Here is an 87530-nt window from a genome sequence, read left to right as displayed (position 1 = left end):
TAACACATCAGCAAACTCGAAGATAAACACATCAATATGATTATTTTCAACCGAAACATTACCCCAGCCACGGGTCTTTAGACCGATATCACCCAACATCTGACCCTCGGCAAAGGGAACATCCCAGGTATAATACCAGGATAAGGCGAAATAAGCAGCCTTCCTGCAAAGTTCGGCATAGTGAGCACGCTCAGCACCTTTAGTAACCAGAGCAAGGTAATAAGTGGCAGTAGCAGCATAAAGGGAAGCTTCCTTATCCTCACAATTAGCATCCAAAGTGGAAGAGAAATAATCGGATTTAGAGATAAGCTCATTCTCCAGATAATTAACAGTACGCTTGGCACTCTCAAGGTAACGCTTGTCCTTGAAATACTTGTAGGCCATTACCAGAGGCAAAGTAGCCGAAGGAGTACTGCCACCCGTACCGTCTACGATAGAGAAATCATCCTTGAACTTACGGGGGAAACTACCGTCAGCATTCTGAAGACGAAGGAAACTGTCCAGGATAACCTTCAAACGGTTCTCCCATTCGGGATGTTTACGCTTGTGTTGCTTCTCATAATCCAGATAATTAAGAATGGCATACACACCTTCCGATTGGCGGCGGATACTAAGATTAGGTTCCTTAAAACCACGGTTATAATGGACAACCTCATTGAAAAAGCCCGCAGGAGAGAAACCGTTTGAAAGATAAGTATCAAAGATACTGTTAGCACTGTTCACTAGTTCAGGACGGTTCTGTTGGGAACCGTATTCCAATGCATTGAAGGCATTAAGCAACGTACGACCCACAAAGCCGACTTCGGCAACATCAGTACTGGCGCAGGTGGCTGTCTTCAACTCAACGCCCGAATAATAATGGGTAGGAGTAGTATTCACATAGCTCTCCACAAAGAAGTTGCTAAGCACATCTTTCATACGGTCCACCGTATAAGGGGTATTCACGGGTTGGGGACGGTTCGTGTCATAGCAATACTCCCAGGTACGTTGTACGCACTCGGAGAAGTCGGCAGCATCAATCTCGGACAGTTCCCAGGTCAGGGTAATGCTATCACCCTTGCGAAGCAGCTGGAAAGCCTCAACGGAAGGGGCAAGAGTCAGTTTACGGATATAAGTCTTGGGAGCTTCCTTATAAGGAAAACCATAGGAAAGGACAGTCATGCCACCTACATTCTCGAAGCCGGTATAGCCGATGGAAGTCTCACCGGATACAATGACCTCGCCTTCTTTATGAGTAACCAAAGCCTCCTTGTCAAACTTGTCAATGCGGATGACTGACATGGACTTGCCTTTACTTGAATTGAAGGCTGCAGTCAGGGGAGTACTCAGACGGTCTTCGCGTACCAGCCAGCTATCCGAGGTATGGAAAGAAGGGGCCTTTTCGGGCGAACGAAGATTCTGGCGGTACCAGAAGCCGGGCATGTAGAACTGGCAATCAGAATGCCGGTATCCGGTTTTTATTTGCTCGCCATAATTGAAATAAACAGTATCCAAGGCCGTGATGACAACGTTAATACGCTGCTTGCCATCTTTATCAACTACCTGGCGGGTAATAACCAATGGTAACTGCTCGGAAGACTGGCAGGTATACACACCGTCCTGCTGCTTCTGGAGAGTCAGTGAATAGTGCTGGGCGTCATTACCCGGAACTTTCAAGGAAATAGAGGTTGAAACATCTCCCAGAGAATGCTCCATAGCCCCTGCATTTGTAATGCCCGCTAAAAGCATTACTCCAAAAAACAATCTCTTTAGTCTCATAATCGCATTTGTTTTATAATTGTTAGAATACTGGTTTTTCTGCCTCTATTGATGGAGAAGTACCCTTTACAGATGGCCATCCATCTTTCCACTCAATCTTATCCATCAGCAACATACGTCCTTCGGGATTTTTTACGCTTACCGCATGATAGAAAAACCAATCATTACCGGCATTATCCGTCACAATCTCAGAATTATGGCCGGTGCCTACAAAAGCACTATTTTTATGAATCAGGATTTCATGTTTATTGTCGAGCATATTCCCACCCTTTTTATCAACATAAGGGCCGAAAAGATTTTCTGAACGTCCTACTACTGTTGTATATGTGCTGTTCAATCCTTCACAGCAAGTACCTATTGAAGCAAAAAAGTAGTAATAACCATCCTTCTTATGAATATAAGTGCCTTCGTAGGCAGTTCCTGCCACTTTTTGGGGTGTAGCACCTTCTTTAAGGGAAAGTCCATCATCTGATAGCTCGATAGCATAAATGCCCCGGAAACTGCCCCAAAACAGATATTTTTGTCCTCCTTCCTCTATATAGAAAGGATCAATAGAATTCTGCACATTGATTTCATTGCTACGAAACATTTTTCCATGATCCTTAAAAGGGCCTTCGGGCTTATCGGCAGTAGCACATCCGATGCCACAAGTCCACTCGCCTCCCCAAACGGACATGGAATAATAAAGCACGTATTTATCGCCTATTTTATTAATATCAGGAGCCCATAATCCTCCTTTGGGTTCAAAGTCCGGACGAGTATCATTTGTAAAAGCCGTACCCACATATTCCCACTCCACCAAGTCTTTCGAACGATGAATAGGCAGATTACGGATATTTTCAGTAGCATATAAGTAGAAATAGCCATCCTCTCCTTTGATAACAGAAGGATCAGGCAAACTGTAGTTTATAACCGGATTATGATATACATTCTTCGGTTGATTTTCCGGATCATCTTCCACCTTCGACGATGATGAAGAGCATGCCGTCAGACAGAGTGACACTGATAACACCAATAACTTTTTTATATGCATATTTTTCCTGTTTTCCATTTCACTTTTCAGATATATTATACAGAACTTATGATTTGATAGCTTTTCACCGTCATCAACATCTGTGACAAAAAAATAAAATGGAGGTATGTTGCACTACAGTTCACAGTTTATGTTCCGTTGCCCAGACATACCTCCATCAAATATTTTTTTCGCTAAATGTAGCGAAAGTGCTTAATCAATCTTACTCTCGTCAGCTACAGATTCTTCCCAAGTTTCCCATACAGGAATTGAAGGATCATAACCGGTATAGCCATAGTTCTGCCACAATTGTCCCTTATTATTAGCTTTAATCTCCTTTTCAGGAATAGGCCAGTAGATATTCTTCTTGTCTATGATATAATCAAGATTCGATTTAGTAGCATTAATAACAAGCGTTACACCCTTATTGTACATGCCTTGATGGATACAACGCTGATACCAGTAGCTTCCACCCGTCAAGTCAGTGCCCTCCTGCTTGTCGAAAGTATTGATGTCATAAGTGTTTCCCCATTCGTCGGGTCTACCACTGCGAGCCAAACAGAGAGATACACGAGTCAGCTCTACATTACGGAATTCTTCCCAAAACAGTTCACGAGCGCGTTCGTTCATAATATCACCAATAGTAACATTTCCCTCGTAAAGTTGAGAACAGTGTGCACGCTCGCGAATGATATTCAAGTCATCCTTAATGGTAGCATCATTTGGATTGATATAGAACTTAGCCTCAGCACGCAACAGATACGCTTCAGCTAGACGATAAAGATACCAGTCTGCATTACTACCGTCTGTCGCACCACGGTTACCGTCGGAACCAGAGATATTAGCCTCGTTGACAGGGTCATCCAATTTGAATATATAATGGGGAACGTCATACCAACGGCGGATAGTATCAGCACACAACAATTTGCCATTATCATCATAAAGCCTCAACGGTTGACCAAAATAAGAAGAAGCCTTATTATTACATTTGAGAGATTCCATTGTCACCCAGTTACCTGCTTCTACACTATGACGTAAGTCTGTTTCATCCATTTTACCATTCACAGCCCAAACTCCTTTCTGATAGAACCAAGTAGGACGGCAAGTAGAAATTCCACGTCCCATAGCACGCATATAGTCATACTCTCCATTGTAATCTGCACTGTTGCGCTTAATATTCAATAAGGCTTGCTTACCGTCAGGCATCGTCACCATATTATTAAAATAGAACGGATAGAGAATACGCATGGTTTGATTCTTCAAGAATGATTCAGAAGCAGCACCTCTATTGGGCATCCCCATTATGACCTCCTTATTGGTAGAAATCAACTTATTTTCTGGGCGATGTAAATCCCAAATGACATTACGAGTGACAGACCATGTTTCGGGTACACCACCATCATTGAATGTACCAAAATTATCAGTCATCAGTGAATAGCCAGAATTATTGATAAGGATATCTAACTGTTCTTTTGCTTTTTCATATTCACCTACAGCAAGATAGAGTTTTGAAAGTAGCATGCGACAGGCACCTTTGTTAACCATACCAATCAAGTCCATATCTTTTTGGTCAGGTACCCACTTTACTGCAAATTCCATATTTTGTACTAATAAGTCCAAAATAGCATCGCGCTTAGTAGAACGGAAATTCAGTTTAGGAACTTCTAGAATTTTCGTCATCAAAGGTACGTTTCCATACTGGAATGTCAATAAATAGTAACGAAATGCACGATGAAAATAAGCTCTACCAATATATATGTTTTTTGTATCATCACTCAAACTGGTCACATTATCTATATAAGTTAAAATCGTATTAGCATTACGAATTCCTTCATAAGTTTGCTGCCAAAAGAACCAAAGAGTACTAACACGATTCAAATTTAACAAAGTAGACTGGTCACTGTTTATAGTCAGTTTCTGAGCTACATTATCCAATAAGTCCGTCTTATCAGTAGCGGAAGGTACCATTAGATCAGAAAATGTATATTCCGACATAAGGGGAAACATTTCGTTAGAGTCACCATCCGTCCAATAACGTTTCAACTGACGGTCGGCAATAGCCAATACAGACTTCAAACCGGCTTCTGTAGAGAAAGTTGTAGTCGGCTCATAGAATGACAACGGATCTGCATCCAAAAAACTTTCTTTACAACTGGTGAATACTATTGACGCACCCGCCAACATCACTAAGCCATTGAATATATGTTTTTGAATAAATCTTTTCATATCTGTTTGATTTAATGTTAAAATGTTAAATTCACTCCAAAAGAATAAATACGGGTACCTAGACCACCTGTTTCAGGATCACCATACTCCCAGTCTTTTGCCCAAGTAGCAACATTGCGGACAGTACCAAAGACCTTCACGCGTTCGATATCCCACTTCTTCGTCAATTGTTTAGGTAGTGTGTATCCAACAGAGATATTCTCCAAACGAATGAAAGAACGATCGTAGAGCATACCAGGACTCTTAGCGCCATCAGGGCCTTGCGCTTCGATACGTGCATACTTATTGGTTGGGTTATAGATAGTCCAATACTCCTTGGCCTCTTTACATGCAGCAGCATAGGACATTCGTCCACCATCATCATCATTATTCAGATAGTTAGTAGAGAGCCCCTTATGACCCATACGAGAGTATATATTAATAGAAACCGTCAGATCTTTCCAAAGTGTAAACTCGTTACGCAATGACCAATTGATAGGAGGTGTAGTTGTTCCCAAGAATTGTTTATCATCATCATTATAAACTACAGTTTTCAGACTACCATCTTCATTATATACATCATTGGCAGGATTGTTCCATACTTTCGGGTCGCCCGGAACTTGTTTGTACTTCGCAGCCTCTTCCCATTCGTCCTTCTGCCAGATACCAATCACCTTGTAATTCCAAATTTCATTGATAGGTTTACCAATGAACCAGCTACTAGCTGTATAGTCTGATTCTTTCTGACCGATAACATTTCCACTGGCATCCAATACGTCTTCATATTCATAGAACAAGTGTCTAATCTTGTTTTTGTTATAAGAAAAATTGAGAGTTGTATTCCATTGGAAATTTTTCTGTTGGATGTTTACTGTGTTCAGAGAAAGCTCAAAACCATTGTTATCCACCTGCCCCAAGTTAGTAGTGATGTTGCTGAACCCTGTAAAATTCTGCAGCGGTTGACTCATAATCATGTCTTTGGTACTCATCTTATAAACATCTAGTGTACCAGTAATACGATCATTTAAAAAGCCAAAGTCCAAGGCAAAATTCCATGCCTGTGTTTTTTCCCATTGTAAAGTGGGATTTGCCATACGATCTGCCATCAGATAGCGCATTAACTGCAAATCGCCAGAAGAAGTAATATAACCCATGTAAGCGCCACCACCCTCATAAAGATTTGCCAATGCCACGTAAGGGTTAGAAAGTGAACGGTTACCATTGCTACCATAAGAAACGCGCAACTTACCAGTGCTCATTACATTCTTAAATTTTTGAAAGAACTGTTCGTTAGAGAATGTCCATGCTAGAGCCACAGAAGGGAAATAAGCATAAGGATTAGAAGAACCGAAAGCTGAATAACCATCTCGACGAATAGACGTCGTCAGCATATAGCGTTCGTCATAAGAATAGAACAAACGAGCTAACATACCATCTGCAGTTTCGTGTGAATCGGATGTTTTATAAGAACTGTTCTCTTTGGAACCATTCTGTGTATTATGGAATCCCAATGCATCTGAAGGCAAGATATTGCGTGCCTCAATGCGATCTGACCAATATCGACGTTCTTCTGCTTCTTGAGCTAAGGTCAAAATAAAATGATGCTTCTCTGCAAATGTTTTGTCCCAAGTGATAGTATTGTTCAGTGACCAGTCAAAACGTTTTGCCTGTTCACGATTAGCACCACGGTCATTGGGATTACTACCCGGCAATTCTGCCGACATGAAATAACGGTCATAGAAGAATTGGAAACGTGGGGCAGCATTGAACTGATATGTAATGCCAAAAGGTAATTTCACCTTAGCATTCAATATCGTATTCAGCACTGTATATCCTTTCTCTAGTTCCAAATATTGTTTTTGAAAATCATAATTGTAACCACGCTGTGAGTAAGTTTCATCCTGAGGATATTGAGTGGGGTTACCATTCTCGTCAGCATAATCAGCATAAGGACTGTTACGTAAGAAGTAATCTTCATCCATATCGATACTGCCGTCCGTACGGTCTTGGAAATTGACGTTAGCACCTACTTCAAACCACTTGGTCACTTTGGCATTCAACTTCATGTTAGCACGAATTGCACGATAAGTATCATCTATTAAAGCACCTTCATTACGCAAATACCCCAAAGAAAAGTAATAATCTACCTTTTCAGAGGCACCACTAATGCTAGCGTTGTAGTCTTGATTAAGACCTAAACGAAATGCTTTGTCTTCCCAGTCTACTGTCTTACCTGCTATAATATTATCAAGCACATTACCCGTAAAGCCCAGACGCTTAGCCCAAATGCTAAGATCTGATTCTCCTGATTCGTTTTGTGTATAGCTTCTCCAAGTTTCCAGATCAACACCAACTAACTTATTTGGATTCTTAAAATAGTCAGTCATATCTTTATAAGTACCTGACTGATAAGCATCCCATTCACCATTCGAATTTGCACCATAAGTACCTTTTTCTCTCCAGTCAGCATAATGCTGCAAATAAGCAGAAGGACTAAACCTTTCGCGATAAGCACTTCGTTGCGTCAAACCAATATTGGCACTGAAGTTTATCACTGGCTTGCCTTGTTTACCTTTCTTTGTAGTAATAATAATAACACCATTGGCTGCTTTTGCACCATAAACCGCAGCGGCAGAAGCGTCTTTCAGTACATCTATCTGACCGATATCATCAGGATTAATTTCAGAAAGTTCGCCATAAAACATCATACCATCCAAAATCAACAACGGATCATTGTGACCACCATCGGTATAAAGCGAACGCTGGCCACGAATGGAAAGCGATCCACCACCTTTGGCATCGGCATTGTATCCTACTGCCAGACCTGGTGTACCACGCAATATGTCTTGTACTGTTTTAGGATTCTCATTAGCAAGTTTATCGGGGCGTACTTGTACTACAGAACCCGTAAGATCCTTTTTACGCATTGTACCGTAACCTACAACTACCACCTCTTCCAGAGCTTGGGAATCGTCTTTCAATACAACATTCAGAGGTTGTCCTTTATACTCCACTTCTTGGGTCACCATACCAATATAAGAAATTACAAGTGTAGCACCCTTTGGCCCATTTATTGAGAAGTTACCATCGATATCGGTAATGGAACCTGTAGAAGTTCCCTTTACCTTAATATTCACACCCAACAAAGGTTCCTTATTAACATCCGTTACAGAACCTTTTATTACAACATTCTGAGAATGTGCTGCAAGTGCAAACACGCAAAAAAATAAAAATAAGATTCTCTTAGACATGTTTTATAGATATTAGATTAGAAATATTACGGAAAACGAATATTCCGTATTTTTTATTAATACAGTGTCTTGCAAGCATATTTTTAGCTAGCAAATTAAGTCAATCAAAAATTGTTTCTCTTTATACCATAGGCTTATTATTAGATTTACATTAAACGAAATTTCTGTTTTTCACGAAGCAAAATTATCTCTTTACAAGAAAATATAATAGAACTATCTTTTCAAGAAATGCAATTATAAAATCAAAATACGCCCCTACAGATATTTCTCGACAAGATTATAATATATATTTTTAAATAGCGAAACACTTGATAAAACTGCATACTATTTAGTATGCAGTTTCTCTTCAAGCATCTTAATGAAATATCCGCCCACCACCGAACGAGCTTGGAAGCCTCGTTGTTTCGGACTGTCTGTAAAGACCCAATCAGACATTGGAATGCGGTCAACGGTCTCATTCATAAAGCTATAAACCGGATCAACAAAACTTTCAAAAGCAGCCTTATCCTTAGCCATAGTAGCTGTCCAGATAATCCAGTCAGTCTTGGTATATGTTTCACGACTGTCAAGTGGCAAACCATAGCGGTTTTGCTTGGTCAGATAGTATGCAATTTCCGTTTCAGCCACTTTCTCCGGAAATATCTGCCAATTCATCAGTTTATCCCATACTAAATTATACTTCTGACTCCAAGTACCTGCCTTGTCAAATGTCAGACGGTAGTGGTCGCCATCATTGGCCATCTCTACCCATTGGGTAGCCATTTCTTTCGCTTTATTTGTATATTTCTCAGCTACTTCAATCTTTCCCAGCATATTGGCCAAATAACCATAAGAAGCAACACCCAATATGGCTTTTATAGAAAGATTGGCATTGTGAGCAAAGTGTCCTGCAAAATCATCTGTACAGAGTTGGTTTCCCGGGTCTTGCCCATATTCCACCAGATAATCAGTCCAAGTGGTCAATATAGCCCAGTGACGGTTTGCATAGTCCGCATTTCCCTCTATGGCAGCAATGGCAGCAGTCACCAACAACATATTACCACTTTCTTCCAGAGGCATATCACCACCATATGTCTGTCCGTTAGCCAGTGGATAAGTACCTACATCATGGGCAGCAAACGGTTTAGTCCATTTACCACTTTCACTGTAGTAGAAAATATGATTAAGCAACCCTTTGGCCAATTCCGGATTATAAAGTAAATATAAAGGAGACGAAGGATATGTAATATCAACAGTTCCAATAGAACCGTTACTGAAGTTCTCCTTAGAAAGGAACAATAATTCACCGTTCGGAGCTTCTACAAGTTTATGGGCAGCTATAGATTGGCGATAAGCTAATGCACAAAGTTCAGCATACTTACGACCGCCCACTGCGGTAGCTTCCTCCATCAATTTCTTATCAAAAGCAGCACAATCTTTCATCAGTTTCTGATAGTCAACCGCAGCTTTCTGGAACTGAGATACAATCGTTTCTTTCCCTGAACGATTCCAATAAGGGCGCAAATTGTCACCAAAATATTGGATGGAATAAATATCATCATATCCCATCATCAGATAACCATCAGCATTCTTTGTTTCACCTAACGAACATACCAAGGCTAGTTTATCATAACCATCAGTAGCCGGTGCGTCTAATTTATTCTCCAAAAAGCTCTTACGTAAAATCTTGCCATCGCCGATACCATAAGTCGCATTATCCTTTTTACCAGCTAAATAAAAATAACCCCAGTCAATCCGGACATCATCCCCTCTCTTTTTCAGAATCTCCTGACTCTGGCTTCCGGTACGTAAAAGCAGCAAATCACCTTCTTCAAAACCACCAGCTATAGATTTCTGATGAGGTACATCAACCGCCCATTGCGGAGAGGCCTCAAAATACAAATCCACCTGATGCTTTTTACCATCTCTGGAAGCAACTTCATACGAGAGATAATTAACCGGACGAGCCATTAAATCCAGATTATCCATAAACAAAGGAGCAGTAAAAGTCAGTTTCAGATCAACTGGCCCACAAATAAATGTATAATAGGTTTGCATAGCTTGTACATCTACCGAAATTTGTTCGGCAGTCTGTTCAAAGCAATGGTAATTTTCCTGTTCAACCAATAGTCCAAAGTCCAGCAAGGCATTTCCCACACGATTGTAGCAATATGCAGCTATCAGATTCTTCCCTTTTTTCAAAGAAGCGGCCACTTCATCTGAAAGCTTCACCTGGGCATGCTTCTTACAAGCATTACCCGTATCCACCACTTTGACACCATTGATATAAATAATTACGTCATCATCGTGTGAATAATCAAGGTATACACTCCTACCAGCCAAATCTTCCTGAAGATCTATAGTTCTGCGTACCCAAATATACTTTTCACTCCATTGCGTCTTGGCAGTATGTTCATTCTCCATGGTTCCGAAAGCAGCTTTGCCTTCTTTCCATCGAGTATCATTAAAGTCCATATTCTGCCACCCTTCGGCCGGTTGTACCACTGTATATTTCGCTACCCAGTCTTCCTGCTCCGAATTGGGAACCACAGAATTCAATTCGAGTTCTTCCGCTCCCATGAAACGGTAAGTTTGTCCGTCTACTTTAGCTACGCCAATCAGAGGAAAGCTCTTGCCAGTCCAATGTTTCACTGCACCATCATACAAGTTATCTTGAAAAGCCCATGCACTCGTATAAGGGTCAATAGTAATCAACGGATAGGCAGGCGCACGCAATTCATTCTTCACATGCTGCTCAAATTGGGGTGAGGTACATCCCGCCAGGGCAGCAAATCCCAGCAATAGCGTCATCAATCGTTTCATAAAATCCAAAAGTTTATCTTAATTATTCATTAGTTACTTCACAACTACAGGTCGGATAACTGTTCCATGAATAGAAACTATCCCCTTATCCGACAGAGTAAGATCCTTGATATAAGAAGAACGAGGTTGCACCTTCTCTTCACTGGCATGAGCATGAAATATGTATTTATAGCTTCCATCTTCGCAGATAAAAGGAGCACCATGCCCAGTACCCGACAACCTCGCAGTCTGATCCATATCTCTCCTGAGAATAGGATTTCCGTTATATTTCTCCCAAGGTCCGAAAGGATAATCCGAAGTGGCATAACCTACAGCATAATCCTTACTTTCAAAATGATTGGCTGAGTAAAGCAAATAATAAACTCCATTCTGCTTCAATATGGAAGGTCCCTCAGCTACAGTAGCCTGTTTACGCTCCCACTCATCCTGTACTTCAATACACTTCGTCAATGTTTCCTCTTTCAAGCTTTTCAGATCAGAATTCATTTCCGCACACCAAATGACGTTTCCACCCGTGAAACGGACAAAATAGAGATATGCTTTACCATCGGAATCTATAAAAAGAGAAGGATCAATATTCTTTTCACTACCAAAGAGAGGCTGCTTCACATCCTGCACAAACGGTCCTTCAGGCGAATCGGAAGTAGCAACACAAACCTGTTCGTTTACTGTATAGAACATATAAAACTTCTTCAACGATTCTACATAATAAACTTCAGGTGCCCAATAGCCTTTATTCCCCCAAGAATCTTCGGGTGACAAAGCTAAATTGCGATTTCGATGCCAATGTTTTAAATCGGTAGAAGTATAAACTTCGAATCCCCGAACATTTGTTCCATATGCATAATAGCAATCCTCGTAAAAGAGTACATACGGGTCTGCTATAGGCAAACGTTCTTCCAGAACTTCAAAATCGTCATCTGTTGATGTAGAGGCAGACGGCTTTGTAGAATTTCCACAAGACGTCCATATAAAAAACAATAAGAAAAGTATTAAATGTGTTTTCATAAAATTGATATTTTCATGGTGATACAAAAGTAGAGAATCGAAAACACACAGGATAACAGAAAAGATTCAACGTATGGAATAATTACGTCAATTGTATCTTAGGACGCCTCCTTGACTGGATAATTACTTTTTCTGGCGCAATTCTTACTTTTCAGAGTATATATTTCTCTTCTTATACCACCATTTTTGTTTGTCATGTCTTTTATACTATATAGAAATAGCATACATATATATCAAAGCGAAAAAGAATTTTAAAGATCAAGAATCAAACGTGGGCAGAATTCTACCTTCAAAAGTTCCCGCTGACGAGCATCAGCTACGAATAAACTAGTCGACAACACCTCACCTACAGCTCCATTAGCTGTAATAACCGCTACTTCCCTTTTCCCCTCTACCAGTTTTCCACTCCGAGGATCGATAATATGTTTCCGCTCATGCGAATCATTACCCGAAGTTGTGAGACATTCATTTTTAAGAAATATTTCCGGCCATTCTTTTTCTTGCGTAACAGCACTTTGTCCGAAGTTAACCTTCCACCCATCAGCCAATGGATGATGCCCCAAAGCCAATACGGAACTATTCCCCATATTAACCAATGCATTCTCTATTTCATATTGCTGAAGTAATTCCCGTATCTTCTCCAAAGCATATCCTTTCAAAAAGCCGGAAAGATTGATAGTCACTCCAGGTTGCAAAAAGAAGAGAGTATGTTCCTGAGGTAACAATTGAATACTATGGATAGAATTACGTGTATAATTAACCGAATGAATAGTAACATCGAAACATCCGTCTGTTCGAGTATAACATTCTACACAGAAAGCAAGCATATCATAAAGCTCCTTACTGACCGGTTGCGGTCCCGTGGCTGCTGTACGATTCAAATATGCCAGTTCACTCTCTGCATCATAATAATTTGCCATCTTTTCCAAATAGCACAGCATTTCATGGACAGCACCGACTACAAACATCAAGGCCTCTTCACTTTGCCTGCTACACAGCACTATATCAACGCGTGTATGCATCGATGGAAACCAAGCATAAAGCAATCCACCGTGTAAAGACGAAAATTTATAAAGATGTTGAATTACATTCGACATTCTCAAGTCTGTGTTTCTTTGAAAAAAATGAAAAAGGCAAGCCACAATGCTGCAACTTGCCCTTTTCGAAGACATAATATTAATTACAATTCCTTGATCTTTACATTCTTAAACCATACTTCATCTCCATGATCCTGCAAAAGGATATTTCCGGACTCATGATTTCCGAAATTAGGCCAATCTCTGTATTTGCTATAAGCAACCAATGCATCCCACATTTCATTCTGACGTGTGTATTCAATGAGCTTCACACCATTCAACCAATGTTCTACGTGGTCACCTTTCACAATAATCATAGCCGTATTAAAATCTTTCTTATTGAAAGGTTTGTTCGCCGGAGCAGGAATCAAATCGTAAAGCGAACCCAATTTACGGTTACCCTTTACGCCCAACTTAGCATCCGGGTGCTTGTCATCATCAAGAATCTGGAACTCACAACCGATAGCTGAACCGGCTCCCTTATTCATATCAGGACTAACAAAATACTTCACACCGCTATTAGCACCTTCAGTAATCTTGAAATCAACTTTCAGAATGAAATTCTTGTACTTTTTAGTTGTCACGATATCACCACCGTTAGCAGATTCTGCACCGCCGCTCTTCATTACTTTCAGAATACCGTCTTCCATCTTCCAGCCCTTTTCCGGGAAAGAGTTCAATCGAGCTCCTCTCCAGCCTTCGGAAGTCTTGCCATCCCAAAGGAGTGCCCAACCTTCTTTTGCTTCGTTCGGAGAAATTGTATTAGGAATAACATTTATTTCCGGTGCTTTTTGAGCTGTTTGGTAACGTTCTACATCTGTAGTACAAATGCGGATATTCTTCCAGCTAACAGTCTTTCCTTCATCAGCAGCGTTACCGATAGCATGTACTTGCAAAGCAATAAAGCCAGCAGGAGTCATATCATCCCAAATATTAGCACAAGGTACTCCATTAATCCATGTAGCAATAGAATTACCTACAGCCTCAATACGAGCCTTGTTCCACTCATTATTTTTGAAAGCACTTTTAGCCGACGGATTCTGTGTCAAAGGATACAACCAGTTACGACGGGCCTCATCATAAATACCACCCGACCAGGCACGCTTTGAAGGATCTATTTCAAACTGATAGCCATGTACACGGCCATTCTGGTAATCCTTTTTACTTTCACTACGTACTTGCACACCCGAATTCAATCCATCGTCTATCTTGAAATCAAATTCCAGGATAAAGTCACCATAGTTTTTCTTGGTAGCCAGAAATGTATTAGGAGTATTCATCTTTGAAACACCCACAATAGCGCCATCTACTACTTTGTATTCGGCTTTACCATTCAGTTTCTTCCAGCCACTCAGGTTCTTTCCATTGAAAAGAGGCTCCCAGTTCTGTGCTGAAACTATAGAGGCACAAAACACAAACAGAAGCAACAAATAATTCTTTCTCATACTGATATCTCTTCTATTAATTATGTTAATATGATGCTATTACATTTTATAAAATTCATCCCATCCCTTACGTGGCGGTACCCCGGCCAACATAGCATTAGCAAATTCATTATTCGTGATCTGCTTCGTGCGAGGATCAAAGAACAACTGCGTATTAAGGCGCTGAGCCATTACTCCCAATGAGAATACCTGAGCCAATACACCATTAATTTCAAACGGAGAACGAGTTTTTTCCTGTCCCATACAAGCTAACAGGAAGTTCTCAAAGTGATTAGACGGACTCTTAGGCACTTCTGGCAACTTACCTGCCATTTCCTTGGCCTTTTCCTCCGGTATAATGGAGAGTGTACTTCCATGAGTTCCACCCTTAAATGTCAGTTCCTTTGAATAAATAATCTTTCCAGGATTCAACTTAGCAGCCGGGGCATCTCCCTGGTTCGTTGTAGGAATGTTAGGATCCAGACCCGATACGCCATAACCGGCAGGGATAGGAGGAAGATTATCCAAACCATCATACCAAGTGATATCAACCGGTGGCATACCCTTACGTTGAGGGAAGCGGAACAGAATCGTGGAAGAATATGGGAAGAAATAATCATTATGCCCGTTGGCATACTGCATCGTCACTTCATAAGGCAATCCCAGTTCCAGAAACTCATGAACCGTATCCAGGATATGTGCACCCCAGTCACCCAGACAGCCCATTCCGAAATCATACCAGCAACGCCACTGACCCAAATGATAGTCTTTGTTATATTCATGATAAGGAGTTACACCCAGCCAGGTATCCCAATCCATATCTTTCGGTAACTGCTGTCCTGAAGGAAGCTTATAAATGTTTGTATCCCACTTGTGCCAACGGCGAGGGTTATTCATATGTGCAGTCACAGCTGTCACATCTTTAATGATACCCGCATCCATCCATGCCTTAAACTGGAAATAATTAGCCTCAGAATGTCCCTGATTACCGACCTGTGTAGCCAGATTAGGGCGTTTCAATGCAGCCTGCATCAACACTTCCGCCTCATAAAAAGTACGTGCCAGAGGCTTCTCTACATATACATGTTTGCCTGATGCCAGAGCCAGCATACTAATAGGGAAGTGAGAATGGTCGGGCGTTGCTATAGCTACAGCATCAAATTCATTGCCTGCCTTGTCGAACATCTGGCGAAAATCACGGAAACGCTTTGCCTTAGGATACAGGTTCATTACCTTTTGTGTATGGGGAGCTCCCATATCAACATCACACAAAGCCACAACCTCCACCATACCGGTACGGGCAAAATCCCCAATAATCTGTTCACCACGATTGCCAATACCTATATAGGCAATCTTCACCTTATCTGTTATCTTTCTTTGCGATGCAAAGGTGGGATTTGCCAGTATATCACCAGCACCCAATGCCAATCCGGCAGAAGCCATGGTCATGGTCTTCAAAAAATCTCTTCGTGTTGTCATTATCTCATTGGTATTAATTTGGTATTAATTAAGGAATTCTATTTCAATCATCTCTATACTTCAATTTTCTTTTTAAGGAGCAGATTTCTTATTCCATAGAATAAGAGCCGCAACAGGGTCCAGAAAACATAAAGCGCACACGAAAATGCCAGGACATAGAAAATAGAGGTCAGCATCTCCGAGAAAGGGGTTTTATAAGAAATTATAGCATACAAATTTGCCAGATTGCCGATAATGAAGCATGCCAGCAAAGTCAGTAATTCTATCTTTTTCCGGCGAACGGTAATGATTGTATTTTTCATACGGCTTCAATTGTTTTAGCTTGATGGTTCAGATAATTTATTTTATACTCATCGGGGAAGTAAAGTACTTTTTCTTCCTGCAAAGCCTGATCGCCCAATAAGCACAGCATACTTGCATAATAGCCCTCTTCGGCTATACGTTTCGGCTGCTTACGGGTAATAACGGCCTCAGCAAAAGCCTCCAGGAGCAAAGAAGTACCATCCGATTTGGGGCGTTCTCCCAAAATAAATTCTCCCTTGTTTTCGTTGGCAGTTTCCGGTGCCCAGCTGGTACCGGCAAAAGGCAAAGAGTCAAAGACTTTATTCTCCCAATCATTGATCATCTGCAGGAATCCGGGTGCAGGGGCTACACTCTCAAAATAATACTTACCCTTTTCAGGCTCTACTGTTCCCAGATTACCCATGATTTGCTCTTCCAGACCATAAAATTTATTGGATATGACAGAATCGAACGTCATCTTCACTCCATTATCAAACACATATATACAACTGACGTTGTCATACACTTCCCGACCGTCTTTCCAGTAAGTGATAGCTCCATGTCCCATCACCTTCTCAGGAAGCTTTTGCAAAGCCCAGCTTCCGATCTGTAACTGATGACAGGCCAGTTCAGTCATCAAACCCTTGGAATATTCGCGATACAAACGCCAGTTTATTAAACGTTCCAGTTCAGGCGAAGGGACTTCCCGTCTCCAATCTCCATTCCGGTTCCAGAAAGTACGGATAGCATTAATTTCACCAAATGTACCGGCGTGTACCATCTCCATTACTTTTATATATCGCGGATCGAAAAGACGCTGCTGGCCGGTGAAGAATATCTTGCCTGTACTGATATGCTTCTGATAGATACGGTAGCACTCCTCCATCGTAAAGCCTATGGTCTTTTCACAGAACACATGTTTACCGGCGTCAAAAGCATCTAATACAATCTGGCAATGGGAATTAAGAGGAGTAGCCACCAATACCGCGTCAATCGTTTTGTCCTCCAGTATTCTCCGGTAGTCATCATAAACCTTGGCTTTCGGGGCAAGTTTCAATCCCTCATCAATGGAAGGCTGGTAAATATCACACAATGCCACAATATCCACTTTAGGATTTTGTATCAGGAAACTCATCAAAAAGCGTCCCCGTGATCCCGGCCCAATAACAGCCAAACGGCATTTTTCATTGGAAGTTTCCTTAACTTCCGAAAAAGCAGAAAGCCAAGGACTTGCTGACAACAACACCCCGGCTCCAAGCACCCCTATATTTTTAAGGAATTCTCTTCTGTTGATTAATGTATCTTTCATAATATGGTCTTTAAAATAAAATCCGAATATACTCCTTTCTTTTTTCGGGCAGAATATCCATATAAAAATAACAGCCCAAAAGTAGTGAAATCTTAAGATATAAAATATAAAAATCTACTCAAACAATGCAAAAATAGTTCCAGACGCTCCCCATCGCTATTTTATAAAGTCCTTAGGCAGAACACCAAACTGTTTCTGGAAGCATTTGGCAAAATAAGAAGGGGTATTAAAACCGATCATGTAACAAACCTCATTTATCCGACATTCCCCCTCTTTGAGTAATTGCACTGCTTTCTTTAAACGCTCCAAACGAATGTAATCATTCGGAGTCATATCCAATATACCTTTTATTTTCCGGTTAAGGCTCGAACGGCTCATGTTCAGCTGGCTTGCCATATCATCCAAATTAAAGTCTGGATCCTGCATATTTGCAACCACTACTTCTTTCAATGTCTTTAAAAAAGTTTCATCCGCTTTAGTCATTGCCATACTGTTGACCTGTTCAAAAGGTGAATGAACGAAAGCAACACGAAGTTTCTCACGATTACTTAGCAAATTAGAGACACAAACCTTAAGATATTCCACAGAAAAAGGTTTCTCTATATAGACATCTGCCCCAAGCTTCATACCTTCTATCTTAGCCTGAAGGGTGGTCTTAGCTGTCAATAAAATAACAGGAATATGGCTATAATCAACCGCAGACTTTAAATGCTCACATAATTCCAATCCATCCATTTCAGGCATCATGACATCCGAAATAACCAGATTGACGGTATGTTCTTCCAATACCTTCAAGGCTTCCACACCATTCAATGCTGTCAAAACCCGGTATTTCGCTGATAATTGTTTCACGATGAACGCCTGCATTTCCAAACTATCCTCTACAACAAGCAACGTATAACGATTTTGCAAATCAGGTTCTTCTTCAACCTCTTGCCTTTCAATAGACTCTTCATGGACAACTTGCTCTTTTGTCTGTATTGTATGGGCATGTTTTATCGGAAGCGAGAGCAAAAACTGATTACTTTCCATGGAATTCACCATACACAAAGTCCCTCCATGAAGTTCGGCAAGCGAACGCGCCAAAGGCAATCCTATACCCGTACCGGAAACAGAATGTAACACTCCGGCTTTGTATTGAACGAACGGCTTAAATATCTCTTCACGCATCTCCATCGGAACCACACGTCCGTCATTACATGCCAGGAGCAACATCTGATCCCCCTCAACGTATAACTTAATGCGGATATATGTTTCTGAATATTTTACGCCATTTGTCATCAAATTACTGATGATTTTAGTCAGTCCTTCCCTATCCACCGAAGCATATAAACTCTCCGGAGAATCAATAGTAAGTTCCAGACCTTTTTCACGTGCCAAAGGTTTAAAACGCTTATAGGTCTTTTGCAATATATCTACAACGTCATATTCCACAAAGTTCAATTGAAATCCTTGCGTCTCCGTCTTACGGAAATCAAGCAGTTGATTCACCAAATCAAGCAAACGGTTTGTATTCAGATCCATCACTTCCAAATCGTCCCTGATCTCGTCAGAAACCTCCTTAGAAAGCAGCACATTCTCAAGTGGACTCTTTATTAACGTAAGCGGAGTACGTATCTCATGTGCTACATTCGTAAAGAAATCAATTTTTGCAGAATAAAGTTCACGTTCCTTTTCCCGTTCAAACTTCTCCATCGCTAACCGATGCCTCTCTTGCGTCCGTCTTCTGAAATATAGAATAGTGGCACCCAATGAACACAGCGCCAAGATAACATAAATAACGTATGCCCACACCGATAAGTAAAACGGAGGACGAATACGTACATCAAGTACCCGTTCCACATCATTCCATTTCCCGTCACCATTAGAACCTTTTATACGTAATGTATAGCTTCCATAGGGTAGATTAGAATAGGTAATCATAGAGTTTCGTCCCAACATATACCACTCCTGGTCAAAACCTTCCAATTTATACATCAGACGATTCATCTCCGGTGCCTGATAGCTTAAAGCAGCCACTTGGAAAGCAAAAGAATTCTGATCTGCATCAAGCTCTATCTCATCGGCATAAGTAATATTTTGCTGCAAAGGGGATCCCGGAGTATCCACTGAAAAACGTTTATTAAACAGATAAAAGTCAGTAATAACTACCGGAGGCAGAAAACTATTCTCCACAAAATTATACGGATCGAATATGACAAACCCATTAATACTGCCAAAATAGATACGTCCCTTTTTGTCACAATATCCAGACTGGAAATTAAACTGATTACTCAGTAATCCATTTGCCGTAGTATATACGTGCATGGCCTCAGTATCCGGATTAAAGCAGGTAAGCCCATAATTACTCGTAACCCACAGATTTCCCCGTCTGTCTTCAACCATTTTGTAAACAGTATTGTTTGGAAGTCCTTTTGACGTGTCGTAACGTGTAAAGTTATCTGTTTCCCGATTATAGCGACAGAACCCCTTCCCCATCGTCATAAACCACAAACGCTTCTTACTATCCTCGCAAATAGAAATCACTTTGTTATAAGAGAGTGAGGTCGAATCTTTTTCATTTGAGAGATAGCTCTTCCATTGCTGGGTCTGAGTATTATAAGAGAATACCCCATTCGAGAAAGTAGCAAACCATAAATTCCCCTCAAAGTCTTCCAAAATATCATAAACAAACAAACTTCCTAATTGCGGAATATGAGTAAAATTATCAAAAGAACGATTGTATTTGAACAAACCGGATGTCGTTCCTATCCAGATATCCTCGGCAGTTGTCTTACAAACGGTGAAAGCATCACTGGCAGTCAACGAATTCTCACCCTTGTCTCTGGAATAATGCTTCACTTGCCTTGTGCGTAAATTCACTTTATTCAGCCCCCTGGAAAAAGTACCGACCCATAAATCATCTCCATCCAGACAAAGAGCATGAACGTTTTTATATATATCCGGGTGCTCAAATGGCACCATTTCTTCTGTCTCAGGATTAAAATTAAACAATCCTTTATCTTCAGTTCCTATCCATAAAGTACCATCGTTGCCTTCGCATATTTCACGTACCCGACGACCAAAAAATTTAATCTCCTCTCTCGGATAAAACTTCTCAAAATAAGTCCATTGATACGGATAATAATTCACACCACCAAAATAAGAACCTACCCACATCCCATTCTCCCTATCGCGATAAATCGAATAAATAGCATTGTCTGATAACGCATAGGAGTCATCTTGATCGGGTACTGTCAGATGTGTGATCTTGTTAGTCGTCAAATTATAGATATACAATCCCTTTTCCGTACCTACCCATAATTCATCATCGGACTTAAATTCTAACGTACGTGCAAAAGCATCCAAAATCCTACGGGATTTGCCTGTCACAAAATTAACTTCAGTCAATCCGTTGGATGATGCTATATAAGTGTAATTATGAGGACCGACAACCTCACAATTGATAATGTCACCTTTAAATATTTCATTACCATTTGCATCCTTAAAAGGCTGCAAAGGCGATTCAAAGCCAGCCTTTGTATAGTAAAGATTATCTCCATACAATGCCAGCCAACAGGTATTCCCATTTAACCAAAAACGATGAACATTGGCCAGTCCTGCATCATGAAGATAATTCCGTAATTTGTTTTCATCACTATTATAACAGAACAACCCCTGATTTTCAACTGATATCCAAAGATTTAAGTGCTCATCACACCTTATCATCGTCACAAAATCCCGGATAACGGTTCCTTTATCACTTACTAAATTGAATTCAGTAAAAGAGTCAAGTATAGGGTTATAAATATAAAGTCCTCCATCAGTACCTACCCATATATTCCCTTTACTATCTTCATAAAGTACCGTTATGAAATTCCTGCCCAGATTTGAATTTTCATTGTTATAGATACGGAAAGACAAGCCGTCGTAGCGGCTCAAGCCATCTTTAGTACCAAACCACATAAAGCCTTTCTTGTCCTGAAAAATCCTGTTTACAGAGTTCTGTGAAAGACCATTTCTGATATCTACCGTTCTGAAATAATAGTGAACGGTATTATAGGCATAGGACGGCAATGCCGTCACTATGCACAAACAGAGGAAAAGCTTTATTATAGTTCGATTCATAGTTCCCTCCTTTTTTAGGAAAGATTATTTCTTTAGTGAATTACAAATACGTGTATTAATTTCTTTCACACGCTTTTCATCCAACTTGATTACCTTACGGTCATAAGTTATAAAACCATTCACTTCCACTTCTACATCAGTAGTCTGCGTATAAACAGCTGCCGAGAATCCTCTGTCAATCATCCGATATAACATATCGGCATACTTCACATATTCATCCGTAGCCTCTTTAGAAGAATTGAACTGTACATAACCCCAGTTACGGTTCGGTTCCCAAAGGTGATCTTTCAATACCAGACCTATACCGCCATATTCACCTAAAACAGTTGCACGCTGGCCGTCATACAAAAACATTTCCGGTGCAGGATAATGGTGCAGGTCAAGCATATCCCCACAAGGATAATGGTTACCACCACTTGCCGGATTCACCAGACGGGTCGGATCATATTGCTTTGTCCATTCAGCTATTTCTACCGTTTTAAACTGTCCCCAAGCCTCATTGAACGGCACCCAGGTACCAATACAAGGATAAGAATACAGACAATCTATGATTTCCTTCCATTCTTTGCGATAATAACCTTCAGATTCAGCAGAACGCTTCATTTCCGTACCATTAAAATATTGACGCATCTGCCATTGTGGATTGCGGTCACCACTCGGCATATCTTGCCATACAATAATTCCAAGCTGATCACAATAGGTATACCAACGGGCAGGCTCAACTTTGATATGCTTGCGAATCATATTAAAACCAAAATCTTTCGTCTTCTGTATGTCATACAGCAAAGCCTCATCCGTAGGAGCTGTATACAAACCATCAGGCCACCAACCTTGATCAAGCGGTCCGAACTGGAACAACGCTTCATTATTCAATTCCAGGCGTACAATACCGTTAGCATCCCGGCGAGTAGAATATTTACGCATAGCAGCATAGCTATCCACCTTGTCCACAATTTTATTTCCATCCTTCAAACTTACTTTCAAGGTATAAAGGAAAGGAGAATCAGGACTCCATAATTTAGCATTTTCGGGCATCGCTACCTCTACAGCTTCTCCATTGATACTTTTACCGGCAGCTACCAGTTGATTGCCATCATATACATTCACTTCGACGAGGTCCGTTGCACAATTGGCATTCAGTTCAGCCTTTACTGTCAATAAATTGCGATCAATATCAGGAGTGATGCGAAGGTTTTCAATATGCTTTCCGCTAACAGGCTCCAGCCATACAGTCTGCCAGATACCAGTAACAGGAGTATACCAGATACCTTCCGGTCTGCTGACTTGCTTGCCACGCGGCTGAGGTCCTCTATCCGTGGGGTCCCAAACCTTTACAACCAAACGGTTACTGCCTTTAGCTGATAAAGCGGGAGTAATATCAAAAGAAAATGGAGTGAATCCTCCGGTATGGCTTCCTACCTTAACATCATTCACCCATACATCTGTTTTCCAGTCTACAGCACCGAAATGCAGCAGAATCTGCTTTCCTTTCCAAGCCGATGGAACATCAAAACTACGTTGATATACCAATTCCTGCTTTTCGTTTATCCTCTTGCCAACTCCCGACAAAGAAGATTCCACAGCAAACGGCACAAGTATTTTACCTTCAAAATCAGCCGGAATATGCCCACCTTTATCAATAATGGCGTAATCCCACAACCCATTCAGATTTTTCCAATCATTACGCTGCATGATAGGTCTTGGGTACTCGGGCAATACATTTGAAGGTTCAATTTGCTCAGCCCATTCAGTTTTAATCTTATCTCCGGCCGGTTTCCATTGTGCCGAACTCTCCAAACTAAAAAACGTTACCAAAGATAACGCAATAAATAATTTCTTCATGGTATGTAACTATTCTAAATGTTTGGAAGCAAAGTTAGTCACTAATTCATTTTCAAAATAACGCAATTGGTTCAATAAATGCAAGAATCTTACCATTTAACAACTAAATGTAGAAGGAAATAATCAATCTGCCAAGATAATAGCAGAAACTTGGAATACTGCAACTACAACCTTCTAATCGGATCAATAACAAAATTGACTTCTTGCAGGCAACACATTATTTGTTTGCCTACAAGAAGTCAATGCCTTGCAAAAACAGAATTTTCAGGAATATTCAGACATTAAACCAATATACTTTCTCATCCCTTTCGTTATCTCTTACATCCACATGTATCCATGAGATAGGAACTCCTTTTTGCAGATGTTCAAAGCGGATATTGCATGGTAGTTTATCAGCTGATTCCTGAATTTTATGTCTTGCATCTTCTGCTGTCATTCCACAATCTGTCGGTAACAGGATATCAACGGCTTTACCCTGTATATGAGTCGTAATATAGGGAGTCTTATTTTTCTGAACAAGATCGCATAAATGACACCTTAACCCTCTTTGAAATACTTTCATCTTGGGCTGATTAATTGTAAGAGGAACACCCAGTATCTCACGGATAATATCCAATGTCTTCTTTAAATCTTCATCCAAGAAAGACCATACCTGTTCTTCCGAGTAGCTCTGCATCACATGATTACAGACTAATTCCTGAATTTTGAAGTACTTACATTTATAAACACTCATAGTAGCTTCGACTTTTAAAATGAATAATTGAGAAATTTTATCAGGTAATCTGCCTCTTCAAAGCATTGGCATACCCTTCAATAATCAACTCCAACCCGTCCGTCAATTCTTGTGGCGAAATAACAATTTCCAGCTTCCCAACCGTAGCATTCTCCGATGATTTATTATTGGGAAAACTGATTTGCAATTCATTGTTTATAACCTCCAATGCAAACTCTGCCGTCACTGTAGCTTTCTCTATTTTAGAGGCTGTGACGGGCACCAATGTAATTAAGGGGACCTGAACCGTTGTAGTGGTAACTGCCCCGACATCATCCAAAGTAGGATATTCAAGTTTCACTATTTTCGGAATCAATGCTCCTTTATCTTTTCCTGCCCCGACAGCCGGTTTCTCAAAATACTTATCCAGCAAGCCTTCATTCTTGTCCATCAGTGAGTCACTGGCACTAACAATGGCATGGTGGATGGCTTCCACAAACAATTTAAAACTAATCATATCGATAAATTTAATGATTCGACGCTATCCATTTCACTCTTTTTGAGGAGATAATTTTTTCAGCTTTTCAAAATTATCAACAGCCTCATTCACTATCGGACGACTCTCTGCACTCAATCCAATGGCTGCCTGACAATTAGGACATGAAAATTGCACACCTTGAACTAACAAATGCAAATCAATGGGAATTTGAGTTTTGCATACCGGACACGGAATATACTGATCTATCATACTTTTATTCTTTTTCTGACTGTTTATCTATTTTCTGTATGGGTTGTATTGATTTCGTATACAAATCAAGTATAGTCAATACTCCTTTGGGTAAAGGCAATCTGCCTGCATGAATATTTACTTTAAGGCGGCTTGACAAAGTGCTATCATATTGCTCATGCGAATTCTTCTTATACTCCTGTTTGGCCGGAGCAATTCTCCCGTTCAAAACCGCCTTCCTCTCTACAAGTTGTACATCTGCATTCACTTTTGATTCATAATTATAAGAACCTACCGACGTAATCTCCAGATCAAAGTCTACATTGATCTTATCTATTGCAAGAGAATTTAAAGGCAATAAACACAGCAAAGGAACCTGAAAAGCCATTTTATTGATAGAGATGTATCCCGGATCAGTCGGTTGCTTTGTATGATCAACAACCGGCTGACTCAGTATCATCTCTATCATAAGAGGCTGACGCAAGTCACTTCCCTCCTCCTTTGTGAAGCAATAATCAAGCAAAAATTGGGTCTGCCCGGTCAGCATCATAACATTGGCCTTGGATGCCGCTACCAAAGGAGCACCAATGATCGACTCAATGTTAAGTTCTGCCCCAAATTGAGGTTTGAATGTACCTTGCTCGTTTTCAGCCATAATTTTTTCTTTTTACTTGATATCAAATATCTTATCCTATTCACTAAGTAGCAGGAATAATCCTATTCTTTACGGTTGTGCACTAGGGCTCTTCAACTCTATCGGTTGGATTGCTTTTGTAAATGCTTCGATGATAGTATTTACTCCTTTAGGAAGTGGAAGTTGGCCTGCATGTACATTAACAGTATACTTGGCAGAATTACTTTTCTCATAATGCGTATTATGAGTCTCAGAATCCTTTGAAGAATAGCTGGCCGACCCCTTAATAGTAACTGATAGCGGTCCCCAACCTAATTTTGTTTCAAAACTACCCTCACCTTTACTCTCAGATTCTTTCGCTTTATTGTCATCTTCTGAGAAACTTGATTTCACTTCCATCTCAAAATTAATATCCACAGTTTCAACAGCCAGAGAATTGATAGGAAGAATTGTAAGTAGAGGCAAAGTAAATTTGGTTGAAGCTGGTTTAATAACAGGATCAGCACCCTCAGTAGCTCCCGGACCAATAACACTCCTGGTGAGGATCATATCAATCATAATGGGTTCATACTGATAGCTCTTCGGTTCGGTTGTACCAACTTCCTTCCTGTTAAAACAAGTGTCCAACATAAATCTTGTTTGGGTAAGAGCCATTGCAGAATTCGCCTTAGCGGCTGCATTCAAAGGACCTCCGATTAAACTTTCCATTGGCAGCCCGGAGAACTGCTGCGACATTGACAATAAATTTGTATCCATACTAATGTGTTTTGAAGAAGTTATTAAAAAAGTTAACTAAAACTCAGAAATTTCCTAATCACTGTTTTTATGCGATTGAATAGGCGGACAAAAAAACCTTTCTTCTTTTTAGGTAGTTCTGTCGGATAGAACCTGATAGTGATGCGTTCACCCATAGCACTTTCCTACACAATTTCCACTGTATAAGACTCACCCCGATTAGTTAAGGTTATAACAAGAGTATTACCAGTGAAAGTGCCAGAATACACGATTTCACCGGAAACAGCATCTCTAACTACCAAACATTTATTGCCGATAAAAGTCTCAAAACAAATATAAAGTTGATTATCCTGAATATAACCCGGAATTATAGGAAGTATGGAACGAACTGATCCATTTCCTTTTAATAAATGGATATGAATCGGTCTTTTGATTTCCTTCTTTTCTGCCGGAACAGATGCAGTTTCAACTGATGCATTTAAAAATATGCAAAACGGCTGCACTATAAATAAACCACTGAATAGAACAAACGATAATGCTTTCATGTGTCTCACGCTCATTAAGGATTAATAATGTGACGAAGTTAGTGACATAAAAGCAAAAAACAGAATAAAAACGATAACATCTATTTATTACAACATTCTGTTTATCAATAATTTACAAAACAAAACAATAACATTCTTTCAGAGAAGAGCTAATTAGCAGTCTTCAATTTTATCCGGTGCCGCCTTTGAACCACAATTTGCTTGTTCACATTCCCAAAGCAAAGGGCAATTGTAAAATCATCTAACCCGCAAAGTGAAAGGCATGAAAAAAGACAATCATTCTCTGTATATTTAGGATAGGTTTGATACAAATAGTCTATATAACCCTTATATATTTCCATAACAGTAGAACGAAGCTGCTTCTGTTCATTTTCCAATAAAATACGCAGCTCCTGTTTATTCTTAGTCTTTTCCTGATGACTAAGCCGCTCTATTTTTTTATAAATAGAAGTCTCTTTAAAAATAACATTGCATAATTCCCCCTTTTCATCGGCCAATTTTCTGATCTCACACTCTTTTTGAGAGATCTGCCTTTTATCCTCTTCCTGCTCTCTCCGCAACGAAGAGACATAATACTGTAGTCCTACTATATCCACTTCCAATAAAGCCCTATCATACTTATGTTCCAATTCAGAAAAGTCTCTCCGACGTTTTATTCGCTGAATATACCAGACCATGAAAAGGATAATGAGCAAACACAAAACAGCCAGACCAATAAACAGTATCTGCATCTGCACTTTTTCTTTATAAACTTTCATTTTGGCCTCATATTCATAAATCTTCTGCTCCACTTCGGGATTTTGCTTATCGAAAATGGAGTTCATAGTCACAGAGTAGTTATCCAGATAACCTAATGCCTGCTGATAGTCTCCTTTCATCTCCATCACATCTTTCAAACCATAAAGAGCTAAAGCTTTTGTCTCTATCACTGTATCCTGTAATGCTTGTCTGAAATAATAATCAGCAGAATCCAATTGTTCATGGTTCATAAATGCATAACCTACCATAATTGCTGCTTTGGCAGCCATTCTTTTACCAAATGCCAAAGACCGTTTTCCATAAAAAAGCATAGAGTCCACTTCCTTATAGGCACAACTTAGGTTATGATTAGCCATTGATACGGTCATTGAATCGTTTTCTCCCAAAGCCAACCCCAAAGCATACTTCATATTATCACGAGCACGCAGAGTATCACCTTTCAATAGATACGTCCAGCCTATATCATTAGAGACAAAACACAACCCTTTTTTATAATTGCAACGTATAAAGCAATCCTGCGATTTTAAGAACATATCCATTCCTTTATCTATGAGAACCTGCGAAACATATAAATTTCCCAGATCCTCATAAATCATTCCCTTTATCCTTAACTCCTCGCCATCCGTGCCACCAAGCTCTTTCAAAGCAGCAAAATCGCTTTCAATAGCTTCTTTATACATATTCATACGATTCTGAAGACGTCCTTTATACATCAACGCCTTGGCACGATTGATGCCGCTACCATAGTAATGAATAGCCTCATTAAGCAAAGAATCACAAGGTAACAGAGAAAGATATTTCTTATCCATAGTTTCTGCCAAAAGCAATCCATAATACATTTGTTCGGGTTTGGTGAGAATATCCGGAGAGATGGATTGTAGAATCAGGTAGCTGCTGTCGACAGAAGAATGCATTAATATTTCAGCACGCAGTAATTGTTCATTCTCCACCTTTTTACTACAAGAAGCAAGAATCAGAATCAAACAAAAAACAGAAAGTAAGCCTCTCAATCGGTTTAACATAAAGCTATTCGGTTATTTGACAACAAAGAAAATGAAAACAAAAAGAAATAACAACAGATAGTTAAAAAAACATCAGAAGTTTTCTTTTGCAACCGATAAACAGGACAAAAAAGACCAACTCCGTATCAAGGCCGTACCAACTCCATACCAAGTCCACACCAACTCCACTTCTTTCATCTCCGTATAGGAGTGGAGAAAACACGGAGTTGATACAGAGTTGGTATAGTTCAGAAGTGTTTCTGACCAAAACGCATTTAAGGTTTTCTCTACACCTTGCCTTACCTTAAACAATGATAAGAAAAAGAAAAACTGGATGGGTAGCAGTTTTTTTCGTAACTTTGCACTGTTTTAAATACATTGAATGAATGGAGTTTAAATACGACGTTATCGTGATTGGAGCCGGACATGCCGGTTGTGAAGCAGCTGCGGCTGCGGCAAATCTGGGTTCAAAAACCTGTCTTATCACCATGGACATGAATAAGATAGGTCAAATGAGTTGTAACCCTGCCATAGGCGGTATTGCCAAAGGACAAATAGTACGCGAAGTAGATGCTTTAGGAGGATACATGGGATTAGTAACCGATCAAACCGCTATCCAGTTCCGTATATTGAACCGTTCCAAAGGTCCCGCCATGTGGAGTCCACGCGCACAATGCGACCGCAATAAATTCATCTGGGCATGGCGCGAAATATTAGAAAACATTCCTAACCTGCACATCTGGCAAGATACCGTACGCGGCATTCTCGTTGAAAACGGAGAAATTACCGGGCTGACTACTTTCCTCGATGTGACTTTCCGCGCCAAGTGTATCATATTAACAGCCGGAACTTTCCTGAACGGGTTAATGCATATAGGACGTACCCAGCTTGCAGGTGGACGTATGGCAGAGCCTGCATCCTACGAATTAACTGAATCCATCGCAAAACATGGTGTCGAATACGGACGCATGAAAACCGGTACCCCTGTACGCATAGACGGACGAAGTGTACACTATGAATATATGGAAACCCAGGATGGAGAATGTGACTTCCACAAATTTTCGTTCATGGATACCAGTGTGCGTCACCTGAAACAACTCCCATGCTGGACTTGCTTTACGAACGAAGAAGTGCATCGTGTGTTGCGTGAGGGGCTGCCGGATTCTCCCCTTTTCAACGGACAGATTCAAAGTATAGGTCCCCGCTATTGCCCTAGCATTGAGACCAAGATTGTGACATTTCCTGATAAGGAACAGCATCAGCTTTTCCTTGAACCGGAAGGAGAGACAACACAGGAACTTTACTTGAATGGTTTCTCTTCATCACTTCCGATGAATATACAAATAGAAGCTTTAAAGAAAGTCCCTGCATTTAAAGATCTGGTGATTTACCGTCCGGGATATGCCATTGAGTATGATTACTTCGATCCAACCCAACTTAAACATACGTTGGAATCGAAAAAAATCAAGAACTTATTCTTTGCCGGACAAGTAAATGGAACTACCGGATACGAAGAAGCCGCCGGACAAGGAATCATTGCCGGTATCAATGCGCATATTAATTGCCATGGCGGAGAACCTTTTACTCTGGCACGCGATGAAGCATATATCGGCGTATTGATCGATGACTTAGTAACAAAAGGTGTGGATGAACCTTATCGTATGTTTACTTCACGTGCGGAATATAGAATCTTGCTGCGCATGGACGACGCAGACATGCGACTCACTGAAAAAGCATGGAAACTCGGATTAGTGAAAGAAGACCGCTATGAACTACTGAAGCGGAAACGTGAAGCTATCAGTAACATTGTTGAATTTACCCGAAACTATTCGATGAAACCGGCATTAATAAATCCGGTACTCGAGCAGTTAGGAACTACTCCCCTGCGCCAGGGATGCAAATTAATAGATTTGATAAACCGTCCGCAAGTCACTCTTGAAAATATGGCGGAACACGTCGACGCTTTTCGCCGGGAGCTGAATAAAGTTACCGAAAGAAAAGAGGAAATCATCGAGGCTGCCGAAATCCTTATTAAATATGAAGGCTATATCGGACGGGAACGAATTATAGCAGATAAGCTTGCCCGTCTGGAAAGTATAAAAATCAAAGGGAAGTTTGACTATAATTCCATTCAATCCCTTTCCACCGAAGCAAGACAGAAGTTGGTAAAGATTGACCCGGAAACCATTGCTCAAGCAAGCCGAATTCCGGGAGTGTCCCCAAGCGATATTAACGTTCTGCTGGTACTTTCGGGCAGATAACGTGAAACGTTCCACGTGAAACAAAAGAATTCAATAAACGCATTAAAAATACTGATTATGAGCAAAGAAACTCTTGCTAAAAGCATTCGGGAAATTCCCGATTTCCCAATACCGGGGATTCTATTTTACGACGTGACTACATTGTTCAAAGACCCTGCAAGACTACAGGAACTTTCGGACACATTGTATGAGATGTACAAAGACAAAGGTATCACAAAAGTTGTAGGTATCGAATCAAGAGGCTTCATTATGGGCCCTATCCTCGCCACTCGTTTGGGCGCAGGTTTCATTCCTATCCGCAAGCCGGGAAAACTTCCGGCAGAAACCATTGAAGAAAGCTACGATAAAGAATACGGGAAAGACACAATTCAGATACATAAGGATGCTTTGAACGAAAACGACGTAGTTCTGCTTCACGACGATTTATTGGCTACAGGTGGAACAATGGAGGCCGCCTGCAAGTTAGTACAAAAGATGAATCCGAAGAGAATTCATGTTAACTTCATTATCGAGTTGAAAGAATTGCACGGAAAAGATTTATTCAATAAAGATGTAGATGTACAATCAGTACTTTCTCTATAAACAGATAGAATAGCCTCAAGCAATATATGGAGAATAACCCGGAACTTAAAACCAGCGAATATTTGAGAGGGATAGTATTAAACCTTCCCGAAAGCCCCGGTATTTATCAATATCTGAATACCGAAGGAGTTATTATATACGTAGGTAAAGCAAAGAACCTGAAACGCCGGGTTTCTTCCTATTTCAATAAAGAGCACGAACCGGGAAAAACAAGAGTACTCGTCAGCAAGATAGCAGATATACGTTATATCGTAGTAAATACAGAAGAGGATGCATTGTTGTTAGAAAACAATCTGATAAAGAAATATAGACCGCGATACAACGTCTTATTGAAGGATGATAAGACATATCCATCTATTTGCGTTCAAAACGAATATTTTCCCCGTGTATTTAAGACTCGCAAGATTATACGCAATGGCTCCTCCTATTATGGTCCCTATAGCCATGTACCTTCCATGAATGCATTGCTTGACCTGATCAAGCATTTATACCCGTTGCGTACCTGCAATCTGAATCTTTCACCTGAGAATATCAATGCAGGCAAATTCAACGTATGCCTGGAGTATCACATCAAGAATTGCGCCGGCCCTTGCATCGGAAAACAATCATTAGATGATTACTTGAAAAACATCAGTGAAATCAAGGAAATCCTCAAAGGAAACACGCAGGAGATACAACGACATTTATTCCAGCAAATGCAGGAATTGGCAACCGATATGAAGTTTGAAGAAGCACAGAAAGTGAAAGAAAAGTATATGTTGATTGAGAATTATCGCGCTAAATCAGAAGTTGTAAGCAATATACTGCACAATATCGATGTATTCACCATAGAAGAAGACAGCGACGGAAAGTCAGCATTCATCAACTACCTGCATATTACGAACGGAGCTATCAACCAAGCATTTACATTTGAGTATAAGAAACGCCTTAACGAGACTAAAGAAGAGCTTCTTGAACTGGGTATCATTGAAATGAGAGAGCGATACAAGAGCCTTTCACGCGAAATTATCGTGCCGTTTGAGGTCGATATGGAACTAAAGGATGTGGTTTTCACAATCCCCCAGCGAGGAGACAAGAAGAAACTGCTGGATCTTTCTATTCTGAATGTAAAACAATACAAGGCAGATCGTATGAAGCAGGCTGAGAAGTTGAATCCTGAACAACGGAACGTCCGCCTAATGAAAGAAATACAGGACGAGCTGCACCTCGACCGCCTGCCCATACAAATAGAGTGTTTTGATAACTCCAATATCCAAGGTTCCGATCCCGTTGCTGCCTGCGTAGTTTTTAAGAAGGCTAAACCCTCCAAACAAGACTACCGGAAGTATAATATCAAAACCGTAGTTGGTGCGGACGACTATGCTTCCATGAAAGAAGTCGTAAGACGCCGTTACCAGCGCGCCATTGAAGAGAATTCTCCCCTACCCGACCTCCTTATCACCGATGGCGGAAAAGGGCAAATGAGCGCCGTAAAAGAAGTCCTGAACGAACTAAACCTGAATATACCTATTGCCGGACTAGCTAAAGACGGTAAACACCGCACATCAGAGTTACTGTACGGTTTTCCGCCACAGACCATCGGACTGAAGCAAAACACTCCCCTTTTCCGTCTTTTGACACAGATACAGGACGAGGTACACCGATTTGCCATTACTTTCCATCGGGATAAACGCAGTAAACGGCAGATAGCGTCTGAATTGGATGAGATAAAAGGTATCGGAGAGAAAACAAAAGCTGCCTTGCTAAAAGAGTTTAAGAGCGTAAAACGTATTAAAGAAGCATCTTTGGAAGCACTTGCAAAGGTGATAGGAGAGGCAAAAGCAAAAGTTATTAAAGAATACTTCAGACAAGCTACAAACTAAATCTTCTGCCGATTAAAAATGAATCATACGCTCAAATTACAGGCAATCACGAATTTATTCGTAACTTTGCACACCGGAAAAGATTAAAAAGATTAGGATAAAAGAACATGAGAGTAGTCATACAACGTGCCGGACACGCTTCTGTTACTATTGATGGAACGTGTAAATCCACTATAGGAAAAGGACTTTTAATATTGGTAGGTATTGAGGAGACAGACGGACAGGAAGACATTGACTGGCTTTGCAAAAAAATTGTCAATCTGCGTGTCTTCGACGACGAGAACGGAATTATGAACAAATCGATCCTCGACATCAACGGTGAGATACTGGTAATCAGCCAGTTCACTTTGCATGCCTCAACAAAGAAGGGGAACCGCCCCTCCTATATACGGGCGGCAAAACCCGAAATATCAATCCCTTTGTATGAACAGTTTTGCCGGGAATTGAGTTCTTCTTTAGGTAAAGAGATAGGCACCGGAGAATTTGGTGCCGATATGAAGGTAGAATTATTGAACGATGGTCCTGTGACCATCTGTATGGATACAAAAAACAAGGAATGATGACATTAGAAGAGGCTCAGCATCAAGTAGATTGCTGGATTAAGAAGTATGGAGTACGCTACTTCAGCGAACTCACCAATATGGCTGTTCTTACCGAAGAAGTCGGAGAACTGGCCCGAGTGATGTCCCGTAAATACGGTGACCAATCCTTTAAAGAAGGAGAAAAAGATAACATTGACGATGAAATAGCAGATGTCCTGTGGGTACTCCTCTGCATTGCCAATCAAACAGGTGTAAACGTCACAGAAGCGTTTGCCCGGAATCTGGAGAAGAAAACCCGACGGGATAGCGCCCGACATATAAATAACCCTAAATTGCAAGACCATGGAGAAGAATGAACCTACGCAGAACAAGTATGATGCCGCTTTGGCAAAGTATAACACACAACTGGATGACGCAGAAATAGCTGCAAAAGTAGCGAAGCTCATCGCAGAAAAAGTACCTGGAAACCATACGGAAGAAGTCAAGAAGTTCTTGTTTCACTGCATTGATCTCACCACGCTGAACACCACGGACAGCGATGAAAGCGTAATGAAATTCACACAAAAGGTGAATCAGTTCGACAATGAATTCCCCGATTTAGAGAACGTAGCTGCCATTTGCGTTTACCCTAATTTTGCAGAAATCGTAAAGGATACTCTGGAAGTAGAAGACGTAAAAATAGCTTGTGTTTCGGCTGGATTCCCCTCTTCGCAGACTTTTACGGAAGTAAAGGTAGCAGAAACCGCTATGGCATTGATGGAAGGTGCAGACGAAATAGATATCGTTATCTCTGTAGGTAAATTCCTGAGTGGAGACTATGAGAGCATGTGCGAAGAAATACAGGAACTGAAAGATGTCTGCAAAGAACATCACATGAAGGTTATCCTGGAAACAGGAGCACTAAAAAGCGCTTCCAACATCATGAAAGCCTCTATCCTATCCATGTATTCAGGAGCAGATTTTATCAAAACCTCTACCGGGAAACAGCAACCTGCCGCAACCCCGGAGGCCGCTTACGTAATGTGCCAGGCCATTAAAGAATATTACGACAAGACTGGTAACAAAGTAGGTTTCAAGCCTGCCGGAGGAATCAACACCGTAAACGACGCAGTTATTTACTATACGATAGTCAAAGAGATACTTGGAGAAGAATGGTTGGATAACCAATGGTTCCGTTTAGGTACCAGCCGTTTAGCGAATCTTTTACTTTCTGAAATTAAAGGCGAGGAAATGAAATTCTTCTAAAAACAAAAGTAATAATATAAGAAAAAGCCTGATAGAGTTCTTCTACCAGGCTTTTTCTTATATTATTAGAGCTATACTCCAACTATTTATCACGATCTACCACGTAATCCAGATAGGCAGTAAGACCGGTTTTCACATCAGAACCGGGTAAGGACGCCAATAATGAAAGCGCTTTTTCTTTAAAAGCAAGCATCGTCTGCACAGCATACTCAATGCCACCCTGCTGCTTGGCAAACTCAATTAAATAGCCGATTTCATCGGTTGTAGCGGAACCATTTTTCACCTTTACGGCAATTTCTTCGGCAGCTTTATCTTTGGTTGAATTCAGAGCATAAAGAACAGGAAGAGTCAATTTTCCCTCTAACATATCATTTCCTGTCGGCTTACCTATCTTCTTGCTATCGTAATAATCAAAAATATCGTCTTTAATCTGAAAACAAAGACCGATATATTCGCCGAACTGACGTGCAAATTCAGCCTGTTCATCGGTCACCCCTACCGAAAGAGCCCCCGATTTAGTACATGCAGCAAAAAGAACAGCTGTCTTCTTACGGATTACATCAAAATAAACTTCTTCGGAAAACTGGAGACTGCTCACATTGGAAAGTTGGAGAAGCTCCCCTTCTGACAAATTCTGTCCCAGACGGGAAACCACCTCGATAATAGCATAATTATGGGTTTTGCCTACCTGCACAAGTGAAGTTGCCAACAAATAATCGCCTACCAACACTGCCACCTTATTATTATAGATTGCATTTACCGATAACTGTCCACGACGTTCAGTGCTTTCATCCACCACATCGTCATGGACCAAACTGGCCGTATGCAATAATTCAAGGGATACTGCTGCATGAAGTGTTTCGGGACATATCCTGCCATACAGCTTTGCCATAAGTAACAGCAACATCGGACGCATCATTTTCCCATTCTTTTGTCGAATATGAGATATAACTTCATTCAACAAAAAGTTGGAACTGGTAAGTGAGCTGTCGAACAGCCTTTTGAAATCATCCAGTTCTGCCGCAATCGGTGATTTTATGAGTGATGAGTTGTCCATGCATCGCTATTTTTCCACAAAAATAGTAATAAAACACTTAATACGGTATTTTTTTGTACTTTTACCATGAAAAAAAGGATAAATATATGAATTCTGACGATAAATTGTTTCTTCTCGATGCTTATGCATTGATATATCGCGCCTATTACGCGTTCATCAAGAATCCACGGATTAACTCCAAAGGTTTCAACACTTCTGCCATTCTGGGGTTCGTAAATACCCTTGAAGAAGTACTCAAAAAAGAAAATCCATCCCATATTGGTGTGGCTTTTGACCCGGCAGGTCCTACTTTCCGACACGAAGCCTACGAACAGTATAAAGCACAGCGGGAAGAAACTCCGGAAGCAATCCGTCTCTCCGTACCTATCATAAAAGATATTATTCGTGCCTATCGCATCCCTATCCTGGAAGTACCGGGCTATGAAGCGGATGATGTCATCGGCACGCTTGCTACTGAGGCAGGCCGCCAAGGCATCACAACTTATATGATGACACCGGATAAAGACTATGGACAACTGGTATCTGAAAATGTATTTATGTACTGTCCCAAACATACAGGTGGTTTCGAGGTCATGGGTATAGAACAGGTAAAAGCTAAGTTTGATATCCAATCCACCCAGCAAGTCATTGACATGTTGGGATTAATGGGTGACGCATCCGATAACATACCCGGCTGTCCCGGCGTAGGAGAGAAAACCGCACAAAAGTTAATCAGCGAATTCGGCAGCATCGAAAACCTTCTGGAACACACCGACCAACTGAAAGGTGCCTTGAAGACTAAAGTCGAAAACAATCGCGAAATGATTACCTTCTCCAAATTTCTTGCAACTATCAAAATTGATGTTCCCATCAAACTTGATATGAAAGCACTCGTTCGCGAAGAACCTAACGAAGAAGAACTTCGGAAAATTTTCGAAGAGATGGAATTTCGTACACTCATTGATCGCGTACTCAAAAAAAGTAATGCCCCCTCTCCTTCTTCCGCTGCTCCCGATCTTTTTTCACCAGGTCCGCTTTTTGCCCAAAATAACAGCCCGGTTCAAGGCAATTTGTTTGAAGAATTTGCGGGCGACCGACCAGATGATGAAAAAAAATCGAATCTCGCGCGTTTAGAAACCAGCAACTTCGACTATCAACTCATTGATACAGAAGAGAAAAGGTCTGAATTTATTAAAAAGTTACTTACAACGAAAATTCTCTCAATAGATACCGAAACCACCTCTGCTGAGCCAATGGAGGCAGAATTAGTAGGAATGAGTTTCAGCGACACCGAAAATCAGGCCTATTATGTTCCGGTTCCACCCGAACGGGAAGAAGCGTTAAAAATAGTAAATGAATTCCGACCACTCTACGAAAATGAGAATTCAATGAAAGTCGGACAAAATATCAAATACGATATTTTGGTTCTTCAAAATTACGGAGTGGAGGTGAAAGGTGAACTTTTCGACACCATGCTTGCACATTATGTATTGCAACCCGAACTTCGCCACAATATGGATTACCTGGCAGAAATTTATCTGCACTATCAAACTATCCATATCGATGAACTTATCGGACCGAAGGGAAAGAATCAAAAGAACATGCGCGACCTCCCACCGGAGGAAGTTTACAAATATGCCTGCGAAGATGCGGACATTACCCTGAAACTTAAAAACGTTCTTGAGGAAGAATTAAAGAAACAAGGCGTGGAACACCTCTTCTACGAAATAGAGATGCCACTTGTACGTGTGCTTGCCAATATGGAAAGCAACGGAGTGCGTATTGATACCGAAGCACTGAAGCAAACGTCCGAACACTTCACTGTCCGCCTGCAGGAGATTGAAAAAGAAATTTATGAGCTGGCAGGTGAGACATTCAACATCGCTTCACCTAAACAGGTAGGTGAGATCCTGTTTGACAAGCTGAAGATTATAGATAAAGCAAAAAAGACAAAGACTGGTCAATATGTTACTTCGGAAGAAGTGCTGGAGAGCCTGCGCAATAAACATGAGGTCATTGGAAAGATACTCGAATACCGTGGCCTGAAGAAATTACTGGGAACCTATGTGGATGCTCTTCCTCTATTGATCAATCCACGTACCGGGCGCATCCATACTTCCTTTAACCAGGCAGTCACGGCTACCGGACGCCTCAGTTCCAGCAATCCGAACCTGCAGAACATCCCCATCCGTGATGAGGATGGAAAGGAAATCCGCAAGGCTTTTATTCCGGATGATGGCTGCGAATTCTTCTCTGCCGACTATTCGCAAATAGAATTGCGCATTATGGCGCATCTAAGCGAAGATAAGAATATGATCGACGCTTTCCTTAGCGGTTATGACATTCATGCCGCCACCGCCGCTAAAATATATAAAATAGATATCAAAGACGTCACCTCCGACATGCGCCGCAAGGCAAAGACCGCCAATTTCGGTATTATCTATGGTATTTCTATCTTTGGTCTGGCAGAACGTATGAACGTGGACCGCAAAGAGGCTAAGGAACTTATTGACGGATACTTTGAAACTTACCCGCAGGTACGCGAATATATGGATAAAAGTATCCAAGTGGCGCGTGAGCAAGGGTATGTGGAAACCATTTTCCATCGCAAACGCTTCTTACCTGATATCAACTCGCGAAATGCAACCGTACGCGGATATGCAGAGCGCAATGCTATCAACGCACCTATTCAAGGAAGCGCTGCCGATATCATCAAAGTTGCCATGGCACGCATCTATGAGCGCTTCCAAAGTTACAAATTGAAAGCTAAGATGATTTTACAGGTCCATGACGAACTAAATTTCAGCGTTCCAGAGGCTGAAAAAGAGTTTGTGCAACAAATTGTAATCGAAGAAATGGAACGCGCATATCGCATGCACGTACCCCTGAGAGCCGATTGTGGATGGGGGAAAAACTGGTTAAAGGCCCACTAAATCCAACTATAACTTTATTTAACTTACAATCAGAAAGCAACTGAAGTAATCTATTCAAAATACAGTTTGCTCACCAGAATATCCGGCAACATCACTGCCGGATATTTTTTTGTCATCAATATTGGCAAAAAGAAAGCATTACAAACCCAACCACACTAACATTTTGACTATATTTAATCTATTTATCACGATTATGTCAATTTAATCTGTACCTTTGCGGCGAATTTAATGACATAATGATAGAAAACAACAAAAGATAACTTAAAAACATATAGAACCATGAAAACAAAAGTATTTTTAAAAACAGTTGCATTATCAGCAGTTATTCTATTTGGTGGCATTGCAGCTTCTGCAGCTAACAAAAACAACCTCATTTACAATTCGGAAGAGAAAGATGGAGTGATGGTTGGACAGACCGTTTACAAAATGGACGGTGGAACTTTAGCACACTATATGAAGCATAGTTATAAGTATGACGACCAAAAACGTATGACTGAAAGTGAGACTATGAAATGGAACAGCGGAAAAAATGCTTGGGAAAATGACCTTCGTGTTTGCTACGCTTATCAGGGAAAAACTCTCACTACTACTTATTATAAATGGAATAACAAACAAAAAGCATATGTCCTTGTACCCGAAATGACAGTTACAATGGACAATCCAAATCTGTAAAAACGACAGATACTCTCTTAAAATTCTAACAAACAAATTGAACAAACCGAAACCTTTATAAGTTTTGTACACTAAGTGAAAGCCGGAATACGTGATGTATTTCGGCTTTTTTCATAACTTTGCCTGCTAAAACAAAACCTATTTTATGATACCCGCTACCCTCACCCACTACATTGAAACAGAGATTATTCCCCGTTACGAGCACTTTGACAAGGCGCACAACCTCTCACACGTACGTACCGTTATAGAAGAAAGCCTCGCACTTGCCAAGGAATATAATGTGAACGAAAGCATGGCATATACCATTGCCGCATACCATGATACAGGGCTTTGCCGGGATCGTGCTACCCATCATTTCATCTCAGGAGAGATTCTGAAACAAGACAAAATGCTCTGCCAATGGTTCAGTGAGGAAGAAATAGAAACCATGAAAGAGGCGGTAGAAGACCATCGCGCATCTGCCGACCACGAACCGCGAAACATTTATGGCAAAATAGTGGCAGAAGCAGATCGTATGATTGACCCCGTCATCACTCTGCGCCGCACCGTACAATACGGATTAAAGCAGAAACCAGAAGCGGAAAGAGAATGGCACTACCAACGTTTCCGTCAGCATCTGATGGAGAAGTATGCACCGGGTGGATATCTGAAACTTTGGTTTCCAGAATCAAAGAATGCAGAAAAGTTGAAAGAACTGCAAAAGATTATTACAGATGAAGTACAGTTAAAGAGTATCTTTCAACAGTTGTTTGCTGAGGAAAAGCAATAAACCCATCCCCTCACCCTATCTTTTCTCTCCCGATTAAGATAATATTAATCCATTCTTTAATGGAGCACACTAACTTTGTGCCCCAACTCAGAATTTATGTACCTAATATTATCAAGAACATGAAAAACAAACTTTTCCGTCTGGGAATATGCCTCTGTTTCCTGTCATTCATCAACGGACCCAAGGAGGCCTCTGCCAAAAACGAATTGCCAGCCGACGTATTGAAACAACTGAATCAATACAACGTAGTGTGGAACACCCTCAGCACCACCGGCTCTATGGAATCCATGCCTTTGGGAAACGGAGACATCACCGCAAATGTATGGATTGAAAAGGGAGGCGACTTACTACTCTATATCGGCAAATCGGACACCTGGAGCGAAGCCACACGGCTCCTGAAAGTGGGCAGAATACGGGTGAAACTCACCCCCAACCCTTTCACCGAAGATGCCTTTTTCTCACAGGAACTCAATCTGCACAGAGGAGAAATCAACGTAACGGCAGGCTCGAAAGGCAATGCCACCCGCATCAAACTATGGATTGACGCCAGCCAACCCGTCATCCGCATAGAAACCGCCTCCGACAAAAATATTTCTGTAAGCTGCACTACAGAATTGATGCGTCCCCAACCCTACACCATGACGAGCGGTGATGACCCTCTGGCATCCAGCTTCCGGGGATTAATGGATAGCCCTGTCCACCCTTCCGAAAGCGCCGACATACTGGAACGGAAACCAGACCGCATCCAATGGTATCACCGCAACCAAAGCTCTTTCTTCGAGACCATACTCACCCATCAGAATGTCCCGGAACTGATAGGCAAATACCCCGACCCGTACATGAACCGTACCTTCGGAGCTGCCATCATTGGTGAGAGCATGCACCCGCAAAACGACAGTACCCTCATCTCCTCAAAAGAAATGAAGAAACATACCCTCTCCATCTACCCCTACACGGCACAAACTACCACCGTACAGGAATGGAACACCCAACTCGAAGCCCTCATCGCCTCCGCCAACAGCGCACCTCTGAAAACGTCCTACAAGCATCATCTGGAATGGTGGGACCGCTTCTGGAATCGCAGTTGGATATTCCTTTCCGGTGACGAAGATGCCGAACTGGTCACCCGCGCATATTTGCTGCAACGCTTCATGATGGCTTGCCAAAGTCGCGGCGCATATCCCGCCAAGTTCAACGGCGGTAATTTCACCTTCGACTACAAAGGTAAAAACGGTGATTACCGCACATGGGGACCAGGCTATTGGTACCAGAACTGCCGCCTTTACTACTGGCCGCTTTCCGTATCGGGAGACTTTGACCTGAAGAAGCCCTGGTTCGACATGTACCTCAACATGCTCCCATTGCAGACAGACATCACCCGCATCTACTACGGACACGAAGGTGCTTTCTTCCCCGAAACCCTGAACTTCTTCGGCATGTACATTCAGGACGACTGGGGTTGGAACAACAAAGGAAAAGCCTCGCAAACACGCTGGATACGCTACCACTATTCCGGCGCACTGGAGATGTTGTCCGAAATGCTCGACAGCTACAACTATACCAAGGACGAAGCATTTGCCCGCCGATACATCATTCCTTTTGCCACCCAAGTCATCCGTTTTTTCAACCAGCACTGGCCGCAGATAAACCAAACCCTGCGCTTCATTCCGGCAAATGCCATCGAGCAATTCTGGGATTGCCTGAACCCGATGGACTACATCGCCGGATTGAAATACAATATCACCCAACTGACCGAGTTGCCCGCCGGAATCGTTGAGCCGTCACTGCTTAAAGAATGGAACGATTGCCTGCAAGCACTCCCCGCCCTTCCCAAAACAAGAGATGGCAAAAGACTGCTTCCCGCCGAAGAATACGGTCAGGGACGCAACTTCGAGAACCCCGAATGTTACGCCATCTTCCCGTTCAAACTCTACGGGCTGGGACGCCCCGATCTGGACGTTGCCCTCAATACCTTCGCTCACCGCGAATTCAAGCAGACTACCTGCTGGTCGCAAGACCCCATACAGGCACCTTTGCTTGGACTGGCCGATGAGGCCAAAGAGCTTCTTTTAAAGAATGTGCGCGCAACAGACCCCGAAGTCCGCTTCCCTGCATTCTGGAAACCGGGCAGCGATTACATTCCAGACTTTGACAACGGTGGTGCCTTCACAATTGGCCTGCAAAACATGCTCTTGCAGAATGTAGGCAAGCAAATCCTCATTTTGCCCGCATTCCCGGCATCATGGAAAGTGGACTTCAAGCTACATGCCTATGACAACACCGTGGTACGTGCAAAAGGCACAGGAAATAGTGTTACGGTACTGAATGTCTTCCCGGAAGCAAGAAAAAAAGATGTTGTTCTAAACAGATTGTAGTCTCATTATTGCGCTAATGTTTTGCCAATGCGATGGCAAAACATTAGCACAATATAGTTCCCTAATAATGGTTGTGTAGTTCCCTTATCTTTAGTATAAGTAGACCTAAAAAATTACTAACCCTAATGGGAGTTGACTTTATTCCTTGTTATACCAGTCTCCGGTTGACAAAATCTTCTCCTTCCTCTGCCCCCGGTCGACTGTACCTTTTAAAAAGAGAGGAACTCCCACTTTAAAAAACTGAATCTACCCGCATTTATCACTAATCCTCAGAGTAAAACCAATCCTCCCAATGGTAAAAATGTACAATCCATAAGGCAATAAACAGAAGAATACCTATCTTTGCAGACAGAAAACAAAGTAATAACGAAATAGATAATGGCTTTACAATGTGGTATTGTCGGTTTGCCGAATGTAGGCAAGTCGACGCTTTTCAACTGTTTGTCCAACGCAAAAGCGCAGGCGGCAAACTTCCCTTTTTGTACAATAGAACCGAATGTAGGTGTAATCACCGTGCCCGATGAGCGCCTGACGAAGCTCGCTGAATTGGTACACCCGGGGCGCATCGTGCCCACTACGGTGGAAATCGTGGACATTGCCGGACTCGTAAAGGGTGCCAGCAAAGGCGAAGGACTGGGTAACAAATTCCTCGCGAATATTCGTGAAACGGATGCTATCATCCACGTGCTGCGTTGTTTCGACGATGAGAATGTGACACACGTAGACGGAAGCATCAACCCGGTGCGCGACAAGGAAATCATCGACTACGAATTGCAGCTGAAAGACCTGGAAACCATTGAAAGCCGCATCCAGAAAGTGCAGAAACAAGCACAGACAGGTGGAGACAAAGCTGCCAAGCTGGCTTACGACGTACTGATACAATATAAAGATGCACTGGAACAAGGCAAGAGTGCACGCACCGTGCAGTTTGAAACCAAAGATGAACAGAAAATAGCCAAAGAACTTTTCCTTCTGACCAGCAAACCGGTGATGTACGTTTGTAATGTGGACGAGGCAAGCGCAGTGAACGGTAATAAGTATGTGGAAATGGTGCGCGAAGCGGTAAAGGACGAAAATGCCGAAATCCTGATTGTAGCTGCCAAGACCGAAGCCGACATCGCCGAGCTGGAAACGTATGAAGACCGCCAGATGTTCCTCGAAGAAGTAGGATTAAAGGAATCCGGTGTGAGCCGCCTGATTAAATCGGCCTACAAACTGCTGAATCTGGAAACCTTCATCACCGCCGGAGAAATGGAAGTGAGAGCATGGACCTATCAGAAAGGTTGGAAAGCTCCGCAATGCGCCGGAGTTATCCACACCGACTTCGAAAAAGGATTCATCCGTGCCGAAGTTATCAAGTACGAAGACTTCATCCAGTATGGCAGCGAGGCCGCCGTACGCGAAGCCGGAAAGCTGGGTGTGGAAGGCAAAGAATACGTAGTGCAGGATGGAGACATCATGCACTTCCGGTTCAACGTCTGATTTACGGAACTCATTATAAATCGTCCGCCGAATGGCGGGCGATTTAATCACAGAATAATACTGCAAACCAACCATGAAGCAATTCTTCCCTACCCTATTCCTCACGCTTCTGTGCAGTGTCGCCTATGCACAGCAACAAGACTCAGTGACCATCTCCGGTCGCGTAACAGACTATGGCGGACAACCGATAGACAGTGCTTGTGTTTGGTGGCAAAATCCACAATCCAATAATGTCATAGAGGCTATCACTGACAAAAACGGACACTATACCGCCCGCGTGCTCAAAGGTAACTATCAAAAAGTTGCTTCTATCTACTTTCCCTCTTATGCACACGTCGCCATGAAAAACGGCCTGCCCGAAACGGAACACCGCCTGGAGTTCTGGGCATGGAATTTTATCGCCGACCGTGATACCACGCTTGATATTCGTTACAACCGCATGGAGGTCTATGGACTACATGCTTTCCGTATCCCTGGTGCTATGCCTGCCTACCAGATATATGTTCGTCCCATGAATCTGACACGTTTTTACCAATGGATGAAAGAGAGCAAGCCCGAATCCATACTACACGGTAAAACTCTTGGCGACATTAAGCAAGAAAGCCAAAGCAAAGATGCGAAAGAATCGCAGTGGGCACCTCGTCCTGAACAACTGAAAGCCACCGTCTGGATAGATGGCGAAGAAGTTAAGATATTGATGAAGCAGGAAATAAAAGAGTACATTAATGCCAACGAATATGCCAATGCCTATCTACTGACCGTAGACCTCCCCAAGCATCCGAAGACAGGACTCCCTTACCGTGTTTTCAAGGTAGAACTGGAAGACCTGGAGAACGGTGACCGCGGCGAAGGGCTTTATTATATGGAAAAAGAAAACTACATAAAATAGTATATTCCAAAATGGAGAACAATAATATGAAATACCTTATAGCCGGTACAGGCGGCGTGGGAGGCAGTATCGCCGCCTTTCTGTCCCTTGCCGGAAAAGATGTGACCTGCATTGCCCGTGGTGAACATCTGGCTGCCATACGCGAACACGGATTGTGTCTGCACTCCGACTTGAAAGGCGAACACACACTACCCGTAAAAGCCTATACTGCCGAAGAATATACAGGTAAAGCCGACGTCATCTTTGTATGTGTCAAAGGCTATTCCGTAGACTCGATAACGGAGTTGATAAAGCGCTCCGCCCATAAGGACACAGTTGTAATCCCTATTCTCAATGTTTACGGTACAGGTCCCCGTATCCAGCGCCTTGTGCCTGGAGTGACGGTCCTGGACGGCTGCATCTACATTGTCGGCTTCGTGTCCGGCAAAGGGGAAATCACGCAAATGGGCAAGATATTCCGTCTGGTTTACGGTGCACACAAAGGCACGGTTGTTCCCCGTGGAACGTTGGAAACTATCCAACAGGATTTGCAGGAAAGCGGTATCAAAGCCGAGATATCTCCTGACATCAACCGGGATACTTTCGTGAAGTGGTCTTTCATCTCCGCTATGGCTGTCACCGGAGCCTACTACGACGTGCCTATGGGCGAAGTACAGAAGCCCGGAGAGGTGCGCGATACTTTTATCGGGTTGTCCCGCGAAAGTGCCGCACTGGGTGCAAAACTCGGCATTGGATTCAAGGAAGACATTGTAGAATATAATCTCAAAGTTATCGATAAACTGGACCCGGAAAGCACCGCTTCCATGCAGAAGGATATGGCTAAGGGACACGAAAGTGAAGTGCAAGGATTGCTCTTTGATATGATTGCTGCCGCAGAAGAACAGGGAATTGATATTCCGACGTACAGGATGGTGGCGGAAAAGTTCAAATAGTAAAGATTCTAAGATACCAAATTGGAATCTTGAAACAATGAAGAAGATAAATAATGGAATTAACAGTAATCATACAGAGCAAAATATACGAGATAAGAGGACAACAAGTAATGCTTGACTTCGATCTGGCAGAAGCATATGGCATAGTAACAAGAATACTCAAACAAGCCATCAAACGAAACATTAAACGTTTTGAAGGAGAGGATTTTATGTTTACCCTAACCAAAGAAGAACTTTCAAGATCACAAATTGTGACCTTGAACAAAGGGCGAGGCAGCAACTTTAAATATATGCCTTTTGCTTTTACTGAATTAGGAGTAGCTATGCTTAGTAGTGTATTAAACTCTGACACAGCTATTGAAATGAATAGAAGCATCATGCGTGCTTTCGTCGCCGTCCACCGATTTATAGCTAATCCGCCAGTTGACAGAGTATCCGAGCTGCAAGCCCAGAAAAGACTGGCGGACAGCCTCAGAAACCCTATCGGCTTTATAAAACCAAAACAATAAACAATCTAAATAGATATCACTATGTTATCATTACTAACCATCAACTGGAACCCCAACCCCGAACTGTTCAACCTGTTTGGCCATATCCCCGTACGCTACTACGGTCTGTTGTGGGTCATTGGCATCGCATGCTCCTATTTTGTAGTCCGTTACCAGTATAAAGACAAAAAAATCGGTGACGACAAGTTCGAACCGCTGTTCTTCTATTGCTTCTTCGGTATTCTCATCGGAGCGCGATTAGGGCATTGCCTGTTCTATCAGCCGGAATATTACCTGCACCATTTCTGGGAAATGATATTACCCATACAGTTTTTGCCCGATGGTGGTTGGAAATGGACCGGTTATGCAGGTCTCGCCAGCCATGGCGGAACACTCGGATTGATTATTGCCTTGTGGATGTACTGCCGCAAAACGAAGATGCACTATATGGATGTGCTGGACATGATAGCCGTAGCAACGCCTATCTGCGCCTGCTTCATCCGCCTTGCCAATCTCATGAACTCCGAAATCATTGGTAAAGCAACCGATGTACCCTGGGCTTTCGTATTCGAAAGAGTAGATATGCTCCCCCGTCATCCGGCACAGCTCTATGAGGCTATCGCCTATTTCATCTTCTTCCTGATCATGATTTTCTTATATAAGAATTATGGCAAGAAGTTACATCGTGGTTTCTTCTTCGGCCTCTGCCTCACAGAGATATTCGTATTCCGCTTCTTTGTGGAGTTCCTGAAAGAGAACCAGGTAGATTTCGAGAATAGCATGTCACTGAATATGGGACAATGGCTCAGCGTTCCGTTCGTGATTATAGGCGTGTACTTCATGTTCTTCTACGGAAAGAAGAAAGTATAGAAATAACATGAATGAGGATGTACAAATCTTATTTTGATACATCCTCATTCATACTATTTATGCTGCCATTTACTCTTTGAAGCGTGCTCCCGCTTCAGAATATCACTCAGAGGCACCTCAAATATCTTAGCCTCAACCCATGCCACAAAGTCGAACTTACGCAGAATCTGAGTTTCATATTTATCTGCATACAAGGCATGGACTTCTTCCGCCATACTTTCCCATATCTCCGCACGTTTTTTCCGATTCGTATCAGCGAAAGAATAATTCAGGAACTTAAGCAAAAAGGATTCCACCTTCAGATTATATCCCTTGTTTTTAGACATTTCCCGCTTGATAGAGCGAATTTCAGACTGAATATAGTCTACATCCCCCAATTCATAATGAATCATCACATTCACGATCCTAATGGTACGAAACAAAGGGAGAGAATATAAATGACCTCTACCGATAGTTGTACTCAGCCGCTTCCGGGCTTTCCTGTACTCCCCATTTCCCAAATGGATCAGAGCAATATACAATGACATTTCCGCCTGTTGTTGTTCCTTCAGCAGTAACATCTTATCAATCAACGAGGATTGATGTTCAGCAATCCATATTCCTGCTTTATCGAAGTCACCTGCATCAATAAACGAAAACAACCGATAGATAAAGATCACATACGTAACATTCAGCTGGAAACTGGATGATGGTGAAGACAGCTTAGTCAGCTTTTCAATGAAGTAATTCATGCCCTCATAATTGTGCATGATACGCAGACTTTCCAGCATACCTTCCACCGTCATCAGATAATAGACCGGAGGGTTATTCCATAAATGGCTATTCTCTTCAAAGAGCTTGTTCAATTCTACAAACGAGTTAAATGCCGCCTTGTAATCCCCTACTGTGATAAAGTAATTCGCCTGGAACAGCTGATGATTCTTTTTTATTTCAAAGTTCTCAACGCCTGCACTTGCTACAATACTGATTTCACTGGTTACCAAGTCATCCAATTTCTGAGTTTCCTCAAGTGACCGTGAAGCCCCTCTGTTTATCATTCTATACTTCAACAGTTCGTACAGTGAAGACTGCTCATTCAGTTGGCGGATACTTTTCAATGTATTATTCATCTTATATTGCTTATTCAGCAGCTTCTGTTCATCCATATCTTCAAAATCCAATGTCAGAAGATAGTTCAGTTCCAGCCTTTGCGCTACCAACAATGCAAAGTGATTCTCATAATACACCGCTTTCTCTTTTACCTTTTTCAATACTTGGAAGCATTCCTGATACATGGATTTCTCATACAAAACCCTTGCGTGCAGCAATTCGTTGAACAAGAGATAATAACTATCCTGTTCTGTCCGCAACCGGGTCAATATGTCTATCAACAAATCAAATAAATAAATGACTACCGTATTGAATGAAGAAGCAGGTTTGGCTGCCAGAAAAGCCATCTTCAATTCTTCGGGATCACTTATCTTCTTGTCATCAATCAACCTAAAAAGAAAGATATAATCCTTCTCCGGTTTATTAGAGATATACAGAGAGAATTCTTTCTTCTCCTGTTTAGTGAGATTATTAATCAGATGAATGAGGGATTCGGACTTTAGCATAGTATTAGCAGATTTTTTTAGATACACATCTTTTACGATAGCAAGGTAGAGAAAAAAATGAAAGCAAGCAATATTTTCACGGAATAATATAGGCTTTATCAATATTACTAATATCATAATTATCACGATCAGCTATTTATTATATATTTATATATCAATTATTTAAATGTATCAATTTATAATTATATTCATTTTACCAGTATTAAAAATCATTGTTTTTTGTTTGCTTATGTACTAAGTATCGCATACTTTTGGAATAGAAAAAGAAAGCACAGTATCCAATATTCAATTATTCAATCTTAAAACTAATAAAGTAACCATGAGCAAAAATATCATTGTAATAGGCAGTTGTAATACGGATATGGTCATCAAAGCTGACCGTCTTCCCGTACCAGGAGAAACAATCATAGGCGGTAGTTTCATGATGAATCCCGGAGGTAAAGGAGCCAACCAGGCTGTAGCCGCTGCCAGATTGAAAGGAAATGTGCATTTCATAGCCAAAACCGGAAATGACTTGTTCGGCAAACGTTCCATAGAGCAGTACGAAGACGAAGGTATTCATGTTGAGAATATCTATTCAGACCCCACACTCCCCTCGGGTGTAGCATTAATTATGGTGGATATGAACGGAGAAAACAGCATTGCCATCGCTTCCGGAGCCAATGGTTCATTGAGTCCCGAAGACATCCGGAAGGCACAGCCTACCATAGAAAAAGGCAATATCCTGCTGATGCAATTGGAAATCCCTATTGAAACAGTGGAGTATGCCGCCCAGATAGCCAGCGAACAAGGCATCAAGGTGATACTGAACCCTGCACCTGCCCGCGCACTCTCCAATAAACTACTACAGAACCTGTACATGATTATCCCCAATGAGACAGAAGCTGAAATCCTCTCAGGTATCAAAGTAACCGATTGGGAAAGCGCACGCAAGGCTGCGGATATCATCAGTGCCAAAGGAGTGGACATCGTAGTTATCACCCTTGGTTCCAAAGGAGCATTGATCAAAGAAAAAGATACATTCCATGAAGTACCCGTACCCAAAGTCAAAGCCGTAGACACAACAGCAGCGGGAGATACTTTCTGTGGTGCATTGTGTGTTGCTTTATCCGAAGATGTAAATGTGTTGGATGCAGTTAAATTCGCAAACAAATGTGCGTCCATCACTGTGACCCGAATGGGAGCCCAGCCCTCCCTACCCTATCGTAAAGAAATTGATGTTTTATAAATAGTAATTTTAAAATCTAATACCATGTTTATAGTCGACAGTTATTCATTAGCAGTTATTTTCTGCGTTGTCACGATGCTCTGTTGGGGTTCGTGGGGTAATACACAGAAACTTGCCGGGAAAACCTGGCGTTACGAATTGTTCTACTGGGATTACGTAATCGGTATCCTTGCCTTCTCTCTCCTCTTAGGTTTCACCCTGGGCAGCACGGGAGATGCCGGACGCGGTTTTGTTGAAGATTTGAAGCAGATCAGTATGGAGAACTATGCAAGTGCTTTTGCAGGAGGTGTCATATTCAATCTGTCCAACATCCTTTTATCAGCTTCCGTCTCTATGGCAGGGCTTACGGTAGCATTCCCGTTAGGAGTCGGCATAGCCTTGGTATTAGGTGTTTTCGTCAATTATTTCGGTGAACCTAAAGGCGATGCAGTAATCCTGTTCAGTGGTGTGGCACTCGTCGTATTGGCTATAATATTTAATGCCATAGCTGCCGGAAAAATGAATCAGAAAGGAAGCTGCATCAATAAGAAAGGGATTATCATTGCCATTATAGCCGGTATACTGATGTCTTTCTTCTATCGGTTTGTTGCTGCCGCCATGGACTTGAACAATTTTGAGTCACCTACCCCCACAATGGCTACTCCGTATTCAGCATTCTTTATATTCGCAATAGGTATCTTCATAAGTAATTTCATTATCAATACCATCGTGATGAAAAAGCCGTTTGTAGGTACTCCGGTGAGCTATAAGGAGTATTTCCAAGGCAAGTTCAGCACACACATGGTCGGAGTGCTGGGAGGAGCTATTTGGGGATTGGGTACGGCTCTCAGTTATATTGCAGCAGGAAAAGCCGGTGCAGCTATCTCTTACGCATTAGGACAAGGGGCACCCATGATCGCAGCCTTGTGGGGCATATTTATCTGGAAAGAATTCAAAGGTTCTTCCCACGCGGTAAATATTCTTCTGACTTGTATGTTCGTTCTGTTTATATCCGGTTTAGGAGCAATTATCATCTCCGGAGCCAATTAACCGGCTCCTCACTCTTATTAATAAACGCTTTCTTTTTCTACTTCCCACGGAGTGAAAAAGGAGAAGAGAATTGCCTGAACTAAAATATATTTTTTGTTCAACCTCTAAAATTTTAATACATGAGACCGATTCAAATAATAGTATTCTGTCTGTGTATGTGCTCGCTCAATTTGTACGCACAAGTCAGCGTCACAGGCACTGTAAACGATAATACCGGGGAAAGCCTCCCCGGAGTATCCATTCTGGCGAAGGACGGTGACCGTACCTTTGGAACCACCACCGACATCAACGGTAGATATGAAATCAAAGTGAACCAGGGTGCTACACTTGAATTCAGCTTTATCGGATTTACCAAACAAAAGGTGAAAGTAGGCACTAACAATGTCATTAACATCACATTAGAGCCTGAAAATGAAATGTTGGATGAAGTAGTTGTAATTGGTTACGGCTCTGTCAAGAAGAAAGACCTGCTCGGTTCCATTTCTACGGTAAAAGAAGACGCTTTGGCCGAACGTGTTTCGGGCAATGTGGTGGAAGCCATGCGCGGACTTACTTCGGGCGTAAAGATTACAAGTAGTGGACAACCGGGTTCCAGTGCCACCATCAACATTCGTGGTTTGGGTAGTTTGACCAACAACAACCCGTTATTCATCATCGACGGTGCCTATGGTGGCAGTGATTTGGGTGTCAATGTAGAAGACATTGAGTCTATTCAAGTATTGAAAGATGCCTCATCAGCAGCTATCTATGGTTCACGTGCAGCAAATGGAGTTGTAATCATCACTACCAAGCAAGGTAAAGAAGGTGACCTGAAAGTGAAGTTTGACTCACAACTGACACTGAGCTGGCTCCCCCGCTACGACCTGATGGATGCAGAGACTTACAAGATTTATAACGACCGTGCTTATGACGAAGCCATCCTAGCAGGAGTTTCAGGCGTTACAAAACGCCAGAACCACTATGATGGAAATACAGACTGGCAAGATGAAATGTTGGGTACAGGTGTATTGCAGAACTACAATGTATCCCTTTCCGGAGGTTCCAAAACTGTGAAGTATTACGCATCTCTGAATCGCATGGTCGATGATGGTGCTCTCTACCGTACCGGTTACGACAAATACGGCTTCCGTATCAACACCAGCGGGCAGAAAGGTATTTTCTCATACGGTGAGAATTTCTACTATACCAAATCCGACAGGAAGATACTGAATGGTAATCCCTGGAGCGACTTCATCGGTATGCCCCCCACCATTCCGGTATATGACGAATCACATGTCGGCGGATACGGATACGGCGATGTAGACCGTGCCAACTCTTACGGACTGAACTCAGTAGCCATGCAGGACTTGTATATACGAAACAATGAAGAAGAATACCTGACCGGAAACATCTACGGGCAGATTTCACTCTTTGAAATGTTCGATGCCAAGCTGAATGTTGCCTATAAAAGTTATATGGGCGTTACGAACTCCCTGCGCAAGAAAGGTAATTGGGTTATGGGACAAGGTGACGATGCCGCGCATCTGGGTTACGATAGTGCCAAGAATCATGATATACTGATTGAGCAAACCTACAATTTTAAGCATAAATTCGGTAAACATGATGTGAATGCGCTGTTTGGTATCACTTACAATAAGTTCCATGAAGAAAAGCGTTGGATTACCAAACTCGATCCATTGATGATAGGCGACAAGTACATCACATCTCTGGATGCTGCCACCGGAAATACCACCGCAGGCGGTAGCTATGGCGAATCAGCATTGATATCCTATCTCGGACGTATCAACTACTCCTATGCCGACAAATACTTGGCACAAGTAACAGCCCGTCGTGACGGCACTTCCCGCCTACCTAAGAATGACCGTTGGGGAAACTTCCTTTCCGTTTCATTGGGCTGGCGCATCAGTGGCGAGAAGTTCTTCAATGTACCCTGGATTGATGACCTGAAAATACGTGCCAATTACGGTACTCTCGGTAACAGTAGTATCGGTTATTGGGATTACCAGTCAGTTATCAATACAGCTCCGCGTGCCGTATTCGGGAGCCCGGAAAACATATTGATTGGTATGACTCAATCACAATTAACCAACAACGACCTGGTTTGGGAGAAGAAGACAACCGCTAACGTTGGTTTCGACCTGGTTGCATTCAATAACCGTTTCCGTTTAAGTGCTGAGTATTTCTATTCAAAGAGTAAAGACCTCTTGGTTTACCTCCCCATCCTGATGAGTTCGGGTAATGAAGGTGGTGCACCTGCCGTGAATGCCGGTAGCCTGGAAAATAAAGGATTCGAAATGGAAATCGGCTGGAACGATCAGATTCGCGACTTTGCCTACTCCGCTTCACTGAACATTTCGCATATCAAGAATAAAGTACTTGATTTGGGATACGGACAAACAGTCTACAATACAACTCTTGCCAAAACCGTAATCGGTGAACCGCTCGGTATGTGGTATCTCTACAAGATGAATGGTATCTTCCAGTCAGAAGAAGAAGTACGGAACTACGTAAACTCAGAAGGTAAGATCATACAACCTAATGCTTTGCCGGGTGATATTAAGTATGACGACTATAACGGCGACGGTAATATATCATCCGAAGATCGTCAGATAGTAGGCAGCCCCTGGCCTAAACTTGAATTAGGAATAAGTCTCGGTGCATCCTACAAAGGCTTCGACCTGAACATCAACGGCTACGGTCGCTTCGGGCAGAAAGTATGGAACGGTTCGGCAGCAGCAGCCGGTGACTTTGCCAACAACCAGAACAACTTCAACGGTATTATCCCCTGGACACAAGAGCACCCGGTTAACGACCGTCCACGTATTGTATACGGAGACTCCCGCAACAGTCGAAGCGATCAGGACCGCTGGTTGGAAAACGGTTCATTCTTCCGCCTGAGCGATATTACGTTAGGTTATACAATACCTACCCGTTACATTAAGAAGATTGGATTGGAAAGACTCCGTGCATCGGTTACTTTACAGAACCTGGTGACCTTTACCGGATACTCCGGCCTGGATCCTGAATTTGCAGACAGCGGCATCTTCACTATGGGAGCAGATTATTGTTCGTTCCCTAACCCACGCGCTGTTCAGTTTGCATTATCATTCACCTTCTAAATACTGCTGAAATGAAAAAAATAGCTCTTTATATATTATGCGGTGTCACGGCATTATTTACGTCGTGCGACCCTTCTTTACTCGATCTGCAAAATGAAAACACCCTGAGTACAGGCGTATACTGGAAGACGGAATCTGACATCGAAGCCGGTGTAGTAGCCGTATACGGAATGTTCTACCGTCAGGGAACCTGGACACGTAATATCTATACACAGATGATAGGTATGGCGGACGAAGGCGTAAGTTATGCCGGATGGACCGAATTGAACGAGTACACCAAGTTCATCTTTACCGATTATAACTTCTCAGAAGTCAACGCCAAGATATGGCGGGAACATTATACAGCCATTTTCCGTGCCAACCAGGTACTGGACAACATTGGCAACGTACCGTTCAGCAATGAAACACACAGGGATGACCTCATTGGACAAACTAAGTTCCTGCGTGCTTTCTATTACTTCTATCTTACTGCCTTGTGGGACAATGTACCTCTCGTGTTGAGCACTTCTTCAGCCGCCGATAAGCCTATGCAGGCCACTGCCGATGGAATCTTAACCCAGATAGAAGAAGACCTGGAAGATGCCATCACCAAGCTCCCCTCCACACGTGACGCCAATAACTACGGCCGCCCAACGAAAGGCGCCGCCTACGGATTACTGGCCAAAGCTTATGCACAGCATCACAAATGGGAAGATGCCAAAAGATGTCTCGAATGGCTCGTTGATGGCGAAGGAAAGAACTACTACACACTGGTACCCAATTGGGCTGACAACTTCAGCAACTATACGGAAGACAACAAAGAGTCACTGTATGAGATTCACTTCTCTCTGACCAACAAGGTGGGCTTCGACCAGACAGACAACTACCTGGACCCGAATGCGCAACTGGGTACACAGATTGAAATGAACCAGGCTCCTACCGGAATCGGCTGGAACAACATCGAAGCAAGACGCTGGCTGGTGGACTACTACAAGCGCGAACAAACAACGGATGGAAAGAACGATTCCCGCTTGTTCTACACACTGTGGTATGACGGTGCAGCCTCCGACTTCCCCGAATATCCCAACCAGTTGATATACGGCTCTCCATGGAACAGCGACTGGGGCAACCGCGTTTTCATCAAGAAATATAGCACAGATGCCTCCCCACTGTACTACTGGAATGATAATAACTTCCGTTCCCTGCGTTATGCCGATATGCTGTTACTGTATGCCGAAGCACTCAACGAACTAAATGCCACACCGCCTTCAAAAGCCATTGAATGCCTCAACCGCGTACGCAACCGCGTCAATCTGCCCAAAATAGAGGATAGCAAATACTACAACGGTTCCCAGATCAGCACCAACAAGGATGCTTTCCGCGAACACCTGAAGATAGAACGCGCCCTGGAGCTTGCCATGGAGTGCGTGCGTTGGGTCGACCTGAAACGTTGGGGTATCAACGACCAGGCCACATTGGACGAATTGAAAGCACGCGACAGCGACTTCAATAACTTTATAATCGATAAATCCATCCGCATGCCAATCCCGCAAAGCGAAGTGGACAACAATCCGAATTTGAACCAGAATGACCAATACTAATTGAAGACATTTGAGCTATGATCAATACAAAATACTTAATAGGAGCAGTCATTATACTGCTGACGTTATGGGGATGCGGAAACGATTCCGATTATGTCATCGAAAGCAATCCCAATGAGTTCGCCATATTCCCGGTAGCCATACCTGTAAGCGCTGATGGCGGAACTTATGAACTGACGGTCAACGGCAATGAGTCGTGGACAGCCGAACTGACCAATTCCAATAGCTCAGCCCAGGGCTGGTGCACACTGAGTGAAACGTCAGGAAGCGGCAGAAAAGTAATCACCGTTACTGTAAAGCCGACCACCTCTTTTGTAAAGAACCGTTCGGTCATCGTTGAAGTAAGCTCCGGTACCCGGATATTAAAGTCAAAGGTATTGCAGGAGACAATGGTACTGGGTGAAGACGAAGTGCTGATAAACGGCCTTATATGGTCTACCAAGAATGTAGGCACTCCGGGAACTTTCGCAGCCTCTCCCGATGATATAGGACAACTGTATCAGTTCAACCGCAAAGTAGGTTATCCGGCTGGCCCGCAGGACGATCCGGCACCGGCTAACTGGCCTTCCAGCTATACAAACGACGGCACCAACTGGACTACCGAAAACGACCCTTCTCCCGAAGGCTGGCGTGTGCCTACCACGGAAGAGATGGCAGCTCTCTGGGAAAAAGGAGCAACATGGGTTACAGCATCCCAGACCGGATTTAAGACCGACGGTATCATTATCGGTGTTGACGAGGCTACTGCCAAACGTGCCACTAAAGATAATCTGAAGCAACTCGGCTGCCTCTTCCTGCCCCAAAGCGGTTGGAGAAATGAAACCGGAATGATGGACCGCACCTGGCTCTGCGCCGTTCGTAGCGGAAATTCATTAAGTCCTACCCACGGCGGCATGTCATTGGGAGACTCCGGTGGTTACCGCGACACATGGGGTTGGGGCGACGGACAAAAAGCACGTGCAGCCATGATCCGGCCTGTCAAAAACATACTAGTCGAGGATTGATTTTATTATTAACGAACTAAATCTAAGGAGATGAACAGCTATAAGACCTATATATACCTTGCCTTGCTCACACTCTTGGGTTGCAAGGGCAATGACGGCAATGAACCGAAGACACTCACACCGCAAATCCGGTATGAATTCAGCGGCGGTGCCGGGCATTATAACTATGCTCCGAGTATCATAGAAGACCAGTACGGCATCCGGTACGGCTTTGTATGTGAGAATCGTGACCCGTTCAAGATTGTGGACTATGTTTATCTATACAAAGGAATCCCCACGGAAAAAGGCTATGTATGGCAACCCGGCACACAGATCATCGAACCTTCCGAGACAGGCTGGGATAACTGCCACATCTGCGACCCGGACGTACGTGAGTTTAAAACGACCTATAAAGGAGAAACTTACAACTGGATTATGACCTACCTGGGCGTAGACCGCTGGGACTGTAACCACAACCAGATAGGACTGGCCATTTCCAAGAACATCGAAGGCCCGTATATCAAGTTCGACCGGAATCCGCTGGTAGCTTACGAAGATACCACCAAATGGGGTGTGGGGCAAAGTACAACAATCGTCAAAGACTCTACGACCATACAATTATTCTATCATTCGACTACGGAGAACGGACCTTTCTGTATGCGCGAAATAAAATTGAATGATCTGGATAATATCATATTGGGTGAAGAGAAAGCGATTCCTTTCCTGAGCGCCAATAGCTATCCTGCCATGTCCGACAAGAATATATATATGGTTTCGGAAACCCGTGTGTCCCCCATCAAAGAGATACCGACTTGGGTAGGAGATGTCTGCCGACTGGCATACAAACCAAGAACAGAAGGTTTCTTCACCGAAGAAGACGGATGGATTGAAATAGGCCATGCAGGACCGGAAGAAACAGGATTCCCAAGAAATCACAATCCGGGTATCCTGACGGATACGAAAGGTTACATGCTTAATGACGATGAACTGGTGATGTACTTCACTCCCGCCATGACAGGCGAAAACTGGCTATGGTCATACGACCTGTATTCGGCTACGTTTAATCTCAAAAACTATTTCAAATGAATAAAACAATCCTGCAAATAGTATGCATTGCTCTTATTCTTGCCTTCCCCTGTGGGAAGGCATCAGGGCAATACAAAAAGATTCCCGTAGTGGTAATCACCGACTTGTATCATCCGTATCAGGACCCGGGAGATAACATGGACCTCATTATGGGCTTCGGACTGCCCGATGTAGACCTGAAAGCCGTCTTATTGGACATCACAGACGCATTCAGGAAAGATACCGCCGACCATCCTACCCTGTGGAAAGACCCGCGTGGTCCGAGGGAAGCCGGAATTATCCCTGTGGAACAATTAAGTTATATCTTCAACAAAAGGATACCTTATGGCATTGGTCCGCTATCCATGATGAAATCAGAAGAAGACCGGATGGAGTATCTGCCAGGCTATGAGCAGGAAGCAATCGATATACTGCTGGAAGTTCTGAAAAAGAGCAAAGAACCCGTAGAAGTATTGTCATTCGGTTCGGCAAGAATACTGGCAGTTGCCTACAACCGTGCCCCCAAGCTGATGAAACAGAAGATACACAAAATTCATCTGAGTGCCGGGACAGCAAGCAAGAACCATGAATTGGGAAGCGATGCCGGGGCAAATGCTATTCCGGGCGGTGAGTGGAATGTAGCACTGGACGTGTCCGCTTTCAACAGAATATTGAAATCAGATTTACCCGTAGCCATCTATCCATGTGCAGGCAAAGACGGAGGCTTCGTAAAAGACTGTAACAATACCTATTGGAAACTACCCGATATGGATTTTATCCGAAAGATGAATCCCAAATTGCAACGGTATCTTGATTTTTCTTTCACCCAGAAACTGCAATATGACTTCCTCCGTGCCATGAATGCCGACTATCCGGTTGATATAAACCTCAACCGCTACCCCTGTCCATTCCACGTATGGGAGAGTGCCATCTGGCTGAAAGCAACAAAAAGGGAGATCATTTGTACTCCCACCGGAGAATACCGCCTCGTCAAAGAAGGGAAAAGCAACAAAGGCGACCGCATTGTAGCAAACGAACTGCGCCGCTGTAACCTTGATGAGATAAGAGACGACGGACGATTCCAGTTTTCATACACCGATAAGTCCTCCGATAAAGAGATTTACTATCGTCCGGACCTTGAAGAGAACGAGAAAGCACTCCAACAGGTGATTCCCGAACTCTATATATCCATTTCACCCAGTCACTAATTTTTTTAATATACCGTCATGAGAAAGAGCAAACTTTATTTGATTGGCTTGTTAGTATTGGCTCTATCAAGCTGCACTTCCAAGAAACAACAAACTGCGGAAATCACTCCGAATGTACCCAAAATTATTCTGGAAACGGATATAGGTAACGACGTGGACGATGCACTGGCACTGGATATGCTTTACAAGTATCTGGACGCAGGAGATATCGACTTATTAGGCATCGCCATCAACAAAGAAGGAACCTATCCGGCCGAATACACCGACATCATGAATACCTGGTATGGCTATCCTCAAATCCCTATCGGAATCATACACAACGGAGCCGACTGTGAGAACGATGCTACAAACTATGCCAAAGCCGTATGCCTCATCCAGAAGGATAACGGTGAACCGGCTTTCAAGCGCTCACTGAAAGGTGACTATAACCAACTGCCGGAAGCACCTGCCCTCTATCGTAAGCTATTGGCACAGCAACCGGACAGTTCCGTTACCATCATCTCCGTAGGTTTCTCCACGAACCTTGCACGCCTGTTGGATACTCCGGCTGACGATGTATCTCCGCTGACCGGAAAAGAACTTGTTGCCCAAAAAGTAAAACTGCTGTGTACCATGGCAGGATGCTTTAACAATCCCAACCTGTTTGAATATAACGTAGTGAAAGACATTCCAGCGGCAAAGAAGATATTCTCCGAATGGCCTACCACACTGGTGACCTCTCCTTTCGAAGTAGGTATCGCCATCAACTATCCCGGCAGCAGCATTGAAAACGATTTCGGATGGGCTCCTATGCACCCAATGGTAGAAGCATATAAAAGCTACCAGCAAATGCCTTACGACCGTCCTACATGGGACCTGACTTCCGTATTGTATTCTGTTGAAGGTCCGTCCTATTTCAATGTTTCTCCGGCAGGTAAAATAAACGTAACGGACCAAGGTGCTACTGAATTTACTCCCGATGCCGCAGGAAACCGTTACTACCTGACAGTAGATTCCATTCAGGCTGAGAATATCAAACAACATTTCATCCAGTTACTGACCAAGCAACCGGCTCACTTCAATAAATAATAAGCATTATGACTAAATATCTATTGGGGCTCATAAGTTTATGGCTCATGTGTTCTTGCTCGGACACCGCCCCCGGAGAAACCCCTCCGATAGACCCGCCAACACCTACACCTACCGTAACCATCACAAAACCGGAATTCGTATTCGGCTTCCAAGGCCAAAGCAAGTATTCTTACTGCCCAAGTGCCTTGAAACAAGCTGATGGGACAGTTCACCTATACTTCTGCGGCAATCCGGAAAACCTGATCATGGTCGATAATATCTTCCATATCAAGATCAATCCGGACGGAACACAGACTGCTGCCAAAAGTGTATTGCAGCCTGGTGTATCAGGTTCATGGGACGATCACCATACCTGTGACCCTTCTGTTATCGAAGGTAGCTTCACTTGGAAGAATACTACCTACAAGTATGCCATGTTCTTCCTGAGTAATATGTACGGGGTATATTACAATGAAATCGGTGTCGCGTTCAGCAACGACCTTGATGCAGATAGCTGGGTGAAGTATCCGCAGCAGATTGTGAAGAAAACATGGTCGAGCGAAGGTGACCAGGAAATAGGTGGCGGCGGTAAGTCATGGGGAGTAGGCCAGCCTTCTGTCGTATCTCTGGATGGAAAAGGTAAGCTACTGCTGACATATACCGTAGGTGATATCGGGGGTACACGCATCGTCTGGGCCGAAGCGGATTTCAGTAATATGGATACATATTCCGTCAGTACCCCGCAAACAATTGTACAGACAGGTTTAAAGGCCATTGACAACCAGTCAAGGGATTATACCTGTAACTCGGAATTTGCAATTGACAAGGATGCGGATAAAATCGTCATGATACGCCCGGTACAGCCTATGCCCAGTGATTATCCCAATTACCTGAATTCTTCATTGGAAATAGACTACATGAACCTTTCGGACTTCACCAATCAAAGAGGTAACTGGACACCGATTTACCGGATCACCCCGGATGATACCGGCTATCCGAGAAACCACAATGCCACTTTGCTGAGGGATAATTTCGGCCACCTGCAAGACTGGGAAGAACCGGAATTCTACTTTACGGTCAGCAAGGCAACCCCCGATGTACAACCTTCGGGCAGCAGCCATGCGGAGTGGACGTACCATATCTGGAAAAGTAAGGTAGTAAAGAGTAAATAAGAAGTAATTCCGGTAATCAACCGAATTTAGTAGTTTCAGTTGATTACCGGAAAAATAAGCTTATTATCATTACTAAGAATTCAAACAAGAAAGATCTTCCTTGACTATACATAAAAAGCAGTAATCATCCGACAGTAGATTTAAACCCAGTTGATCGAGTTCAATAGCATACCATGTATCTAACAACAAAGTACGAATAGCTTCAAACTCAGCCAATTCATATCTATATTTGTAGTAAAGTGCCTTTTCTCGCCAGTAGTCCGTTTCTTTACATAAACCACCCCAATCCTTATTAAGGATACAATCTGTCAGCCTTTTGCTTATCTGCGCTAAATCATTCTTTGGTACATAAGGCATATCTTCTACAAACTGAATCAGGTGATTAAACTCATCTACAGACAAGACAACCCATACATGACATACTCCTCCTTCTTTCTTTTTTCGCTCAGCCCAGCTTTTAGCCTGAGCCGCCACTCCGTCTCTAAAGATAAAGTAGTTATTCTTGTCTATATAATGGCCCGATAATAGATTTTCAGAATGGTTTATCTTATTTTCCAATGAAGATGCACTTAAATTATCTACATTATCATACCCCATTCTCAACTCTACCAGCATCAACCGGGAAGTAGTAACACGATTATTCGCATAATTACCTATTCCAATGGCAGCATCCATTGTACAGTCATTATTCCCTTTAAGTACTTTAGCCTCATAATCATCCAATGAAAGGCAAGTGATACGTGGATCGAACCATCCCGTTCTCTGATAATCTTTTGCAGCAACATCGTCTAAAGTGGCTTGACAATGACAAGCAAAAGGGTGGCTGACTATAATATCATTCTGACAAACCAGTTGAACCATAATCCTGTATGCGTGAAATAGCAATATTAAATGACTTAAAGATTTCACTTATATCGCTGCCTAAGTTCTTATAGACATACTGCATGGAATCTTCTGAAGCTCTCTCTGCTTGATAGAAACAGGTATTCTGCAATACGCCCTCTTTACGAGCTATTGACTGAATAGCAGATACCATATCAGGATTATGGCTTGCAACCATTATTTTGAGTCCCACTTGTTTATGAAGCAATACCAGTAAACGAGCAAATTCTACAATCCATTGAGGATGAAGATGCGCCTCAGGTTCATCAATAAGTAAAAGAGACTCTTCATTCAAGTATCCATTTTCAAGCAAACGTTGCAAGTAAGCGAATGACTTGATTCCGGTGGCTGTAGATGCAAGCGTGATATCCAGTCCGTCAGCACGATGATAATGCAGTTCTTCATTCTTAAACCATCCCTTATCCACTGAAATCTTACCATTAATGGAACGCATTATCCGGGCTAAAAGAAGTCTATTCCGCTCCGGTATATTAGTTCCTGTAGAGCTAAGCATCATATTCGCCAACTCTTTCCAATGATTTAACTCTGATCCTTCTGCTGCTAATGCCATAGGAGTATCAATATATATTGCTCTATGCAACATATAAGGCATACTGAAACACCGTTCTGCCAAAAGAGGAATCTGGTCTTCATATAACTGAATAGAAGCAGGAGGATCAAAGATTCCTTCTTCAATCAGATATTCATAGATATACCCTTGTAATCTCCCAACCGGATGCATCTTTAAGTCATCTAAAACATTGACGTATGCAGCTGTAACATCATTCTCCAAGTCATCACAGTAACCATCCAAAGTAATACCTCCATCCAACGGTATAGCAAGATATGTCAGAATTCGATTTTTATTCCCCTCGTCACCACTATTCATATAACTTACTAACTCTTTCCGGAAAGAGGCTAACACATCCAAACTCTCATGAAAAAGACTTTCAATATCACCATATACAACTCTGGTCTCCAGCAAGCGGCTATAGGTAACATTAATATTCTCATCTCCTCGATTCACTATATCCCTACGCACTCGATCCGGTTTACGCAAGCAATCTTGTATCTGCTTCAACAAGTCGTTATAAGCAAACTCATCAAACCCGTTAAAACCATTAATCAAATAATAAAGCCAACGGGACAGTGTACTTTTTCCACATCCATTTTCTCCGGCAAGCACAGTTATGCCATTAATAGCAATATCTGCTTCTTTAATCGCATGATAATCGGATAATGTATATCTGTAATTACTCATAAGTCTTCATCAAATCATTGAACACAACAAAAATAGAGTATTTATTTGAATTGATAGATAAACTCATTAAATTCTTTTCCTTCGAACTTCTCCATTAAACTTTAGTAATATAATTATTTTGCCGTTTGTCAATTTGACAATCCTATCGCACGAGAAGCTTCTCTTTCCACCCTAAGTAGAAGAAAAAGAAATAATCACAGGGATTCCATTTCGCATGAATACACAAGGAGAACAATTCGTTTCATAATTTCATAATTTCATAATTTCATAATTTTCATAATTTCATAATTTTCATAATTTTACTAACTTAACTGATGCTAAACCCTTGTTTATGAAGGAAGATTGCTTTTATACTCAAGAATTGTCGTCTTGCGTATTCATTGAGCGTAGAAATATAAGCCAGATCTTCTGGCGTAAAAACTTCTGGAGGAGATTTCGTAATCATATTAAAACACCTTTGCCGGATATTTTAAATTATGATTTTTTCTCCAGTTCTACAAATAATAGATACCTGTTTTCTTCATTGTACAGAGAAACGGGGGCAATGAAAACTGTACCAACTTATTTTTTAAGCATTACTTAGTTAATGCTGAAAACTGATTTTTGGGATTGATTTTTAGCAAGGTTGAACTTGAAAAATTCACTTTTTAAAGTGGACTCAAAAAAGAAAAATGAGGATGTATCAGACACGATTCTGATGCATCCTCATTCATACTATTTATGCTACCATTTACTCTTTGAAGCGTGTTCCCGCTTCAGAATATCATTCAGAGGCACCTCAAATATCTTAGCCTCAACCCATGCCACAAAGTCGAACTTACGTAAATTAAGCAAAACGATTCTACCTTCAGATTATACCCTTTGTTTTTGGACATTTCTCGCTTGATAGAACGAACTTCGGACTGGATGTAGTCTACATTCTCCGAATTCAATAACACCAACTCACACGGATTAATCTGATATAATTCATTTTTAATCTGTGCAAATCCTGTAGCCCGTGATCCCCCCTACTCCCCCTGCTCTTGCTTTATGTTTTTGTGACACATCTATCTATTTTTATGCCATTTCCCCTCAGGAATACATTTATGTCGCGAAATCATATATCATATCTGACACATACCGGTAACTTTGCAAACAGAAAAAGATATCATTTAGGTAACAAAACAAATAGGTAAGAAAGATTCCAAAACAGGAGAACAAAAAACAGGTAGTTCAGACTTAAAACTACTACCTGTTTTCTAAAAAAGAAAAATGAATATACAAACATACATAACTATTTAAACTAAGAATGATGAATTCAAAACAAACGCTTTTCAGTCTATTAATGTGTGTACTGGCACTGACAAGTTGCGACACGCAAAAACAAGCTACCGTGGGCAACGAACTTGCCCTGACACGAGCTAAGCAAACATTGGATTCTTTATACCTGAACTATTCCGTTTCCGGTACATGCCTGTTGCGTGAAAATTACCCTTCCAATATCGGAGAGTACACAGCAACCTATCTGGCATCTGAGGAACAAAAGAATATGCCCAATCTCTATTCTTATTTATGGCCCTATTCCGGAACCTTCTCAGCCGTAAATGCATTATTCGCCACTACAGGAGATAAAGAGTACAAATCAGTACTCGACAATAAAGTACTGGTAGGTCTGGAAGAATACTTCGATACCCGGAGAACTCCCGAAGCTTATGCTTCATATATCAACAGTGCACCGCAATCCGATCGTTTCTACGATGACAATGTCTGGTTAGGCATCGATTTCACCGATACATATATGCTCACTAAAGAACCCAAATATCTACAGAAAGCACAACTCATCTGGAACTTCATCGAAAGCGGTACGGATGATAACCTGGGAGGTGGTATCTATTGGTGCGAACAAAGGAAAGAATCCAAGAACACTTGTTCAAATGCTCCCGGCTCAGTCTTCGCATTAAAGCTTTTCGAAGCTACTAAAGACAGTGCTTATTTTGTAAAAGGGCAACGCCTCTATGAATGGACGCAAACAAACCTGCAAGATTCGACAGACTATTTATACTTTGACAATATCAATCTGAACGGAAAAGTCGACAAAGCCAAATTTGCCTACAACAGTGGACAAATGATGCAGTCAGCCAGCCTGCTATACCAGTTCACGGGCCAAGAGAAGTATCTGACTGATGCACAAAACATCGCTAAAGGATGCCATAACTACTTCTTTCAGGACTATACACCGGAAAACGGAAAACCATTCAAACTATTGAAAAAAGGAGATGTATGGTTCATTGCAGTCATGCTGAGAGGTTTTATCGAGCTCTATCAAGCGGATAAAAACGGAACTTATCTGGACTCTTTCAGCAAAAGTCTGGATTACGCCTGGGGACATGCACGGGATGAGAAAGGACTGTTCAACACAGACTTCAGCGGAAAGACCCAGGATAACAGAAGATGGTTACTTACACAAGCTGCCATGGTAGAAATGTATGCCCGCCTTGCAGCCATCAAATAATAAGAAAAAAATACTAATACCTAAAAACATGAAAAAGAGAAATATCGGTTTATGCGCCGTAGCGTTGTTCTGCATGCACAACAATGCCAAAGCCATGGAAGCATTCCTGAAACAGGACAACACCACAGTGGTGAATCATGCTCAGATAGCCGCTGCCTACAAGACAAACCGTCCTGCCGTAAAAAACAGACTCTACACGTCTAAAGCCGTAGAGGCCGAAATCCTGCGGGTAAAAAAGTTACTGACCAATTCCAAACTGGCATGGATGTTCGAAAACTGTTTTCCGAACACACTGGATACCACCGTACATTATCGTTTGCTGGATGGTAAACCCGATACATTTGTCTATACCGGCGACATCCATGCCATGTGGTTACGTGATTCCGGTGCACAAGTTTGGCCATACGTACAACTGGCACATAAAGACCCTGAACTGAAGAAGATGTTAGAAGGCGTAATCCGTCGTCAATTCATGTGCATCAATATCGATCCTTATGCCAACGGATACAACGATGGCCCTACTGGTGGCGACTGGATGTCAGATATGACAGACATGAAACCCGAACTGCACGAACGTAAATGGGAAATAGACTCCCTCTGCTACCCTCTCCGACTGGCTTACCAATATTGGAAAGAGACTGGTGATGCCAGCGTCTTCGATGAAGCATGGATAGAGGCTATCACCAACATCCTGAAAACGTTCAAAGAACAGCAACGCAAAGACGGTGTAGGTTCTTATAAATTTCAACGCAAGACAGAGCGTGCTCTCGACACACTGAACAATAATGGTCTGGGTGCTCCGGTCAATCCTGTAGGACTCATTGTTTCCTGTTTCCGTCCTTCGGATGATGCCACCACACTTCAGTTTCTTGTCCCGTCGAATTTCTTTGCTGTATCTTCCTTGAGAAAAGCTGCGGAAATTCTTTCAACTGTAAACCATAATAGCTCTCTATCCCAGGAATGTACAGCTCTGGCTGACGAAGTAGAGTTGGCTTTGCAGAAGTACGCCACTTACAATCATCCGAAATACGGCACTATTTATGCTTTCGAAGTGGATGGTTTCGGCAACCATATGCTAATGGATGACGCCAATGTGCCCAGTCTGCTCGCTATGCCTTATCTGGGTGATGTGGACGTGAACGATCCTATTTATCAGAATACCCGCCGCTTCGTGTGGAGCGAAGATAATCCCTATTTTTTCAAAGGGAAAGCGGGAGAAGGTATTGGCGGTCCTCACATCGGATATGATATGGTATGGCCCATGAGCATCATGATGAAAGCCTTCACCAGTCAGGACGATCAGGAAATTAAAGAATGCATCAAGATGTTGATTAATACGGATGCAGGTACAGGTTTTATGCACGAATCTTTCCACAAAGATGATCCGGCAAACTTTACCCGCGCCTGGTTTGCATGGCAGAATACTCTTTTTGGAGAGCTGATATTGAAATTAGTGAATGAAGGAAAGCTTGAATTATTAAATAATATCTAATAGTACGTATGAGATACACAGCATTACTTATAAGTCTTATTATTGCGATTTATTCTGTAGGTTATTCTTATGCTCAGTCTGATAAACTGATTTTAAAGAACAGCGAATACGCTTGGTATGCAGACCGCATCACACAGGGAGAGTATATGGGCACAGCACTATCTGCCACACATTTATCCTCCAATTTCGAGAAAGAGCGTTCAGGTGATTTCAAAGGAGAATGGAAACCAAGGTATGATTTATCACGCTATCCTCAACTACAAACTCCCTTCCTACTCGAGAATGCACTCTACAATATGTCTCTCGATGAAATGGTGAATGCCATTGAACCGGATAGTACATTACGAACCGGATCTGGATTTCCCGGAGTATGGACACGAGATGTGAGCTACAGTATTATTCTTAGTATGGCCCACCTGCAACCCCAAGTATCAATGCATTGCTTACTAAGGAAAGTAGATAGACTCGGACGTATCATCCAAGATACCGGCACAGGTGGCAGCTGGCCATGCAGCACCGATCGAATGGTTTGGGCCATTGCCGCTTGGGAAATCTATAAGGTAACGGGAAGCCGGGAATGGTTAGAGAAAATCTACCCAATTATTCGCAAATCCATAGAAGATGATTACTTGACTGCCTACGATGAAAAGACGGGATTAATGATGGGAGAATCTTCATTCATTGATTGGAGAGAACAGAGTTATCCCCGCTGGATGCAGCCTATGGACATCTTTCAGTCTAAATGCTTAGGCACAAATGCCGTGCATGTAGAGGCACTACGTGTTCTTGGTTGCATGGCAGATATAATGAATGACACAATAGAAAAAGAAAAATATGATAAGAGGTCAAAGCAAATAATAACTGCCATTAACCGCAACTTATGGATGCCCGAAAAAGGATATTATGCCCAGTTCTTATACGGACGTAATTACCATACTCTTTCCCCGAGAAGCGAATCGTTGGGAGAAGCTTTAGCCATCCTTTGGGGAGTAACATCAGTCAAAAAGCGGGCAAAGATAATCCGCAATTCTCCGGTTTGCGTGTTCGGTACACCTATTTTCTATCCTGAAATTCCGAATATCCCGCCTTACCATAACAATGCAGTGTGGCCTTTTGTATCCGCCTATTGGATGCACGCTGCAGCCATGGCCGAAAACGAAGCAGCCGTTCTTCATGCCATCGGAAGCATTTATCGCTCAGCAGCTTTGTTTGTCACTAACAAAGAGAATTTAGTATTAAGTACAGGCAGTTTTAGAGGTACACAAATAAACTCAAGCAATATGCTGTGGAGTCTCTCAGGCAATTTAAGTATAGTATACCGTTTGCTGATGGGCATCCAGTTTGACAATGCTCAGTTATCATTCAAGCCGTTTGTTCCAAAAGCTTTGGCAGGCAGACGCGTCTTGAAAAACTTTCCGTATCGCAAATCTATACTCAACATTGAAGTAGAAGGATATGGAAATAAAATCAAAGCCTTCTATCTAGATGGGAATAAGCATAAACCTGTTATACCAGAAACATTGACAGGAAATCATGATATAAAAATCGTAATGGCAGATAATAATATTAAAAGTCAGGATATCAACTTACAACCGACCGTTTTCTCTGTTGAAACACCGGTAGTGGAAAAGAATGACGAGAATTATCTATGCTGGGAGAAGATAGAAGGGGCAACCGCCTATCAGATTCTAAAAAATGGCAAAACTTATCAGACTATTAAAACAACCCGGTTCCATTTACCCGAAAATGCTTATGGAGAATATCAGGTGATAGCCTTAGCCGAAAATGAATATGCTTCTTCATTTGCCAGTGAACCGATTACAATTGGAAATTACTTAACTTACGAAGTAGAAGAGTTTGCAACTAAATCAGGGAAGAGATACAAAGGCTTCACAGGTACAGGCTTTGTCAACATAGACAAAGATGACAACATAATGATTAAAATTCCGGTTGATATTGAAGAAGAAGGCAATTACGCCATAGACTGGAGATATGCCAACGGCAATAATACCATTGCCGATGATAACTGCTGCGCTATTCGTACCCTACGTGTAGACAATGAAACTTTAGGAGTTTCCATCTTCCCACAACGCGGAATGCACGCATGGGAAAACTGGGGATGGAGCAACAGCCATCAAGTTCATCTAAAACCGGGAAAACACATCATTTCTCTATCATTTGAGCCGCATAATGAAAACATGAATATCAACGTCAATCAAGCACTCATAGATCAGTTGAGGCTAATGAAGTTAAAACAATAAAGTCAGCATAACACTCTAGTTATTTACCTAAAACAAAAGATTATGAATAACAAAATGAATTTTATCTGGGTATCAATACCTGTACTTTTAATGCCATCATATATATCTGCGCAAAAAAAAGTACAACAGCAACCAAATATCATCCACATCATGACAGATGACCATTCTTATCAGGCAATCAGTGCCTACGGACATCCGCTGTCAGCACAAGCTCCTACTCCCAATTTAGACCGCCTTGCCTCGGAAGGGATGCTTTTCAGACAGGCTTTTGTGGAAAACTCCTTGTCTACTCCGAGCCGTGCTTGTTTAATGACCGGACTGTACAGCCATCAAAACGGGCAGCGCCGTCTGGATGAGGGTATCGACTCTACACATATATTTGTATCCGAACTGCTTCAGGAAAATGGCTATCAAACCGGAATAGTAGGCAAATGGCATATGCGTTGCGAACCTAAAGGCTTCGATTTCTACCACATTCTTTGGGATCAAGGTGAATATTATAACCCTGAATTCAGAAGTAAAGAGACGAATGGCATGTATATAAAAGAAAGAGGCTACGTTTCCAATTTAATCACCAATCATGCCATTGAGTTTCTCGAAGAAAGAGATAAGAATAAACCATTCTGCCTGTTTGTACATCATAAAGCTCCCCATAGAAACTGGATGCCTGACATAAAATATGTAGATCTATATGAAGATGTAGAATTCCCTTATCCAGAAACATTCAAAGATGACTATTCCACTCGTGGTGAAGCTGCCCACAAACAGCAGATGAGTATAGAAAAGGATCTTTCACTAGTATACGACTTGAAAGTCCGCGAACTAAAAGATAGACCAGAGCTTAAAAACGATTGGAGTGTCCGTAGCATTGAATCCCTGCTCAACAGAATGGACTCTACAGACCGAAAAAAATGGATTGAAGCTTACGAACCGCGTAATGAAAAATTCATCACTCAGAATCTGCAGGGTGACGAGTTATTGAAATGGAAATATCAACGTTATATCAAGGATTATATGCGTTGCATCAAGTCAGTGGACGATGAGGTAGGTCGTTTGCTCAGCTATCTTGAGAAAGAAGGATTAATAGACAATACAATCATCGTTTATACTTCGGACCAAGGATTCTATATGGGCGAACATGGCTGGTTTGATAAACGCTTCATGTACGAAGAGTCCTTTAGAACTCCGCTTATTATCCGCTATCCCGCCAAAATCAAGGCAAAATCGGTTTCTGATGCATTAGTCCAGAATATAGATTACGCACCCACTTATCTAGATATGGCCGGCATTGAGAAACCTGATTTTATGGTAGGAACATCATTAGTCCCACTTTTCAAAAATAAAGGAAAAGCTCCCTCTGATTGGCGTCAATACTTATATTATCATTATTACGACTATCCAGCTGTGCACAATGTTCGCCGTCATGATGGAGTTCGTGATAACCGCTATAAGTTGATTCACTTTTATGGAACAGAGATCAGCTATGATGAGCTATACGACCTCAAAGATGACCCGAATGAACTCAATAACCTATACGGTAATCCCAAGTATGCCAAAGTAGCTGAACGAATGCAGAAGCAACTGGACAAGATAAGAAAAGAACAAAAAGTTGATGAGTTCTAGAAACTGTCATTGAACACACCAAAAACAATTAAATACCAATAAAATGAAAGTAAAAATAATCTATTTATTGCTTTTAGCATACTGCTCTATGGGATGCGTAAAAGCAACTGATGACAACAAGGTGATGTCGCCAGACGGCAGAAACGCCATAATTCTATCATTAAATTCGGAAGGTGTTCCCACTTATCAGGTACTTCGTGACGGTAAAACATTGATAAACTCTTCCGCTTTAGGATTTATTGAAAAGAACGATATTAACTTAGCCAATCAGTTCAAGTTGAATGATGTTATTTTTGATTCAAAAGACGAAGCTTGGACACAGCCATGGGGAGAGAATAAGAATATGCGCGAACACTATAACGAGATGGCTGTAAACCTAAAAAATAATAGAGTGAACCTAACTCTTCGTTTTCGTGCATTTAATGATGGAATAGGATTCCGCTATGAATACAATGTGTCAGATACTGATTCTCTTTATTTAATGGACGAACTGACAGAGTTCAATATTACTGAAGATGGCACCTCTTGGTCCATTCCAGCCAGTTTCGATACCTATGAAATCTTATATTCTGAAAAACCTATCAGCGGTATTAAAGATGCCAATACCCCGATGACTTTTAAAACAAGCAGTGGTGTGTACGCAAGTATTCATGAAGCCGCTTTATATGATTTCCCGGAAATGACGCTGCAACGGCTGGAAGGACTCTGTTTTAAATCAAATCTTGCACCATGGCCCGATGGAGTAAAGGCAAGAAAACCAAATCATTTTACCACCGCATGGAGAACCCTACAAATAGGTGATAAAGCCGTAGACTTAATTAACTCCGGATTAATTCTGAACTTAAACCCTCCTTGTCAATTAGAATCCACCGAGTGGATTGAACCGATGAAATACGTTGGAGTGTGGTGGGGTATGCACGTTGGTGTAGAAAGCTGGACTATGGGCGACCGCCATGGTGCCACCACTGAAAATGCAAAGAAGTATATTGATTTTGCATACAAGAATGGAATTCGTGGAGTATTGTTTGAAGGCTGGAATGAAGGTTGGCAAAACTGGGGAGGCAACCAACGCTTTGAATATACAGTACCCTTTGCCGATTTCGACATTAAAGAAATCACTCAATATGCCAAAGAGAGAGGAGTAACCGTTATTGGGCACCACGAAACAGGTGGAAATATTCCTTATTATGAAGCTCAGATGGAAAAAGCTTTCAAATGGTATAAAGATTTGAACATTGTCAACGTAAAAACAGGCTATGCAGGCGGATTCCCCAATGGTCTCAACCACCACGGCCAGTATGGAGTCAATCATTACCAAAAAGTAGTGGAACTAGCTGCTGATAACCATATGACAATCAATGCGCACGAGCCCATCAAGGATACCGGCATCCGAAGAACATGGCCCAACATGATGTCTCGCGAAGGAGCTCGTGGCATGGAATGGAATGGCTGGAGTGAAGGTAATCCCCCTTCTCATCATGTAATACTGCCATTTACCCGTTTGCTGAGCGGCCCGATGGACTATACTCCCGGTACATTCGACATCCTTTTAGAGAGCAGCAAAAACTCACCCAAACATCAAAAGTGGCACGCGCTGGATAAGGGAAACAGCCGCGTAAACACTACGCTAGCCAAGCAATTAGCTAACTGGGTGATATTGTACTCTCCGGTACAAATGGCATCTGATCTTATAGACAACTACGAAGGTCATCCCGCCTTCCAGTTTTTCCGCGATTTCGATGCAGATTGCGATTGGTCCAAAGCGCTGGACGGAGAACCCGGAAAGTTTGTAGTTATTGTACGCAAAGCAGAAGACAAATATTTTTTAGGAGCAGCAACTAATGAAGAAGCAAGGAAAGTATCTATTGACCTTGATTTTCTGGAGCCAGAAAGAGCTTATAAGGCCATTATCTATGCAGATACGGATAAGACTGATTGGAAAACGAATCCAACTGAGTACCGGATATTTGAAAGAGTGGTAACATCTAACGATAAACTGGATATTGTGATGGCCAGTGGTGGAGGACAAGCCATTACATTCCTGAAAATGAAATAATTATATTTTCAAACTTTAAATCAGTACAAAGTATGCAAGAAAAAGTGAGCTGCTCTATTCATAGAGTGGAAAAGTTACTTCATGTAACTTACAAACGGGTCTCCTTGACCATGAAATTCATAATCTTCATCTGTATGTGTCCATTTACAGTTGCCCTGGCAGCAGAGTCGGATGGACAAAAGTCAAATGTAAGCATGAACGTGCACACCATGCAACAACAAAAGAATATTATATCAGGAAATGTTGTTGATGTAAATGGAGAGCCTGTTATCGGAGCAAGTGTCATGGAAAAAGGCACTTCAAATGGCTGCATCACTAACATAGATGGCCAATTCACAATCAATGCCCCCATCGGTTCTACTCTTCTCATATCATTTGTAGGTTATAAACTAGAAGAGGTTAAAGTGAAAAGCAACACAACTCTGCATATCCAGTTGACAGAAGATACGGAACTGCTGGATGAAGTAGTTGTAGTAGGATATGGCACACAGAAAAAGGTGAACTTAACCGGTTCTGTAGCATCTATCGGCGGAGATGATCTTGTCAATAAGTCGGTAGGCAATGTAACTGCGGCTTTGGCAGGTTTAGCACCTGGTTTAAAGGTTATGCAGCGAGTGGGGCAACCCGGTGCTGACGGTGCAGATCTTAGTATTCGTGGCTTCGGAGCTCCTTTAATATTGGTAGATGGACTAGAGCAAGACTTTGGAAACCTCGATCCTAATGAAATAGAGAACATCTCTGTACTTAAAGATGCTTCAGCTGCAGTATATGGTGCCCGTGCAGGCAATGGCGTTATATTGATAACCACCAAACGCGGTAAAGAGGGTAAACCCAAAATGAACTTTACCTTTACCGGAGGCTTAGCTGCTCCCACGCGCACAGTGCCATATGCTAATGCTGGATTATATGCAGAACTCTATAACGAAGCCAACCGTTCAGACGGCAATAACCCCACCTATACTCAAGATGAGATAGACCTATTTTATGCCGGAACTGACCCTCGTTATCCGAATACCGACTGGAAAAAGGAAACACTCAAAAGCTTTTCTTCTCAATACGATGTGAACTTGAATGTCAGAGGGGGCAATGATAGAGTTAAATACTTCTTATCTGCAGGTTATTTAAGCCAAAATAGTCTATTGCGCTCAAATGATATCAATTTTGATAGAGTAAGTATTCGTTCAAACATTGATGCACAAATTACACAGATTTTAAGTGTATCTGCTGATTTAAGTGGCAGACTGGAATATCGGAAAGAGCCAGGAAGAAATATGAATGTCATCCTTCATGGAATTCAGGCAGCACGCCCCACTATACCTGCTCATTTTTCTGATCCTACCAAGATTACACAACCTGGGTATGATACTGGCTGGGGTAATCCACGGGCTATCTCTGATAGCGAATATTCTGGATACAACAACAAAGATTTTAGTACAGTCAGAGCTACAGCCGGTTTCAAACTGGACTTTAATCAATACGTAAAAGGTTTATCCGCAGACGGGAAATTTGATTATAGATTAAATAATACTTTTGGAAAAGAATTTAATAAATCATTCAATTATTACGATTATGACTACGACAATGAATCCTATATAAAAACCGGAACATTCAATAGTGGAAACACTACGCTAAAAGAAAGTTATGAAAGGGATTGGCTTTGGTACTCAATGTTTAAAGTCAATTATGACCGAATTTTTGCACAAGACCACAAAGTAAGCGGTTTGTTCCTTGTAGAAGCCCAATCCAGCAAAATGGATAAGTTCAGTGCCTACAGAGAGGGATTTATCTCCAACGCCATTGATGAATTGTTTGCCGGTGGTGATGATAATAAAAATAATGATGGCAATGCCTCTGAAGGTGGACGTATGTCATATGTTGGCCGCCTTGGATATTCATATAAAGACAAATACTTGCTGGACGCTGTTATGCGCTGGGATGGTTCTCCTAAATTTTCAGAGAATAACCGTTGGGGATTTTTCCCTTCTGTATCCGTAGCATGGCGCATCAGCGAAGAGGCCTTTCTTAAAAATAAGACCGAATGGATTGATAACTTAAAACTTCGCTTATCAGTTGGTAAAGCCGGCGATGAAGCTAATGTGAACTTCAACTATCTAACCGGTTACCAGTTTGCCAATAGATATATATTCGCTTCCGATGAGACAGTTTCAAGAGGAATTTCTTCAAAAGGCTTAGCCAATCCTAATGCGCGCTGGGCAGAGACAACGACTTACAATGTCGGCTTAGATTATTCAATGTTTAACAGAAAACTTTATATAGAATTAGATATTTTCTATCGTGTAAAAAATAAAATGCTTGCCACACGTGCTCAGAGTCTGCCAAGTACATTTGGCGCATCACTGCCGGAAGAAAATATCAATAAACAAGATACCAGAGGATTTGAACTATCATTAGGTCATGCTAACAAAATAGGCAACATCATTTATAATATTCAAGGAAATGTATCATGGGCCCGCTCCAAATGGCTCCACTATGATGAAGTGACACGCACAGATGACGCACAAAAAAGGAGATATGATTTGACGGGTAAATGGACCAATCAAACTTGGGGGTATGTAGCTGATGGCTTATTCTCTTCACAAGAAGAGATAGACGGATGGGCAGACATCACAAACGGGGCTCATAATAATGTTATCAAGCCAGGTGACATCCGTTATATAGACCAGAACGGGGATGAAGTAATTAACTGGAAAGATGAAGTTGTCATCGGAAGAGGAGAAGATCCTGAAATCTTTTTCGGATTGAACGGAGACGTTTCTTATAAAAATTGGTCTGTTAATTTCCTGTTCCAAGGAGCCACCAACTATTCTGTTTTCTATAGCGAACAATTTGTATCGCCTTTTGGAACTAACATGAATCCATACGAACTTTGGAAGGACCGCTGGACAGAAACAAACCCGAATCCCAATGCAGCACTTCCAAGAGTGCGCTTTGGAACAAGCCATCCCAATACCTACCAATCCACATTTTGGGTAATTAAGAATGCCTACTACTTACGTTTGAAGAATATACAGCTTAATTATTCCATACCCAAAACTTGGACAAAGAAAATCGGGGTGTCCGACTTACGTTTATTCGCTACCGGAACCAACCTGCTGACATTAACGAATGTCCGTTATCGTGATCCTGAATCTACAGCTTCTGCAGGATGGCAATATCCGGTAATGAAAACTTTCACAGTCGGCATTAATATGAACTTTTAAATTGATATATTATGAAATTCAAACAATTATACTTTAGCCTCTTGGTATTCCTTTTCAGTGCCTGCAATGTTTTGGACAAGGAGCCTATTGACATTATATCTGATGCCCAAGTTTGGGAAGATCAGGATTTAGTAGACGCAAATCTTACGCAACTTTATCATATCACTAACTTTAATACAATCTTCAACTATCAAAATAATTTAAATGTAATTACCGACGAAGCCCGTACTTGCTTCGGCTGGAGTTCTTTGCTCAATACTTATACGCTGGGCGTCATCAATCCGGATAACATCGGTGATCGTACCTTTGTGGGATATTGGGAGTATAACTATGTGAGACAATATAATGAATTCCTGGAAAAAATAACTCAAAGTACTACCCTCCCTGCAGAATTTATAGAGCGGCGTGTGGCAGAAGTTCGTTTCCTGCGAGCATTTCATTATTACAATTTAGTAATGCGCAACGGTGGTGTGCCAATTATTACCAAACCGCAGCAAAGGACAGATGAAGATCTTTATCCGCAAAGAAACTCGGAGAAAGAGGTTTATGAGTTTATTCGCAAAGAACTTGATGACATCATAAAAGTGCTTCCCGAATCATATGATGCAGCCAATAAAGGGCGTATATCCAAATATACAGCTTTGGCCTTGAAAAGCCGCGCCATGCTTTATGCGGCAAGTATTGCCCAAAATGGAGAAATACAGTTGGACGGATTACTTGGTGTTCCTACCACTGATGCAGATTTCTACTTTGAAGAATCCATGAAAGCCTCTCAGGAGATTATCAATTCTAATAAGTTTGCCTTGTATAACAAATACCCCAATGATAAAGCCAAGAATTACCAACAGCTTTTCCTCGAGAAAGACAATAGCGAGGTAATCTTTGCCAAAAAACATACAGTGAGCGTTTTTGGACATCAATATGATCATGACAACCAACCCTTATCTTACAAGCCGGCAGTATACTGTGTAACCAATCCTACACTTGAAATGGTTGATTCGTATGAATTTGCAGATGGGACACCCGGCTCTGCCATTAACTACAATCAAGAAATTGATACGAAAGAATTATATAAGAACAAAGAGCCACGTTTCCATGCAACAATTTTATATAATCAAGCACCATGGATTGATAATCAGGTAGAAACGTACTACTTCACAATCCAAAGTGATATAAAAACAGATAAACGTGACAATTCATTGGGTGGGCGTGGTAAAGATGTAAATGCTGATAGTAATGCAGGGGCTACTCAAACAGGATTCACCTGCAAGAAATATTTAAGAGAAGTGCGTGATGTGCCTGCTGGTGCCTATTCCGATCAAGATTTCATTATTTTCCGCCTCGGCGAAATTTATTTGAATCTTGCTGAAGCAGCTTTTGAACTTGGTCAATCAGAAATCGCTTTATCCGCTATCAACGAAATCCGTGAACGTGCAGGGGTACCTAAACTAACTGCAAGCAATTTGAACCAAGAAGCAATACGCCATGAGCGAAAAATAGAACTTGCTTTTGAAGGCATACGCTATTGGGATTTAAGAAGATGGAGAACTGCACATATTGCATTGAGTGGTCAATTCCATAAATTAAATACTTATTATATAAAATCCCGAAATACATACGGATATGAAATAATCAACTGCCAAGGTAACTTGTCACGTACTTTCGCAGAACACCATTATTATTTTCCAATTGAGCGAAAACACATAACAGAAAATCCAAATATGAAACAAAATCCCGGATATAATTAATTCACTATAGTAATTATTTCTTATAGATACCTAAATAAGGGCTGTGTTTTTCAATGCAGCCCTTTTCCCCCGACTTCGACAATGCATGAAAATCAATCAAAAAGTAAGCTGTTTCATTACTGTTCTTCCGTCAGAAAGAGAGGTTTTTCATATCACTTGCCCCATTAATTAACAGACTTATTTGGAAGGTCATGATTGTTTCATTACATTAAGAATTTTATCTACGACCCATTTGATATTCGCTCCGTCTATGATTCTCTCCAATTCCCGATATATCTTACAGGCACTAAAGCCAGTATGAATCTCAATTTTTCTTTCCATAAATAAAATATAAGACAAGTTTTTACTGGAATCTGCCCCTTCATCCGACTAATATCAGTTCTTTCAGCCTTCACCATCTCCCCATTTATCAGCCTTTCAGAGAGTGTGCCAAAATAAAGATTAGAACACAAATTACACGAATAATATTTTTTATACTTGTGATAATCAGAGCTGAGCTGATTTGTTATTTGTGTAATTTGCATTCTTTTATTCAGTTTTGACACACTCTTTCTCAGCCATCACAACCGCAGAAACATTCTTCAGTCTCACTACCTCCTTACCACTTGATATACATTTCCATACCCCGTATACCGACGCACCACCTCCGCTTTCAGCAGCGCATAGGATTGACACTGCACATGGAAGCGGAATTCTTTTGCTGAAGTTCCCTGAAAATCCGGGCAGCCGTAAGGCCAAGACTCTTCTCACCGGGATTCGCCACACGAAAATAACTATGAAAAACATCCTCTGCGTGACAAACACGGTAGAACGCCGCATTCTGCACCTGCAACACCTGCTCCTCTTCTTTGGTGAACCAATCACGCCTCACCGCAAGCAGTTCCGCCTTCAGTTGTGCATAAATTTGGTCGTGCTCTATGTAAGTACAATCGATCATCCGCTCCACTTCCACGCAAAGAAAACGGTGACTTCCCGTAGGGTCGGTAAGTAAGTCGAAACGATTGCTGGTATCAATAAAATGAGGCGACACGGGGCAGTTGACGGAAACTCTGCTGATAGGCCTTACGGATATTCAAATCAGACATTTGCATCAGGTTCTTCAGCAATGGCATTTTATTCTCGGCATACTTATCAGCTACGAATTTACTACAACGGGAAAGCGCTTTGCAAGCATTCCACTAACTATTTCTCAGAAAACACTGTTAGAAAGAAAGTAAGGAGTTTCATAGGTAAATCTTACTAATATCACTATCTTTGTATGCTGACTTATAAACGACCCACTCCAGTTGTTCACTCGACCAACTCCATTCACTCATTCTACCAACTCCAGTCATTCACTCGACCGATTCCGGTCGTTCACTTTTAAGACAGCACCTTCGGGTCAACAAGTATATACATTTAAAGCATTAAGAAACAAGCATTATGGCAATACACGCACCACCGCCAACAACCATCTGCAACGATTGCAAAAAGAGGGCAAACTGACAAATGTAGAAAGGCGCGCACAGCCAATCTATCGCCCCATGCCGGGATATTATGGAATGTCGAGGGATGCGGAACTCAAGAGATAAAGTTAGAAACACTTCCCTTCAAAATAAGTGAAAGAAAACGCATCGTCGCTATAAGAACTTTTGTTATCTTTGTGTCGTTATGCTACAAAGCAACAGATTAAAAAATAATAGCAGGAGGACAGAAAATGGATCCATTGGAATATATAGTACCGAACAGGAAGAGACTTCCCTACGGAATGATGAACTTTGCGGTTATTCGCCGCGAAGACTATTATTATGTAGACAAAACCTGCTTTATCCCCCTGATAGAACAGGCGGATCGTTTCTTTTTCTTCATCCGTCCGCGACGCTTCGGCAAGAGCCTGACACTAAACATATTACAACACTACTACGATGTAAACACCCGCGATAAGTTCGATGACCTCTTTGGTGGCCTCTACATTGGTGAGCACCCCACACCGAACCGAAACAGCTACCTCGTGCTCTATCTCAACTTTTCCGGCATCAGCGGCGAGCTGAATGATTACCGCAAAGGGTTGGATGAACACTGCGGTACCACCATCGAGAGTTTTTGTAAGAAATATGCCGACCTCCTCCCCCCGAACACCTGGGAAGAACTGCACACCAAAAGCGGAGCTGTAGCGCAACTGGAGTTCATCTATCAGGCATGCGAGCGTGCCGGACAGAAAATGTATCTCTTCATCGACGAATACGACCACTTCACCAATGCTATCCTTTCCAATCCCGAAAGTTTACGCCGATACACTGATGAGACGCATAGTGAAGGTTATTTGCGGAATCTATTCAACAAGGTGAAAGCAGGCACCTATTCCAGTATCGAGCGTTGCTTCATCACCGGTGTAAGCCCCGTGACGATGGACGACCTGACCAGCGGATTCAACATCGGTACTAACTACTCACTCTCACCGAAATTCAACGCAATGATGGGATTCACAGAAGAGGAAGTACGCGAAATGTTGACCTACTATTCAACCAACAGCCCCTTCCGTCATACCGTCGACGAGCTGATAGAAATGATGAAACCATGGTACGACAATTACTGTTTTGCACAAGATTGCTACGGTGAAACCACGATGTACAACTCTAACATGGTGCTTTATTTCGTCAAGAACTACATTGACAATGGAAAAGCACCGCAAAACATGATAGAAAGCAATATCCGCATCGACTACGAGAAGCTGCGCATGCTTATCCGCAAGGACAAGGAATTTGCCCATGACGCTTCCATCATTCAGACTTTAGTGAGCCAGGGATTTATCACCGGTGATCTGAAAGACGGCTTCCCTGCCGCCAGTATCACCAATCCTGATAATTTCGTGAGCTTGCTCTACTATTTCGGGATGCTCACCATCAGCGGCATGCACGAAGGAAAAACCAAACTGACTATCCCCAACATGATGGTGCAGGAACAACTCTACACCTATCTGCTGAATACCTACAACGATGCCGACCTGAGCTTCAGCAGCTATGAAAAGAGCGAACTATCCAGCGCATTAGCCTATCGGGGCGATTGGAAAGCTTACTTCGACTACATCGCCGACTGCCTGAAACGTTATGCCTCACAGCGCGACAAGCAAAAGGGCGAATTCTTCGTCCACGGTTTCACCCTCGCCATGACTGCTCAGAACCGCTTCTATCGTCCCATCTCCGAACAGGACACGCAGGCTGGATATGTCGACATCTTCCTCTGTCCGATGCTGGAGATTTACTCCGACATGACGCACAGTTACATCGTGGAACTGAAGTATGCCAAGTATAAAGACCCCGAAACACGCGTGGAAGAACTGCGCCGGGAAGCCATTGCCCAAGCCAACCGTTACGCCGACACGGACACAGTGAAACGTGCCATCGGCCACACCCAACTGCACAAGATTGTAGTGGTATATAAAGGGATGGAAATGCGGGTGTGCGAGGAAGTGATGTAATCTTCCTGAAAGCACTTCCCCATCCTTCAGACGGCAGTTTCAGCGGAAAAGCCAACGAATGAGACAACAATGAAAGATGAAAGAACTTTGCAGCTATGCTCGACTCTGTATTTACTACACCGGGCAGCCCTGAAAAACACAGTATTGGGTACGCGAAGTGATGAACCGTCTGTCTTTTCGAGACTATATTCCGAGGAAACAATACTGGAGTAAGCCCATCAATGACTTTAAATATTAACTAATTAAACTTGCAGGTACGCATATAAGTACATGTATTTGCATAATCATAAAAAGGAAGAATTATGAGAACAGCTAATTATACAGATTTAAGAGCGAACCTTAAAGGGTACATTGACGCAGTAGTTGACGATTGCGATACATAATTATTAATCGCGGAAATGGGAAGGGAGTAGTGATGATTTCTCTGGATGAATATAACTCTTTGAGAGAAACTGAATATATCATGTCCTCACCTGAAATGATGGAGGCCATACGCAAAGGCGAGGAAGACATAAAGAATGGCAATTTCATATCACAAAATGAAGGAGAAAGCATAGATGATTTCTTAAATAGGGTGTCATGTACAGAATAACATTGTCAGAACAAGCACGAAAGGAATATCTTTACTTCTCACAAAGTGGTAATAAAGCCATTCTGAATAAAATCGCCGCTTTGCTGAATGACATTGCAGAACATCCTTACACAGGATTAGGAAAGCCAGAGCCGCTAAAATATGAATTGGCAGGTAAATGGTCAAGACGAATCAGTGTTGAACATCGTCTTGTCTACTCTGTGAATGATGATATAATTGAGGTTCACATCTCTTCTCTATGAGATTTCATTATTCCAAGAAGTAACACACCATATACATTATTTGAAGAAGGTGTGTCATAATGCAGTACTATCTCAATTCCCGGGAGGAGGGGAGCTTAAGTTACTTTCCAGTTTTGACACACCTTCTTTTATGCATGGGTGATTTATTCCGAACGGATAGTTGGTAAAAACTCTGTGAGACTCTGTGGTGAATTAATCCATAACCCTACAGAAAGACATTAATTCCGTCAACGAGTTATTAAAAAACTGCAAACTCATAAATACGTGTGTCCTTGCCATTAGCGGCCTGTACCGGTTGAGTAACCAACAGACGCAGATAGCGTACCTTCTCAGTCTTACCCAAAGAACGGTTGATAACATTCTGCTTGTTTCCGGTTACAAAGTCCAATGTGCGCCATGCTTCATTCGGGTTATTCCGGCCTTGCAAGAAGCAGCTGCCAGTGATGTAAGAATAGCTTTCCTGAGCAGCATTCACCATCTTCCAACCGCTTATTTCCTTTTCCATTCCCAAATCAAAATCAATATAGTTAGGAAGCATAGAAGTATCGCACCATTTAGTATTCTCGTTTCCATCAATGAGAAATGCAGGTTTCTCATTGTCGTTGGTATATCCCGACCAAGCAACGATATGTTCCGGTTTCAACAGATTGATCTTCAGTTCTGCTGTCTTCTGCAAGCTGGTATCATCTTCATTGGCAGTCTGGAATAAAGTAGATAGTGCTTTAACAGGTGTATATGGTTCTTCAACCAATGTAGCAGCAAAAATAACAATATCTTTATTATCGGGCAGGATAACCTCAGTTGCTTTAGTAGGGATGTCAATGGCAAACTTGAACATATAAGTAAATTCATAAGCATGATCTCCCTCAGCGGAATGGCGGTGCGTACCGACATAGGCCACTTCTGCATCTTTCAAATAGCCTTGTGTATGGCCCGTATGCCCCCATTGTCCGACGAAACCGGTATAAGAAGGAACGACAATCTCCTGCAAATTCTTCCCTACCTGGAATACTCCTCTAACATCTTCTTCAGCAGTTGCCGCAGCAGCCAGTATATACAAACGGTTATAGGAGTGTCCGGCAGGCAGTTGCAAGGTATTTCCGCTACATAACATGCCATTCATTTCTTCTTTTGTTTCCAGATGGAAAGGAACACGATTAACAGTTATATCGGCAGGTATTAATTCAGCGGCATAAGAATAACCAGCTTCGAAATTAGCCTCCCAACGGAATTCATTCCAGCTGAAACATTTACGGTCATAATTGAGAGGCAGTTGTTCGCATCGCAATTCTTCCTTCTTATTATCATTGAAACGGACTTTATAGGTCCTGATACTGTTGGGCTGTATGGAGACTTCCAGCTGATTACCGCTGAAGTCCGCACTTCCTATACTCTTCTCCGTACCATCTGCTTCAACGGCACTTGTAATAGTTCCTGCAAATGTCAGCACTGCATTTTGTGGAGCTTTGCCACCCGTTTCGTACACACGCACCACATATTCGTCCGAACTTTCCGCTTTCTTCAAAGCTTTGATGACAACGTTACTATTGTCCGAAGATGCGAAAGAGAAGGCTTTGCCCAATGTTCCGGAATGTTTCTCGGCAGCAAAAGCCTTCAGACGCTGATTCAAAACTTCAGACTCCTTAACGACCTGCGCCTTGTCCAAACCGCCGGCGTGCCCTACCAAACTATAAGTGAAAGTATGATATCCCAGGTCCTGACGATCCTGATACGGATAGTTGTTCTTAGTCTCGGGTGTATGAAGCAATGTCAGGCGGAGTGTATGATTATCAGGTTTATCCCAGCCATATTTACTGTCATTCATAATAGAAACACCATAACTGCCGTCACTATCGGTTAAATCCGCCCAATATTGGGCATATACTTCATAAGCAGTCAATAGATTATTACCTCTCTGAACGCTGCCTATACCCAAATCGTAGGTCGCCTTTTCGTTATCAACATTCAAGGGGAATTCTGCTTTCAGCAGTGCATTCGTCGACCGCCAGTCTATCTCATTGTAAAAGTCTATACGGTCAGCCAATTCTCCCTCGTAAAGCCGGATATACTGGCGGAACAACGATTTGCCATGGCGCTTTTCTATACACAAAGTCTTGCGCAGGGCACCATTCTCACACAGATTCATTTTCACGTCTTCAGTAATAGAAACAGGTGCACGGTCAATAGTCTTTTTCAGAATCTCCCAAGCTGGCCAATTATATGATTCATTCTCAGTAAAAAGAGCCAGACGAATAGATTTGCCGTCCTTTACAAGTTCTTTATTATTTTTCTTATCGTAAAGCGAGATTATATCTCCCTGCTTATCCAATGAGATTTTATATACAGAGTTCTCCACTGTTGTTTCTGAAACAAAAGAATCTGCCTGCTTCTGGCTTCCGGAAAGTCGGATATCATACACGGCATATCCTGTAGCAGGTACAGTTGCTTCTATCAATAAATGCACAGTTCCATTCCGGTAAGAAAGTAATTGGGAAGCTACTTGCTTGCCTTCCGCATTATAAACACTGACACCTTTAGGAAATTTGGGAGTTTCAATCGCTACATCCGCTACATCCGTAACCGGAAATCCGAGTGCATTGTAGAACACAACCGGAATACCCTTGACGCGAGTATCCATTTTCTCAGAAACAGCCCCTACCGAAGCTGTCAGGACACCTGAAAATTGTTTTAATGAAAGCAATTCATCATTCCACGAAAACTCATAAGCACGTGGGATACTGGTACCGGTAAGGTCATCATGGAATTGGTGGAAAATGAAACGCTTCCATGCTTCTGTCAGACTTTCACCCGGATAACCGACTATACCCAACCAATCCGCTGCTACGGCCGCTCTTTCGGCAGCATCTCCCAAAAGTTCATTCTGACGGTTATAAAGCTTCATGGCAGCTTGCGAAGTATAACATCCGGTTCCATGTACATCCATCAGCAATTCACCGTTGAAAACGGGCAATTCCGAATGTTTTTCATAAGGAAGATAATCCTTGAATAACTGATCGCTCGTTGCGCTGATTATTTCTAACGGTCCGTTCCCCTTGATACCTTTTTCTACAGAACTGACAGAGCCTATTGAGGGAGAACCACCCGTATCACCCGTACCATAATAGCGATAAACCGTATTCAATGGAGTGCGCTTAGTCAGTCCCAGCAATTCTTTATCTTCCGACAGGTCAATGTTATTCCAGCGCTTACCATAATCATAGCCATGAGCAAGCATAATAAAAGAACCGTCAATCCCCTTCCACAATCCAAGCATAAAAGGATGTTTGCTCTCTCCATAAAAAGGATGGTTACGCCAGTCGAGTTTCTGTGAAGAAAAGCCGATGAGACCGCAATGTTTGGCAATAGTAGGCAGCGTCCAGCCAAAGCCAAAACAGTCGGGTAAGAAAATATCCGTGCTTTCTGTCCCGAACTCTTTTCTGTAATATTCCTGTCCAAGCAGGATGTTACGAATGGAAGACTCAACAGAGGGTACCAGCACATCCGATGCTTCCCAACTACTGCCACTGATATGCCAGCGACCTGAACGCACAAATGCTTTGAGTTGCTCATATTCACTGGGAAAGTATTCTTTCATCCAAGCATATTTGACACCTCCTTCAAAATTGAAGATATAATCGGGATACTTCTTCAACAGAAACAGATTACGGGACAAGGTATTCCAAACATACTCTTTGATGGTGGTTTGGACATCCCAATTCCATTGGGTATCCAGGTGGGCATCTGCTACCATATAAACTTTCGCTTTTTTCTCCGGTTTTGCACTCTGTGCATGCATACTACCTGAACAAAGTAGCGCAGATGCTAATAGGATAACTGGTAATTTCATAGTAAAATATTCTATTGTGAATAATACAGATATTTATCAATCGCAAAAATAGCGGCACTTACCTAAAAGCATACCTATATTTATGCCATAAAAGTGTAATTACATGGCTATAGCTGTAAAACGCACAAAAAAGTCAGAAAAGTATTACTCTTTTTTCTATGCTTCCCAACCATATCCAACCATAATTCTCTATCTTTGCAATACCTAATTAGTCCGATATACAGATATGAAAAACAGACACTACTTCCCCCAAGTTTCACTGCTTATCTGCATCTTATGCTGCTTTCCGCATTTGATTCATGCATACAGTCTGCGGCAATTTTCAAACAAAAACGGCTTATCCAACAGTGCTATCTTATCCCTTTACCAGGATCATCAGGGAGTCATCTGGATCGGTTCATGTGATGGTCTGAATATTTTCGACGGCACCAATATCCATGTATACAATCCTGTCAACCCGACGAAAGCCCCATTATCCGGAAACCTGATTAACGACATCATGGAGACTGAAAAGGATGTATTATGGATACAGACCAACTATGGACTGGACCGTCTGGATACCAAATTCCAGACATCTAAAAGCTTCACGGAGTTCAAAGACAAGAACTATATGGCAAAAAGCAGGGATAATGACCTTTTCATTGTAAAAGACGACGGATATATCTATTACTATCAACCGGAAAAGCAACTCTTCCAAAAGTTGGAAGTACCTCAAATAGCAT

Annotated in this window: 59 protein-coding genes and 3 pseudogenes (1 of these 62 only partly in view); 36 read left to right on the top strand and 26 right to left on the bottom strand. The window is 42.1% G+C overall.

All coding sequences use genetic code 11. From position 1 onward, the window contains the following. From DW036_RS24195 to DW036_RS25825, 20 genes are all read right to left on the bottom strand, one after another. A partial coding sequence (locus DW036_RS24195) for a hypothetical protein (RefSeq protein ID WP_233560540.1) occupies positions 1–1758 on the bottom strand: 1758 nt, incomplete at its 3' end. Positions 1759–1780: 22 nt separating this feature from the next. Beyond that, on the bottom strand, positions 1781–2785 hold the full coding sequence (locus DW036_RS24190) for a family 43 glycosylhydrolase (RefSeq protein WP_118466580.1): 1005 nt from the start codon (positions 2783–2785) through the stop codon (positions 1781–1783). A 198-nt stretch (positions 2786–2983) separates the two neighbouring features. Further along, on the bottom strand, positions 2984–4996 hold the full coding sequence (locus tag DW036_RS24185) for a RagB/SusD family nutrient uptake outer membrane protein (RefSeq protein ID WP_118466567.1): 2013 nt from the start codon (positions 4994–4996) through the stop codon (positions 2984–2986). 17 nt (positions 4997–5013) lie between these two features. Continuing rightward, a complete protein-coding gene (locus DW036_RS24180) occupies positions 5014–8226 on the bottom strand; it encodes a SusC/RagA family TonB-linked outer membrane protein (protein WP_118466565.1) in 3213 nt (1070 codons plus the stop codon). Positions 8227–8550: 324 nt separating this feature from the next. Beyond that, on the bottom strand, positions 8551–11028 hold the full coding sequence (locus DW036_RS24175) for a glutaminase domain-containing protein (RefSeq protein ID WP_118466563.1): 2478 nt from the start codon (positions 11026–11028) through the stop codon (positions 8551–8553). 33 nt (positions 11029–11061) lie between these two features. Beyond that, positions 11062–12036, bottom strand: coding sequence for a glycoside hydrolase family 43 protein (locus tag DW036_RS24170; RefSeq protein WP_118466561.1), 975 nt, complete (start codon positions 12034–12036; stop codon positions 11062–11064). A gap of 251 nt (positions 12037–12287) precedes the next feature. Further along, entirely contained in the window at positions 12288–13133 is an 846-nt protein-coding gene (locus tag DW036_RS24165; RefSeq protein WP_118466559.1) for an FAD:protein FMN transferase, read from the bottom strand. Positions 13134–13216: 83 nt separating this feature from the next. Next, a complete protein-coding gene (locus DW036_RS24160; RefSeq protein ID WP_118466557.1) occupies positions 13217–14557 on the bottom strand; it encodes a DUF1080 domain-containing protein in 1341 nt (446 codons plus the stop codon). A gap of 39 nt (positions 14558–14596) precedes the next feature. Next, positions 14597–16015 (bottom strand): Gfo/Idh/MocA family oxidoreductase, encoded by a 1419-nt coding sequence (locus DW036_RS24155; RefSeq protein WP_118466555.1) that lies wholly within the window; start codon positions 16013–16015, stop codon positions 14597–14599. 53 nt (positions 16016–16068) lie between these two features. Then, positions 16069–16317: a hypothetical protein gene (locus DW036_RS24150; RefSeq protein WP_118466553.1), complete on the bottom strand. Its 249-nt coding sequence runs from the start codon at positions 16315–16317 to the stop codon at positions 16069–16071. Continuing rightward, a complete protein-coding gene (locus DW036_RS24145) occupies positions 16314–17606 on the bottom strand; it encodes a Gfo/Idh/MocA family protein (RefSeq protein WP_118466551.1) in 1293 nt (430 codons plus the stop codon). The genes DW036_RS24150 and DW036_RS24145 overlap by 4 nt, the downstream gene beginning before the upstream one ends. A 156-nt stretch (positions 17607–17762) precedes the next feature. Continuing rightward, positions 17763–21713, bottom strand: a complete 3951-nt coding sequence (locus DW036_RS24140) for a hybrid sensor histidine kinase/response regulator transcription factor (RefSeq protein WP_118466549.1) — start codon at positions 21711–21713, stop codon at positions 17763–17765. Between the two features lie 24 nt (positions 21714–21737). Beyond that, positions 21738–23555, bottom strand: coding sequence for a glycoside hydrolase family 2 protein (locus tag DW036_RS24135; protein WP_118466547.1), 1818 nt, complete (start codon positions 23553–23555; stop codon positions 21738–21740). Between the two features lie 274 nt (positions 23556–23829). Further along, positions 23830–24288 carry a hypothetical protein gene (locus DW036_RS24130; protein ID WP_118466545.1) on the bottom strand — a complete coding sequence of 153 codons (459 nt, stop codon included), beginning with the start codon at positions 24286–24288 and terminating at the stop codon, positions 23830–23832. A gap of 40 nt (positions 24289–24328) precedes the next feature. Continuing rightward, positions 24329–24784: a DUF2589 domain-containing protein gene (locus DW036_RS24125; protein WP_118466543.1), complete on the bottom strand. Its 456-nt coding sequence runs from the start codon at positions 24782–24784 to the stop codon at positions 24329–24331. Positions 24785–24817: 33 nt separating this feature from the next. After that, entirely contained in the window at positions 24818–25015 is a 198-nt protein-coding gene (locus DW036_RS24120; protein WP_118223278.1) for a hypothetical protein, read from the bottom strand. A 4-nt stretch (positions 25016–25019) separates the two neighbouring features. Then, on the bottom strand, positions 25020–25649 hold the full coding sequence (locus tag DW036_RS24115) for a DUF2589 domain-containing protein (RefSeq protein ID WP_118466541.1): 630 nt from the start codon (positions 25647–25649) through the stop codon (positions 25020–25022). A gap of 69 nt (positions 25650–25718) precedes the next feature. After that, on the bottom strand, positions 25719–26384 hold the full coding sequence (locus tag DW036_RS24110; RefSeq protein ID WP_118466539.1) for a DUF2589 domain-containing protein: 666 nt from the start codon (positions 26382–26384) through the stop codon (positions 25719–25721). A gap of 164 nt (positions 26385–26548) precedes the next feature. Continuing rightward, positions 26549–26908 carry a DUF3244 domain-containing protein gene (locus tag DW036_RS24105; protein ID WP_118466537.1) on the bottom strand — a complete coding sequence of 120 codons (360 nt, stop codon included), beginning with the start codon at positions 26906–26908 and terminating at the stop codon, positions 26549–26551. Positions 26909–27057: 149 nt separating this feature from the next. Next, complete coding sequence (locus tag DW036_RS25825) at positions 27058–28689, bottom strand: hypothetical protein (RefSeq protein ID WP_187374673.1); 1632 nt, start codon at positions 28687–28689, stop codon at positions 27058–27060. Positions 28690–29054: 365 nt separating this feature from the next. Here DW036_RS25825 and mnmG point away from each other — a divergent pair, with 365 nt between their 5' ends. The 6 genes from mnmG (at position 29055) to deoC (ending at position 35160) form a co-directional block, all read left to right on the top strand. Further along, positions 29055–30929: a tRNA uridine-5-carboxymethylaminomethyl(34) synthesis enzyme MnmG gene (gene mnmG / locus DW036_RS24095; protein ID WP_118466535.1), complete on the top strand. Its 1875-nt coding sequence runs from the start codon at positions 29055–29057 to the stop codon at positions 30927–30929. A 57-nt stretch (positions 30930–30986) separates the two neighbouring features. Next, on the top strand, positions 30987–31511 hold the full coding sequence (locus DW036_RS24090; RefSeq protein WP_022392428.1) for an adenine phosphoribosyltransferase: 525 nt from the start codon (positions 30987–30989) through the stop codon (positions 31509–31511). Positions 31512–31537: 26 nt separating this feature from the next. Further along, complete coding sequence (uvrC, locus tag DW036_RS24085; RefSeq protein ID WP_118466533.1) at positions 31538–33373, top strand: excinuclease ABC subunit UvrC; 1836 nt, start codon at positions 31538–31540, stop codon at positions 33371–33373. Between the two features lie 107 nt (positions 33374–33480). Continuing rightward, on the top strand, positions 33481–33933 hold the full coding sequence (gene dtd / locus DW036_RS24080) for a D-aminoacyl-tRNA deacylase (protein ID WP_118466531.1): 453 nt from the start codon (positions 33481–33483) through the stop codon (positions 33931–33933). Beyond that, positions 33933–34271 (top strand): nucleotide pyrophosphohydrolase, encoded by a 339-nt coding sequence (locus DW036_RS24075; RefSeq protein ID WP_118466577.1) that lies wholly within the window; start codon positions 33933–33935, stop codon positions 34269–34271. Before dtd ends, DW036_RS24075 begins: the two co-directional genes overlap by 1 nt. Continuing rightward, positions 34258–35160, top strand: coding sequence for a deoxyribose-phosphate aldolase (deoC, locus tag DW036_RS24070; protein WP_118466529.1), 903 nt, complete (start codon positions 34258–34260; stop codon positions 35158–35160). Before DW036_RS24075 ends, deoC begins: the two co-directional genes overlap by 14 nt. A gap of 82 nt (positions 35161–35242) precedes the next feature. On the opposite strand, the gene DW036_RS24065 is transcribed toward deoC, so the two are convergent. Continuing rightward, the gene (locus DW036_RS24065) at positions 35243–36217 is read right to left on the bottom strand and encodes a polyprenyl synthetase family protein (protein WP_118466527.1); all 975 of its coding nucleotides are present in this window, start codon (positions 36215–36217) and stop codon (positions 35243–35245) included. Between the two features lie 86 nt (positions 36218–36303). On the opposite strand from DW036_RS24065, the gene polA reads away from it, so the two are divergent. The 9 genes from polA to lgt all read left to right on the top strand — a co-directional run bounded on the left by polA (position 36304) and on the right by lgt (position 47606). Further along, positions 36304–39129 (top strand): DNA polymerase I, encoded by a 2826-nt coding sequence (gene polA, locus DW036_RS24060; RefSeq protein WP_118466526.1) that lies wholly within the window; start codon positions 36304–36306, stop codon positions 39127–39129. Between the two features lie 279 nt (positions 39130–39408). Then, on the top strand, positions 39409–39801 hold the full coding sequence (locus tag DW036_RS24055) for a DUF3836 domain-containing protein (RefSeq protein ID WP_118466524.1): 393 nt from the start codon (positions 39409–39411) through the stop codon (positions 39799–39801). A 145-nt stretch (positions 39802–39946) separates the two neighbouring features. Next, complete coding sequence (locus DW036_RS24050; protein ID WP_118466522.1) at positions 39947–40570, top strand: HD domain-containing protein; 624 nt, start codon at positions 39947–39949, stop codon at positions 40568–40570. A 119-nt stretch (positions 40571–40689) separates the two neighbouring features. Further along, positions 40690–42945, top strand: coding sequence for a DUF5703 domain-containing protein (locus tag DW036_RS24045; RefSeq protein ID WP_147401543.1), 2256 nt, complete (start codon positions 40690–40692; stop codon positions 42943–42945). A 378-nt stretch (positions 42946–43323) separates the two neighbouring features. Continuing rightward, positions 43324–44427, top strand: a complete 1104-nt coding sequence (gene ychF / locus DW036_RS24040; protein ID WP_022392439.1) for a redox-regulated ATPase YchF — start codon at positions 43324–43326, stop codon at positions 44425–44427. 73 nt (positions 44428–44500) lie between these two features. Continuing rightward, positions 44501–45316, top strand: a complete 816-nt coding sequence (locus DW036_RS24035; RefSeq protein ID WP_118466518.1) for a carboxypeptidase-like regulatory domain-containing protein — start codon at positions 44501–44503, stop codon at positions 45314–45316. A gap of 11 nt (positions 45317–45327) precedes the next feature. After that, positions 45328–46248 carry a ketopantoate reductase family protein gene (locus DW036_RS24030; RefSeq protein WP_118466516.1) on the top strand — a complete coding sequence of 307 codons (921 nt, stop codon included), beginning with the start codon at positions 45328–45330 and terminating at the stop codon, positions 46246–46248. Positions 46249–46301: 53 nt separating this feature from the next. Beyond that, on the top strand, positions 46302–46757 hold the full coding sequence (locus DW036_RS24025; protein WP_118466514.1) for an ORF6N domain-containing protein: 456 nt from the start codon (positions 46302–46304) through the stop codon (positions 46755–46757). Positions 46758–46778: 21 nt separating this feature from the next. Next, positions 46779–47606: a prolipoprotein diacylglyceryl transferase gene (lgt, locus tag DW036_RS24020; protein ID WP_118466512.1), complete on the top strand. Its 828-nt coding sequence runs from the start codon at positions 46779–46781 to the stop codon at positions 47604–47606. Between the two features lie 53 nt (positions 47607–47659). Here lgt and DW036_RS24015 read toward each other — a convergent pair whose 3' ends face one another. Next, entirely contained in the window at positions 47660–49201 is a 1542-nt protein-coding gene (locus tag DW036_RS24015; protein WP_118466575.1) for a hypothetical protein, read from the bottom strand. A gap of 319 nt (positions 49202–49520) precedes the next feature. Here DW036_RS24015 and rbsK point away from each other — a divergent pair, with 319 nt between their 5' ends. The 9 genes from rbsK to DW036_RS23970 all read left to right on the top strand — a co-directional run bounded on the left by rbsK (position 49521) and on the right by DW036_RS23970 (position 61635). Further along, positions 49521–50429, top strand: coding sequence for a ribokinase (gene rbsK / locus DW036_RS24010; protein ID WP_118466510.1), 909 nt, complete (start codon positions 49521–49523; stop codon positions 50427–50429). 24 nt (positions 50430–50453) lie between these two features. Continuing rightward, a complete protein-coding gene (locus DW036_RS24005) occupies positions 50454–51458 on the top strand; it encodes a GRP family sugar transporter (RefSeq protein ID WP_118466508.1) in 1005 nt (334 codons plus the stop codon). 119 nt (positions 51459–51577) lie between these two features. After that, positions 51578–54577: a TonB-dependent receptor gene (locus DW036_RS24000; RefSeq protein ID WP_118466506.1), complete on the top strand. Its 3000-nt coding sequence runs from the start codon at positions 51578–51580 to the stop codon at positions 54575–54577. Positions 54578–54588: 11 nt separating this feature from the next. Continuing rightward, on the top strand, positions 54589–56157 hold the full coding sequence (locus DW036_RS23995) for a RagB/SusD family nutrient uptake outer membrane protein (protein WP_118466504.1): 1569 nt from the start codon (positions 54589–54591) through the stop codon (positions 56155–56157). Positions 56158–56174: 17 nt separating this feature from the next. After that, positions 56175–57161 carry a BACON domain-containing protein gene (locus DW036_RS23990; protein ID WP_118466503.1) on the top strand — a complete coding sequence of 329 codons (987 nt, stop codon included), beginning with the start codon at positions 56175–56177 and terminating at the stop codon, positions 57159–57161. Between the two features lie 30 nt (positions 57162–57191). After that, positions 57192–58226, top strand: coding sequence for a hypothetical protein (locus DW036_RS23985; protein WP_118466501.1), 1035 nt, complete (start codon positions 57192–57194; stop codon positions 58224–58226). Beyond that, complete coding sequence (locus DW036_RS23980; RefSeq protein ID WP_118466500.1) at positions 58223–59413, top strand: hypothetical protein; 1191 nt, start codon at positions 58223–58225, stop codon at positions 59411–59413. The genes DW036_RS23985 and DW036_RS23980 overlap by 4 nt, the downstream gene beginning before the upstream one ends. 18 nt (positions 59414–59431) lie before the next feature. Further along, complete coding sequence (locus DW036_RS23975; RefSeq protein WP_118466499.1) at positions 59432–60481, top strand: nucleoside hydrolase; 1050 nt, start codon at positions 59432–59434, stop codon at positions 60479–60481. 8 nt (positions 60482–60489) lie between these two features. Continuing rightward, positions 60490–61635 (top strand): sugar-binding protein, encoded by a 1146-nt coding sequence (locus DW036_RS23970; protein ID WP_118466498.1) that lies wholly within the window; start codon positions 60490–60492, stop codon positions 61633–61635. A 72-nt stretch (positions 61636–61707) separates the two neighbouring features. Here DW036_RS23970 and DW036_RS23965 read toward each other — a convergent pair whose 3' ends face one another. Both DW036_RS23965 and DW036_RS23960 read right to left on the bottom strand, forming a co-directional pair. Beyond that, positions 61708–62496, bottom strand: a complete 789-nt coding sequence (locus DW036_RS23965; protein ID WP_118466497.1) for a hypothetical protein — start codon at positions 62494–62496, stop codon at positions 61708–61710. Further along, entirely contained in the window at positions 62471–63778 is a 1308-nt protein-coding gene (locus DW036_RS23960; RefSeq protein ID WP_118466496.1) for an AAA family ATPase, read from the bottom strand. The genes DW036_RS23965 and DW036_RS23960 overlap by 26 nt, the downstream gene beginning before the upstream one ends. A gap of 1291 nt (positions 63779–65069) precedes the next feature. Here DW036_RS23960 and DW036_RS23950 point away from each other — a divergent pair. The 7 genes from DW036_RS23950 (at position 65070) to DW036_RS23920 (ending at position 78670) form a co-directional block, all read left to right on the top strand. Then, positions 65070–66269: a glycoside hydrolase family 76 protein gene (locus DW036_RS23950; protein ID WP_118466574.1), complete on the top strand. Its 1200-nt coding sequence runs from the start codon at positions 65070–65072 to the stop codon at positions 66267–66269. A gap of 28 nt (positions 66270–66297) precedes the next feature. After that, positions 66298–67761: a glycoside hydrolase family 125 protein gene (locus tag DW036_RS23945; protein ID WP_118466495.1), complete on the top strand. Its 1464-nt coding sequence runs from the start codon at positions 66298–66300 to the stop codon at positions 67759–67761. Positions 67762–67769: 8 nt separating this feature from the next. Further along, positions 67770–70022 (top strand): family 78 glycoside hydrolase catalytic domain, encoded by a 2253-nt coding sequence (locus tag DW036_RS23940; RefSeq protein WP_118466494.1) that lies wholly within the window; start codon positions 67770–67772, stop codon positions 70020–70022. A 42-nt stretch (positions 70023–70064) separates the two neighbouring features. After that, entirely contained in the window at positions 70065–71645 is a 1581-nt protein-coding gene (locus tag DW036_RS23935) for a sulfatase (RefSeq protein ID WP_118466493.1), read from the top strand. 43 nt (positions 71646–71688) lie between these two features. Further along, complete coding sequence (locus tag DW036_RS23930) at positions 71689–73701, top strand: glycoside hydrolase family 97 protein (protein ID WP_118466492.1); 2013 nt, start codon at positions 71689–71691, stop codon at positions 73699–73701. A gap of 110 nt (positions 73702–73811) precedes the next feature. Next, a complete protein-coding gene (locus DW036_RS23925) occupies positions 73812–76922 on the top strand; it encodes a TonB-dependent receptor (protein WP_158585991.1) in 3111 nt (1036 codons plus the stop codon). Positions 76923–76933: 11 nt separating this feature from the next. After that, entirely contained in the window at positions 76934–78670 is a 1737-nt protein-coding gene (locus tag DW036_RS23920; RefSeq protein WP_118466490.1) for a RagB/SusD family nutrient uptake outer membrane protein, read from the top strand. Between the two features lie 590 nt (positions 78671–79260). Here the strand turns inward: DW036_RS23920 and DW036_RS23915 are convergent. Next, positions 79261–79803, bottom strand: a pseudogene (locus tag DW036_RS23915) (VapE domain-containing protein); the annotation flags it as partial. A gap of 153 nt (positions 79804–79956) precedes the next feature. Here DW036_RS23915 and DW036_RS26285 point away from each other — a divergent pair. From DW036_RS26285 to DW036_RS23895, 4 genes and pseudogenes are all read left to right on the top strand, one after another. Further along, positions 79957–80241: a hypothetical protein gene (locus tag DW036_RS26285; RefSeq protein WP_369906892.1), complete on the top strand. Its 285-nt coding sequence runs from the start codon at positions 79957–79959 to the stop codon at positions 80239–80241. A 125-nt stretch (positions 80242–80366) separates the two neighbouring features. Then, positions 80367–82127, top strand: a complete 1761-nt coding sequence (locus tag DW036_RS23905) for an AAA family ATPase (protein WP_118466489.1) — start codon at positions 80367–80369, stop codon at positions 82125–82127. 302 nt (positions 82128–82429) lie between these two features. Next, positions 82430–82719 (top strand): annotated as a pseudogene (locus DW036_RS23900) (type II toxin-antitoxin system Phd/YefM family antitoxin). After that, positions 82707–82984, top strand: a pseudogene (locus DW036_RS23895) (Txe/YoeB family addiction module toxin). The pseudogenes DW036_RS23900 and DW036_RS23895 overlap by 13 nt, the downstream one beginning before the upstream one ends. Positions 82985–83199: 215 nt before the next feature. Here DW036_RS23895 and DW036_RS23890 read toward each other — a convergent pair. Beyond that, complete coding sequence (locus tag DW036_RS23890) at positions 83200–86808, bottom strand: glycoside hydrolase family 38 C-terminal domain-containing protein (RefSeq protein ID WP_118466487.1); 3609 nt, start codon at positions 86806–86808, stop codon at positions 83200–83202. 226 nt (positions 86809–87034) lie between these two features. Here DW036_RS23890 and DW036_RS23885 point away from each other — a divergent pair, with 226 nt between their 5' ends. Then, positions 87035–87530, top strand: the 5' portion of a protein-coding gene (locus tag DW036_RS23885) for a hybrid sensor histidine kinase/response regulator transcription factor (RefSeq protein WP_118466486.1). Its footprint extends 3560 nt past the window's final position; the window shows 496 of its 4056 coding nt (coding positions 1–496); its start codon is at positions 87035–87037; its stop codon lies beyond the right edge, outside the window.

Source organism: Bacteroides sp. AF39-11AC (genome assembly GCF_003474285.1).
GTDB lineage: Bacteria > Bacteroidota > Bacteroidia > Bacteroidales > Bacteroidaceae > Bacteroides.
This window is presented reverse-complemented; position numbering and strand designations above follow the sequence as displayed.

Bases quoted from the DNA above. Each gene is read 5' to 3' on its own strand.
- polA (WP_118466526.1), top strand. From the start codon at position 36,304: ATGAATTCTGACGATAAATTGTTTCTTCTCGATGCTTATGCATTGATA.
- DW036_RS24110 (WP_118466539.1), bottom strand. From the start codon at position 26,384: ATGGATACAAATTTATTGTCAATGTCGCAGCAGTTCTCCGGGCTGCCA.
- DW036_RS23960 (WP_118466496.1), bottom strand. From the start codon at position 63,778: ATGAGTAATTACAGATATACATTATCCGATTATCATGCGATTAAAGAA.
- lgt (WP_118466512.1), top strand. From the start codon at position 46,779: ATGTTATCATTACTAACCATCAACTGGAACCCCAACCCCGAACTGTTC.
- ychF (WP_022392439.1), top strand. From the start codon at position 43,324: ATGGCTTTACAATGTGGTATTGTCGGTTTGCCGAATGTAGGCAAGTCG.
- DW036_RS23975 (WP_118466499.1), top strand. From the start codon at position 59,432: ATGAGAAAGAGCAAACTTTATTTGATTGGCTTGTTAGTATTGGCTCTA.
- DW036_RS23995 (WP_118466504.1), top strand. From the start codon at position 54,589: ATGAAAAAAATAGCTCTTTATATATTATGCGGTGTCACGGCATTATTT.
- DW036_RS23965 (WP_118466497.1), bottom strand. From the start codon at position 62,496: ATGGTTCAACTGGTTTGTCAGAATGATATTATAGTCAGCCACCCTTTT.
- DW036_RS24055 (WP_118466524.1), top strand. From the start codon at position 39,409: ATGAAAACAAAAGTATTTTTAAAAACAGTTGCATTATCAGCAGTTATT.
- DW036_RS24160 (WP_118466557.1), bottom strand. From the start codon at position 14,557: ATGAGAAAGAATTATTTGTTGCTTCTGTTTGTGTTTTGTGCCTCTATA.
- DW036_RS24185 (WP_118466567.1), bottom strand. From the start codon at position 4,996: ATGAAAAGATTTATTCAAAAACATATATTCAATGGCTTAGTGATGTTG.
- DW036_RS24045 (WP_147401543.1), top strand. From the start codon at position 40,690: ATGAAAAACAAACTTTTCCGTCTGGGAATATGCCTCTGTTTCCTGTCA.
- DW036_RS24130 (WP_118466545.1), bottom strand. From the start codon at position 24,288: ATGAGTGTTTATAAATGTAAGTACTTCAAAATTCAGGAATTAGTCTGT.
- DW036_RS24125 (WP_118466543.1), bottom strand. From the start codon at position 24,784: ATGATTAGTTTTAAATTGTTTGTGGAAGCCATCCACCATGCCATTGTT.
- DW036_RS23920 (WP_118466490.1), top strand. From the start codon at position 76,934: ATGAAATTCAAACAATTATACTTTAGCCTCTTGGTATTCCTTTTCAGT.
- DW036_RS24025 (WP_118466514.1), top strand. From the start codon at position 46,302: ATGGAATTAACAGTAATCATACAGAGCAAAATATACGAGATAAGAGGA.
- DW036_RS24175 (WP_118466563.1), bottom strand. From the start codon at position 11,028: ATGAAACGATTGATGACGCTATTGCTGGGATTTGCTGCCCTGGCGGGA.
- DW036_RS23925 (WP_158585991.1), top strand. From the start codon at position 73,812: ATGAAATTCATAATCTTCATCTGTATGTGTCCATTTACAGTTGCCCTG.
- DW036_RS24155 (WP_118466555.1), bottom strand. From the start codon at position 16,015: ATGACAACACGAAGAGATTTTTTGAAGACCATGACCATGGCTTCTGCC.
- DW036_RS24135 (WP_118466547.1), bottom strand. From the start codon at position 23,555: ATGAAGAAATTATTTATTGCGTTATCTTTGGTAACGTTTTTTAGTTTG.
- dtd (WP_118466531.1), top strand. From the start codon at position 33,481: ATGAGAGTAGTCATACAACGTGCCGGACACGCTTCTGTTACTATTGAT.
- DW036_RS23905 (WP_118466489.1), top strand. From the start codon at position 80,367: ATGGATCCATTGGAATATATAGTACCGAACAGGAAGAGACTTCCCTAC.
- DW036_RS23970 (WP_118466498.1), top strand. From the start codon at position 60,490: ATGACTAAATATCTATTGGGGCTCATAAGTTTATGGCTCATGTGTTCT.
- DW036_RS24030 (WP_118466516.1), top strand. From the start codon at position 45,328: ATGGAGAACAATAATATGAAATACCTTATAGCCGGTACAGGCGGCGTG.
- DW036_RS24150 (WP_118466553.1), bottom strand. From the start codon at position 16,317: ATGAAAAATACAATCATTACCGTTCGCCGGAAAAAGATAGAATTACTG.
- DW036_RS24105 (WP_118466537.1), bottom strand. From the start codon at position 26,908: ATGAAAGCATTATCGTTTGTTCTATTCAGTGGTTTATTTATAGTGCAG.
- DW036_RS23890 (WP_118466487.1), bottom strand. From the start codon at position 86,808: ATGAAATTACCAGTTATCCTATTAGCATCTGCGCTACTTTGTTCAGGT.
- DW036_RS24145 (WP_118466551.1), bottom strand. From the start codon at position 17,606: ATGAAAGATACATTAATCAACAGAAGAGAATTCCTTAAAAATATAGGG.
- DW036_RS24120 (WP_118223278.1), bottom strand. From the start codon at position 25,015: ATGATAGATCAGTATATTCCGTGTCCGGTATGCAAAACTCAAATTCCC.
- deoC (WP_118466529.1), top strand. From the start codon at position 34,258: ATGGAGAAGAATGAACCTACGCAGAACAAGTATGATGCCGCTTTGGCA.
- DW036_RS23980 (WP_118466500.1), top strand. From the start codon at position 58,223: ATGAATAAAACAATCCTGCAAATAGTATGCATTGCTCTTATTCTTGCC.
- mnmG (WP_118466535.1), top strand. From the start codon at position 29,055: ATGGAGTTTAAATACGACGTTATCGTGATTGGAGCCGGACATGCCGGT.
- uvrC (WP_118466533.1), top strand. From the start codon at position 31,538: ATGGAGAATAACCCGGAACTTAAAACCAGCGAATATTTGAGAGGGATA.
- DW036_RS24000 (WP_118466506.1), top strand. From the start codon at position 51,578: ATGAGACCGATTCAAATAATAGTATTCTGTCTGTGTATGTGCTCGCTC.
- DW036_RS24050 (WP_118466522.1), top strand. From the start codon at position 39,947: ATGATACCCGCTACCCTCACCCACTACATTGAAACAGAGATTATTCCC.
- DW036_RS23950 (WP_118466574.1), top strand. From the start codon at position 65,070: ATGAATTCAAAACAAACGCTTTTCAGTCTATTAATGTGTGTACTGGCA.
- DW036_RS23940 (WP_118466494.1), top strand. From the start codon at position 67,770: ATGAGATACACAGCATTACTTATAAGTCTTATTATTGCGATTTATTCT.
- DW036_RS25825 (WP_187374673.1), bottom strand. From the start codon at position 28,689: ATGTTAAACCGATTGAGAGGCTTACTTTCTGTTTTTTGTTTGATTCTG.
- DW036_RS23990 (WP_118466503.1), top strand. From the start codon at position 56,175: ATGATCAATACAAAATACTTAATAGGAGCAGTCATTATACTGCTGACG.
- DW036_RS23945 (WP_118466495.1), top strand. From the start codon at position 66,298: ATGAAAAAGAGAAATATCGGTTTATGCGCCGTAGCGTTGTTCTGCATG.
- DW036_RS24075 (WP_118466577.1), top strand. From the start codon at position 33,933: ATGACATTAGAAGAGGCTCAGCATCAAGTAGATTGCTGGATTAAGAAG.
- DW036_RS23930 (WP_118466492.1), top strand. From the start codon at position 71,689: ATGAAAGTAAAAATAATCTATTTATTGCTTTTAGCATACTGCTCTATG.
- DW036_RS24180 (WP_118466565.1), bottom strand. From the start codon at position 8,226: ATGTCTAAGAGAATCTTATTTTTATTTTTTTGCGTGTTTGCACTTGCA.
- DW036_RS24140 (WP_118466549.1), bottom strand. From the start codon at position 21,713: ATGAATCGAACTATAATAAAGCTTTTCCTCTGTTTGTGCATAGTGACG.
- DW036_RS23985 (WP_118466501.1), top strand. From the start codon at position 57,192: ATGAACAGCTATAAGACCTATATATACCTTGCCTTGCTCACACTCTTG.
- rbsK (WP_118466510.1), top strand. From the start codon at position 49,521: ATGAGCAAAAATATCATTGTAATAGGCAGTTGTAATACGGATATGGTC.
- DW036_RS23935 (WP_118466493.1), top strand. From the start codon at position 70,065: ATGAATAACAAAATGAATTTTATCTGGGTATCAATACCTGTACTTTTA.
- DW036_RS24015 (WP_118466575.1), bottom strand. From the start codon at position 49,201: ATGCTAAAGTCCGAATCCCTCATTCATCTGATTAATAATCTCACTAAA.
- DW036_RS24065 (WP_118466527.1), bottom strand. From the start codon at position 36,217: ATGGACAACTCATCACTCATAAAATCACCGATTGCGGCAGAACTGGAT.
- DW036_RS24035 (WP_118466518.1), top strand. From the start codon at position 44,501: ATGAAGCAATTCTTCCCTACCCTATTCCTCACGCTTCTGTGCAGTGTC.
- DW036_RS24165 (WP_118466559.1), bottom strand. From the start codon at position 13,133: ATGTCGAATGTAATTCAACATCTTTATAAATTTTCGTCTTTACACGGT.
- DW036_RS24005 (WP_118466508.1), top strand. From the start codon at position 50,454: ATGTTTATAGTCGACAGTTATTCATTAGCAGTTATTTTCTGCGTTGTC.
- DW036_RS24115 (WP_118466541.1), bottom strand. From the start codon at position 25,649: ATGGCTGAAAACGAGCAAGGTACATTCAAACCTCAATTTGGGGCAGAA.
- DW036_RS24170 (WP_118466561.1), bottom strand. From the start codon at position 12,036: ATGAAAACACATTTAATACTTTTCTTATTGTTTTTTATATGGACGTCT.
- DW036_RS24090 (WP_022392428.1), top strand. From the start codon at position 30,987: ATGAGCAAAGAAACTCTTGCTAAAAGCATTCGGGAAATTCCCGATTTC.